The 100,411-nt window shown below is 58.6% G+C and carries 92 protein-coding genes, 5 tRNA genes and 1 CRISPR repeat array (1 of these 98 running past the window's edge); of the genes, 49 read left to right on the top strand and 48 right to left on the bottom strand.

Annotated features, from left to right (window positions below):
- Positions 1 to 91: 91 nt before the first annotated feature.
- A CRISPR array of direct repeats spans positions 92 to 999; the repeat unit is 36 nt; unit sequence GTCCCACCGAGTAAGAAAACCTTAATGGATTGGCAC.
- Between the two features lie 298 nt (positions 1,000 to 1,297).
- The 7 genes from WC421_04765 to WC421_04735 all read right to left on the bottom strand — a co-directional run bounded on the left by WC421_04765 (position 1,298) and on the right by WC421_04735 (position 8,588).
- Entirely contained in the window at positions 1,298 to 1,693 is a 396-nt protein-coding gene (locus WC421_04765) for a hypothetical protein (protein ID MFA5161536.1), read from the bottom strand.
- Entirely contained in the window at positions 1,690 to 2,187 is a 498-nt protein-coding gene (locus tag WC421_04760; GenBank protein MFA5161535.1) for a phage terminase small subunit P27 family, read from the bottom strand. Before WC421_04760 ends, WC421_04765 begins: the two co-directional genes overlap by 4 nt.
- Before the next feature lie 385 nt (positions 2,188 to 2,572).
- Positions 2,573 to 4,630: a phage/plasmid primase, P4 family gene (locus WC421_04755; protein ID MFA5161534.1), complete on the bottom strand. Its 2,058-nt coding sequence runs from the start codon at positions 4,628 to 4,630 to the stop codon at positions 2,573 to 2,575.
- Positions 4,627 to 6,282 (bottom strand): DEAD/DEAH box helicase, encoded by a 1,656-nt coding sequence (locus WC421_04750; protein MFA5161533.1) that lies wholly within the window; start codon positions 6,280 to 6,282, stop codon positions 4,627 to 4,629. The genes WC421_04755 and WC421_04750 overlap by 4 nt, the downstream gene beginning before the upstream one ends.
- On the bottom strand, positions 6,279 to 6,569 hold the full coding sequence (locus tag WC421_04745; protein MFA5161532.1) for a hypothetical protein: 291 nt from the start codon (positions 6,567 to 6,569) through the stop codon (positions 6,279 to 6,281). Before WC421_04745 ends, WC421_04750 begins: the two co-directional genes overlap by 4 nt.
- A gap of 63 nt (positions 6,570 to 6,632) precedes the next feature.
- Complete coding sequence (locus WC421_04740) at positions 6,633 to 7,217, bottom strand: sigma-70 family RNA polymerase sigma factor (GenBank protein ID MFA5161531.1); 585 nt, start codon at positions 7,215 to 7,217, stop codon at positions 6,633 to 6,635.
- Positions 7,218 to 8,435: 1,218 nt separating this feature from the next.
- Entirely contained in the window at positions 8,436 to 8,588 is a 153-nt protein-coding gene (locus WC421_04735; protein MFA5161530.1) for a hypothetical protein, read from the bottom strand.
- A gap of 220 nt (positions 8,589 to 8,808) precedes the next feature.
- On the opposite strand from WC421_04735, the gene WC421_04730 reads away from it, so the two are divergent.
- From WC421_04730 to WC421_04720, 3 genes are all read left to right on the top strand, one after another.
- Positions 8,809 to 8,881, top strand: a tRNA-Thr gene (locus WC421_04730).
- A 35-nt stretch (positions 8,882 to 8,916) separates the two neighbouring features.
- On the top strand, positions 8,917 to 9,444 hold the full coding sequence (locus WC421_04725; GenBank protein ID MFA5161529.1) for a DDE-type integrase/transposase/recombinase: 528 nt from the start codon (positions 8,917 to 8,919) through the stop codon (positions 9,442 to 9,444).
- A 6-nt stretch (positions 9,445 to 9,450) separates the two neighbouring features.
- Positions 9,451 to 9,864, top strand: coding sequence for an integrase core domain-containing protein (locus tag WC421_04720; GenBank protein MFA5161528.1), 414 nt, complete (start codon positions 9,451 to 9,453; stop codon positions 9,862 to 9,864).
- Between the two features lie 1,254 nt (positions 9,865 to 11,118).
- Here WC421_04720 and WC421_04715 read toward each other — a convergent pair.
- Both WC421_04715 and WC421_04710 read right to left on the bottom strand, forming a co-directional pair.
- Positions 11,119 to 11,562 carry a hypothetical protein gene (locus WC421_04715; protein MFA5161527.1) on the bottom strand — a complete coding sequence of 148 codons (444 nt, stop codon included), beginning with the start codon at positions 11,560 to 11,562 and terminating at the stop codon, positions 11,119 to 11,121.
- Positions 11,563 to 12,470: 908 nt separating this feature from the next.
- Complete coding sequence (locus WC421_04710) at positions 12,471 to 13,538, bottom strand: transposase family protein (GenBank protein ID MFA5161526.1); 1,068 nt, start codon at positions 13,536 to 13,538, stop codon at positions 12,471 to 12,473.
- 139 nt (positions 13,539 to 13,677) lie between these two features.
- On the opposite strand from WC421_04710, the gene WC421_04705 reads away from it, so the two are divergent.
- Positions 13,678 to 13,751, top strand: a tRNA-Met gene (locus WC421_04705).
- A gap of 525 nt (positions 13,752 to 14,276) precedes the next feature.
- Here the strand turns inward: WC421_04705 and WC421_04700 are convergent.
- From WC421_04700 to WC421_04660, 9 genes are all read right to left on the bottom strand, one after another.
- Complete coding sequence (locus WC421_04700; GenBank protein MFA5161525.1) at positions 14,277 to 15,599, bottom strand: alginate export family protein; 1,323 nt, start codon at positions 15,597 to 15,599, stop codon at positions 14,277 to 14,279.
- 67 nt (positions 15,600 to 15,666) lie between these two features.
- Entirely contained in the window at positions 15,667 to 17,028 is a 1,362-nt protein-coding gene (locus tag WC421_04695) for an alginate export family protein (protein ID MFA5161524.1), read from the bottom strand.
- A gap of 100 nt (positions 17,029 to 17,128) precedes the next feature.
- The gene (locus WC421_04690; GenBank protein ID MFA5161523.1) at positions 17,129 to 17,785 is read right to left on the bottom strand and encodes a tetratricopeptide repeat protein; all 657 of its coding nucleotides are present in this window, start codon (positions 17,783 to 17,785) and stop codon (positions 17,129 to 17,131) included.
- A gap of 19 nt (positions 17,786 to 17,804) precedes the next feature.
- Positions 17,805 to 17,881, bottom strand: a tRNA-Arg gene (locus WC421_04685).
- A 15-nt stretch (positions 17,882 to 17,896) separates the two neighbouring features.
- Complete coding sequence (locus WC421_04680) at positions 17,897 to 18,418, bottom strand: adenine phosphoribosyltransferase (protein ID MFA5161522.1); 522 nt, start codon at positions 18,416 to 18,418, stop codon at positions 17,897 to 17,899.
- Positions 18,415 to 19,407 carry a sigma-70 family RNA polymerase sigma factor gene (locus WC421_04675; GenBank protein ID MFA5161521.1) on the bottom strand — a complete coding sequence of 331 codons (993 nt, stop codon included), beginning with the start codon at positions 19,405 to 19,407 and terminating at the stop codon, positions 18,415 to 18,417. The genes WC421_04680 and WC421_04675 overlap by 4 nt, the downstream gene beginning before the upstream one ends.
- Before the next feature lie 8 nt (positions 19,408 to 19,415).
- Positions 19,416 to 19,694, bottom strand: coding sequence for an acylphosphatase (locus WC421_04670; protein MFA5161520.1), 279 nt, complete (start codon positions 19,692 to 19,694; stop codon positions 19,416 to 19,418).
- A 52-nt stretch (positions 19,695 to 19,746) separates the two neighbouring features.
- Positions 19,747 to 19,819 (bottom strand) — tRNA-Pro (locus WC421_04665).
- Positions 19,820 to 19,934: 115 nt separating this feature from the next.
- The gene (locus WC421_04660; GenBank protein MFA5161519.1) at positions 19,935 to 20,624 is read right to left on the bottom strand and encodes a hypothetical protein; all 690 of its coding nucleotides are present in this window, start codon (positions 20,622 to 20,624) and stop codon (positions 19,935 to 19,937) included.
- A gap of 177 nt (positions 20,625 to 20,801) precedes the next feature.
- Here WC421_04660 and rpiB point away from each other — a divergent pair, with 177 nt between their 5' ends.
- The 10 genes from rpiB to hflX all read left to right on the top strand — a co-directional run bounded on the left by rpiB (position 20,802) and on the right by hflX (position 32,597).
- Complete coding sequence (rpiB, locus tag WC421_04655; GenBank protein MFA5161518.1) at positions 20,802 to 21,257, top strand: ribose 5-phosphate isomerase B; 456 nt, start codon at positions 20,802 to 20,804, stop codon at positions 21,255 to 21,257.
- Positions 21,254 to 23,269: a hypothetical protein gene (locus tag WC421_04650; GenBank protein MFA5161517.1), complete on the top strand. Its 2,016-nt coding sequence runs from the start codon at positions 21,254 to 21,256 to the stop codon at positions 23,267 to 23,269. The genes rpiB and WC421_04650 overlap by 4 nt, the downstream gene beginning before the upstream one ends.
- 138 nt (positions 23,270 to 23,407) lie before the next feature.
- Positions 23,408 to 24,646, top strand: a complete 1,239-nt coding sequence (locus WC421_04645; protein MFA5161516.1) for a MiaB/RimO family radical SAM methylthiotransferase — start codon at positions 23,408 to 23,410, stop codon at positions 24,644 to 24,646.
- Positions 24,647 to 24,648: 2 nt separating this feature from the next.
- Positions 24,649 to 25,146, top strand: coding sequence for a PilZ domain-containing protein (locus tag WC421_04640; GenBank protein MFA5161515.1), 498 nt, complete (start codon positions 24,649 to 24,651; stop codon positions 25,144 to 25,146).
- A gap of 11 nt (positions 25,147 to 25,157) precedes the next feature.
- On the top strand, positions 25,158 to 26,603 hold the full coding sequence (gene dacB / locus WC421_04635) for a D-alanyl-D-alanine carboxypeptidase/D-alanyl-D-alanine-endopeptidase (GenBank protein ID MFA5161514.1): 1,446 nt from the start codon (positions 25,158 to 25,160) through the stop codon (positions 26,601 to 26,603).
- A gap of 10 nt (positions 26,604 to 26,613) precedes the next feature.
- Entirely contained in the window at positions 26,614 to 27,159 is a 546-nt protein-coding gene (locus WC421_04630) for a hypothetical protein (GenBank protein MFA5161513.1), read from the top strand.
- A complete protein-coding gene (locus WC421_04625; GenBank protein MFA5161512.1) occupies positions 27,146 to 27,331 on the top strand; it encodes a hypothetical protein in 186 nt (61 codons plus the stop codon). Before WC421_04630 ends, WC421_04625 begins: the two co-directional genes overlap by 14 nt.
- A gap of 260 nt (positions 27,332 to 27,591) precedes the next feature.
- On the top strand, positions 27,592 to 30,285 hold the full coding sequence (locus WC421_04620) for a M13 family metallopeptidase (protein MFA5161511.1): 2,694 nt from the start codon (positions 27,592 to 27,594) through the stop codon (positions 30,283 to 30,285).
- 93 nt (positions 30,286 to 30,378) lie between these two features.
- Entirely contained in the window at positions 30,379 to 31,341 is a 963-nt protein-coding gene (gene miaA / locus WC421_04615; protein MFA5161510.1) for a tRNA (adenosine(37)-N6)-dimethylallyltransferase MiaA, read from the top strand.
- On the top strand, positions 31,338 to 32,597 hold the full coding sequence (gene hflX / locus WC421_04610) for a GTPase HflX (protein MFA5161509.1): 1,260 nt from the start codon (positions 31,338 to 31,340) through the stop codon (positions 32,595 to 32,597). Before miaA ends, hflX begins: the two co-directional genes overlap by 4 nt.
- A gap of 4 nt (positions 32,598 to 32,601) precedes the next feature.
- Here the strand turns inward: hflX and WC421_04605 are convergent, their stop codons facing one another.
- On the bottom strand, positions 32,602 to 33,438 hold the full coding sequence (locus WC421_04605; GenBank protein ID MFA5161508.1) for an FkbM family methyltransferase: 837 nt from the start codon (positions 33,436 to 33,438) through the stop codon (positions 32,602 to 32,604).
- Entirely contained in the window at positions 33,435 to 34,037 is a 603-nt protein-coding gene (locus tag WC421_04600; protein ID MFA5161507.1) for a hypothetical protein, read from the bottom strand. The genes WC421_04605 and WC421_04600 overlap by 4 nt, the downstream gene beginning before the upstream one ends.
- A gap of 220 nt (positions 34,038 to 34,257) precedes the next feature.
- On the opposite strand from WC421_04600, the gene WC421_04595 reads away from it, so the two are divergent.
- Both WC421_04595 and WC421_04590 read left to right on the top strand, forming a co-directional pair.
- On the top strand, positions 34,258 to 35,937 hold the full coding sequence (locus WC421_04595; protein MFA5161506.1) for a sodium:solute symporter family protein: 1,680 nt from the start codon (positions 34,258 to 34,260) through the stop codon (positions 35,935 to 35,937).
- A 9-nt stretch (positions 35,938 to 35,946) separates the two neighbouring features.
- Positions 35,947 to 36,174 carry a hypothetical protein gene (locus WC421_04590; GenBank protein ID MFA5161505.1) on the top strand — a complete coding sequence of 76 codons (228 nt, stop codon included), beginning with the start codon at positions 35,947 to 35,949 and terminating at the stop codon, positions 36,172 to 36,174.
- Between the two features lie 72 nt (positions 36,175 to 36,246).
- Here the strand turns inward: WC421_04590 and hydF are convergent, their stop codons facing one another.
- Positions 36,247 to 37,491 (bottom strand): [FeFe] hydrogenase H-cluster maturation GTPase HydF, encoded by a 1,245-nt coding sequence (hydF, locus tag WC421_04585; protein ID MFA5161504.1) that lies wholly within the window; start codon positions 37,489 to 37,491, stop codon positions 36,247 to 36,249.
- A complete protein-coding gene (locus WC421_04580) occupies positions 37,475 to 38,860 on the bottom strand; it encodes an aspartate ammonia-lyase (protein MFA5161503.1) in 1,386 nt (461 codons plus the stop codon). Before WC421_04580 ends, hydF begins: the two co-directional genes overlap by 17 nt.
- A gap of 46 nt (positions 38,861 to 38,906) precedes the next feature.
- On the opposite strand from WC421_04580, the gene WC421_04575 reads away from it, so the two are divergent.
- The 4 genes from WC421_04575 (at position 38,907) to WC421_04560 (ending at position 41,458) form a co-directional block, all read left to right on the top strand.
- Positions 38,907 to 39,482, top strand: a complete 576-nt coding sequence (locus WC421_04575) for a sigma-70 family RNA polymerase sigma factor (GenBank protein ID MFA5161502.1) — start codon at positions 38,907 to 38,909, stop codon at positions 39,480 to 39,482.
- A complete protein-coding gene (locus WC421_04570) occupies positions 39,479 to 39,952 on the top strand; it encodes a hypothetical protein (protein ID MFA5161501.1) in 474 nt (157 codons plus the stop codon). The genes WC421_04575 and WC421_04570 overlap by 4 nt, the downstream gene beginning before the upstream one ends.
- Positions 39,953 to 40,163: 211 nt before the next feature.
- The gene (locus WC421_04565) at positions 40,164 to 40,598 is read left to right on the top strand and encodes a hypothetical protein (GenBank protein ID MFA5161500.1); all 435 of its coding nucleotides are present in this window, start codon (positions 40,164 to 40,166) and stop codon (positions 40,596 to 40,598) included.
- A gap of 41 nt (positions 40,599 to 40,639) precedes the next feature.
- On the top strand, positions 40,640 to 41,458 hold the full coding sequence (locus WC421_04560) for a hypothetical protein (protein ID MFA5161499.1): 819 nt from the start codon (positions 40,640 to 40,642) through the stop codon (positions 41,456 to 41,458).
- An 80-nt stretch (positions 41,459 to 41,538) separates the two neighbouring features.
- Here the strand turns inward: WC421_04560 and WC421_04555 are convergent, their stop codons facing one another.
- Positions 41,539 to 42,024: a hypothetical protein gene (locus WC421_04555; GenBank protein ID MFA5161498.1), complete on the bottom strand. Its 486-nt coding sequence runs from the start codon at positions 42,022 to 42,024 to the stop codon at positions 41,539 to 41,541.
- A 119-nt stretch (positions 42,025 to 42,143) separates the two neighbouring features.
- Between WC421_04555 and WC421_04550 the strand changes: the two genes are divergently transcribed.
- The 5 genes from WC421_04550 (at position 42,144) to WC421_04530 (ending at position 45,534) form a co-directional block, all read left to right on the top strand.
- Positions 42,144 to 42,389, top strand: coding sequence for a type II toxin-antitoxin system HicA family toxin (locus WC421_04550; GenBank protein ID MFA5161497.1), 246 nt, complete (start codon positions 42,144 to 42,146; stop codon positions 42,387 to 42,389).
- A 4-nt stretch (positions 42,390 to 42,393) separates the two neighbouring features.
- A complete protein-coding gene (locus tag WC421_04545; GenBank protein MFA5161496.1) occupies positions 42,394 to 42,774 on the top strand; it encodes a type II toxin-antitoxin system HicB family antitoxin in 381 nt (126 codons plus the stop codon).
- Positions 42,775 to 42,939: 165 nt separating this feature from the next.
- On the top strand, positions 42,940 to 43,551 hold the full coding sequence (locus WC421_04540; protein MFA5161495.1) for a VOC family protein: 612 nt from the start codon (positions 42,940 to 42,942) through the stop codon (positions 43,549 to 43,551).
- A 38-nt stretch (positions 43,552 to 43,589) separates the two neighbouring features.
- Positions 43,590 to 43,676, top strand: a tRNA-Tyr gene (locus WC421_04535).
- Positions 43,677 to 44,301: 625 nt separating this feature from the next.
- Entirely contained in the window at positions 44,302 to 45,534 is a 1,233-nt protein-coding gene (locus WC421_04530; GenBank protein ID MFA5161494.1) for a hypothetical protein, read from the top strand.
- 8 nt (positions 45,535 to 45,542) lie between these two features.
- Here WC421_04530 and WC421_04525 read toward each other — a convergent pair whose 3' ends face one another.
- The 7 genes from WC421_04525 to WC421_04495 all read right to left on the bottom strand — a co-directional run bounded on the left by WC421_04525 (position 45,543) and on the right by WC421_04495 (position 51,490).
- Entirely contained in the window at positions 45,543 to 45,974 is a 432-nt protein-coding gene (locus WC421_04525; GenBank protein ID MFA5161493.1) for a VOC family protein, read from the bottom strand.
- Between the two features lie 13 nt (positions 45,975 to 45,987).
- Complete coding sequence (locus tag WC421_04520; GenBank protein ID MFA5161492.1) at positions 45,988 to 47,283, bottom strand: Ni/Fe hydrogenase subunit alpha; 1,296 nt, start codon at positions 47,281 to 47,283, stop codon at positions 45,988 to 45,990.
- Complete coding sequence (locus WC421_04515) at positions 47,273 to 48,064, bottom strand: hypothetical protein (protein ID MFA5161491.1); 792 nt, start codon at positions 48,062 to 48,064, stop codon at positions 47,273 to 47,275. The genes WC421_04520 and WC421_04515 overlap by 11 nt, the downstream gene beginning before the upstream one ends.
- Positions 48,040 to 48,855 (bottom strand): FAD/NAD(P)-binding protein, encoded by an 816-nt coding sequence (locus WC421_04510; GenBank protein ID MFA5161490.1) that lies wholly within the window; start codon positions 48,853 to 48,855, stop codon positions 48,040 to 48,042. Before WC421_04510 ends, WC421_04515 begins: the two co-directional genes overlap by 25 nt.
- Entirely contained in the window at positions 48,852 to 49,931 is a 1,080-nt protein-coding gene (locus tag WC421_04505) for a 4Fe-4S dicluster domain-containing protein (GenBank protein ID MFA5161489.1), read from the bottom strand. Before WC421_04505 ends, WC421_04510 begins: the two co-directional genes overlap by 4 nt.
- Positions 49,932 to 50,486 (bottom strand): TlpA disulfide reductase family protein, encoded by a 555-nt coding sequence (locus tag WC421_04500; protein MFA5161488.1) that lies wholly within the window; start codon positions 50,484 to 50,486, stop codon positions 49,932 to 49,934.
- 89 nt (positions 50,487 to 50,575) lie between these two features.
- On the bottom strand, positions 50,576 to 51,490 hold the full coding sequence (locus tag WC421_04495) for a restriction endonuclease (protein MFA5161487.1): 915 nt from the start codon (positions 51,488 to 51,490) through the stop codon (positions 50,576 to 50,578).
- 93 nt (positions 51,491 to 51,583) lie between these two features.
- Here WC421_04495 and WC421_04490 point away from each other — a divergent pair, with 93 nt between their 5' ends.
- Genes WC421_04490 through nth form a run of 10 tightly spaced genes read left to right on the top strand, consistent with a single transcriptional unit; the run spans position 51,584 to position 64,764 of the window.
- Positions 51,584 to 53,029: a pyridoxal-phosphate dependent enzyme gene (locus WC421_04490; GenBank protein MFA5161486.1), complete on the top strand. Its 1,446-nt coding sequence runs from the start codon at positions 51,584 to 51,586 to the stop codon at positions 53,027 to 53,029.
- Positions 53,026 to 55,488 carry an FAD-dependent oxidoreductase gene (locus WC421_04485; protein MFA5161485.1) on the top strand — a complete coding sequence of 821 codons (2,463 nt, stop codon included), beginning with the start codon at positions 53,026 to 53,028 and terminating at the stop codon, positions 55,486 to 55,488. Before WC421_04490 ends, WC421_04485 begins: the two co-directional genes overlap by 4 nt.
- Position 55,489: 1 nt before the next feature.
- A complete protein-coding gene (gene ssnA, locus WC421_04480) occupies positions 55,490 to 56,824 on the top strand; it encodes a putative aminohydrolase SsnA (GenBank protein MFA5161484.1) in 1,335 nt (444 codons plus the stop codon).
- A gap of 33 nt (positions 56,825 to 56,857) precedes the next feature.
- The gene (locus WC421_04475; protein MFA5161483.1) at positions 56,858 to 58,672 is read left to right on the top strand and encodes an ATPase, T2SS/T4P/T4SS family; all 1,815 of its coding nucleotides are present in this window, start codon (positions 56,858 to 56,860) and stop codon (positions 58,670 to 58,672) included.
- 1 nt (position 58,673) lies between these two features.
- Positions 58,674 to 59,786: an HD domain-containing phosphohydrolase gene (locus tag WC421_04470; GenBank protein ID MFA5161482.1), complete on the top strand. Its 1,113-nt coding sequence runs from the start codon at positions 58,674 to 58,676 to the stop codon at positions 59,784 to 59,786.
- The gene (locus WC421_04465; protein ID MFA5161481.1) at positions 59,774 to 60,658 is read left to right on the top strand and encodes a CDP-alcohol phosphatidyltransferase family protein; all 885 of its coding nucleotides are present in this window, start codon (positions 59,774 to 59,776) and stop codon (positions 60,656 to 60,658) included. The genes WC421_04470 and WC421_04465 overlap by 13 nt, the downstream gene beginning before the upstream one ends.
- Before the next feature lie 26 nt (positions 60,659 to 60,684).
- Positions 60,685 to 61,386 (top strand): hypothetical protein, encoded by a 702-nt coding sequence (locus WC421_04460; GenBank protein ID MFA5161480.1) that lies wholly within the window; start codon positions 60,685 to 60,687, stop codon positions 61,384 to 61,386.
- A 3-nt stretch (positions 61,387 to 61,389) separates the two neighbouring features.
- The gene (locus tag WC421_04455) at positions 61,390 to 62,955 is read left to right on the top strand and encodes a hypothetical protein (protein MFA5161479.1); all 1,566 of its coding nucleotides are present in this window, start codon (positions 61,390 to 61,392) and stop codon (positions 62,953 to 62,955) included.
- A complete protein-coding gene (locus WC421_04450; protein MFA5161478.1) occupies positions 62,952 to 64,154 on the top strand; it encodes an O-antigen ligase family protein in 1,203 nt (400 codons plus the stop codon). The genes WC421_04455 and WC421_04450 overlap by 4 nt, the downstream gene beginning before the upstream one ends.
- Positions 64,135 to 64,764, top strand: a complete 630-nt coding sequence (gene nth, locus WC421_04445) for an endonuclease III (GenBank protein ID MFA5161477.1) — start codon at positions 64,135 to 64,137, stop codon at positions 64,762 to 64,764. Before WC421_04450 ends, nth begins: the two co-directional genes overlap by 20 nt.
- A gap of 213 nt (positions 64,765 to 64,977) precedes the next feature.
- Here the strand turns inward: nth and WC421_04440 are convergent, their stop codons facing one another.
- From WC421_04440 to WC421_04400, 9 genes are all read right to left on the bottom strand, one after another.
- Entirely contained in the window at positions 64,978 to 65,625 is a 648-nt protein-coding gene (locus WC421_04440) for a DUF882 domain-containing protein (protein ID MFA5161476.1), read from the bottom strand.
- A gap of 111 nt (positions 65,626 to 65,736) precedes the next feature.
- On the bottom strand, positions 65,737 to 67,290 hold the full coding sequence (locus WC421_04435; protein ID MFA5161475.1) for a clostripain-related cysteine peptidase: 1,554 nt from the start codon (positions 67,288 to 67,290) through the stop codon (positions 65,737 to 65,739).
- 94 nt (positions 67,291 to 67,384) lie between these two features.
- On the bottom strand, positions 67,385 to 68,614 hold the full coding sequence (locus WC421_04430; GenBank protein ID MFA5161474.1) for a trehalase family glycosidase: 1,230 nt from the start codon (positions 68,612 to 68,614) through the stop codon (positions 67,385 to 67,387).
- A gap of 23 nt (positions 68,615 to 68,637) precedes the next feature.
- Positions 68,638 to 69,339: a cytochrome c biogenesis protein CcdA gene (locus tag WC421_04425; GenBank protein MFA5161473.1), complete on the bottom strand. Its 702-nt coding sequence runs from the start codon at positions 69,337 to 69,339 to the stop codon at positions 68,638 to 68,640.
- Positions 69,340 to 69,366: 27 nt separating this feature from the next.
- Complete coding sequence (locus WC421_04420) at positions 69,367 to 69,804, bottom strand: hypothetical protein (protein ID MFA5161472.1); 438 nt, start codon at positions 69,802 to 69,804, stop codon at positions 69,367 to 69,369.
- Entirely contained in the window at positions 69,801 to 70,943 is a 1,143-nt protein-coding gene (locus WC421_04415; protein ID MFA5161471.1) for a 4Fe-4S binding protein, read from the bottom strand. The genes WC421_04420 and WC421_04415 overlap by 4 nt, the downstream gene beginning before the upstream one ends.
- A 59-nt stretch (positions 70,944 to 71,002) precedes the next feature.
- On the bottom strand, positions 71,003 to 71,593 hold the full coding sequence (locus tag WC421_04410; protein ID MFA5161470.1) for an HAD hydrolase family protein: 591 nt from the start codon (positions 71,591 to 71,593) through the stop codon (positions 71,003 to 71,005).
- Between the two features lie 2 nt (positions 71,594 to 71,595).
- Positions 71,596 to 72,594, bottom strand: a complete 999-nt coding sequence (locus WC421_04405; protein ID MFA5161469.1) for an NAD-dependent epimerase/dehydratase family protein — start codon at positions 72,592 to 72,594, stop codon at positions 71,596 to 71,598.
- Entirely contained in the window at positions 72,591 to 73,136 is a 546-nt protein-coding gene (locus WC421_04400; protein MFA5161468.1) for an NUDIX hydrolase, read from the bottom strand. The genes WC421_04405 and WC421_04400 overlap by 4 nt, the downstream gene beginning before the upstream one ends.
- A 20-nt stretch (positions 73,137 to 73,156) precedes the next feature.
- On the opposite strand from WC421_04400, the gene dnaE reads away from it, so the two are divergent.
- On the top strand, positions 73,157 to 76,672 hold the full coding sequence (gene dnaE / locus WC421_04395) for a DNA polymerase III subunit alpha (protein MFA5161467.1): 3,516 nt from the start codon (positions 73,157 to 73,159) through the stop codon (positions 76,670 to 76,672).
- 71 nt (positions 76,673 to 76,743) lie between these two features.
- Here the strand turns inward: dnaE and WC421_04390 are convergent, their stop codons facing one another.
- The gene (locus WC421_04390) at positions 76,744 to 77,490 is read right to left on the bottom strand and encodes a hypothetical protein (protein ID MFA5161466.1); all 747 of its coding nucleotides are present in this window, start codon (positions 77,488 to 77,490) and stop codon (positions 76,744 to 76,746) included.
- 352 nt (positions 77,491 to 77,842) lie between these two features.
- Here WC421_04390 and WC421_04385 point away from each other — a divergent pair, with 352 nt between their 5' ends.
- A complete protein-coding gene (locus WC421_04385; protein MFA5161465.1) occupies positions 77,843 to 79,408 on the top strand; it encodes a sodium/solute symporter in 1,566 nt (521 codons plus the stop codon).
- Positions 79,408 to 80,301 carry a hypothetical protein gene (locus tag WC421_04380; protein MFA5161464.1) on the top strand — a complete coding sequence of 298 codons (894 nt, stop codon included), beginning with the start codon at positions 79,408 to 79,410 and terminating at the stop codon, positions 80,299 to 80,301. Before WC421_04385 ends, WC421_04380 begins: the two co-directional genes overlap by 1 nt.
- A gap of 59 nt (positions 80,302 to 80,360) precedes the next feature.
- Here the strand turns inward: WC421_04380 and WC421_04375 are convergent, their stop codons facing one another.
- The 8 genes from WC421_04375 to WC421_04340 are packed head-to-tail and all read right to left on the bottom strand — an operon-like array spanning position 80,361 to position 89,384.
- Positions 80,361 to 80,858, bottom strand: coding sequence for a YajQ family cyclic di-GMP-binding protein (locus tag WC421_04375; GenBank protein ID MFA5161463.1), 498 nt, complete (start codon positions 80,856 to 80,858; stop codon positions 80,361 to 80,363).
- Between the two features lies 1 nt (position 80,859).
- A complete protein-coding gene (hutU, locus tag WC421_04370) occupies positions 80,860 to 82,518 on the bottom strand; it encodes a urocanate hydratase (protein MFA5161462.1) in 1,659 nt (552 codons plus the stop codon).
- A gap of 1 nt (position 82,519) precedes the next feature.
- Positions 82,520 to 83,110: a DUF4276 family protein gene (locus WC421_04365; protein MFA5161461.1), complete on the bottom strand. Its 591-nt coding sequence runs from the start codon at positions 83,108 to 83,110 to the stop codon at positions 82,520 to 82,522.
- Positions 83,107 to 84,360 (bottom strand): AAA family ATPase, encoded by a 1,254-nt coding sequence (locus tag WC421_04360; GenBank protein ID MFA5161460.1) that lies wholly within the window; start codon positions 84,358 to 84,360, stop codon positions 83,107 to 83,109. Before WC421_04360 ends, WC421_04365 begins: the two co-directional genes overlap by 4 nt.
- 11 nt (positions 84,361 to 84,371) lie before the next feature.
- Positions 84,372 to 85,901 (bottom strand): histidine ammonia-lyase, encoded by a 1,530-nt coding sequence (hutH, locus tag WC421_04355; protein ID MFA5161459.1) that lies wholly within the window; start codon positions 85,899 to 85,901, stop codon positions 84,372 to 84,374.
- A complete protein-coding gene (locus tag WC421_04350; protein MFA5161458.1) occupies positions 85,885 to 86,490 on the bottom strand; it encodes a 3'-5' exonuclease in 606 nt (201 codons plus the stop codon). Before WC421_04350 ends, hutH begins: the two co-directional genes overlap by 17 nt.
- The gene (locus WC421_04345; GenBank protein ID MFA5161457.1) at positions 86,483 to 87,193 is read right to left on the bottom strand and encodes a DUF3307 domain-containing protein; all 711 of its coding nucleotides are present in this window, start codon (positions 87,191 to 87,193) and stop codon (positions 86,483 to 86,485) included. The genes WC421_04350 and WC421_04345 overlap by 8 nt, the downstream gene beginning before the upstream one ends.
- Before the next feature lie 10 nt (positions 87,194 to 87,203).
- Positions 87,204 to 89,384 (bottom strand): adenylate/guanylate cyclase domain-containing protein, encoded by a 2,181-nt coding sequence (locus WC421_04340; GenBank protein ID MFA5161456.1) that lies wholly within the window; start codon positions 89,382 to 89,384, stop codon positions 87,204 to 87,206.
- 64 nt (positions 89,385 to 89,448) lie between these two features.
- Here WC421_04340 and WC421_04335 point away from each other — a divergent pair, with 64 nt between their 5' ends.
- The 11 genes from WC421_04335 to mutL all read left to right on the top strand — a co-directional run.
- A complete protein-coding gene (locus tag WC421_04335) occupies positions 89,449 to 90,123 on the top strand; it encodes a hypothetical protein (GenBank protein MFA5161455.1) in 675 nt (224 codons plus the stop codon).
- Positions 90,120 to 90,701, top strand: coding sequence for a pseudouridine synthase (locus WC421_04330; GenBank protein ID MFA5161454.1), 582 nt, complete (start codon positions 90,120 to 90,122; stop codon positions 90,699 to 90,701). Before WC421_04335 ends, WC421_04330 begins: the two co-directional genes overlap by 4 nt.
- Before the next feature lie 65 nt (positions 90,702 to 90,766).
- Positions 90,767 to 91,357, top strand: coding sequence for a phosphatase PAP2 family protein (locus tag WC421_04325; protein MFA5161453.1), 591 nt, complete (start codon positions 90,767 to 90,769; stop codon positions 91,355 to 91,357).
- Between the two features lie 39 nt (positions 91,358 to 91,396).
- Positions 91,397 to 91,588 carry a hypothetical protein gene (locus tag WC421_04320; protein ID MFA5161452.1) on the top strand — a complete coding sequence of 64 codons (192 nt, stop codon included), beginning with the start codon at positions 91,397 to 91,399 and terminating at the stop codon, positions 91,586 to 91,588.
- Positions 91,589 to 91,591: 3 nt separating this feature from the next.
- Positions 91,592 to 92,797, top strand: coding sequence for an MFS transporter (locus WC421_04315; GenBank protein MFA5161451.1), 1,206 nt, complete (start codon positions 91,592 to 91,594; stop codon positions 92,795 to 92,797).
- The gene (radC, locus tag WC421_04310; protein ID MFA5161450.1) at positions 92,787 to 93,269 is read left to right on the top strand and encodes a DNA repair protein RadC; all 483 of its coding nucleotides are present in this window, start codon (positions 92,787 to 92,789) and stop codon (positions 93,267 to 93,269) included. Before WC421_04315 ends, radC begins: the two co-directional genes overlap by 11 nt.
- A complete protein-coding gene (locus WC421_04305; protein ID MFA5161449.1) occupies positions 93,266 to 94,576 on the top strand; it encodes an L-serine ammonia-lyase, iron-sulfur-dependent, subunit alpha in 1,311 nt (436 codons plus the stop codon). The genes radC and WC421_04305 overlap by 4 nt, the downstream gene beginning before the upstream one ends.
- A gap of 13 nt (positions 94,577 to 94,589) precedes the next feature.
- Positions 94,590 to 95,438 carry a hypothetical protein gene (locus tag WC421_04300; GenBank protein ID MFA5161448.1) on the top strand — a complete coding sequence of 283 codons (849 nt, stop codon included), beginning with the start codon at positions 94,590 to 94,592 and terminating at the stop codon, positions 95,436 to 95,438.
- Between the two features lie 74 nt (positions 95,439 to 95,512).
- Positions 95,513 to 97,531, top strand: a complete 2,019-nt coding sequence (locus tag WC421_04295; GenBank protein MFA5161447.1) for a hypothetical protein — start codon at positions 95,513 to 95,515, stop codon at positions 97,529 to 97,531.
- Between the two features lie 4 nt (positions 97,532 to 97,535).
- Positions 97,536 to 100,097, top strand: coding sequence for a DNA mismatch repair protein MutS (mutS, locus tag WC421_04290; protein ID MFA5161446.1), 2,562 nt, complete (start codon positions 97,536 to 97,538; stop codon positions 100,095 to 100,097).
- Between the two features lie 3 nt (positions 100,098 to 100,100).
- A protein-coding gene (gene mutL / locus WC421_04285) for a DNA mismatch repair endonuclease MutL (GenBank protein MFA5161445.1) crosses the window boundary here: on the top strand, positions 100,101 to 100,411 show its beginning. The gene runs 1,474 nt beyond the window's last position; the window shows 311 of its 1,785 coding nt (coding positions 1-311); its start codon is at positions 100,101 to 100,103; the stop codon falls past the right edge of the window.

Raw genomic sequence — 100,411 nt, 5'->3', positions numbered from 1 at the left:
AGCTTTTGAAGAGCAGGAGATAGCGGTGCTCGCAAACAGGGCTTTTTGATAACACCTGCCCGTCGGGCTCTTCAAAACCAAAAAAAGTGCGGTCCCACCGAGTAAGAAAACCTTAATGGATTGGCACAAACATCGTCTGCTGGAAATGTCCGGGATACGACAAGTCCCACCGAGTAAGAAAACCTTAATGGATTGGCACTATTTGAGGCGGATACCGGCTATACGCCAGTTCCGCAGTCCCACCGAGTAAGAAAACCTTAATGGATTGGCACCTTTTTCGTTTTCTATTGTCACATATAGAACATTTTTAGTCCCACCGAGTAAGAAAACCTTAATGGATTGGCACCCATGTAGACGGTAATAGCCTCGTTTTCTGTGTCTAGTCCCACCGAGTAAGAAAACCTTAATGGATTGGCACTGGTTTCCCCAAAAGAATTCAACAAATACAACGAGAAGTCCCACCGAGTAAGAAAACCTTAATGGATTGGCACTTATCCTCTGGTAAATCTCAATGCGGAAAATAATAGTCCCACCGAGTAAGAAAACCTTAATGGATTGGCACGTATTAAAATATGTTGAGTTTAATTGGCCCCAAGATATGTCCCACCGAGTAAGAAAACCTTAATGGATTGGCACAATACTCTCGCTGCCTCGCTTAACATACCGTCAACAAGTCCCACCGAGTAAGAAAACCTTAATGGATTGGCACGACGTTTCGGCTCTGCCGTCCGAGGTGCAGCTTATCCCCGTCCCACCGAGTAAGAAAACCTTAATGGATTGGCACTTACAACCCACGCAATTGCGAAAAATAACGCCGTGAGTCCCACCGAGTAAGAAAACCTTAATGGATTGGCACACCGCCCTTGACGTGGGCGATTCCCCGACGCTGGTGTCCCACCGAGTAAGAAAACCTTAATGGATTGGCACATTTGACGAGCGGGACTACCATCCGTACCCAAGCTGGTCCCACCGAGTAAGAAAACCTTAATGGATTGGCAACAGCCCGTAGCCGGGATCATTCCTCTGGGCTTTTTGCCTCTAGACCGTCCCCGGCCCACGCGCAAACGCGTCCATAATTCACATAGGGGGGTGCCCTGAATTTCGCTAAGCTGCCTGTGGCAAAATGGCTGCATTTCTGACGAGGAATAAGCATGAATAGCTTTCGCTCTTCCAATAACTTTGTAAATGGTTATGCACTTTGCCGCACATTACGCGATAAACACATACTTTGCGACAGACAATTCTCGGTTAGGCTATCTACCCCTTGCCGCGCAATTTGGCGGGCTGAAAGTGCTTTCTACAAAGGGATTTTATGCGCCAAACGCATTTTAGCGCAATGTGCTTGCAGTTGTTCTTGGCTCATGGAGCAAGCTTTTTTGATTTTTGCACCAAATCGTGAGAATAATGCGTCCGCCAGTTCTACCGGAACCCACAGCTCTGCCTCGCGGTCCAGAAGGCGAACGCGCAGGTTATGCTGTTTTGCCAGCGTGTTCGCCAGCCGTTTGCGCGCTGTCCACACACGAAACAGTTTGCCCTGCAGGCAGATTTCAATGCCGCGCAACAGCCCGTCCACGATTTGCGCCGGATGTCTTGTCGCTAGCATTAACGTGCCGGTTTCCGGTTCGGCATAGGGCTTGAAGGTTTTTTTTAAGCCCAGCGTTTTCAAATGTTCCTGCATTTCCTGTTTTGTCATAAGTCCTCTCCGAATTGTTCGTCTTGAATATTGTCCTCGCCTACAAATGTACCGGGGCCGACAAGCCTTGTCCGCGCGGAAGGCGTGATGCCGAACTCGGCGCACAGTTGGCAGTATTGCTTGTAATACAGCCGCATGATTGCTACCTGCGGGCGCGGGCGGGTTTCGCCTACCAGCTTGGTTACACCGCCGATAACAAACTCGCGCACGCCGAAGGGATAATAAGTCGTACCTTTGGCTTCCAGCTCTTTTTCCATCTGTTTCCAACGGGAATAAGATTTGCAGAGCATTTCAAACGCGCCACGGTCGGCGGCTGTGAATGTCTTGCCCATCGCAGCCACTATGCCGCGCCAGTAATTCTTAGAAACATCGTCCAGCCAATCCGGCGGCTCACCGATGGGGCCGACGGGTTTCGGCTCACGCCAATTAATCCTGCATTTCTGCGTGCCGTGCAGGATTTTCAACGCCGTGGGCTTTGGTTTTCTGCCTCTCATATGCTATCTCCCGTTAAATTTGCGTTATTCCGTCGTAGTTCCCCGAACGCGCGGGCGAATGTAATAAGCCCACCCCCCTATGCGAATTTTGCACGCGCGTGCGCGTGGGCCTAGCGCGGTCTATAATCGAAAAGCTGGGAGGAAAAGCTGGGAGGATTTGATAGGCCTACCCCCAAATGCGATAATTCGCGCTGATGTTCCATGTTTTCCTGCTTGTATGCCGGGGGGGCGCCTTGCCCGTGCCAAAGTGTTTCCACAATACAATGACGCAGCTGACGCAGCGTTACATATAGGCCGTATGCGCGGGCGCGTGACGCGCGCGCGTAACGGGTGTTTCGTAAGCATGCGTCAGGTGCGTCAGCCTGTATTGGTAAACCAGCTTTTTTCATAGCAGGTCCTCCTGCACTTTCGTGCCATTTAGCGCTATGCCCTGAAAGAACCGTTGGCGTTCCGAGCGCGCCCGCTTGAACCCGCGTTTATGCAGCTCATCCGAGAACTTGCGCAGCGAAGGAAGGTATTCTCCGTTCTTTTCGCACCATGCCTTCCAAGACTGGTAAAGCGCATCGCTTCCTTCTTTTGCCCTAGGATTTTGAAAGCATTCCTCAGCAATCCAGCGGCCCAGAGCATCCTCGGACTCCAGATACTCTTCGGTGGCGGATAATACGCAAGGCGGCGGATTAAGCCCGATGCGCTGCCACTCAAGGCACCCATCTATAGCCCAACGCAGGATGCCGTCGCATTCCTCAAGCAACTGTTCCGGCAACGCATGATTACGCTTCTCGGCAGGGATGGTTACGGTGAACGGCACAAGATGCAACCGTCGTCGCATGGCTTCATCCACATCGCGGATGGACGGTTTGTTGTTGCCCGCGACAAGCAGCTTGAACTGCGGCTTGTAGTCAAAGAAATCCTGCCGCATGAACCGCGCGGATATCTTGTCGCCGCCGGTCAGCGATTTTATTTTGGCTTCCGCCCAGCGCCGCCCCTTTTCCACTTCTATGGAAGTCACCAGTCTTGCGCCGCGAAGCCCCGCCAAATCGGTGGGGTGCTTATCCGTGCGCGTTTCCATGAAAGTATCCATCGGCGCGTTGGTTGCGTAATCGCCAAGCACAGCAGCCAGCGTGTTCAAAAATACCGATTTGCCGTTCGCGCCGGTACCATACAGAAAGAACAGCGCGTGATCAGTGGTTACGCCTGTCAATGCGTAACCCGCCATCCGTGCCAGATAACGTTGCAACTCTGTATCGCCGTCGGTGACATCGTTCAGGAACGCCAACCAGCGTTCAGGTTTCGCCTGTTCATCTGCGATGCCTGCGGCGGTCAGCTTGGTCATATAATCCAGCCGACCGTGCGTGCGCGTTTGGCCTGTGCGCAAATCCGCAACGCCGGATCTTGTGTTCAGCAGCCAAGGGTCGCGGTCCCATTGGTCGGTGGTTGCGGCATGACGCCTGTCCGCGCGGGTAAGCCGTTCCACTGCCGCCACAGTGTTTGCGCTGGCAAGTTTTGCCGCTATCTTTGCTTTGTTACAACGCGCCGCCGCTCCCCGGCAGACAAGCCGGGCCAAGTCATAAGCCCTGAGCGTGTTTTCCCTGCGCCAACAATTTCCGTCCCAATGCAGCCAATAACCCCAAGCAGCCACATAACGCCAATCCTCGGCGTAGCGTTCGGTAAACTCAAGCGCCAAAGCGTCATCCGTGAAGCCCGGCGGACGGATGTCTTCGTCCTGCTCCGCCACGCCAGCCGAATAATTGCAAATGCTTCTGGCTATGGTTTCTACTTCGCTATCGGGCAACGGCGGCTGACAACGCTTGGCATTTACATCTTTAAGCTCGGCGACTATTTCGGCCAGCCCTTTGTTGCGCCGCCGCATACTGCCCGCAATGCTCGCCAACGTATCGTTGCGCTTGCCCTCGGTAATCGGCTCGCCCGTGTTGAGCGATTTTGCTGGCTTTTTTGCGGACATAAGTTTGGTTATCGTATCCGGCAGCATAACCAAATGTGCTTCGGCGTCAATCCATTCATAGGCTTTGCCGTCTATCGTTGAGCCGGGGGCCACCACATAACCGCCATCGGCCTTGATGTCTATGCCCGGAAGCAGCCCTATCCGGCAGCGCAGCGGGCCGGGGACCACATGGTACAGGTGCTGCCCGCCGCTTGGTGTCTGGACTGCAAGCGTGGTCGGCAGTTTTCCAAGTATTGCCAACGATTCAAAACCCTTCGCGCCGTTTTTGACGTCCACATCAACAATGACAAGGTTCGAGATAACGCCGGTTGCTATGCCGATGTTTGCCGACGGATGTTCCATCCACCAGCGTTTTATGACGGCAGGGTCCTTGCTCGCATCCTTGAAACCATGTTTAGTAAGCGGCTCTTTGCTGTTCGGCAAAAGCGGGAACACCGCCCAGCCCAAATCCGCGTAAGCCAATGCGCGTTCCAGCATCATGATACCCTCCTCAAAACTTGCTGAATGCTCTGCCGGTTGAATTTGTGCGATAGCAGACAGGCGGCCTCATAGCGCGTCTGCGGGAATGTTTTGCAATCTTGCGGCAGGTGGGATATTTGCTTTTCCGTCGGTGGCTGATGCAGCCATCGGCGGGATTTATGTGCAGTATTTTCAGTTTCGTTAAGACGGAGCCAGTCATCCGCCGAAGCAAGGCAGGCCGTCCTTTCACCGACACAGAGCAGCTTTGCCGGGCTTTTGTTCATGCCGCCAAGCGCGCACCACCGCTCGCCTTGCCGGAATATGCCGCCCCATGCCTCAAAACCCGTGGCAATGACAGCCGCCCCATCATCTTTGATGTTGCACCACTTAAACGGCGAACGCTTGAGCAGGTCCAGCTCCGCCATAGCAAAGTCGCCAAGTTCAGGCTTGGTCTCATCCTTTGCCATGAATTCATAACCGCAGAACGGACATTCACGGCTTGCCGCCGGAACTTCTGCTTTGCAACCGGGACAAGTTTTTATCGGGGCTTCATGGTTTTTTAGATGCTCGGCGGTTTCAAGGTCTACGGCCTGCTCCAAAGAGCCATGCATGATTGCCGATGTCCCGAAATCCAGCACCACGCAGTCCGTCTTTACCAGTCCAGGATAGCGGTCAGGTTCCAGCTTGCGAAGGCCACGACCTATCATCTGAATCATCACGCTCTTATGCGAACATGGTCTGAGAAGCACGACGCAAGACACCGGCGGACAATCCCAGCCTTCCGTTGCTACGGCGACATTGACCAGCACCTGCGTTTCGCCGGTATCAAGCCGATGGAATATTTGCGCACGGTCATTGTCGGAAGTTTCGCCGGTAATGAATTCGGCTTTCACGCCCGCCGCGACAAACGCTCCCGCTACATGCGTCGCGTGCGCCACTGTCGAACAAAACACCACCGTGCGCCGGTCACCGGCTTTCTCGCGCCAGTGGCGGACGACCGCCTCGGTCAGCGGCGTATGGTCCATGATGGCCTCTACTTCCGCCATATCGTAATCGTCGGCTAGTCTCCGGACATGTTTCAGTCCATCCTGTACACCGATATCTATGACGAAGGTGCGGGGCCGAACCAATTGCCCCGATGCGATAAGCTCGGACAAGGTAATCTGGTCGGCGCAATTATCAAAGATGTCGCGCAGGCTTTTGCCGTCGCCGCGATTTGGCGTTGCGGTAACGCCATAAACCATCAGTTCTGGATTTCGGCGCTTGGCAGCTTCAATAATTCGCAGGTAGCTTTCCGCGCGTGCATGATGAGCTTCGTCAATGACCAGCAAATCCAACGGCGGCAATTGTTCAAGGTTACGCTCGCGGACCAGCGTTTGTGCCATAGCGAACACCGCATTGCCGGACCATGATTTCCCGCGCGAATCCACGACGGAAACAGCCATTTCCGGATTTACCCTGCGGAACTTGTCCATGTTCTGCGCCGTGATTTCATCGCGATGCGCCAAAACGCAAGCCCGCGCTCCGTCCCGCTCCGCCAACTTGCCGACGACAGACGCAAGCATGACGCTCTTGCCCGCGCCGGTAGGCGCAATGCCCAGCGTGTTACCGCGTTCCCGCAAGGCCGCGACGCTGCGCTCAACAAATGTCCTCTGTCGTTCGCGCAGTATCACGCCGCACCTGCCTTGGGCGCGATACTGGTATGTTCAACTTTGAACGCTGTCTCTCCGAAAACGCGGATGAGAAAGCCGGTGAATACCCGCGCCAACGCCTCGCCAGCCTCGTTGGTGGATTCAATCACCATCGCGTTCTTGCCGCGGTTCAACGCATAGCGCACGCCTATGCGCACAGCGGCCTTGCCCAGCAGACACTCCACCGCCACCACGGCAAGTATCATCTGTGCCTCGGCGTACTCGGGCGCTGCGCCTTTGCCCAGATGGAAAATATAAATATCCTTCATACCGCCTCCGTTTGCAGGGTTTGACTTCCCCAGTGCATACGACAAGCGGCGTCAAAGTGTCGGTTAATTCGCATAATCGCCGACGCCTTCGGCGAACAAGATGGACTGTATTCGGTCCCGCTCTTCATAGAGCGTAGCGCGCGGTATGCCGAGATGGCGGCTGGCCTCCGCCATAGATACCCCGCCCGCAAGCATTTTGCAGAGCAAACGCTGGCGCGGCGAAAGCTTGCCGGTCATTGTCGCCATGTCCAACTTGAGTTCAATGCCGGTTAACCGCCGTGCCGCAGCGATATCTTCGACGGTGTTTTCCAGCGCTGCGCTGTCGTCTTCATCTTCCGAGGCAAGGAGGGACAGGCGCAGTTCCTGCCCGGATTGCGGCCTGCGTTTTCGCGCATATCTGGCTTTGAGTATATCGCGCAGCTTGTTTTTCACCACCCGCGCCATGAAAGTGGTTTTTTTGCAATTTTTGTCGGCGCGATACTTGTTTCTTTTTTGCAGCCAATGCAGTAGGGCTTCCTGAGTCAGGTCATCAAAGTCTTCGGGCTGAAGACACTTCCATTGTTCCAGGAAACCGCGCGCCACATTTTTGGCTACCGCCACCTCCCAATTGTCAAACGCACCGCCATACCGCAGGGCTGAAGAACGCATCGTCGCCACCTCCGAACCAAGGTTCGGAAGTGTCTTCAGCCCTATCCCTATTTTGGCGTTAAACGCGGCTTTCTTAAATCACGGAGGAATAACGGAGGTTTGTTCCCCGTCGGCAATCATGTGCCATCCGACAGTTTTCCGCGCATTGTCGTATGAATGAGCAGGAGGCAAAAAGCTATGCCGAGAGAAACAGGCGTCGCCTTATGCGTGAAACGCGCCATACGCTGAAAACCTCCTATGAAGGCATAGGATGGCGACCTTACAATGAAGTTCGCAACAAGTGGAGGACAAACTTATATGGAAAAACGACTGTTGAATATAGTTGAACTGTCGGCATATTTGAGCATCTCGAAAGGAAGCCTGTACACGATGGTATGCATGAAGAAAATCCCGCCGGAATGCGTGGTGCATATAGGGCGGGCGCTTAGATTCGAGAAAGACGCGATAGACCGTTGGATTAGCGCCCAGCGGGAAAGCGCTGCTTCTTGAGCTTTCTGCTATTGATGATTATGGACCGTTAATCTAAGGTGTGTCATGGGCATTTTCAGACGGCAAAACGTGTGGTGGATTGACTATTACGCGAATGGACAGCGTATGCGCGAACGCGTCGGCCCAAGCCACCGGCTTGCCGAGGATGTGCTGGCCAAGCGCAAGTCCGAAGTCGCCGAAGGGAAATTCTTCCCGGAACGCAAAAGCATCCCTATTACTTTTGCGGAGGCGGCAAACACTTTTTGGGAGCAGCATGCCAAATACAAGAAGTCCGGCCACAGCATGAAATTGCGACTTGCCAAGCTGGTCTCCATGTTCGGCAACCGCAGGCTGGTGGATATAACGCCGCTAATGGTGCAGGAGATGCGCAACACGGTCAAGCAAAACGCCAGCACGGCAACCGCCAACCGGTATCATGCGGTTTTGCGGGCTGTGTTCAACCGGGCGAAGGACTGGAAACTGTTTCATGGTGAAAACCCCGGCAGCATTGCCCGGTTAGAGAAGGAAAATCCGCACAGGCTCCGCTATTTGAGCGAGCATGAGATACGCAAACTCTTGCTGGTTTGCGATTCAAGGATATTACCAATTATAGTTTGCGCCCTGACAACGGGAATGCGCCGCGGGGAAATCCTGAATCTGAAATGGCTTGATGTGGACTTTAACCAGCGGCTTATATATCTGACTGAAACAAAATCCGGCAAGGCGCGCGAAATCCCGATAATTGAAAAACTATATGCCCTGCTGTCTGAAATGCCGCATACCAGCGAGCGTGTCTTTGACCTTCCGATAATCACGCTGCGTCGCTGTTTTGACAAGGCCCTGCAAAAGGCTGAAATAAGCGGCTTCCGTTTTCACGATTTGCGGCATACGTTCGCCAGCCATTTCATTATGCGCACAGGTAACTTACCCGCGCTTCAATGCATCCTGGGGCATTCTACGCCGGTTATGACGCAACGCTACGCGCACCTCTCCAACAGCCATTTGCGGGACAATATGGCGCGGCTGGACTCTGGATGGACACCTATATGGACACCGGCGGGGCGGAAAGTTTTACCAGCGCCGGTTGAAAATGGTAGTATCTACAATACAAACGCAGTTTTGTGCCGAGGTAGCTCAACTGGTAGAGCAACGGTTTTGTAAACCGTAGGTTGTGGGTTCAACTCCCATCCTCGGCTTTTCCGGTTCATCAAAATGCTCACATCTATTTATTTTGTCCGGCATTATTTTGCGCTTTTTCGCCTCGGTCCTCGCGCCAACTGAAACTTTCAGGCTAGAGGCGCGCAAAAAGCTCTTTGACGACGACGGTCCGCTGAGCATGCGCCAGCAGGCGCGGCTTTTGGGCATAAGCTGGTCGACGCTGCATTACAAACCGGCGGAACCGAAGCCGCGCGACATTACGCTGATGCGGCTTCTCGACGAGCAGTATACCGACACCCCGTTCTACGGTGTGCGCCGGATGACGGAGCATTTGAAGGGCTGCGGCTATGCCGTCGGGCGGGACCATACGCGCGCGCTGCTGCGCCGCATGGGGATAACGGCCATTTTCCCGACGAGGAACTTGTCCATGCCCAATCCCGCGCACAGAATATATCCATACCTGCTGCGCGGCCTTGAGATAACGCGGCCCAATCAGGTCTGGACCGCGGATATCATATATGTCCGTCTGGCGCATGGATTCGCGTATCTGACGGCGGTTATCGACTGGCACAGCCGGTTCGTGCTGAGTTGGCGGCTCTAGAACACTTTGGAGTGCGGGTTTTGCATCGACGCGCTGGAGGAGGCGTTAGGGCGCTACGGCGCGCCGGAGATATTCAACAGCGACCAGGGCGCGCAGTTCACAAGCGCGGAATTTATCGGCGCGCTGACGCGGCGCGGCATATCGATAAGCATGGACGGCAGAGGGCGCGCGCTGGACAATGTGTTCGTCGAGCGGCTGTGGCGGTTGGTGAAGTACGAGGATATATTTTTGAACGGCTACCGGACGATACCGGAGGACAAGGAGGGGCTTACACGGTATTTAGAATTTTACAACACCGCGCGGTATCATCAGGGATTGGGGTACAGGAAACCGGAGGAGGTCTATTTCGGGATGACACACAACACGGAGGAAAGCAGGTTCGCAGGACGGGAGAAATTCATCACCTTAACAAGCGCCTGAAATTGGTCTAGACAAACCCGACCACTGTATTGCACGAAAGGATAATTTTGTGAAGGCAGGATGAAGCGATTTTTCGCCGAATTCCGCAATCCAACTGAAACATTCAGGCTAACAGCAATGCCAGGAACTTAAGCCGATTTCTCGTCGTGACAGACGGAACTGCCCATTTTACATTTACCACGCCAGCAATATCGGCGATTGCCGTGTCCGACGGGCAGTGAAAACACAATTATCGCATCGGGGCAGCTTTCACCATTTCATACAACACATCAAAACGCCTATTCCTCCAATACAAACGGCTCTTAAGTTCCTGGCATTGAGGCTAACAGGGAAAGGTCAGTAAGAGTGTGTGCGCCGAACCCTGCTTACTTTGCCGAAGAGCTATTATACCGAGGGGGGGACATAAAAACTGGAAAAAACGGCATATTTTAGCGTTTCTGGCACAAGTTGGGCTTTATGGTGTTTGAGAGCGGTGCGCAACAGTATTTCCTTAAAACGTTTTGCCAATCGAGCCAAACATATGGAGTGTGTTTTCATCGGCAGATTGCCCTAACGCTGTTTTATGAAGTTTTTTGTGAAATCATAAATTAGACAATTTTTGAAAGATGCGACATTTGGGGCAGAAGTGCTTTTGATGGTTTTTTTGTGAAACAATTTTTTTATGCCTTAATTTTTTTTGTGGTGTTGCGGGGAATATGGTTTTGTGGCGGTTTTGTGAGTGCAAAACAGTCTTTTGAGAAAATACAACTTTTTATGATATTGCACGGGTGCCCTATCAAAATGCCTTTGATGGGTTTTTCGTGAGGGTTGGGGTGTCAGCATTTAGTGGGTCTGCATTTTAGGAATTTTAAAAAATTCCAAATTTCGGGATAATTTCTAACCATATCGTTACATGGTGAAAATGCTCCTGGCGCATTTTAAGCGGAATTTGCTTTGTCGGGTGGTTTGCGGTACTGTTGCGAAATTCTCAAAACTAAAAAAAAATGGATTTCATGAAATTATAGCCAAAATTGTCAAAACATTTCATTTCATCCCATTGCTAATTATGAAAATCTAATAATACTTATCATAAAACATGAAATTCTTATTGTGCTATAAGCGAAATTCTGCTTTATGTGAAATGGGTTGATGGGTCGGGGCATGATTGCGTTGTTCCATGTAAGTTAACATAATGTATCTTATCGTAAGTTACGGGACAATAGGAACAAATGGGGTTCTGGCTGCCTTTTCGGTGTTTCGGGGGTGCTTCTCCGGTTATTTCAGGCCTGATGCGATTGCCGTTGCTCTGGCAAGGCCTTCCGGTGAAAGGGTATAGTTCCGGGCTCTCTTTGTGCCTGCTGATAGTGCTAGCCGGTGTGCTATTTCATCTGCCAAAATTCTGTCCAGTCGACCCTTGGTGTAGCCGGATTTTTTCATGGCTTTGGCCAGTTTTAGCGCTTCCATGGGGCTGTCGGTTATGGTTTCTGCCCATGCGGCAAGTATCAAAAGCGCGGCGTTTGCGGCTGTTAGCTGCGCTGGTTTGGCTTTCAGAAACGGTATCCCGCCGCTTGTGTCTATAAGATTATTCCACTGGGTGTTTCCGGTATGCTGCCTGGCCGGATATTGTTCTGTCCGGGAAGGCGCTGTTTTGGCTAGCTCCAGAAAGGCTTCTTTCTGCGTTTGAATAAAATTTCTGTCTCCCTCGGCTTCAAATTCCATGCCGTTTTGCAGTCTCAGGCGCAGCTTTGCAGTATCCATAGCTTGTCAACACCTCCGGGTATATGATAGCCCTTAATTTTTTTTATGTCAACATAAGGCTGTTTTTATGTCTCAATATGTCCAAGGTGTTGGCAAAACTGTTTTGCCGCATTGAGATACTTGCCTGCTAGGAGAAAATAGATGGCGAAACTGCAAAATAATTCACAAAACCGCCAGACTTGTTGCACGGCCTGCCGCGCTTTGGATGTTCGCCAACAACGGATGCTTGAGTCCTGTCTGGCGGTAAGGGCCGATGTTGAGAGTCGTAATAGGCGGGAAATATGACCTGTTCTGGTGAACCCTGCGGACAGGGAAAAGGACAGCACATTGGGTTGCCGCGTTACGGCTGGTATGCCTGAAAAACTTCTGGCATTTGACTGGTGAGGCCCTCGCCAGTTTAAGCATTTCATAAACAATGCGAACCCTCAGCGTCTTGAGCGCGGTGGCAGCGCGGGCCGATAATCATTGCTGAATTCTTCGCGCAATGAATGAAGAAACGGCGCAATGTCCGCGCTGTCATATTTACTTGCCGCTATTGCTTCGGGTATACTGTTCATGGGCTATCCCTCCTTGGCTTATCACTTCGGAGGATAGCCCCTTCTTCTCGCCTTGTCAAAAATTACACAACGAATTGTACATTACCCCCCCTCGTAGGGATCCTGTCAAGCCAAATAAGAATCGTACCGTAATCGTCGGTGCGAGTTTTCTTTTTCCGTCTCAATACCGCCTTCGGTTTCCAGTTTGCGCCTGACTATCCTCAAAGCCTCCTCCAAAAGGTCGTTTTCCGCTTTGGCGGCCTTGCTCAACACCGGTTTGCGGTTGGCTGTCTTGTAAAGGTCGTCAAGCAGCGCGCTGACCTTTTCGCCCAGTTAGAACGGGTCCAGCTTTGCCCTCAGCGCCGTCAACGTTTCGCCCAGTTTTTTGTCGTGCGCTGCCAGCCTGTCCAGCGGCGTTTGCGGTTTGTCGTACTTGCGCAGCAACCGGCTGCCGCGCCGCTCGGCCTTCACCAGTTTTACCGACGGCTGAAACAAGTTCATCCACAACCGCAGCGGCTCTTTATAGAGCCGGTTCATAAGCGCGCGCGCCGGTTCGCTGTCGTAGCGGTCCCAGCCGATAAGCTTGCGCACATGCGTCCAGTTCTTTTGCTCTATATGCGCGTTGTCGTCTTTCTTGTACGGGCGCGAGCGCGTGAATTCCAACCCGTTGGCAAAGCAATAACGCCACAAATGATGGTTTATGAATTCGCCGCCGTTGTCGGAATCTATGGCGCGCGCTGCGAACGGTAACGCCGCCAGTATTTCCTCCAGCGCGGCGCGTATGCCTTGTTCGCCTTTGCCCATAACGGCGCGGCTTTCCACCCAACCCGTGAAAATATCCGTCACGTTGAGCGTGTAGATAAAGTTGCCGCAGGCGTTTGCGCCGCTGTGCGAAACCGTGTCCAGCTCAAGGTAACCGGGGCCTTTGACATCCCAGAAGTCGGTGCGTACGGGAATATTGTGTTTGAGCAGCGTGCCGGGCTTGGTCCTGCCGTAAAGGCGCCGCTTTAACCTGCGTTTATGCGGGGAAAGCAGCCGGTCCAGCGTTCTGGGACTGACGGATAACAGCAATTGTTCATCGTTCGCCGACAACTTGAAACGCTTGCGTATCGCTGGCAGCCAAAGCCGCAGTATTTCCTTGAGTCGCAGCGACCACGGGTAGCCGGCTGATTCCCATATCCTGCGCGCTATATCGGCTATGGGGTCATAGCCGCTGCCGCGTTTGCGACGCGGCGTATCGGAGCCGCTATCGGGCTTGTTGAGCAGGTTTATGGCGTGTTTGCGGCTGTAACCGCAGACGCGGCAGAACTCGTCGAGTATCGCTTTCTTGGCGCGTTTGCCGCATTTGTGGTAACGGTTTCGTATTTTGTCCAGATATGCCATTTTGAATCCATGCGTCATGGCTATATTTTGCAACACCGCGACGCCCCGACGATTTCGGTACGATTTGGGTTGGCAAGATGTATTGCCCTATGGTTAGATTATAGCTGGCGCGATTCGGGGATTTTGCAAGTTCGCGGCGGTTATGCTATACTAATACTGCGGGGTGGGGAAGCTTGGTATCCCGCAAGGCCCATAACCTTGAGATCGCCGGTTCAAATCCGGCCCCCGCAAGATCTGAGATACCAGAGAAAGAGCCGCCGGAATCATCCGGCGGCTCTTTTTATGTCGGGGTGGGCGGTGTGCGCCTTATCCCGGAAATTGCAGTTGGCAGCGAGAACCGGGGCGGCGACCGGCGAGGATAGCCCGACCCGTCCGGTATGCAAGGAAAATTATGCAAGAATATCTCGCTCTCCGCCGCCGGAGAAAAACCCGATATAGCCGCCTCCCAGCCGGATTGCGCGAACGCGGCTTGGTTGCGAGAATAATTGTTACGAGCGCAATGGTTCGCATGGCTATAGTCTGGCCTGAATGTTTCAGTTGGCGCGAGGACCGAGGCGAAAAAGTGCGAAATAATGCCGAACAAAATTATCCGCGCGCTCCTCACTGCACGAAAGGATAATTTTGTGAAGGCAGTATGAAGCTATTTTTTGCCGAATCCCGCGGCCAACTGAAATTTTCAGGCTAGCAGCAGGCGCATATGGAAAAAATGGCCAAAGGTCCCGGAAAAATATGCGGCGGATGTCCGGCAGACGGTTCTTAGAATTTTGCGGAGACTTCAAAGGCGAGTTTTGACGGAGAGGGTGTGTTTGCCGGATAGGCGGCGCCGGGGCTGAACACGCCGTAGACCAGCCGTATGTCCAGGTGGCTGCTCATCGGCGTGTAAAGCTTGAAATCCCATTCCGAGCCCAGCTGTTTCTGCCCCGAAGCCGAAGCGGCGGCTTCAAAGAAAAACACGTCCGCGTCAAAATTCAGCCCCGCAAACGGCGAAAGCGAAGCGCCCAGGCTTATAACCTGAATGCCGCTAAGCCCCGCCGGCATTCCGGTTTTTGTGGAACTGTCCCCCCCGAAGGCGTCGTAGAGCGACGCGCCGAACACTTCGCCGAAACCCGCCCGCTTAAAGCCATTATAGCGCCTGCCGAAAGAGGGAAAAAACGCCCTGTCGGTTCCGGGGGAGGAGCCGTCGTCGCCGCTGGCGCGGCCCGCGGTAATTCTGGCCGCGCCCATTCCGAAACGGCCCATGGGCTGATTCCACTTGCCGGCAAACATCAGCGCGTTGCTGTTGAATGTTATGTCGCCCGCCCCGGCGGCGCCTTTGGCGGTTCCCTTTTCCAGCGCGGCTTCCGCGTCAAAGCTGAGCTGCTTGTACCTCATGCTGTAGCTTATGCCGGTGAAATTGCGGATTACGCCGTCCACCGGAGTGGACATCACGGCGGTTGTCTGCTGGTCCAGCTCACAGAAGGAGTATATCTGCCACAGCCCCTGCGACGAGTATTGCGCCATCCCGCCCGCCACGTTTATGTCGCCGGACTGTGTGTCGCTGGCCTTGGGCTGGAAGGCGAAGGCGCCGAATGCCAGCCCCTCGGTTAGCGCGTTGTCGTATCTGATGTTGAACCCGGGCATGCCTATATCGTTGTCGGAGAGCGTCATGCCGGTGGCCAGGTTGAACTGCTGGCGGCCCGCCGTAAGCGAGATGTCCCGCCCGAACAGGCCGTTGGCGTTTACATACGCGCCCTTTAGCCAGGGCGTGAAATCGGAATTCGGATAGAAATCTGCCATCGTGGCAAAAGGCTGCGGCAGCGGGCCCTTCGTGTTAAACCCCACCGCGCCGAATATGACGCCTATGGTCATCTTGGCGTCCGGGTCGGTGGAGCGGTAGCGTATATCCTTGAGTATAAGTCCCAGTGTGGCGTTCTGGTTGAAATACGCGCGATTGGAACGGTCCGCCGAGGCGAAATCCAGATTGGCCCAGGACGCTGCCTCCAGCGAGGCGTTTGCCGACAGGTCAAGCTTCGCCGCGCGAAGCGGCATAACCGCGGATAAAACAAGGGCCGCAGCCAGCGGCAGTAGTCTCCGTACCATTGCCTGAAATTCTATCAAAAAAAACAGCCCCCGTTTGCACGGGGGCTGTTTCTGCCGATGTTTCGGTTTAGAACTTGACTGTGATGTTGGACATCGCCATGTAGGCCGGGGCCTGCGGGTTGAGCGTGATGCCGTCGGTCCCGAGTTTCTTGCCGTAGTACGAGCCGCCCCAGAAAATGCCGCCGGTAAGGCCCAGCGTGACGTTTTCTGCGTACTTGTAGGCAAGGCCGAGGTCGGCTTCCGTGCCGAGATCCTTGGCGCTAACGGAGGTGGTGTTCACGCCGAACATGAAGTAGTCCAGGCTGGCGGTAAGTTTCGCCAGTTTTTCGGGCGTGTAGTCAACACCGACGTTGATGATATTGCGGTTGGCCAGGGAGGCGGGCTGCGCGTAATTGGCGCTGTTGAAGCTGCCGCCGTCCGCGTTGCCGTAGATGAGGCCCATGCGCAGGTCGGGATGTATGGCGGTGAAGTTGGAGTTCTTCATCCCGTCGGTCACATGGGAGTTGGTGCCTTCCTGGTTGCCCGAGCCGTAGAAGAGCTGCGCGCGCGGGTTGATGGCGCCGACGGCGTCGACTTTCAGGTTGTAGGCGGCTTTCGCCAGAAAGGCGTAGCCGTTGTAATCTGCGTCGTTGCCGGGGGTGCCGATGCTGCCCACGTTGTGGTTGTGTCCGAGGTTGCCCGCCGCTTCGGCGTAATAGTCCACGCCGCTGACTTTGCCGGTGGCTTTGGCGCCGAACACATAGAGGTTGTCGCTGCTCATGTTCGGGGCGGTAACAGCCGTCACATCCTGTGTCTGTCCGATGCGCCGGTTGTAGACATAGCCGCCGACATTGAGCATGTCGTTGAACTTATACATGTCGCGCGCGCCGAGGATGGCGGTGTCGCCGTCCGTGTAGACGGTGCCGCGCGCGGCCTTGGCCCAGACGACCTGGAGGGCGTTTTTGTCGGTGTTCCAGTCAAAACGCATCGCATCCAGGGCGCTGACGTCCAGCTTTTCGGTGCCGTGCGTCGGGCCGTAATAGATGACCATGTCTTTTTCGTCGCCGTAGAACTGGCGGCCGATTTTGGCCTGAAGGCCGAACAGCTTGTCCAGCACGACGTTGGCTTCCTGGACATAGACGGTGTTCTCTATGCCGGCCAGGTTTTGCGCCGCGTCGCCGTAGTAACGGTCGTTCTTGGTGAGGGTGAGGTTTGCATGCAAGTCGTCAAGCAGGTCGAAGCTCATCCCGTATATGATGCGGCTCAGCGTGTTCCGGTAGGAATCGTTATAGCTGCCGGTAACCGGGCTGAGCGTCTGGGCGTTCTGCGCCATGACGCCGGAAACCGCCACCTCGCCGCTGGTTTTGAAGTTCTTGAGTACTTCGGCCTTTGCCGGAAGCGCAACCGCCATAAGCGCGCCGACCAAGGTTGCTGCCATTAGTTTTTTCATCTGTGCTTTGCTCCTCCTTAGTTTTAGCGGGCACCGGCCCGCTTGTTGACACTTACTGCGCGTTGCTGCATCCAATCCGCGTACACAAAATGTTAGCGTTTTATTTTTTTGCTGTCAATTTGGCTTTGGCGGTTTCCGCGCCATAGCTGCCGGGGAACAGCCCTTCCAGCTTTTTATAGGTCGCTTCAGCGTCGGCCTTTCTGCCCGCCAGCTCCTGAGAGACGGCCAGCGTGGTGTAAACCTGCTGGGCCAGGAAATGGTCCGAATACCTGTCCAGAAAGCGGTTCGCCTCGGCGACGGAGCCCATGTAGTCCCCCATGGCCTGTTTTGAAGACGCCAGCGCCGACATTGCAAACGGCGTCAGTCGCGCCGGGCCGGATTTTTCAACCGCGGAGAAGGTGTCCGCCGCTTCCTTGAATCTTCCGGTTTCAAAAAGCAGGTCGGCCTTCAGCAGGGAGCCGTATGAGGCGGCGTCCGCGCGCGGGTATTCCGTCGCCAGCGAGTCCAGCTGCTTTATGGCGGCGTCCACTCCCCCTCCCGCCGCAGTCTGCTGCGCCACGAAGAATTTCTGTTCCGCCGCCTCGGCAATGCGGTTGTGGCGCATCGCCAGATAGACAACCAGCAGCCCCGCCGCCGCGACAGCTATCGCGCTGCCCAGCATATGGTCGCGGTGATGCACTATCCAGGTGAGGCAGGCGTCCGCATGGCGCGACATGAAACCGTGGTGAAGCTCTTCTTTTACCCATTTCTTGCTCATGGTGTCTCCATAGTAAAAATGGCGCCCCCGGGCGGACTTGAACCACCAACCCTCTCCTTAGGACGGAGCAGCTCTATCCAGTTGAGCTACGGGGGCCTCGGTGTCTTGCTGCTAATAGTGTATCAAACTATGGACCGGAATGTCCTTGAGTTTGCTTCTGCCGCCAAGGAAATCCAGTTCTATAAGGAATGCCGCGGCTTCCACCCGCGCCCCCAGCCCGCGTGCCATTTCCGCCACGGCGGCGCAGGTGCCGCCCGTTGCCAGGACATCATCCACTATGATGATTTTGTCCCCCCCCTTCAGTGCGTCGGCGTGCATTTCCAGAGTGTCGGAGCCGTATTCCAGCGCATACGAGGCGCTGACGGTCTTGCGCGGGAGCTTGCCTTTCTTCCGTATCGGGACAATGCCCGCGCCCAGCTCCAGTGCGACGGGCGCGCACAGCAGAAATCCGCGCGATTCCACCCCCAGCACCTTGGTTATTGCCTTCCCCTTGAACGGGGCGGACAGCAGGCGCATCGTTTCCGCAAATGCCTGATGGTTGTCCAGCAGCGGGGTGATGTCCCTGAATGTGATTCCCTTTTTGGGGAAATCCGGCACATCGCGGACGAGTTGTTTTATGGCTTCCGCGCTCATTTTGTCCCCATCTTGAGCCCCGGCACCTTTATAATGAGATTCTTGAGCGGATGATTGCCGACCGGCTGGCCCAGCACGTTGGTGGGGCCTTTTATCACAAGGCTGCCCTGATGCAGGTTAGGGGCGGGGCGGCGCAGATCGCCGCTTTCCACTATGCCCATGCGCTGGGTAACGCGGCGCAGGCGCAGTATGGCGCGCTCCTCTATCTGCCGCACGCGCTCGCGCGAGAGGCGCAGTTTCCGGCCTATCTCGTCCAGCGTCATCGGTTTTTTGCCGGTGAGGCCATAGCGCATTTCCAGTATGGAACGTTCCCTGTCGCCGATTTGCAGTATGGCGGCGTTAAGCTCGTCGCGCATTTTCAGCGAGGAAAGCAGGTTGTCCGGCGTGTTGGCCTCGTCGTCCACGATGGTGTCTTCCACCGTTATGTCGCCTTCCTCGGAACTGTCTATCGCCGCGCCAAGCGAGCCTACGCCCCGCGCCGCCTCGGCGGCTTCCATGACGGCTTTCACCTGGCGCGCGGTCCAGCCCATCTCCTTGGCCATTTCGGCCATGGTGGGTTCGCGGCCCAGTTTGTGCTGCATTTTGTCCCAGCGCTTGAGCCACTGGCGCAGGCTCTCCCAGGCATGGGGCGGGATGCGGATGGTGCCGGTCTGCTCCTCAACCGCGCGGCGTACGTACTGTTCTATCCAGTAGGTGGCGTAGGTGGAGAAGCGGTATCCCCGGTCCGGGTCAAATTTGTCTATCGCGTGTATCAGGCCCAGATTGCCTTCTTCCACAAGGTCCATCAGGTCGGTGCCGGGGCGGTTGTAGCGTTTGGCCGTGGGGATGACCAAGCGCATGTTCAGCTCCATAAGCCGCTTTTTTGCGCGCCGGTCGCCGCGCTTGGCGCGCAGCCACAGCTCGTGCATGTCCTCGCGGCTGACGTCGGTTATCACGTCGTGCATGCTTTTGAAGTACTGGACCACTGAATCGGTGGTGTCTGCTGTCATATTTACCCCTATGCTAGTATCCTGAAATTTTTCTCGCCCTCAGCGGGCGGCATTTCCTGCGCCTGCAGCGCGCGCACCTTCGCCGCCGGGTGGCCGCAGCGCAGTTCCGCCTCGAACCCGGACAGCGTTTTGGAATCCGACTGCGCCTCTATCTCCACCGCGCCGTCGGGCAGGTTGCGGACCCAGCCGGTTACAGCGAGCTTGTCTGCCGCATCGCTTACAAACCAGCGGTAGCCTATTCCCTGCACAAGCCCGCGCGCGACATAGCGCCTCCGCAAAACCAGCATGGCAAATAATACTATAAAGGAAAGAATTACGGCAATCTTCGGGCGGGAAACATCGGGGCGGTGGGGATCGAACCCACGACCTCACGGTCCCGAACCGTGCGCGCTACCATCTGCGCTACGCCCCGTGCTTTCATATTCTACGATAGTTTTGCGGCAAGGACAACTGCGCGACGAAAAAGCCCTGCCGTTCACACGGCAGGGCTTTTGGGTGGAACACCGGGGTTGTGTTATGATTCGGAGCTATTGGCCTCTGCACCGGCCGCGTATGCAGCTTTCTCCGTTGTGGCATTCGGCGGAGGATGAGCAGGCCGTGCCGCTGCCTGTAGTGTTGGGGAAAGTCCAGCAGCCGTGGGAGTTGCAAGTCGTGCAGGTGTCCCCGTGGCAGGAGTTGTGGCCTCCATGGAATATGGGGCCGTCATGGCCTCCTCCGCCGGAATGGCCGCTGCCGTTATGAGTGACGCATTTGCCGCCGGAAAATGTGGCGCCTTTGGGGCAGCAGCGGCCTTTTGCCACGCGGACCCAGCCGTGGCGACAGACCCCTTCCTTGTAAATATTGGCTGGGTGTTTGCGCGCGTAGGCGGTCGCCCTCTGGGCGCAGGATTGGGAAACGCGACCGGTGCGTTTGTATTCCGCCATGCATTGCTTGCCTCCCGGCATATTCTGCATGGCCACGCCGAGTTGGATAAGCCAGTTCCTGTTGGAGTTGGCCGAAGCGGTTTCATAGCTTTCGTCAGCAATCGTGTCAATGTCTGCGGCGGTTATTTCATCGGCATTTGCCATGGCGACGGATTCTATTTCCATTTCGTCAGCGAAATCATCCGCCATAGCATAATGAAAGTCGCCCGCAGTGAATGTTTTATCGTTTTCGCCGGCATAACCGGTTGCGGCAATGGCAGCAACGGCAGTCATCAGTATTGACAGTTTCCTCATAGACTTCCTCCTTGCATTTGGCACCGCATTCAGCATATCCCCTGGACCCGCATTGCGCATGGGCCGGAAGACCCAGCATCCGCCAGTACGGTTTGTCATTGCCTTAAAGCTAGGGAAAAGCTAAAATACCGTATACGCAATGACAGGCATTCTGTTCGCTCTGCGGGGTAACTTACAATGATAATAGCGATAGGCTGCGACCATGCGGGCTTTGTGCTTAAAAACACGGTGATAGAGCGCGTCAAGCGCAACGGACACACTTTCATGGACATGGGGACCGATAATCCGCAGACATCGGTTGACTATCCCGATTTCGCGGCCCGCGTGGCCGAGGCCGTCTCCTCCGGCAAGGCCTGGCGGGGAATACTGCTCTGTGGCAGCGGCATAGGCGTTTCAATAACGGCGAACAAGCACAAGGGTGTCCGGGCCGGCCTCTGCCATGACACTTATTCGGCGGGGCAGGGCGTGGCGCACGAGGATATGAATATCCTTTGCATGGGCGGGCGCGTCATAGGCGAATCACTGGCCTGCTCCATAACCGACACCTTCCTGAATACCGTTTTTTCCAACGAGCCGCGCCACGCGCGCCGGCTTGAAAAGCTCAAGGCCATAGAAAGCCGCAACATGAAATGATTATGAAACCCGCATACGCCGCTTCCTCGTCCGCGCAGCCGTTTCTGAACGCCGGCCTCAGCAAGCTGGAGGCCGTGTCTTTCACCGCCAGACTGTGGAAAAAAGACGCCTCGCTCTGGAAAAAAGAGCAGGCCCACCGCGATATCATAAACAAATCGCTGGGCTGGCTGGATATGCCGCGCGCCATGCCCGCCAGGCTGGGCGAGATAAACAGCTTTGCCCGGCAGGCCCGGTCTTTTTCGGATTGCGTGGTTCTTGGAATGGGCGGCTCCAGCCTCGCGCCGGAGGTTTTTGCGCGGCTGTTCCCGCGCCGCGCCGGCTGGCCGAAACTGCATGTGCTGGACAGCACCGACCCGGGCTGGGTTCTGCGCCTGGCAGGCGAGATAGACCTTAAAAACACGCTCTTTATAGTCTCAAGCAAAAGCGGCGGCACGGTGGAGCCGAATTCGTTTTTCAAGTATTTCTGGCGCGAGCTGGAAAAGCTGTCCGTAAACCCGGCCCCCAACTTCATCGCGATAACCGACAAGGGGACATCGCTGGAACAGTTGGCGCTTGCCAGAAATTTCAGAAAGGTGTTCATCAACCCTTCCGATATAGGCGGGCGGTTTTCCGCGTTGTCGCTTTTCGGGCTGGTGCCGGCGGCGGTCGCGGGCGTGGATGTGAAAAAACTGCTTTCCCGCGCGGCGGACGCGGAACTGGCCTGCCGGAAAAGCGGCGGCAATCCCGGCCTTGAGCTGGGCGCTTTCATGGGCGGCTGCGCGCTGTCCGGCAGGGACAAGATGATTTTGCTCTGCCCCCGCCGGCTGGACGTGTTCGGCCTGTGGACGGAACAGTTGGTGGCCGAAAGCACCGGCAAGGAAGGCCGGGGCATTGTGCCGGTTATCGGCGACGAATCGGACATCGGAGGCAAGGACAGGTTTTTCGTGCATATTCATGCGCCGCTCATGCGCGGCGCGGAAAAGGCGCGCGCGCGCGCCCGCAAGCTGGAGAAGGCGGGCATGCCCGTTTTTTCTCTTGAGATGCGCGACGGCTACGATTTGGGTGCGCTTTATTTCATCTGGGAAACGGCCACCGCCGCTGCCGGCGCGGTAACGGGGATAAATCCTTTTGACCAGCCCAATGTGCAGGAAGCCAAGCTGCTGGCGCTGGCCGCGCTCAAAGACATCGCCTCCGGCGAGGGCGCGCCGCGCCAGCCGCAGTTGCGCCTGTCAAAAGCAGCGCAGGCGGCGCTGCCGGTTCAGCCCAGGGAGCTGGACAGGCTTGTCTCCGGCCTTGCCGGAGACGGCGATTACGCGGCTGTGCTGGCATATCTGGACGGCGGCGCGGAAACAGACAAGGCATTGTCCGCGCTGCGCCGCGCAATCGGCGCGGCGGCCACGTTGGGCTACGGCCCCAGATACCTGCACTCCACCGGCCAGCTGCACAAGGGCGGCGAGGACAACGGCGTGTTCCTGCTGCTCACCGCCGTCCCCGCGCTGGACGCGCAGGTGCCCGGCGAGAATTACACATTTTCGCAGCTTGAATACGCGCAGGCGCGCGGCGATTTCGCCGCGCTTGAGGCCAAAGGCCGCCGCGTCGTCTGGGCGCATCTGGGCGCGGACGCCGCCAAATCTGTTTCGGAAGCCATATCAGGAGGAAGTATGCCGAAAACAACGACAAAAAAACCGATGGTGACCGCCAGGACGACAACCACGGCCACCACCTACAAGACCGGAACGGCCACAAAAACGGCCACCGCCTGGGACTGCGACAACGAGTATGTGACCATAGACCATCCCAAGCATCACGAGACGCTGACACGGGGGCATTATTGCTTCCGCATCGGCGCCAGCAACTGCGACCGCGTGGAAATATCCGTGGACGACCAGACCTGGAAGCCCTGCCGCCATTCCGTGGGCTACTGGTGGCATGACTGGTATTTTGACACGACCGGAACGCATCAGATAGTGGCGCGGCTGCACAAGGGGACCGACACTCTCGTTTCCCGCCGGCGCAGATTCAAAACGTCCTAGGGGATAAGCTCTCAGCCGCAAACGCCGCTTGCCTGGGCGCGGTATCGCGCGCGCAGGAGTGTCTGCCTTGTCTGCGGCATAGAGTCAGGTGTTGTCAGGCCTGCGGGAAAGCAGTCCCGCGCGGGAGCATGGAGGTTTGTGAAGAAAGTGTTTGTGAAAACCTTCGGCTGCCAGATGAACGAGGCCGACTCGGAGGAGATGCTCTCCGCCCTCATGTCGCGCGGCTGCGTTCCCGCCGGCAGCATGGAGGAGGCCGATATCGCGCTGGTCAACACCTGCACCGTGCGCGCCCATGCCGAGCACCGCGCCCTGTCCTATATAGGCAGGCTGGAGAGTTGGAAACGCGCCCGCCCCGGGCGCAGTGTCATCGTGGCCGGCTGCGCCGTGCAGCGGCTGGAACAGGACATCGCCCGCCAATTTCCGCATATAGACCTGGCCGCCGGCGCAAAATCCATAGACTCGTTTTCGGAACTGCTGGACCGCGCCGCAATCGGCTGCGGGCAGGGCGTCGCCGGCGCGCGGGCCGGGCTGCGCGCCTATGTAACGATAATGCGCGGCTGCGGCTGCGGCTGCGCGTACTGCATAGTGCCGTCGGTGCGGGGACCGGCGGTTTCGCTGGAACCGTCCGCGGTGCTGGAGCAGGCCCGCGGCAGGGTTAAAGCCGGCGCGAAAGAGATAATTCTTCTGGGCCAGACGGTAAACAGCTACCGCCACCCCGCCTGCGGCGATTTCGCCGCGCTGCTGGGCGCGGTTCACGGGACGGAGGGCGTCTCGCGTATCCGGTTTATGAGCGCGCATCCGGTTTTCGCGGGGGAAAGCCTGGCCCGCGCATACGCGGAACTGCCCAGGCTGGAGCGGCATATACATCTCCCCGCGCAGTCCGGCTCGGACAAAATACTGGAGCTGATGCGCCGGGGTTACTGCCGCAGGGTTTTCCTGGACAAGCTGGACATGCTGCGCAGGGCGGCGCCGGACATTGCCGTTTCAAGCGATTTTATAGTAGGATTTCCCGGGGAAACGGAGGAGGATTTCCGCCAGACGCTTTCCCTTGTCGGCGAGGCGGATATAACCGCCGCCTACTGCTTCAAGTTTTCGCCGCGCCAGTCGACAGCGGCATGGGATATGAAGGACCGCCCCCCCCAGGCGGAGGTTGAAGAGCGGCTTGCCCGTCTGCTGGAGGCGGTAAAGGACAGGGGCCGCAAATATCTGGACTCGCTTCGCGGACGGCGGGTCGGGCTTTTGATGGAGTCCGCCGAATTCGGGCGGACGTCGCAGAATTTCATAGCGGAGCTGGCCGGCGGCGCGGAACCGGGGTCCGAAGTAAACGCGGTAGTGCGCGGCGCGCGCGGCAACACGCTGCTTGCTGAGAGGATATAGCCATGGAAAATAAAGCGCAGGACGGCCAATTCAAGGAAAGGCGTAAACACGCCCGGCTTCCAATAATGCACGGCGTGCTGGAACCGGTGGATGTCGCCTACGAGCTGCCTTCCGGTTCGGGCAAAAGCGCGGCGCAGCCGGCCATACTGGCGGACCTGTCCGCCGGCGGAATGCGGCTGATGACTTTTCTGGAGCCGCCCAAGGGCCGCCTGCTGGAAATGCGGCTGGACCTGCCCGGCCTGGGCGCGGTGCCGGTGCGCGGCAAAATCTCCTGGATACACGGCAAGGGCGGCGTCTACATGACCGGCATAGCCTTCACCGAAATAAGCAATCAGGCCACGCACAAGATAGAGCTTATGGCCGAGGATTACGAGGATTGCGAAACCCGGGTGGAGCTGAAACTGCCGGAGGCCTGCGTTCCCAACTGCCGCGCGCATTTCCTGTGCAACAAGCAGCAGAAGGACGAAACGCTTTTCAAGGCCGCCGCCAAACCCAAATAACCGCGCGGCTTATGCGCGGCTTTACCACATGCTTGCTTGTCGCGCTCGCGCAGGCGCCGGTTCTTGCGCAGTCCGGCCCGCTTGAGGCGCAATACCGCGCGCTGGCGCAAAGCCCGGCGGCAAGCGGCGCGCAGTGGGCCGTTTACGCCGCCGACGCCGATACCGGCAAAGTCCTTCTTGACCATAACGCCGGCAGCAGGCTTATTCCCGCCTCCACGCTGAAACTGTTTGTTACCGCGGCGGCGGTTTCCGTGCTGGGGCCGGATTACAAATTCAAAACGGATGTCTGCGCCTCCTCCGGCGTCTCAAACGGAACGCTGGACGGGGATATCGTGGTCGTTGGCGGCGGGGACCCGTCGCTGGGCTCCACCGTCATAGAGGGCGCGCGGGATTACCGGGCCGTAATCAACTCCTGGGCCGACGCCGTAAAAAGCGCAGGGATAAGGGAAATTTCCGGCGGGGTGGCCGCCGATGTGTCGCTTTTTGACGGGCTGCCCGTGCCCGACAGCTGGCCTTACGCGGATTTGGGCAATTATTACGCCGCCGGCGCCAGCGCGCTTTCTATAAACGACAATCTCTACAAGCTCTATTTCAGGCCGGGGAGGGAGGGCGCGCCTGCCGCCGTCCTGCGCTCCGAGCCGGACCAGCAAATCCGCTGGGATAATTTCATGCTTACCGGCGCGCCCGGCTCCGGCGACAACGGCTATATTTTCCGCGCCCCCGGCCAGAGGGAGGCGCAGCTGCGCGGCACAGTTCCCGCCGGGCCGGAGGAATTCGCCATCAAAGGCTCCATGCCGGACCCGGCGCTGTTTGCGGCGGAGGCATTCACCGGCGCATTGCGCGAAAAGGGAATTCGCGTGGCAAGGGAGCCGCGCGTGTCCGCCTCTCCCCTTCCCAGGCAAAGGCTGCTGGCCCGGACGGAATCCTACCCGGTCAAAGACATTGTCTTTGTCACCAACAAGCGCAGCTTCAATTTCTATGCCGAAATGCTGCTGCGCGCGCTGGCCGTGAACTCCGGGGACAGAGGCTCGGAGGAGAGGGGGCTTGCCGCGCTTAGAAAATATCTCTCCGGCATAGGCATAACCCCGGACATGGCACGGCTGGCCGACGCATGCGGCCTTTCCAAAAACAACGCCGCCACCGCGCGCGCGCTGGCGAAACTGCTTATTTACATGAGAACCGCACGGGGCGCGGAGGCCTTCGCCGCCTCGCTGCCCTGCCCCGGGGACAGGTTCAGTACCGGACACATAAAAACTTTCTGCGACGGCACCGCCGCGCAGGGGCGGATACGGGTCAAATCCGGCTCGCTGTCCGGGGTGCGCAGCTACGCGGGTTATATAAAGGCCAAATCCGGCAGGACAATCGCCTTCGCTTTCATTATCAACAACTACTCCGTCTCCGGCGCGGAAGTGGACAAACTGCACGAGCGGCTTGCCCAGGCCTGCGCTTTACTTTAGAATGTGATATATGGAATTCGAACCCGCGCTTAAAGCGCTTATTTCCAGGTTTGAGGAGCATGAAGTCAGCTATGCCCTTATCGGTGGTTTTGGCATGGGCGCTTTGGGAATAGCGAGGGCCACCATAGACTTGGATTTTCTGATATTGAAATCCGACATGCCCTCGGCGCACCTGATAATGCTTGACCTGGGCTACCGGCGCGTGTATTTCAGCGGCAATGTATCGCAGTATCAGTCGGATTTTAAGGTTTTCGGTTCCGTGGACATAATACATGCCGCCAGGCCCGTGTCCATGCAGATGCTAAAGGACGCCGTTTCGCTGAAAATTTTCGGCGGCAGCGGCGTGCGGGTTCTGCTGCCGGAGGATATTATCGGCCTGAAGGTGCAGGCCATGTCCAATGACGCGCAGCGCGCGGCGCGCGACTCTGCCGATATAGAGGAGATACTCTGCGCCTGCGCTGGAACAGTGTCATGGCCGCGGCTTGAAAAGTATTTCGGGATGTTCGGCATGTCCGGCAAATTCAAAGCCCTGAAGGCAAAATATGCGAAAAAATAGAAAACGCTCCATCATGGCGGACCCGGCCCGCGCGAAAGCGGACTTCAGGAAGCTGCGCCGCCGCCCCGCAATGACGCTGGACGAATATATCGGATTTTTGGATGCGTTCAACCGTTTCATGGGCCATCCCGTCAAACCGCCTCATCCGATGCGCGGCAGGTTCAGACTCTAAGAGCCTGTCTAAAATCTCCGTATTCTGCTGCAAGCGCCGCTTTTGCTGCTGATACTTCGCGGTCTTCGGCTTACAGGCCTGCGGGCCTGCTCGCCTCAGCCCGCTGCGTCTCAGCAGCAAAATCGTCGCTTTCGCAACGAAAGAGAGACTTTAGACAGGCTCTAACCCGGGAAGCGCGCGCCGGCCCGGCACTTGCGATTTTCCCGAATTCCTGATAGCCTAAGTATAGGCGTTTTTTGCGCCCTTTTAAGGAGACTGTTATGAAACTTGCCGCATTGCTGATTTTCTCCATTGTCGCCGGCCTGCCGTCATTCGCGGAAGACGATTTCTCCGGCGCGGCGTCCGGACAAGAGGCTGATGAATCCGCTTCCCCCTCCCCGGAAGCGCGGCGCTTTGTTCTGGACGAACAGGCCTCCGGGCGGAATTCCTGCGCGCGGCAGGTTGCCCTCAAAGCCGGCGATTCGGAGATAACGCTGATGTCCGGCGGCAAAAAAACAGCCGTAACGAATTTGAACAAAGGCCTTGTCTGCGCGGACAGGCGCGGCGCGCCAGGCATGGAATGCTCGCTGTCGGCCAGCAGGAAAGTTGACGGGGCCGTGCAGTACCGCAGCGGGCGCTGTTTCAGCGATCAGCCGGGACAGAGCTGCGACGCTTTTGACGAGTTCCGCACCATTACCCTGGGCAGCGGCAGTCTGCGTATTGCGCGAGAGAAAGGCTCCTCCTCCAGCGATTGCATTTATAAGGAATTGAACCGGGAAGCCGGGGACGAGGCTGCCGGGAAACCGCGCTCGCGCGCGGCCTCGGCGCAACGCATGGACAAGCTTTCCAAAAAACTTGACGCCGCCGGGAAGCCGCTTTCCGAATCCGGCGGGGGGCTTAAAGCCGCTGCCGCGCTGAACGCGATGTTTGACCGCAACTCCAGCGCCGCCGACGAGGAATTGCAGCCGCGCGCCGCCTCCCCCGACGAGCGCGCCGCGGCGGCGCGCGCCGCGCGGGCGATACCGTCGGGCGTGGACCTCAAGGCCGTAGACAAAGGCGCCAACCCGTGCGCCGATTTCTACCAGCATGCCTGCGGCAGTTGGCTCAAAAACAACCCCATCCCGCCGGACCAGTCCCGATGGGGACGCTTCAGCGAGCTGGATGAGCGCATCAAGGGCCAGCTGCGCGACATCCTGGCCGAAACCGCGCGCAAACGCCGCAAAACCGCCGACGACAGGAAGCTGAGCGATCTCTACAGTTCCTGCATGGACGAAAAAGCCGCCGACAAAAAAGGCGCCGCCCCCATCAAGCCGGACCTGGACCGCATAGCGAAACTGGGCGGCGCAAAAGACCTGGGCCGGGAGATGGCGCGGCTCCAGAAATCCGGCATAGGCGCGCTGTTTTCCTTCGGCTCGCAGCAGGATTTCGGCGATTCGTCGTCCATGATAGCCGCGATGGACCAGGGCGGCATCACCCTTCCGAGGGAGTACTATATTGACCCCAAATACGAAGACGACATGAAAGCCTACCAAGCCCATATCGCCAAAATGCTGGAACTCTCCGGCGCCGCGCCCGGTCAGGCCGCAGCCGAGGCTAGGCAGGCGGTTGAGGTGGAAACAAAACTGGCCTCAATCTCCATGGACAGGGTCAGCCGGCGCGACCCGGCCAATGTTCATCACAAGATGAGCCTGTCCGATTTCAAGGCCATGACACCGTCTTTTGACTGGGACGGCTATCTCTCAGAAATAGGCGCGCCCGTCGGCAAAATGGGGCAGATAGACGTCAATGACATGAAATTTTTCTCCCAGCTGGGAAAGACAATGGCGGCCCTGCCGCCCGGCGCGTGGAAGGCGTATCTGCGCTGGCAGGTAGCGCACGGACGGGCAGGGGCGCTGTCTTCGGCCTTTGCCGACGAAAATTTCGCGTTCTTCGGGCGGCGGCTGTCGGGCCAGGAGGAGCTTGCCCCGCGCTGGAAACGCTGCGTCAGCCGCGTTGATAAAACGTTGGGCGAGATTCTGGGAAAGAAATTCGTGGAGCGGCATTTCAACGCCGACGACAAGGATACCGCCCTGCGCATGATAGCCCAGGTGGAGGAAGCCATGCGCCAGAATATAGGCCGCGTGGACTGGATGGGCGGCGAGACAAAGCGCAAGGCATTTGCCAAGCTGGATAAGGTGGGCAACAAAATCGGCTATCCCGACAAATGGCGCGACTATTCCGCGCTGAGCATAGCGCGCGGCGACCTGGCCGGCAACGCAGCCCGCGCCTCGGCCTTTGAAACGGCGCGCGACCTGGCGAAAATAGGCAGGCCCACGGACAGGAAGGAGTGGTTCATGTCCCCGCCCACCGTAAACGCCTATTACAGCCCTGACAACAACGACATCAACTTCCCCGCCGGGATTTTGCAGCCGCCGTTCTACAATTCCGGCGCGGACCTGGCGGTCAGCTACGGCGGCATAGGCGCGGTGGAAGCCCACGAGCTTATCCACGGCTTTGATGACCAGGGCCGCCGTTACGACGGCGACGGCAACATGAACGAATGGTGGACGCAGCAGGACGCCGGAAATTTCAAAAAGCGCGCCGGCGGCTTCGTGGAGCAGTACGCGCAATTTGTGGCGCGGAATTATCCCGGCAGCGACGCAAAACAGGCCGGGCAGTTCGCGCTGGGCGAAATCATAGCCGACAACGGCGGCATGCACCTGGCCTACGAGGCCTATATGAAAACGCAGGCGCAGCATCCGTCGGGCAATATGGACGGATTCTCGCCGGAGCAGCGTTTCTTCATGGGTTTCGGCCAGATATGGTGCAACAACCAGACCGAAAAGGCCGCCCGGATGCAATTGCTGGGCGACCCGCATCCGCTGACCAAGTTCCGCGTAAACGGCACCGTGTCAAATATGCCGGAATTCAAGAAGGCGTTTTCCTGCGGGGCCAATGCGCCCATGGTCAACCCGGCCCCGTCCCAAGTCTGGTAGCCGCGAGCGGAGGCTGCCGCGCGGGCGGCAGCCTCCGGCCCGAAAGCGCGGCGGCGGTTCCCGTCAAGCCCTCAAAAAATGTTTAATAGCGGTGTGGAAAAACCCATAGTGCTGATGGGGCCGACGGCCTCCGGCAAAACCGATATCGCCATCGCGCTGGCAAAAGCCTGCGGCGGCGAGATAATCTCCGCCGATTCCCGGCAGATTTACGCAAAACTTTCCGCCGGAACGGCCAAGCCGCCGGGGCAGTGGGTTGAAAAAGACGGCGCGCGGATGTACCTGTCCGGCGGGGTGCCGTATCATCTGGTGGATTTTCTGGACCCGCGCAGTTCTTATGACGCGGGCAGCTTCGCCGCCGCGGCAGCCGCGGCGGAGGCCGCCATCCGCGCGCGCGGCGCAAGGCCGGTATTTGCGGGCGGCACCGGGCTTTACCTGCAGGCCTACTGGAACGGGATGGACGCGCTGCCCAAAGGCGACAGCCAGCTGCGGCTTGCGCTTGCGCGCCTTGCGCGGGAACTGGGGCCGGAGGGGATGCACGCGCGGCTGCGCGGGCTTGACCCGCAGGCGGCGGAAAAAATTCCGGCCGGCAACATACAGCGCGTCATACGCGCCATGGAAGTGCGCGAGCTTACGGGCATACCCATCTCGCAATTATGGTCGGGCCGGTTTTACGACGCGCTGCCCACGCACAAGGCGGTATTTTTCGTGCTGGACTGGAGCCGCGACGTGCTGCGCGAGCGCATCGCCGCCAGAACCCATAAAATTTTTGACGCCATGGCCTCCGAGACGGACGCCCTTCTGCAATCCGGCTACCCGGAGGACTGCCCCGCGCTTAAAAGCCTGGGATACCCGCAGGCCGTGGATTATCTGCGCGCCAAAGCCGCCCGGACGGACACTATTCACCGCATTATCACCCTCACCCAGGCCTACGCCAAGCGGCAGATCACCTGGTTGCGCCGCTACAAGAACATACGCTGGATTTCGCTGTCGGATTCGCGGGACTGGACGCCGGAGGAAGTCTCCGGCATAGCGCTGGACAACGCGCGCGCTTTATGACCGAAAAAGCCATACTGGCCGGAGTTGAGCTCAAACGCCCCCGCCGCGCGGGCGCGGAGGCGGCGCAATCGTCGCTGGACGAGCTGCGCCGGCTCTGCGAAACCGCCGGCGCATGTCCGGTAGAGGCGTTTTCCATAAGGCTCTCGTCTTTCCACCCCGCCACGTTGGTCGGCTCCGGCAAGGCGGAGGAGCTGGCCGCCGCCGTCCGCCGGCTGGAGGTGGACACCGTTATTTTTGACGAGGAACTTTCCCCCGCGCAGCAGCGCAATCTGGAGAGCATAATACACGCCAAAATCATAGACCGCACCCGGCTGATACTGGATATTTTCGCCCTGCGCGCCAGGACGCGCGAAGGCAGGCTGCAGGTGGAGCTTGCCCAGCTAAACTACATGCTGCCGCGCCTTACCGGGCGCGGCGGCGAGATGATGCAGCAGACCGGCGGCATAGGCACGCGCGGCCCCGGAGAACGGCGGCTGGAATACGACCGCCGCCGTCTGCGCGAAAGGATTGTCGCGCTGGAGCGGGAGATAGAAGCCGTCCGCGCCGAAAGGCTCAACCGCAGGGGGCGGCGCGCCTCCGTCCCGCTGGCTCAGATAGCCATAGCCGGATACACCAACGCCGGAAAATCCACCCTGCTTAACGCGCTTTCGGGAAAGCGCGATGTTTACGCAGACAATAAGCTGTTTGCTACGCTGGACACCACCACCCGCCGCGTCCGGCTCAAAAGCGGGGCCGCCGCGCTGTTTACGGACACCGTCGGTTTCATCCAGAAGCTGCCGCACGGGCTGGTAGCCGCCTTCCGCGCCACTATGGAGGAAATCGCCGCCGCCGACTGCGTGGTGCATGTGCGCGACGGCGCCTCCCCGCTGTGCCGCGAGCAGAAGGCCACCGTGCTTGCCACTCTGGCAGAGCTGGACGCCGCGCATATCCCTGTGGTGGAGGTTTTCAACAAGGCGGACCTGCTGGATGCGCGGCGCATGTCCGCGCTGCGGCGCGAAAACCCGGACTCCATATTTATCAGCGCGCTTGAAGGCCGGGGGCTGGACGAGATGCTGCTGGCGGTGGAGCGGGTGCTGTCTGCCGTCTGGAAGCCGCGTCGGCTGGTTGTCGCGGCGGGCAGGGGCGCGCTGCTGAACCAGATTTACGAAAGCTGCATGGTTATCGCCCGCCGCCAGGATCCCGCCGGGAACACGGAGCTGGAGCTGCTTGCCACCGACGGCAACTGGGAGCGGATTTCCAATCTTGTCAGTGAATAGCGGGCTATTTGTAAAACCGGGTGGTCCAGCCGGTGCGGGAGGAGAACATTTCCTCGTTTTTCAGCGCGAACAGGTTCTCGCATTTGCTGGAGATATAGCCTTCCGGCAGCCGCTCCAGAACGGTATCGCCGGTTTTTCGGTAGACTGAAAATTCCGCCGCCTCCAGCGAATTGAACAGTTCAGCGCAGGTGTAGCCATAGCGGGCGAACTGGCTCTGGCAGGATTCAAAGTAAACGCAGGATGTCCGGGCCAGGGTTTTTGCCCCGCCGTCCAGAACGAACTTCTCGCAGCCCTCGGTGTCTATTTTAAGCAGCGCTATTTCGCCGTAGAGCAGCCGGGCCATATCGTCCAGTGCGCGGGCGGGCACGTCTATTCCTTCGTCCGAGAGGCGGTTTTCGTCGTCGGCGTTGGAATCCGAAATGCGCACTCCGGTTCCGTTGGCTGCGGCAGCGGCGTTTACCGGGGTTATGTTCACAAAGCCGTTTAGTTCTATATTTGAGACAAGATAGCCGTAAATGCGCGGGTGCGGCTCCGCCGCCAGGACATGCCCCTGCCTGCCCGCCGCCGCGGCGGCTGCCAAGGCCAGCGCGCCGATATTGGCGCCGATGTCTATTATGTTGTCTCCGGGTTTTACGTAGCGGGCGATGAAATCTGTGTCGCAGGAACGGTCCTGCCTGTCAATCCAGTACTGGGCGGAAAGCGCCGACGGAAAAAAACGCAGCCGGAACCCCCCCATGTCCATGGTAATCAGCCGGCACAGCCCGCTGCGCATAAGCAGCCGCGAAGCCAGGAATTTAACCGGTTTTTTTTGCGAGCGGGCTATTTCCAGTTTGGAGGTCAAAACTCCAGCCCCAGTTTGATGTACGGCGCGCCGAGGTTGCGGTTTTCGTTGGAATATCCGCCGGGTATGGCGAAAAGCACCTGCGGGTTGAGGTACTGGTATCCCAGCACAAACAGCATGGACGGCCCGCCGCCGTTGGGTATGAACTTGAACCCCGCCTGCCCGCCGATTACATAAGAGTTGCGCACGTCGCTTTGCTGCGGCACGACGTCCTTGAAACTGTTTATGGCCCCGCCGCCCTCTGCGGCCATGGTGAAGTAGACGCCGCCTTCGGTCATCTGCATATCATAGGAGGCGCGCAGAGTTATAGGCACTATCACGTAGTTGAGGTCGGCGAACCTGTCTTCCACCGGGAAGTATCCAACGAAAAGCCCCAGCGACGGAGCGTTTTTGTCGTAGAGGACCACCAGCCCCGCCTCGCCGCCGGTGGCGGTGTTTGTGAAATCGCTTTTAAGCCTTGTAGCGGCGGATGCCTGGACATGGAACGTGGCCCAGGAGGGGCCGCTGTTGAGCGTCTGGCGCTGGAAGGGAATGTACTCATCGGCCCCGGCGGCCCGGACGCAGCATAAAAATACAGCGGCACAGAAAATTTTTTTCATAGGTTCCTCCGATGAGAAACAGTATATCTAATTTTCCGCGTTTTTTGCCCCGGATAAAAATAGGTCCAAATGCCCATGAACATGTCCGCTAAAGTTGCTAAACTTACAACAGTATCCGCAGCGACAGCGGACTGTCGGATTATTCCATGCGAAGGCGCCGGGCAGGCCGGCCATCCGCAGGCTTGCCGCGAAGGCGGGCTCTGCCAACGGAGAGTGAACAATGCAACTCAGTCCCATAGACTACCTGGTAATTTCCATCTACTTCCTGTTTGTCATTTCCATAGGAATAATTCTCAAGCGCAAGGTGCATTCCAGCGCCGATTTTCTGGGCGGGCATGGCGGCAAGAATGCCATCCCGCTGTGGATAACCAGCCTTGCTTTCATCTCCGCCAATCTGGGCGCGCAGGAAGTGCTGGGCATGGCCGCCTCCGGCGCGAAATACGGCATAATGACCGCGCATTTTTACTGGGTGGGCGCCATACCGGCGATGGTGTTCCTGGGGCTGTTCATGATGCCGTTTTACTACGGCAGCCGCGCGCGCTCGGTGCCGGAATATTTGAGCCTGCGCTTTGACGAAAAAACCCGCCTGCTCAACGCATTTTCGTTTGCGACGATGACGGTTTTCTCCTCCGGCATATCGCTCTACGCGCTGGCCATACTGCTTAAGGTGCTGCTGGGCTGGGACTTCGGGGTTTCGGTGCTGCTGTCGGCGGGCATTGTGGCGGTGTATACTTTCACCGGCGGGCTGCGCAGCGCGATTTACAACGAGGTGCTTCAGTTCTTCCTTATAGTGCTGGGCATAGCGCCGCTGGTCTACGCGGGAATGCACCGCGTCGGCGGCTGGAGCGGAATGCAGGCCCGGCTGCAGCCGGTCATGACTCACACGTGGCAGTACATGGGCTCCGCCAGCGACAATCCGATGGGCATAGGCCTGTTCGGGATGCTGATGGGACTGGGGTTTGTGCTTTCGTTCGGCTACTGGTGCACGGACTTCCTGCTGGTGCAGCGCGCCATGGCCGCCAGGAATATGTCCGCCGCGCAGCGCACGCCGCTTATCGCCGCCTTCCCGAAGATGATGATGCCGTTTGTTGTCATACTGCCCGGGCTTATAGCCATTACGCTGTCCCAGATGGGAAGCGGCTTCTCGCTTCCCTTCAAGCCGGACGGCCACACCACGGATTTTGACATGACGCTGCCCACCATGCTGGCGCATTTCTATCCGGCGGGGCTGCTGGGCGTGGGGCTTACCGCGCTGATGGCTTCTTTCATGTCCGGCATGGCGGGCAATGTAACCGCCTTCAACACCGTGTGGACTTACGACATCTATCAGGCCCATATCCGCAAGGACGCCACGGACGAGCATTATCTGCGCATGGGCCGCATAGCGACGGTGGTGGGCATAGCGATTTCAATCGCCACGGCTTATCTGGCGCGCAGCTTCAACAATATCATGGACCTGCTGCAGCTGGTATTCGGTTTCGTGAACGCGCCGCTGTTTGCCACCTTCCTGCTGGGCATGTTCTGGAAGCGCACCACCGGCCACGGCGCATTCACCGGCCTGCTTTCCGGCACCGCGGCGGCTGCCGCCGTCCACGGCCTGACCACGGCGGAAGGCAAGGGCGGCTGGCTGATACCCTGCAATCTGTCTTCGGTGCACCAGTTCCATTCCACCATGGGCCAGGCTTTCGCAATCGCCATAACGGCATGGGTGGTCTGCTTTGTGGTTACAATGGTGGTAAGCCTGCTTACCAAGCCTAAACCGGACGAGGAGATGCGCGGCCTGGTCTACAGCCTGACCGAGCGTCCCGCGGAAACCGAGACGCGCTGGTACATGCGGCCCATGCCGCTTGCGGCCTGCGTGCTGGCGCTGACGCTGGCGCTGAACTATCTTTTCCACTAAGGGGGCAATATGCTGGACAGACTGCTTGACGATTTGCGTTTTCCGATAGGGCTGCTGTTTCTGATATTCAGCGTCATCCTGGTGATTTCCGGGATGGTGCTGCCGCTCAAGCCGGACGCGGAGATGAACCTGAACGTCGTCTCCGGCCTGATGATGGGCGTTTTCGCGTTGTTTATGCTGGTAACTTCGGTTATATCGGCAAGGGCGGGCTGCTCGCAGCAGCCGGACGCCAAATAGCGAACCGCCGTTTCCGCTTCCCGCAGTCCCGCCATACGGCGGGATTGCGGGTGAAAGCGACCCCCAAAAAAATCAGGGCGCTTTTTCCCTCTCGTAAGCCGCCAGCGCCGCCGGAAACGGCGCCAGCGCGCGCTTTAACACTCCCTGCAAAAACGAGATAGCCACCCCGTAGTTTGTCATCGGCACGGCGGCCTGGCGCGCACGCTCCATCTTATAGAGCATGTCGCGCCGGTTTGTCATGCAGCCGCCGCAGTGTATTACCAGCTTGTAGCTTGAAATATCGTCCGGGAAATCCAGCCCGCAGGTGGTTTGAATATCCAGTGCCGCGCCCGTGTGCTGGCGCAGCCAGCGCGGTATTTTGACGCGGCCTATATCGTCCTCCAGCGGGTGGTGCGCGCAGGATTCTGCTATAAGCACCCTGTCGCCGGATTTGAGGCTGTCTATCGCCGCCGCAGCCGCCGCAAAGGCGGGCAGGTCGCCTTTAAGCCTTGCAAAGAGTATTGAAAACGTGGTGCAGGGGATATTCTCCGGCGTGTCGGCCATAACTTTCTGCACGGCCTGGGAATCGCAGACGGTTATGCAGGGCGGTTCTTTCAGAAGCGAAAGCGCATGCGCGTATTCGCGCTCCTTGACCACCAGGCAAAGCGCGTCGCTGTCCAGCGCGTCCCGTATGGCCTGAACCTGCGGCAGAATAAGCCGGCCTTTGGGCGCCTGCAAATCTATCGGCACCACAAGCGCGGCCACCCCGCCGGGCCGCAGCAAATCGCCGATAAGCGGCGGCGGGTTAAGGAATTCGTCCGGGCAGGCGGCCAGCAGCAGCCGCTTGAACTGGTTGCGGTATGCCTCGCGGTCTGCCGCGCCGGCGCTGATGCAGGAAAAATAATGCGCCGTTTCGGCTTTTACCTGTGCGATGAAATCTTCGGAAACCGGCGCGAGGTCGGCTTTGTTTAATACCGTAATCAGCGGTATGCCGCGCGCTTTTGCCTCGCGGGAAATAAGCAGTTCGTATTCCCCCCATTTGCCGGTTTCGGACACCAGCACGGCGACGTCGGCGCGTTCCAGCGCGCGTTTTGTCTTCTGCACGCGCAGCCTGCCCAGCTCCGAGGAATCGTCAAATCCCGCCGTGTCCAGAAAAACGACAGGCCCCACCGGCAGCAGTTCCATGGCTTTTTCCACAACGTCGGTGGTGGTGCCGGGGACGGGCGAGGTGATGGCGGCTTCCTGCCCGCAAATCAGGTTCAGGAAACTTGATTTGCCGACATTGGTCCGCCCGAAAATCCCGATATGCAGCCGCAAAGACCTAGGTGTTTTTTGCATTCTTGTGCCCCAGCGCGGTAAGCGATTCCGGGGAGAGGACGCGCTCCACAAGCTCTGCGCCGAGCTTTTTAGCCAGATAGCCGCGGAAATCGCCGCCGCCTTCGGCCTCAAAACCCTGCAAAAGCTCAAGCGCTTTCCGGTAGCCGACATGCGGAAGAAACGGAGTTATCAGCGCGGTCGGCGAAGAGCAGTTGGCGAGGCAGGTTTTTTCGTCCGCGGAGATGGCTTTCACATGCGGTTCCAGCGCGGTATCGGCGGCGGACAGAATATCCAGCGATTCCAAAATTGAGTGCGCCAGCAGCGGCAGGAATTCGTTGATTTGCAGGCTGGCGCGGGAGGCGCATTCCGCCACCAGAGCATCGTTTGCCATGGCCTTGAGCGCGCACTGCGTGGCGGCCTCGCATATGACGGGATTGTATTTCCCCGGCATTATGCTGGAGCCGACCTGCACCGGAGGCAGCTTTATTTCGCCAAGCAGATTCAGCAGCCGCAAATCGCCGCAGATTTTGGCCAGAGTGGTCGCATGGGCTTTGAGTATGCCGGAAACTTCCACGAACACGTCGGAATTGGCTGTTTCGCCCGGCAGATTTTCGCCCCGGCTGAGGCCAAGTCCCGCGGTCTGGCGCAATTTTTCAAGCACCAGAAAAATATAATCTCTGGGCGCGCCAAGCCCCGTTCCTATGGCCGTTCCGCCCAGATTGACCACGCGCAGCCGTTCCTCGCATTTGAAGGCGCGCCAGCGGTCGCGCGAGAGGGCCTCGGCCCAGGCGGAAAATTCCGCGCCCAGCGTCATCGGCACGGCGGGCTGCATTTCGGTGCGGCCCGTCTTGACCACGCGGGCGAATTTAGCCTCGCCCGACTGGAACGCGCCCTGCAATCTGGCTGCCGCCTCGCTCAGCGCGCGCACCTTGTAAACGCAGGCTATTTTCAGCGCGGTGGGGTAAACATCGTTGGTGCTCTGGTGCAGATTGACATGCTCAAGCGGATGAATTACCGCGTAATCGCCCCTTTTCCCCCCCAGCAGCTCTATACCCCGGTTGGCGATTACCTCGTTGACGTTCATGTTCGCGGAGGTTCCCGCCCCGCCCTGCAAAGCGTCCAGCGGAAACTGATTGGCGAATTTGCCGTCTATGATTTCGCCGCAGGCCGTGATTATTGCGCCGGCCTTTTCCGCGTCCAAAAATTCCAGCTCCTTGTTGGCCTGCGCCGCCGCTTTCTTGACCATGGCCAGCGCTTTAATCAGCGCGGGGCTGACCTTCTGGCCGCTTAACCGGAAATTGTCCAGCGCGCGCTGGGTATGCGCGCCCCAATAGGCGTGTTCCGGCACATTTATCCCGCCGAGCGAGTCTTTTTCAACGCGCAGTTCCATTCCTATATGATACCATGATTGCAATAAAAAACGGGAGCGTTCCGTTATGAATAGTGTGACAGACGCGGTTCTTGTGGCGGCTTTCCGCGATGGCGACGCGGAGGCTTTCGAAGCCCTCTATCGCAGGCATGAGGCCGGGCTGTATTCATTTGTGTTGGCGATGGTCAAAGACGAGGCCGCCGCCTCGGATATATTCCAGGAGACCTTTATAAGGGTTTTCCGCAATATAGACAAGTATTCCGAGGAGGGCAAGTTCAAGGGCTGGCTGTACCGGACGGCGTCCAATCTGGCGATGGACCATTTCCGGCGGGCGTCGCGGCTTGGGAGTTTCCTGCCGGACGGGGAAGATGAAGAGGCGCCGCAGCGCGAGCCGTCCGCCCGCGGCGAGGAGCCGGAAATTTTGCTGGACCGCCTCTCGGACGGGGAGGCCGTGGCAAAGGCGCTGGACGCGCTGCCGCCGGAGCAGAAAGAAGTGGTTTTGATGCGGGAATATTCGGGAATGTCTTTCAAGGAAATAGCGCAGGCCACCGGCGCGCCGCTGGGCACGGTGCTTGCGCGGATGAGCAGGGCGGTACGCAAAATGCGGGCCGCGCTGGAAAAAGGTGAGAGGCTGCCGCTATGATCGGTTGCGACGAAAATGCCATTCTCTTCCATTACGGCGAAATGGACGCCGCGCAATCTGCCGCCTACAGGGGCCATTTGACAGGGTGCGCTTATTGCCGCGACCGTCTTGATATTCTGGCCGCTCTGGGCGCGGCCTGCCATAAGACCCGGCCCCCGGCGGAGGTTTACGGGAATATACGCGGCGCCGTGCTGGGAGGACAGACTGCGGTGCAATACATGTTCTCGCTGCTGCGCCCGGCCATGGCGGCCGCGGCGGTGCTGATTGCCCTGTTGGCTTTCAGCGCGGCAAGAAAGGCCTCCTCCGCCATAGTGGCCGATAAATGGGACGACGATTTCAATGCGGTGGCCGTCTCGGTCTCGGCGGAGGCGGCAGGCATGAAGACCGGCTATGAATCGGACATATATGACTACAGGACCAGCATGCTGGAGGATTTCGGCAGCAGGACGGACCAGTATATCGGAGGGTGAGATGAAGTCCTTTCAATTGGAAAAGGCGGCAGCGGGAAAATGTGATGGCACGGGTGTGAAATCGCTGTTTGGGCGGTGTGCGGCGGTTGCTATTTTGGGTTTTGCCGCAGCGTTTTTGGCGGTATGCCCGCAGGCAAAATCGGCAGATACTGTATATTCCAGCCAGACTCCGGGTGATACGGAATTTGACCCGGACATAGAGAATCTGCCCGTGGATTCCGAAGCGGGCAACGAGAATGAGGATAACAGCGTGCGCGCCAGCACCGCCGCGCATAAGGACGGAATGCAGCGTCGCGGCGGTGGAGATGTCGCCGTCAGCAGCGGAACCCGCAAGGGGAATATGCGCAGGCCGCCTCCTCCGGGCGGCGACGAACGGGGCGGGTCTATGGGCGGCGGGGGCGAAGCGTCCGGTAACGGCTTTGGCAAGGGTCATATGCGCAGGCCGCCTCCGCCCTCCGGCGGAGATGATGATCCGGGTTCTTATGCGTCCGGCGGCGTGGACGACGGGGCTGTCGGTAAAAAGCCGGAGGGCCGGGGCATGCGCCGCGGCATGGGGCACCGGCGCGGCGGCAATATGCTAAAAAGCGGACAGGAATTTCAGCAGGGAACGGTGAGCGGAAACGCCGGTTCCGGCGGTAATGAGTGATGCCCTCACGGTTGATAAAATCGTATGACAGGAGGAATGTGATGAAAACAGCATTGGCAGTTCTGGCAGTGATTGCGCTGGCATATGCGCCGCTTCTCGCGTATGACGCTGCGCCTCAGCCGCCGGTTGCCGGCGGCGGTCAGGCCGCGCCGGATGCCTCCGGCCCGGATATGGATGCGGCAGGCCCGCCCGGCGGCGTCTACGATATAGATGATGACGAGGACTCGCCCAGGCCCGGTCCCGGAGACATGAAGCGCGGCGATATTAAAGGAATGCGCGGCGGCAGAATGCACGGCGGCGAAATGCGCGGCGGTATGCGCGGCAAGGCGCCCCACGGCGGCATGATGGGGTGCAAGCAATGCCCGATGGAAGATGGCAAGCGCGGCATGATGGGCGGCGGCTTCGGTGGCGGATTCCCCGGCATGGACAAGATAGCGGAACAGGTGCGGCAGACGGATGCCGCCTTCGCCGACAGGCTGGAGAAAATGCGCAAGGACGCTCCCAATCTTTTCCACGCGCTGCTGCGCAATATCGGCCCCAAAATGTTCTTTTTCGCGGCAAGCGACAAAGAGGCCCGCGTCAAAGCCATCGCCGTGGTGAGTCTGGATGCGGACATTCTGGAGTTGTCCCAGTCCTACAGGGAGGCTTCCTCGGCGGACAAAACCGCGATTAAAAAGAAAATGGAGGCCAAGCTCGCCCAGCAGTTTGACGCAAAATTGGCGCTGGACCAGGCGCGCGTTGACAACCTCAGCGGGGAGCTTGCCAAGCTCAAGTCCCGCATTGAAAAGCGCAAATCACAAAAATCGGACCTTGTCTCAAAGCGTTTGGATGAGATTACCGGCGAAGCAGAGCCTTGGTAGTCTCTCCCTCCCCCAAACGAAACGCCCCGCAGCCGGCAGGCTGCGGGGCGTTCTTTTGCGGAAAAAAAAATCTGAGCTCTCTATCTGGCCGGGCTGGAAAACAGATACTGTCCCTTGTCAGACTCGCCGTGGGCGACAAGGGTGGGAACTCCCAGCATCTTGTCCGCGGTGATGTAAACACTGGCGCGCAGGCGCACAGGCTTGTCGTATTTCGCGAAAATATCTCCCGCTTGCAACTCGCCTATGTAGCCGTGATCGTTTATCCGCACTTCAAGGTTAAGAGGGTCGCGCCATGAATCGGCCAGCAGCAGGTCGCCGGCGGTGAGGCGGAATTTCAGCGGGAATACGGGGTTCACGAACTGTTTTATCGCCACCGGCACGTCGCCCTGGTTTTTGAGAATCAGATAACACATCGTGTTCGGCGCCCGGGTGAGTTTAGCCAGCCGGCGGGACACATTCACCTCCCCCGAAATACAAAAGGCCGAGCGCATGAACGCCGGATACCCCAGCTTCGCCGCTCCGACGGCGGCGGCAATCACAGCCAGCGTGAAAACGTATTTTTTCATAGTAACAACAATGCCATCCCCTAATATAAGTATAGCACATCCCGCGCGCTTTGCGCCGGATTTTTGAACCTGCGAAGGTGATCCTTGACAAATGATATTGCCGGTGATATTATATTATTGTGAGAAGCGAAATTTTGCTCCGGCGGATACGGCAGGGGGCTAAGCACAATGTTCGGTTTGCCGATTTCATAAGGCTTGTTGAGGCATATGGTTTTGTGTTTGCCGGACAAACGGGAAGCCATAAGGGTTACCGTCATCCCTGCGGGGCCGTGCTTACTTTGCAGGAAAAAGACGGCGAGGCCAAGCCGTATCAGATAACCCAATTCCTCAAGATGGCGGACGCCTATAATCTCAGGATGAGGTAAAGCTATGCGCAAAATACTGAAAAAATCCGGCGATGATGGTTATACCCGCAAGGTGTTTTACAGCAGCGAGGATAAATGCTGGGTTGCCGTCGCGCCGGAAATACCCGGCTGTTCCGCTTTCGGCGATACCGACACGGATGCGTTAAAAGAGTTGGATGCCGCGATAAAACTTAATTTCCGCATCAGGGCGGAGAACAAACTGCCGATTCCCCCTGCTTTGTCGGGGCAAAAATTAGGCGGAAGATTTCTTTTGCGCATACCAAAGACCCTGCAGCGCAGCTTGAAAGAAGAAGCTTTGGAGGAGGGCGTCTCTGTCAATCAGTATACGCTATTCCTGATTTCCACCGCGCGCGCCCAAAAATATCCGTTATCCAGAGGTGTTTAGGGTGGTAATAAAAATGCAATCAGCGAATGGGGCTATCGCGGAAACGATTTAATGAGTGTAAAGTTAACCTGAAAATTTCAGTTGGCCGCGGGATTCGGCGAAAAATCGCTTCATACTGCCTTCACAAAATTATCCTTTCGTGCAGTGAGGCACGCGCGGATAATTTTGTTCGGCATTATTTCGCGCTTTTTCGCCTCGGTCCTCGCGCCAACTGAAACTTTCAGGTTAAACCACATAGCGTTTCTCGTCTCCTTCGTGGAGAAAGCGGCGGCGGCGTTTGGAAAGCTGGATTTGTTTGTCGGCCCCGCCGAAATCTGGGACGGAGAGGGAACGCGCGAGATATATATCGGGGCTGCGGATTGCTCGGCCAGCGTACTTTTGATGGAGCCGGTCAAAGAGGGCGCCTATTTGCGGGCCATGAAAAAACGGGGGCCGGGGCTGCACCATATCGCGGTGGATGTTCCCGATTTGGAGTCTTATATTGACGGCCTTTCCGGCTCCGGCTGGTTTCTGCATCCGAAGAGTCTGCAAACCATCAGGAAGCTGAAGACCGCCTATCCGGCCCGCCCCGGAATCCCGGCGTTGATTGAAGTTCATGAAGCGGCCGTGACGGCGGTTTCCCCCCGCCTGATTGAAAGGATTGTTTTGAATCTTCCAGCCCGGGCCGCAGGCATGATTGATGCGCTTGGCCTTTCCGGTGTCGTGCAAGCCGGAGGCGATGAGTCGGTATATTTTTCAAATTCCAGAAAAATCGGGCTGAAAGAATTTCTGGGCTGATATTTGTTAGAATAGTCAGGTGCCGCGAAAGCGCGCATGGTTGGGTGGCTGAGTGGACAAAAGCACCGGTCTGTAAAACCGGCGGGCTTCGCCCTTCGAAGGTTCGAATCCTTCCCCAACCACCACTTTACCCGGGTTATCCGCAAGGATAATCCGGGTTTTGATTTGGATTGGGGAGCGGGCCAGCTGCCTGGCCCGCGCAAGGATTACTGAGCTTCACATAATTCCTTGACATGCTGGAGGCCCATATTCGCCCGCAGTCTAGGCGCGGACGCGCAGGCGTGCCGTGCGCACTCCAAGCGGACGCAACGACGACTGCGGGCGAATATGGGCCTCCCCGAAGGGGCTGGCCGCTTTTGGGCTGCGGCTGCGTTGCAAATCACTTGCATACCGGTGGTATGCCGCGCTCTTTGCGCCTTGCCTCGCCTCAAAATCGGCCAGCCAGCATGTCAAGGAATTATGTGAAGCTCAGTAAGGCCGGAGCGATGCCGAGCCAGCAGGCGAGGCCGCGAGGCGGGGTCGCGAGTTCAGGCTCGCGGCGGCGAGACTGAAACTCGTGACCGAATCCTTCCCCAACCACCACTTTACCCGGATTATCCGTAAGGATAATCCGGGTTTTTACTTGAAGCGGGTTTTGGAATCTCTGCCTTGCCCGCAAATCGCTCAATCTTTGAGGCAATGAAAAAAGTAAAATCTTTCAAGGCGGCAAAAATTTGTGCCGTCTGTAATTCATCAGACGAGGGATAGTGTGTGGCGAAAAAGTATATTCACGGAATTCGCGCGGCAATAGTTCTGGCGGCGGCCCTGGGTTTTTCCGCTCCCGCTGTTTATGCGACTCAATTCGGCATTTACTACGCGTTGTGGCATTGCCCGGAATCCAGGGTAAATCTGGGGCATGATCCGTATGACGTCACAAAGATACTCTCCGGGAAAGGCGACTGGGGGCCCGTTGGCGCATGGCATTGGCATGGCAAGCCTGCATTGGGGTATTACTGCCTGTCCAAGGATGACTCTGTTTTGAGCAAGCATGCCGAAATGCTGCGCGACGCCGGCATTGATTTCGTGTATCTGGATATCACCAATTGGGGTGTCGTTGCCGCCTCAGACCGCGTGAACGAAATGATACTCCAGCCGCTTGAGCGGTTGCTGCCGGTATGGAGCAAGGTTCCCGGCGCGCCGAAGGTGGTTCCCTGGTTTCCGCTTACCGCTAATGCCGATGTGCCGGACGCCGTGCTTGCCCGTATGGAAAAATATCCCGGCATGCGGTTTATGTTCAAGGGCAAGCCGCTGATACTGGTGGTGGATAATTCCGTGTTTGTCCCGGATTCCGCCCGGATAGCCGCGCTGGAGAAAAAATACACCGTCCGCAAAATGTGGGCCGACATAACGCAAAAAACCTCTAACTGGTCTTTTCAGCAATGGTGCTACGAGCCAAGCCCGTATTCTCACGCCTTTCTCGCCTCGGCGGGAGCGCGGGAGTGCAACCAGCTTTACTGGACCGGCTATAACGGGGAAGCGATATCCGTTTCAAGCGCCTATCAGGGTTACGGTTCGCCCGACGGTTTCATAAGCGACAGGAGATACGGCGTCCCCAAACTGGGCGGGCGCACTTTCGTGCAGCAATTCAAAACCCTGCTGAAATATCCCGATGTGCCCATAGCGCTGCTTTCTACGTGGAATGAATGGCTTGCCATAAGGTTCTGCTACTCGCCGATACAGCAGTCTGCTGCCGGCTGCAAGACCGATATCGTGCCGGACGGCGAAAACAACAGGGGATTTGTGGACGAATATAATGCCGACTACAACAAGGATCTGGAGCCTGCCGCCGACGGCTATGGGGATTTTTATTACCGGCTTATGAAACACTGCATCGCCAAATTCAAAAACGGCCGCCAACCCTGCGCCGTGAGCGATGTGCGGTACAGACTGCCGCCGGCGTCCGCGGAGCTGCAAAAGGCGTCATCGCCCGGTCCTTCCAGATAAACGCACCTTTACTGAAGGCAGAATTCGTTGCCGTCGGGGTCGCGCATGGGAATCCAGAACCAGTCTCCGCATTCAACCTCGCGGATGCGGGTTGCGCCATGCGCGGCCAGCCGTTCCGCCTCGGCGCGGACGCGCTTTTTACGCTCCGCCAGCGGAACTCCGGGGCCGCCGCCTGCGTCCACATCCAGATGCATGTAGTTTTTCGCCCGCTTGGGGGTTTTGACTTTCCAGAAAAGAAAAGGGGGCATCGCTCCCGCCGGATGGACCAGAACCCGCTGTTCCGCGGTTCCGGTTTCGGCGGCGAACTCCTCCCATGAATTGAAACCGGCAGGGGGCGGTTTCTGCGTATATTTCAGCGCATAGGCCCAGAAGCCTGCCAGGCGCGCGGGATTTTGCGTGTAGAAGGTGATGTGAAATTTTCTTGGGGCTTCGTTTTGCATTCGGGCCGCCGGGCTAGGGCCGCCGGTTGATTTTCAGTTTTATGAAATGCACCGAGCAGGAAATGCACGGGTCGTAGTTGCGTATGGCCTGCTCGCACTTCCAGGTCAGTTTTTTCCGAGGAAGGTTTATGTACCGCTGCGCCGTGGCTTTGAGATCGTCTTCCATGACATGCTGGTTCTGCGCCGTGGGCGGCACTATTTTGGCGAATGTGATTTTGCCCCTGGCGTCTATGCTGTAGCGGTGGTAGAGGCTGCCGCGCGGCGCCTCGGTCAGCGCGCAGCCGGTTCCGGCTTTGGGCGCGGCAATGTCAACCGCAGGTTTGGGCGGACGCTCGTATTGCGCGATAATCCGCAGCGCCTCGTCAAAAGCGTAGACCACTTCCACCGCGCGCGCCAGTATGCTTTTGAACTGGTTTTTGCAGCCCGGTTTTATGCCGGCGGCTTTGGCCGCCTCTTTTGCCAGCGGAGAGAGTGTGCCGTAGTTGAGATTAAACCGCGCCAGCGGCCCGGTCAGATAACCGCCGCCCGTGCGTTTTGAGACGGAATAATACGCCGTGGAATTGGGCCGGTGGACTTCCCGGAAATTATCCTCAAACTGCTCAACGGGGATATTGAGGCCCGCATTGTCTGCCACCGTCCCCTCGTTGAACGGATATTCCTTCGGGTGGTAAAGCGAAACAAATTCGTAATCGCGCTCCACGTCGGGAAAATCCAGCTTCGCCAGAATCTTTATCGCTTTAAGCGCGGCGTCCCTGCCGTGTTTAAGCTCGTCCGCGAGCGTTTCCAGCTCCGCTTTTTCCGGGACGCGGTAGAACCCGCAGACTTTTACGTTCACCGGATGAATTTCCCGCCCGCCCAAAAGCGAGACTATCGCGTTGCCCGCTTTTTTCATGCGCAGCGCGGATTTTACCAGCGCGGGGTTTTTCCGGCCCAGTTCAATGGCGTCCTGGCAGCCCAGAAAATCCGGCAGGTGCAGGAAATAGATATGCAGCAGGTGGCTTTCCAGCCATTCGCCGCAGTAAATCAGCCGGCGCAGCTCGCGCAGCTGCCCCTCAATTTTCACGCCGAGGATTTTTTCAACGGCGTGCACCGCGCTCATCTGATAGGCTATCGGGCAAATGCCGCAGATGCGCGCGGTGATGTCGGGCGTCTCGCCGTAATGCCGTCCGCGCAGGAAGGCTTCAAAGAGCCGCGGCGGCTCAAATATGGAAAAGCTGGCGTTTGTAACCTTCCCGCCGGAGATGTCAACCGAAAGCGAGCCTTCCCCCTCCACCCGCGCCAGATAGCCGACTTTGATTTTAGCTTTCATGTTTTTCGCTCTCTGCCAGGAATTCCGGCGAGCAGGCATTGTATGTCCGAAACGAGCGTTTGACAAAATCCGAATCCGCGCCCAGCTTATCCTTCCACCATGCCGACAGCGAGGCGGGCGAGGCCGTTTCCTTGGGGCCGAAGCAGCCGTAGCAGCCCCTGCCGTATGCCGGGCAAATCGCGCCGCAGCCGGAATGCGTTACCGGCCCCATGCACGGCGTCCCGTTTGCGACCTGAACGCACACCGTTTTGCGCGCCTTGCATTCCATGCAGACGCTGCGCGCCGTTACATTGGGCACGCGCCTGTTGAGGAATGCGTTCACGACCTCCACCAGTTGCTCTTTGTTCACCGGGCAGCCGCGCAGCTCAAAATCCACCTTTATATGCGCCGACACCGGCGTGGACACCGCCAGGGTTTTGATATATTCCGGCTTGGCGTAGACAAAAGAGACGTACTCATTTATATCCGCGAAATTGCGCAGCCCCTGTATCCCCCCCGCCGTCGCGCATGCGCCGATGGCGACCAGAAATTTAGCCTCCGCGCGGATTTGCTTTACCAGTTCCAGTTCATGCTGCCGGCAGACGGAGCCTTCCACCAGGGCGAGTTCGTAGGGCCCCTTTGCGAATGCGCGCGTCGCCTCCGGGAAATTGGCTATGTGGACAAGCTCCGCTATCGGCAGAATCTCGTCCTCGCAATCCAGCAGGCTGAGCTGGCAGCCATCGCAGGACGCCAGTTTATAGACGGCCAGTTTCGGTTTTACGCCTCTTTTTGAAGAAACCATTGTTTTATCCCGTCGTACCGGAACACCGGCCCGTCCTTGCACACAAACACCGGCCCCAACTGGCAGTGGCCGCACAGGCCAAGCCCGCATTTCATATTGCGCTCCAGCGTAACGTGGATATTCTCCTCGGAAACGCCGCGCGCGCAAAGCTCTTTTACCGCAAAGCGCATCATGATTTCCGGCCCGCAGACAAGGGCGGCGGTTTTGGCCGGGTCAAAAGCCGCGCGCGGGATGAGCGTTGTCACCACGCCGGTGTTGCCGCGCCAGTCTTTTCCGGCGGAGTCCACTGTAACCATGACCTCAATATCCATGCGGGCGCGCCATTGCGAAATTTCCCGCCGGTAAATAAGCTCCTCCGGCTTTTTCGCGCCGATTAGCAGCGAACACCGCCCGTATTTTTCGCGGTTGTTCAAGACATGATAAATTGCCGGGCGCAGCGGCGCAAGCCCGATTCCGCCCGCCGCGAAAATAATATCCTTGCCTTCCAGCTTGTCCATCGGCCAGGTGGTTCCGAAAGGCCCGCGCACGCCGACAACCGCGCCTTTTTTCAAAGCGGCCATCGCGTTGGTAACGCGGCCCACCGCGCGCGTGGTGTGAACCAGTTCATCCGGTCCGCCGCTTATTGAAATAGGGGCTTCGCCAACGCCGTAGACGTAAATCATGTTATACTGCCCCGGCTTGAAAACAAATTTTTTCCCGTCCTGCGGCTTTAGCTTCCACGTAAAAATATCCGCCGTTTCCCGCGCGGTTTGGGTGATTACGAAATTGCGCGGCAGCAACTGTTCTTTCATGGCTTTCCGGCAATAGCCGCCGCCTCCTCCGTTATATCTATCCCGACGGGGCACCAGGTTATGCACCGTCCGCAGCCCACGCAGCCGGACGAGCCGAACTGGTCATGCCAGTGCGCCAGTTTGTGCGTCATCCACTGCCGGTAGCGCGATTTGGCGGAATATCTGACGCTGCCGCAGCCGTGAATATGCGAAAAATCCATAGTAAAGCACGAATCCGCCCGCCGCGTCCGCCAGGATTGTTTGCCGTCAAGCGAGGTGTAATCCTCCATGACCGAGCAGAAACACGTCGGGCATACCATGGTGCAGTTGGCGCAGTTGAGGCAGCGTTTGCCGGTTTCTTTCCAGCGGGGATGCTCCTGATTGTCCTGCAAAAGCCGTTTTATGTTTTTGGCGTCAAGCTGCTTTGTTATCGCGGCGCGCGCCGCCGCCACCAGCGCATCCGCCTGCGCGATTTGCTTTTTTGAGGCGGCGGCGCATTTCTTAAGCAGCGATTCCCCCGCGGCGGAACCGGCCTGCGCGACAAAAGATTCCCCCGTCTCGGTCAGCGCGATGTCGCAGCCGTCCCCGGCGTCCGGCCCCGTTCCCATTGAGGCGCAAAAGCAGTTTGCGCAGGCCCGCGTACAGTTGGCCGCTATTATAAGGACGTTATCGCGCCGCGCGCGGTAGCGCGCGTCCGCATATTCCCCGCCGGAGAAAACCCTGTCCTGAATTTTGATTGCCGCCATATCGCATGGCCGCACACCGAGAAAAGCTGTCTTCGGCGCGGAGATTTTCTCCGGTTCTGCGGAAAACCCGCCCGCGCCTTTCTGCGCGCGCCAGATTGTCTCGCGCTGCAAAAACAAAAGTTCTTTCCAGGACGGCTGATAGTTTACCGCGCCGAAATACTCCCCCCCGCCGCTCGTGAGACGGTACCGCCCCGGCGACTGCTCGTCTTTATACCCGGCAGGCAAATCCGCCGGCGAGGCAATATCGCCCAGCACAATATCGCCGTCTTTGAGGCGCGGGCCTTTAACCGCGTATCCCGCGCGCGCCAGCGCGGCAAACAATTGGTCCAGTTTAAGCGAATACCGCTTCATTTATTTCGCGGCCAGCCTTGCCGCCATTTCGTCCAGGGTGTTGAACATGTCTTTCTCGTATGCGCTGCCGCCGTCCGCGCCGTACCAGAATTTGGCGATGGAATGGGTTTTGTCCAGCAGGTAAAAATTAGGCACTCCGCGCGAGCGGTAATTTTTAGCGACGGGTTTCCCGTTGAGGCCGATGGGGAAGGCCAGTTGGTATTTCTGCGCGAACTCGCGCATAGGCGCGGCTGCGGTGTCCATCGCCAGGCCGACGACGGCTATTCCCTTGGGGCCGTAGGTTTCGGCGAGTTTTTTCATGGTCGGGGCGGCGTTTTTGCAGTCAATGCAGGTGGAACTCATGAAAATGACCAGCACGGGCTTGCCGGCGTAATTATCCAGCGAAACGGTTTTCCCGTCGCAGGTTGCAAGCGAAAAATTGGTATTCCGACCGGCTGAGCCGTTTTTGACGGCGGGCGGTTCCGCGGTTTTTGCGCCGTCCGCCGCGGCGCAAGCGCCGGCAAAGCAACCGGCAACGGTGGTTGCGGCAACCATTGTGGCTTTGAGTATCTTCATTCGCCAATTGTATCAATTTTCAGAATGCGGCAAGGCAAGGGGAAATAGTGGGGTCCCGCCCTTTTCAATGGCGCCGTCAATGCGTGGTTTCATTCTTCCTCAAAATAGTCGCTGTCAATTTTTTTGATAAAGTAACTGCTGACAGTGGATACGCCGACGTCGTTGTCTATCATCAGTTCAACGAGTTTGGCTCCGTCTATAAGAACCACTTTTTTCCCGATTGTCTTTACGTATTCCCCTGACTCGTCGGTAAACGCGGATGTTGTGATGAAAACGCCCTTATTCGCTCTTTTCCCCTCCAGTGCGCCGACAAAATCCCTGATTTCTTTTGAGCCGACCGAACCATCCCATCTTTTCGCCTGCACATAAATCACGTCCAGTCCTAATTTGTCTTCCTTAATTATTCCATCTATGCCGCCGTCGCCTGTTCTGCCAACGGCTTCTCCCGCGTCTGCAAGCGAGCCGCCGTATCCCATCTTTAACAGCACATCAAGCACCAATCTTTCAAAAAATGCGGGGGAGCTTTTTTTGACTGTTGATAGCACCTCTTGGGACAATTGCTGGCGTATTTCCTGGTAGCTATTGTAAAGAGATTCGTTGGGCGTGACAGGGTTCTCTAGCAAGTCCTCTTTCTTGCGCGTGTTGTTGAGGTTTTTAGTCTGTGCTTTTTTGAATTCAGCAAATTGTGGAAACCGGGTTAAAAACTTGTTATCTATTTTTTCGGGGTTCTGTCCCAAGACTTCAACCCCTTCGGTAGTGATGATGAGATGAGCCTTCTTCGGTGCCGCTAATAATCCAGCTTTGCTCAAGTACGTTCTCGCCCACGAAGTGCGGCTGTATATCACAGTTTGTGTTTGTGACGGCAGTAGTTCTTTCTTTTCCTGCTCCGTAAGCTTAAAAGCGTTGGCGACATGTTCGCTTGCTGATTTTATGGAATGCTCCTGTCCGTCCGCGCAGAATTTCAGCAAAGGCAGCATTATTGATTGATAATCGGGAATTGGCATATTATTCCTCCCAAATGAGAATCGCAACAGACGCATTCTATCAAATTGCTTAAAGCGCATGACGGAGGGGGCGGGATTTTTGTATTGTGTGGCATGGCTAAAATTAAAATCAATGCTGCTGTTCTGGAAAAGACCGCGCGGCGGTGCAGGGAGCGCGGAATTATCATCCCTACTTTTCGCCAACTGCGCGAGCCGGGGCTGGTGCCGGATAAAATCAAGGCCCGGCTTAAAAAAACCGATTTGTGGGCGGTGGACCCCGTCAATCTGTTCCGCATCGGCTGGCATAACGACATTGAAACCGGGCTTTACGGCGGGGTCAATTATCTTGAGCTGCCTTCTTCGCTTACCGGCGTAAAGGCCCGGATTATCGGACTTATCGGCAAGTATTTCCCGACGGGGGCGCATAAAGTGGGAGCGGCCTTCGGCTGCCTTGTCCCGCGGCTTGTAAGCGGCGAGTTCAACCCCGCGTCGCAAAAGGCCGTCTGGCCCTCCACCGGCAATTACTGCCGCGGCGGAGCCTTTGACAGCGCGCTGCTGGGCGCGCCCGCCGTCGCCATTCTGCCCGAAGGGATGAGCAGGGAGCGGTTTGAATGGCTTAAATCCATCGGCGCGGAGGTGATTGCCACGCCGGGAACCGAATCCAACGTCAAGGAAATCTACGACAAGTGCTGGGAGATAAAAAAGACGCGCAAGGACTGCGTTATTTTCAACCAGTTTGAGGAGTTCGGCAATCCGATATGGCATTATCACGTCACCGGCCCGGCGATTGAGGAGGTGTTCTCCTCGCTTAAAGGGGCCGCTATGGCGGGGTATGTGTCTGCCACCGGCTCTGCGGGGACTATCGCGGCGGGCGATTATCTCAAGAAAAAATTCCCCGGCATGAAAGTCGCCGCCTCCGAGGCTTTGCAATGCCCCACCCTGCTGCTTAACGGTTTCGGCGAGCACCGCATTGAAGGCATCGGCGACAAGCATATCCCCTGGGTGCATAATGTCCGCAACACGGACATGGTCGTCGCCGTAGACGATGAGAATTGCATGCGCCTGCTGCGGCTTTTCAACGAGCCGGAGGGCAAAAAGACGCTGGCGGCATCCGGCGTTCCCGCCTCCGTGATAGACAAGCTGCCGCTGCTGGGGATTTCCGGCATTTCAAACACGCTGTCGGCTATCAAGCTGGCTAAATATTACGAGCTTGGCGAGAGGGATGTGGTTTTCACCGTGTTTACGGATTCCATGGACCTCTACAAATCCCGTCTGGCCGAACTTGCAGCCGGGCGCGGCAGATACACCCATGACAATGCCGTCGCCGACATGGAGCGGCGGCTGCTGGGCGCGACGGTTGATTATATGCGCGAGCTTTCGTTTACCGACCGCAAGGCGCTGCACAACCTGAAGTATTTCACCTGGGTGGAACAGCAGGGCCGGACATCGGATGAACTGCGCCGCCTCTGGGAGCCGGGTTTCTGGGACGAGACATTCGCGCTCGCGGACGAGTGGGACAAGCTCATCGTCAAATTCAACAAAACAGCGGGTGTGTTATGACATTGACCGAAGCTCAGCTTAAAAACGAAATCGCCAGATGCCAGTATTGCGAGGAAAAACCCTGCAAAGAAGCCTGCCCGGCGGACTGCTCGCCCGCAGACTTCCTGATGGCCGCCGCCGTGGGCGGCAAAAGCGATTACGGGCGCGCCGCCGCGCTTATCCTGGGCAATAATCCGCTGGGCGGGGTTTGCGGGCTTGTCTGCCCGGAAAAGCACTGCATGGCCGCCTGTGCGCGCAAAACATTTGACGCGCCGGTCAATATCCCCGCCGCGCAGGCGGCGATAATAGCCAAAGCGCGCGAACTGGGCGCGCTGCCGGAGTTTGCCGCCGCAAAACCCAACGGCAAAAAAGTGGCGGTGGCGGGCGCGGGGCCGGCGGGGCTGGCCGCCGCCGCCGTGCTGGCGCAAAAAGGCTATGCCGTTGACGTTTACGAGCGCGAAAAAACCGCCGGCGGCATGGCGGGGCTGGTACCGGATTTCCGGCTGGACAAGGCGATGCTTAGAGGCGATATTGATTTCATCAAATCGCTTGGCAGAATAACATTCAAAACCGGCGTAAAATTGTCTCCCTCCGGCAAATACGACGCGGTGATAATAGCCGCCGGGCTGGACATGCCGTTCAAGCTGGGCATACCCGGGGAGAATTTGGCGGTTTCCTGGGTTGAGTATCTAAGGCATCCGGGAAAATTCCATGTTAAAAACCACCGGGTGGCCGTGATAGGTGGCGGCGCAGTCGCCGCCGACTGCGCCGAAACCGCCGCCCGCCGCGGCGCGGCGCGCGTGGAGATGTTCTGCCTGGAGAAACTTTCCGAAATGCCGCTGGAGCAGGGGGAATTGCGCGGCCTTTTGGATGCGGGCATCGCCGTAAGCGGCAGGACCAGGATTGCGGAGATAATCTCCGCCAAAGGCAAAATAACCGGGCTGAAAACCGTCCGCGTGGAGCTGTCGGGCCGGAAATTCTCGCCCTCGGCGGTAAAAGACGCCAAAAATTCCGCGCAGGAGCTGGCGGGGTTTGACTTTGTGATAGTGGCGGTGGGCGCGCGCAGCTCGCAGTTGTTTGCGCCCACTGAAAAGGTGTTTGTGGCAGGCGATGCGGCGGCGGGGCCGTCCACCGTGGTGGAGGCCGCCGCCAGCGGCAAAAACGTCGCCATTGCGGTTGACAAGTGGCTTTCCGGCGAGAAAAAGCGGGTTGAAAAGGCCGCCCCCGCCAAAAGCCGCGCCGTGCTGGCGGGGCGGAATCTGCTGCCGGTTCCGCTGGAGGCGGAATTTTTCGGCAGAAAAATACTGTCGCCTTTCCTGCTTTCCGCCGCGCCGCCCAGCGACGGTTACGAACAGATGCGCAAAGCCTATCAGGCCGGCTGGGCAGGCGGGGTGATGAAAACCTCGTTTGACAATATCCCCATACACATCCCGTCGGAATATATGGTGGCTTTCACCCAAAACACCTACGGCAACTGCGACAATGTCTCCGGCCATCATCTGGACCGGGTGTGCGGCGAAATAGGGCGGCTGCGGCGCGAATTTCCAGACAGGCTGACCATGGCCTCCACCGGCGGGCCGGTAACCGGCAACGACGAGGCCGACAAAAAAGTCTGGCAGTCCAACACGAAAAAACTGGAAGCCGCCGGAGCTTTGGGAATTGAATACAGCCTCTCCTGCCCGCAGGGCGGCGACGGCACCAAGGGCGATATCGTCTCCCAGGACGCGGAACTGACCGCGAAAATAATCGGCTGGGTCATGGAAGTCTCCGACCCGGAAATTCCGAAATTATTCAAGCTGACGGCTGCGGTTACTTCCATATATCCGATAATGGCGGCGATAAAAGAGGCGTTCGCAAAATATCCGGGGAAAAAGGCGGGGGTTACGCTGGCAAACACCTTCCCCGCGCTGGCCTTGCGCAAGGGCGCCAAAAAAAACTGGGAAGAGGGCATAGTCGTGGGCATGAGCGGCGAGGGCGTGGCGCCGATAAGCAATCTGACTTTGGCGAATGTCTCGCGCATGGGGATGGCGGTATCCGGCAACGGCGGGCCGATGAATTACAGGCAGGCCGCCGATTTCCTGGCGCTGGGCGCGCGCACCGTGCAGTTCTGCACCGTGGCGGTGAAGCACGGCTGCGGCGTCATAGACGAGCTGCATTCCGGGCTCAGCTTTCTTATGAAAGAGCGCGGCATCAAATCCGTAGCGGAACTTGTGGGGCGGGCGCTGCCCAATCCGGTAACGGGCTTTATGGAACTTTCGCCGGAAAAGAAAATCTCCGACGTAAACGCGGACCTGTGCCAGCATTGCGGCAACTGCTCGCGCTGCTCGTATATGGCGATAGAGCTGGACAAAAACAAAGTCCCCCGCACGGACGCCGCGCGCTGCGTCGGCTGCTCCATATGCGTTCAGAAATGCTTCTCCGGCGCACTGTTCATGCGCCAGCGCACAGCCAGGGAAAAAACCGCCCTTAAAGAGGATTAAAATGAAAGCATCCACTCTGCTCATAAAAAACGCCGTTGCCGCCACTCTGGGCGGCAATAACCGGGTGCTGCCTGGGCATTCCGTGATGTGCGAGGGAGATAAAATCTCCAAAATCGCGCCGGACGCGGAATTTACGGGCAGCTACGATAAGGTGATAGACGCGCGCGGCAGGCTTGTCCTGCCGGGGTTTATCAACGCGCATATGCACTTTTACAGCACCCTTGTGCGCGGGCTTGGCAAAGCCGCGCCGTCAAAGAATTTCAACGAGGTGCTGGAAAACCTCTGGTGGCGGCTGGACAAAAAACTGCTGCTTGAGGACTGCTATTACAGCGCGCTGATTCCGCTTATTGACGCGGTGCGGCGCGGGACCACGACGCTGATAGACCATCACGCCAGTCCTTTCGCGGCGCGCGGCTCGCTGGACATTATCGCCAAAGCGGTTAAGGAAACCGGCCTCAGGGCCTGCCTTTGCTACGAGGTTTCCGACCGGGACGGCGCCAAAATTGCCGAAGACGGCATAAACGAAAATATAGATTTCATCAAACGCTGCAAGGCGGAGAAGGACCCGCGGCTTTCCGCCATGTTCGGGCTGCACGCGGCGTTCACTATCGGCGACGAAACCATGGAAAAAGCCGCCCGCGCGGGACATGAGCTGGGCGCGGGTTTTCATATCCACTGCGCGGAGGCGGCCTCGGACGAGGAACACAGCGTCAGGCATCACGGGATGCGCGTCGCGCGGCGGCTGGAGAAATTCGGCATACTCGGCCCGCGCAGCATAGCGGCGCACTGCGTGCATGTTGACGCCGGAGAGATGGATATTCTCGCCGGAACCAAAACCGCCGTGGCGCACAACCCGCAGTCCAACATGAACAACGCCGTCGGCATAGCCGATATCCCGGAAATGACGCGGCGCGGCGTTCTGGTGGGGCTTGGCACCGACGCGATGACAGTCAACATGCCGGAGGAAATGCGCGCCGCGCTCTGGGCGCAGCATTTGCGCGCAAAAGACCCGTGCGCGGCTTTTGTTGAAACCCTCTCAACCCTGCCGTTCAACAATCCGAAAATAGCAGCCCGGTGCTTTGACATGCCGCTTGGCGAGCTGCGCGAGGGCTGCGCGGCGGACATCGTAATCATGGATTACCTCGCGCCGACGCCGTTTTCGGCGGAAAATTTCCTGGGGCATTTATGCTTCGGCATAGCGCAGGCGGATGTGGACACCACAATCGCCTCCGGCAAGGTCCTGATGGAGAACCGGCGGCTGGCGCTGGACATTGATTTGGAGTGGGTTTCCCGCCGCGCGCGGGAACTGGCGGCGGCGCTCTGGGAAAGGTTTTGACAATAGCGGGCCTTTATAGCTATTCTATTGACAATGGGAACACAGGGTTCAAGGCGGAAATCCGTAAAAGAGGTGCTGGTTGACGCGCATCTCATAGAAGCCGCCGCCGCGGAGACGGCGGAGGAAAGCGCGCGCCGCGAAAAAAAGCCGCTCCAGCAGTTGCTGACCGAGCAGAACCTTGTGGACCGCGCCAAGATGCTTGAGGCGCTGGCGCTGGCTTGGGAAGTCAAATCCATAGATTTAAGCCGGCTGCCCGCCGCGCCGGAAAAAGAGATAGTCCAGCTTGTCCCCGAATCCGCCGCGCGCAGGCACATTGCAGTGCCTTTTGCAAAGACGGACTCGTCCCTGTCGGTGGCGATGTCGGACCCGCGCGATTTTTTCGTACTGGAAGACATCAATCTGCGCACCGGCCTGGAGATAACGCCATATCTATCGCTGCCGCAGGACATTCTGTCGCTGCTGGACGTGGTCTACGGTAAGAACGAAAGCGCGGTGATGGACAAGCTGCTGGCCTCCGTCCAGGAGCAGGAAAAGGCCAAGGAGCAGCTCCCCCCCGACGAGGGCGGCAACATAGAAGTCCAGAAAGAGGAAAAAGCCGACATCACCGACATAGACGCCAGCGCGCCGGAAGTTGAAAAATTCGTCAACGCCATCATTCTGGGCGCGCTTAATCTCAAAGCCTCCGACATCCACATAGAGCCGTTTGAAGACCCCACCGGCAAAAACAGCAAGGTCGTCATCCGCTACCGGGTGGACGGAATGCTGCGCGAGGCTAATTTTTCAATACCCTGGTCGTACCGCGCCGCGGTCATAGCCAAAATCAAGATTCTGACCAACGCGATGGATATAACCGAGCGGCGCATCCCCCAGAGCGGGCGCATACAAATTCTCGCCAAGGGCAGCCCCATAGAATTCCGCGTGGAGGTGGTGCCCACCGTCTACGGCGAATCCACCGTCATGCGCATACTGGACCGTAAGGCCGTGCAGGTGGATATAAACCGCCTGATGTTTATGCCGGAAACGCTGGAAAAATTTCTGGGACTGCTAAAAGGCATAGGCGGCAAGAAGAATTTCGGCCTCATCATAGTCTGCGGGCCCACCGGTTCGGGCAAGTCCACCACTCTTTACGCTGCGCTAAACCATGTCAACCGGCCCGACATAAAAATCCTCACCGCGGAAAACCCGGTGGAATACAACATAGACGGCATAGTGCAGGTTCCCGTCAATCCCGACATCAGGCTGGGCGAGAACAAGAAGTTTGACTTCGCGCTGGCGCTGCGCTCCTTCCTGCGGCTGGACCCGGATGTAATCATGGTCGGCGAAATCCGCGACGAGGAAACCGCCCACATCGCCATGGAAGCGGCGATGACGGGGCATCTGGTTTTTTCCACCATACACACAAACGATGCGTCCTCCGCTGTTACCCGGCTTGTGGAAATGGGGCTGCCGCCGTATGTGGTAATCGCCACGCTCAAGGCGGTGCTGGCCCAGCGCCTTGCCCGGAAACTTTGCGACAAGTGCAAGCGCCCCGACGACCCGTCGCCTGAGGAGATAGCGGTTTTCAAGGAAAACGGCATAGAAATACCCGCCGGAACCAAAATCTACAAGCCCGCAGGCTGCAAGGAATGCAAGGACATCGGCTACCGCGGACGCATAGGCATGCACGAACTGCTGGTGATGACAGACCCCGTAAAGGCTTTCGCGCTCAAACAGATGGCTTCCGGGCCGCTGCGGGATTTCGCCATGCAGCAGGGCATGATGTCGCTTACCCAGGACGGGCTTATGAAGGTGCTTAAAGGTTACACCACCATACGCGAGGTGCTGGGCGGTTCCGACGAGGTGAAATAATATGGATACCGGCGCAAAAACCGGCGGCCCCCGCGCCGCATTGAAACCTCTGGAAATTTTCAATATGGCGGCCAGCGTCAACGCCATAGTGGACCTGGACGCGCTTTTGCAGAAAATAGGCGACACGGCGGAAACCCTGCTTAACTGCGAGGCCGGCTCCATCATGCTGCTGGATGAGACGCGCAAGTTCCTTTACTTCCGCGTCGCCACCGGCGACAAGGGCGGAATACTCAAAAAAATGACCCTTCCGGTGGGCGAGGGCATAGCCGGCTGGGTCGCCCAGCGCGGCGAGACCGTGGTGGTAAACGACGCCGCCTCGGACCCGCGTTTTGCAAAACAGTTTGACAAAAACACCGGCTTTGTGACCCGCCAGCTTCTTGCCACCCCGATGATGTTCAAAGGCGAGATAATAGGCGTGGCCGAGGTTGTCAATCGCAGGGACAACACCCCGTTTTCGGACTACGACGTGGATTTATTCAAGGCGCTGTCCGCCTCGGCGGCGGTGGCGGTGTCCAACACCAGGCTTATACGGGACCACAAGAATTTCTTCTCGCATGTGCTGGAGCTTTTGTCGGCCACCATAGAGACTACCAGGCCCGGCATGGAATCCCACCCCAACCACAGCGCGTACCTGTCCTGCGCGGTGGGGCGCAAGCTGGGCATAACAGACACCGAGTACCGCTACCTTTACTACGCAGGCCTGCTGCACGACATCGGGTATGTGGGCATGAAAAACGCGCGGCTGGTGGACGGGCTGGGCCTGCTGCCCAATGTGCCGGAGGAGGAACTGCATGTCCTCATGTCCGTGCAGATGCTGGAGGGGATAACGATTTTGCAGGGCGCGCTGCCCGTCATCCGCCAGCATCACGAAAATTTTGACGGCTCCGGCTTCCCGGACAGGCTTTCGGGGAATAATATCGTTCCGGGCGCGCGCATACTGCGCCTCGTGGAAGCCATGGAGGAGCTGCGCATGACCGGCGGGCTGCGCGGGGACGAGCTGCGCGTCCGCGCCATCAAGGAAGCACGCGACGGCGCGGGCACGCTTTTTGACCCGCGCGCGGCAGAGGCGTTCATCCAGTTGCTGGGCGAGAGCGAGCAGATATGGGAGATATAGCCGCCCCCGCCTCAGCCGAAGCAAAACCCCTTTACAAAGCCATAGAGATGGAGGAGCGGCTGGACATCTGGTTTTTCCACCCGCTGGGCTACCGCATCGCCAAATGGTCGCATGGCGCGGGGCTGCTGCCGGACCATATCAGCTACGCCAGCATCGCGCTGGGCGTCGCCGGCGGGGCCATGCTGGCCTGGCGCGGGCTGGTTTTCTGGGGCTGGTGGCTGCTTGTCCTGTCCAGCGTGCTGGACAGCGCTGACGGACAGCTCGCCAGAATGCGCGGCGGCGGCACCCTGCGCGGCAGGATATTGGACGGGCTGATAGGGTATTTTTCATTCACGGCGGCGTATCTGGGGATGGGGGCCGCCATAACCGGGGCGGGCGCTGGGATTTTCCCTGTCGCCGCGCTTATACTGGCTGCGGGCGCGGCCACCGCGCTGGAAGCCAGCATGTATGATTTCCACCGGACGGCTTTTGCGGCCATAGTCTCCCGCGGCGAGCTGCCGGACGAACTGGGGGCGGACGCCGGCGGCGCTTTCGGGTCCGTGTATGCGCTCTACGGCTGGTACCAGCGTTTTCTGGCGGCGGGGCATTGCGGGCTGCTGGCGGCGCTGCGCGGCAAATTCGGCGGCGCGGTCCCGCTGGAAATTCGCGCGCGCTACCTTGCCGCCAACCGCCGCAACATCCGCTTCTGGAATCTGCTCGGAGACAATACCCGTTTCCTGCTTATCGCCTTGGCGTTTGCGCTGGGCAGGCCGGAGTGGTATTTCTGCGCGGTGCTTATACCGCTTGTCATACTGATGCTTGTCATGTCGGCGGTTCAGCGCGAAAGCGACGCCGCCCTGGCCAGAAACCTGGGACTGGAGCTGCCCGCATGAAAACCAAAATCCTCTTGGCCGTTTGTATGCTGTTCTCAGCGTCCTGCGCTTATGCGATGCGCGATCCCTTTGCCGATTTTGCCCAAAACGTCACCGCGGACAATATAAAGCCCTTCACCGCCGATCTGGGATTTCTCATGTCTTCCGCCATCAACCATACGGGCCGCAGCCTGGGCATAGCCGGCTTTGATGTCGGAACGCATGTCGCCATGATAACCAGGCCGCGCGCCGCCAACACCATACCCGACACCACCGGCCTTTGCGCGATATATGTCCCGGTCATCCAGGGCGAAATAGGGATGCCGCTGGGCTTTGACGGGTTCATAAGAGGTTTCAGCTGGGAAGGGTTCGCCGTTACCGGAGGCGGAATCAAATGGGGGTTCTCCACATCCGACAGGCCGCACTCGTTTAGGGGGCTGGTTTACGCCGCGGGCCATGTGGGGATACACGAGGGGTTTTCCGTCACCAATGCCGTCGCCGGAATCGCCGGTTCGGTGCAGGGCGAGGCGGTGGAGCCGTTTTTCTCGGCGGCGCTTTCGCGCACGGAGCTTACGGTCAAAGAGGCTTCCGCGCAGCCCGGTCTTATCGGCTCCCAGACAGCCGTAATCCAGCCGGTGTGCGCGGCGGGGCTTAACTTCAAGCCCTGGCGCTTTATGTATTTAAGCGCGGCAGCCAACATCGTCCCCTCAAAAATCGGCATGGAGTATACGTTGGGCATAAGGTTCTGACGGATGATTTCCAGAAAATTCCTGATTCCGGCCATCGCCGGCGGAACGGTGGCGGGAATTCTGATATTTGCGCGGCTGGCCGTGCTGCCGGGCATAAGCGCCGACGAGGCCTGGTTCGGCATAGAAGCGCTTGACATGAGGGTGCACGGCCTGTTTTCGCCATACGCTTCCAACTGGTACACTTCCACGCTCTATCCCTGGCTGATATCCAAAGTATTCGCGCATTTCCCCCCGTCCGTGTTCGCTCTTCGCTTTGCGGGCGCGGCGCAGAACACAGCCGCCGCCGCGCTGGCGGTATATTTTGCGGGTTTGTTTTTCGGGCGCGCGGCCGCGCTGGCGATGTCTGTTTTCATGGTTTTACCGTTTTACGCGCTGTTTTCCCGCCATGCCTACGAGGTTTGCGGATTGCAGAATACATTGACGGTCTGCGCGCTGGTGTCAATGCTGGGGGCGGCTCGGCGCGGGAGCGTCAGTCTGCCCGCCGCGCTGGTTTTCGTGCTGGCGTGTTATATGGGAACGTTAAACCATCTCATGGCTGTTTCCGTGCCGCTGGGCTTGTCCGTAGGGTTTTTCGCGCATATGGTTGAGCGTAAAGACAGCGGATACGGCGGCTTGTGCGCGCTTTCCTGGGCGGCTTTGTTCTCCTGCGCGGCGGTCGTCATAATAAGAAAGATATCCGTTCCCGCTTTTTATACGATGGGCGCCAGCATGGAGTCCAAATGCGGATTTTCGCCTGCCGCGGCCCAGTCGCTGGCGTTCTGGATGGAGCATAAGACCGCCATAGTGTCTGCAACCCTGGCTTTACCGGCGGTAGCGGCGGCGGTTTTCTGGAAATGGCAGGAAATTTTCGCCGCGCGGCTGTCCGGTCTTGCGGTGGCATTCGGCTCAGATACCCGGCTGCGCGGTTTTGTCAGATATGCGGCGCTGGCGGGGCTGCTGGCTTTTCTATGGTTCCATGCCACGGCGTTTCTGGGCATGCTGTCCGGTTTCAATGTGTTCAAATATTTCTTCTCGCTTGATGCCGGGTTTTGGGCGGGCGCGCCGCTGCTGATATGCGCGGGATTGATAGCCGGCTGGGTTTTTTCCGGAGCCTGGCGGGTCGCGGCGGACGGCGGCGCCCCGGCTGAAAAGCGCGTTATGGCGGTTATGCTGCTGGGGTATTTCGCTTCATTCACATTGCTGCGCAATACCAATATACCGCGCTATTATCTGATACCGTTTGTGATGTTTGCGTTCGGGGCGGCGGCTTTCGTGCCGGAGCATTTTGCGCGCTCCGGCATGAAGACGCGGGCGTTTGTGCTGGCGTGTTTTGCGCTGTCATCGGGCATTCTGCTGCGGGAACTGTATTCGCCGCGCGCGCGGCCCATGATTGTTTTCAAAAGCGGCTGGCATAAGGAGGATTCCCAGGACCAGACGAGCAATATCGCGTTTTTCACAAGAATGCGGGCCGACGGCGTTTGCATAACCTCCGCCTCCACAAAAATAGCGCAGGCGGCGAAGCTGTTCTATAACATGTCGCCTTATCCATGCAGAGTCCGCCGCGCGGTGGACTGGGATGATGTCAGATGAAGCCGTTTGAAAAAGCCGCCATGGCCGGACTGTGCGTTTTCGCCTTCGGGCTGGCGACATCCATATCGCTGACGGAAATAGGTATGTCTGCGGCCATGGTTTGCGCCGCGCTGGCCGCGTTCCGGGGCGAGATTGATTTGCGCGCCCGCTTCCGAGAATTGTTCGGCGGGGAGTTCATCATCCAGGCCTGGCTGTTTTACATGGCGGTTGCCGTTGTGTCGGCGGTTTTTGCGATATATCCGGCGCGCAGCTTGCGGTTTCTGGCGTCGGATTTCCTCAAGCCGGTTTTCTGCGTGTTCCTGCTGGCCGCGCTGGACAGGAGAATGCTTGTTCCCGTGCTGCTTTCATTCCTGGGCGGGGTCGTGTTTTTTTCGCTCAAATGCTCGGTTCGTACGGCATTTTTCTGGCTGGATACGGGAAAACTGGTCCGCGCCAAGTTCACCGGCGGCGCGCGCGAGATTGTGCCGCTGGCTTTCTGCTATGCGGCAGCCGCGGCGCTGCGTCCCGAAAACGGCGGCAGGTGCTGGTATTCCGCGGCGGCGGTCTTTCTGATAATCATAACCGCCTTCAGCCAGACGCGCAGCGCGCTGATGTCTCTTGCCGGCGCAATGGCCGTTCTGGCGGTTTGCGAGAAAACCTCGCGCAAGCCGCTGCTGGCCGTTGTCGCGCTTGGCGGCGTACTGCTTGTGGCAATTGCCTCCGTCAGCAGCGAATTCTCAAACAGAATGCGCGCAATCCCGCATGCCATGTTCACCATGTCGGACCCACGTTCCCCTGTGCGGGTGGACCAGGCGGTACAGAACCGCCGGGAGCAGTGGGCCGTGTCCGCGAAAGTGGCGCATGAGTATCCGGTCTTTGGCGTCGGTCCCGATAACATGACTCAGATTTTCCGGTTTTATCATCCCAGGGCTATAGACAATAATTTGCGCGGCGGGTGGACGGCGCACAATCTGTATCTCAATCAGGCGGCGGAACGCGGATTTACCGGTTTGGCCGCTTTGCTGGCGGTTTGGGGCGCTCTGCTGTATTGCGTGTTCAGGCTGGCGCGCGGCTCCGGGGACCCGTACAGCCTGGCAGCCGCTGCCGCCGCCGCCGGGTTTCTGATGACAACCGTAACGGGGGAGCCGCTGCAGGACACGCAGGAGGCCTCCTCCCTGTTCCTGCTTATAGCGGCAAGCTATGCCCGGCACAGACATTAAAAAAATCCTGGCGGCCCTGCGGCGGGAATTTCCGAAGGCCGAAACCGCGCTGAGGCATTCAAACCCCTTTGAGCTGCTGGCCGCGACAATACTTTCGGCCCAATGCACCGACGAGCGCGTCAACAGGGTAACGCCCGCGTTGTTTGCCAGATACCCCTCGCCCGCGGCTTTCGCCGCCGCAAAAGAGACGGATGTGGAGGCCCTGATGTACTCCACCGGTTTTTACAAGAACAAGGCCCGCGCCATAATCTCCGCCTCCGCCGCCATAGTTGAAAAATTCGGCGGCAAAGTTCCGGATACCATGGACGGGCTTTTGTCGCTGCGCGGCGTGGCGCGCAAGACGGCCAACGTCGTTTTGGGCAGCGCCTTCGGCAAGGCCGAGGGCATAGTGGTGGACACTCATGTGAAACGGCTGGCATTCCGGCTCGGCCTTTCGGACAACACCGCCCCCGAAAAGATAGAGCAGGACCTTATGCGCTTAATCAGCAGGAAAGACTGGATTTGGTTTGCCCACGCGCTGGTGCTGCACGGCAGAAAAACCTGCAAAGCCCGCGGCCCGGATTGCGCAAATTGCGCGCTGTCCGCTTTTTGCCCCAAACGCGGATTGTAGCGCGTTTCCCCCCCCCTCCAAACATGCAGCCCGAATTCGGCGGACAACCGGAATAATATTCATCGGAATTTCAGGTTAATTACTGAGCTTCACATAATTCACAAGATGATACTGCGGGGTGGGGAAGCTTGGCAGCCCGCAGGGATCCGAGCTGCCAGAGAAAGAGCCGCCGGAATCATCCGGCGGCTCTTTTTGCGCTGGGTTGAGCTGTGTTTACCAGTATCGGACCGGGCCTATATCTACGTGCGTGAATGTGGGATACGAGCCGACCCCGCCCGCGCCGAGCGATTTCGCGTATGCCTGCACTTTTGAAGGCGAAACTCCGGACACCCCTATGTCCGCCGCCATGCCTCGGAGATGCAGGCTCTCCTTGGCCGCGCCGTAGCCATGCGCCCGCAGCCATTCGTTGTGTTGTCTGGTGCGCAGGCCGCTGCTTACATACACTTGGCTGTGGAAATGTCCGCTTATCACGCACAGCAAATTCTTGACGCCCGGCAGTATGCCCTGCGTTTTACCGGAGACGCTGCACTTCCCTTTTTGTTTGGCGGGAGTTTTGCCGGGTTTTTTGCCGCTTTTGCCAGCCTTGGCCTCGGCATACTGGCTGTCGGTCTCCATTCTCATTTCATCTTCGCTTTCCGCTATGATGATTTTGGCCTCGGAAAGCGGGATGCCGAAATCCCTGGCCATCATGGGCGCAAGTTCTTCCGGGGAGGGCTTGGCCTCGCGCGAGTCCGCCGCCTCCGGGGTGTCAGGAACTTCCGCAGACGACGCGGAGAGGCCGGCTATTTCCGCGCGCCAGTCCGACTGCGCGAGCGCCGGCGATGCCGCAAGCATGGCTGCCATCAGTGCCAGTATTCTCATGCTGTATAGTCTATCAGAGGATAGGTTTTCGTATAAGGGCCAAAGGTCCTATTTTTGCCGGAATCAGGCTACGGCAGGCTTTTCCCCAAAAAAGATATGCCCGTCCGCGCGTCAGGGCAGGTCCGCGCGGCGGTCCGCCTGGGACGATACCGCCATAGGCTCGTCTTTTTTGGAAATATCCACTTTCGCGGGGAAAGACTGCTTTATCCACTGGCACAGCAACTCCCAGCGCGGCACGGCTTTGGCGAAGGCGAAATCGGAATGCTTGTTGGAGAAAAATTTATCCTCCATATCGCTGTCCTTGATGTCGGAGCGGGGGCGCGGTATGTCCAGCGAAATGCCGCGCGCGTTCCCGTAATCCGGGAATCCGCCGGCGGAGACGACGGCGTTTTTTACCACCAGCTCGCCGGAGATGTATTTGAGCAGCGGAGCCGCCGCCTCCTTGAGACGCTGGTTTTTCTGTCCGGCAAGCTCCGCGAAATGATAGATGTCGCCGTAAGTGGAAATCTCGCGCTTGGGGTCCTTGCGCCCGAATTCCGCAAAGCGCAGCACATTGTCCCGCGCAAATTTAAGCGCTTCCGTGTCTTTTGATGCAAACGCCGCCGCGCCCCAGTCGTCCAGGGCGGAGGCAAAGCCCCCCAGCGCCGATGTTTTGATGACCGACAGCATTGCGGTCTCCCGGCCCAGTTTTTTATAGAACTGTTCCACCGCGTCCACGGCAAAGCCTGCGGCGGCTTCCGGCGAAGCCTCCGGCGATTTGGCGAGGCTGGACAGAAGATACGTGTAATCTATCCCCGCGCCCGGCAGCAGTTCCTCGGAGCCGAAAATATATCCGGCGCCGTCTTTGATTTCAAAGGCCACTTCCGCCATCTGCATCAGGCAGGCGTCAAAGCCCAGCACGTCCACGGCGCCGGTTTTACGGAGGATTTTGCCTATATCGGCGGTGCCGATGATATTGTTGGTTTCAGTATCCCACGATATCGCGGCGGTGGTGATGCTGGCGCCGCGTTTAAGCTTCGGGTCCATCCAGCCGGTGCCGTGGTCCCAGAGTATGAGCATGTATTTTTTCGCCGGATATTTTTCCCTGGCCCATTGCACGAAGGAGATGACGCTTTCGTAATTGCCCATGTCGGAGGCCGGGTCCGAGCTTGGCGCGGACCATATCGGTTTGGAGTTCACCCTGTCCATGGACTGGCGGTAGAGCTGCCTTTGCTGTTCGGGCGAAAGGCCTTCGGGAGGGGCGTAATCGTTTTCCACGAAATAGCGGCGCACGCCGGTCCAGTTCTTGTCTGCGGGCAGGTCCGCGTCGTTTTCGCCGCGCTTGCGGCCCATCTCCGCCACGATACTGATTTTGGCGGTGGAGCCTGCTATCTCCATCTGGTTGAGATTGTAAAATTCCGCCGGTTCAAGGTCGTTTTTGCCGTTCATGTAAACCATGACGGTCCATTCTTTCGCGCTGCCGCCCAGCAGGCTTTTTGCATAGCCCATCACGCCGGAGCCGCGGGAATCCTGCTGCGCCGCCTGCGGCGCGGACGGCGGCGGCACGGTCATTTCCCGGGCTTTGGAAATCAGGGCGTTGAGCTTCGCGTCCTCCGCGTGCGAGGGCGCCGCGCACAGCGTCGCGGTCAAAGCCAGGATATTAAAGATAAACGCATGTTTGCTCATTGTCAGATATAACAGTTTAGCTTCGGACGCGCTTGAAAACATGGGCCGGAAGTCCTATTTAAGACTTCCGGCCATTGATGCGGGATTTCAATCGTTACCAAACCAGCGCGGCGGGGTCGTAGCCTTTTTTGGCTTCCTCCACCATATGCTCGGCCAGCAGGTTCCAGCTCAGGAAATGCCCGCCGGCGGTAGGCTCGCCGGTTTCGGGGTTGTAGTTTTCGTTCATGCCGCCGGTGGCGCGCAGGTCGGCGGTGAGGCGGCTGACGGTTTTCTCCGCCAGCTCAAGCGCCTCTTTTTTGTAGCCGTAATTCAGCAGGCCGTGCATCACCAGATAGTTGGATATTATCCACACCGGCCCGCGCCAGTAGCCGGATTTGGGGTTGTAAAGCGGCTCCGTGATGGCTATGGTGCGCACGCCGTTGGGCGACCAGAATTCTTTGGAGTTAAGCAGGTGCTCCTCCACAAGCCGTTTGGCCTGTTCCGGCGAGGCTATGCCGACCCACAGCGGGGTAAACCCCGTCCAGGTGTTGATTTTAACCATCTCCCCGGTGCGGGAGTCTATATTGTAGAACATGCCGTCTTTTTCGGACCACATTTTGGCGAGGGTCAGCGCTTTGAGGTCCTGCGCCTTTTTCGTGTAAGCGGCGGCGTCATCGGCTTTGCCGAGCTTGCCCGCCAGCGCGGCCATGGCCAGATATTCGCGGTAGAGATAGCATTGCAGGTCCACGCCTTCGGTTACAAGCGAGGGGTTGTCGGAAACGGCGGGGTTGTTGTCCACCCCGCTTTCCACGCCGTTGTACCAGCGGAACAGCCCGTCGGCGGATTTGCGGTTGTTCTCCCAGAAGGAGAGCATGGCCGCCAGTTTCTCGTAATTGGAGGCGGTTTTGGAGCCGGTGTCTTTTTCCAGCAGCCAGGAGGCGTCGCCCGTAACGCGGGAGGCAAGCTGCGCCGCCTGCGCCAGGAAAGGCTTGCACATCTCCGGCAGCGCCCACAGCGCGTCCGGCGCGATTTCGCGCGGCGCGTAGCCGGGCCAGTTGGCGGTTTCGTTGACAAATTCCAGGAAGGATTTGACCGAGTTTACTATCGGCGTTCCCATTTTGTCATAGCTGAAGGCCACGCCCATGAAATACATGTCCCAGTCAAACAGATGGGTATACGGCCCGTCGGGGACTACGTATTCGTGCTTCAGAATTCCGTTTGCCGGCTTGATGACGGCGCGCTTGAAATCATTCTTCTTGAAAAACGCCGCGAGTTCGTCTGTGTCGTTTGCGATTGCCGTCGCGCACAGCAGCGGCAGGCATAACAGCATGATTAGTTTTTTCATGGTTTCTCCTTTCCTTCATTATATTAAAGCGGCAGCAGCCTGCGCACGAATTCCGGCTTGGCGGAGACAATCAGCATTATGCCTATGACCGCCAGCAGCGCCCCTGCGGTTATTTCCGCAAAGCGGACAAACCTACGGTATTTAGCCATAAGCGCGAACAGCTTGCCGACGGCAAATCCCGCCATTACAAAAGGCAGTCCCAGCCCGAGCGAGAAGGCAAACAAAAGCGCGCAGCCTTCCAGCGCGGTGTCCTGCGAGGCGGCCATGGTCAGAAATCCCGCCAGTATGGGGCCTATGCAGGGCGACCAGCCCAGCGCGAATACCACGCCCATGGCGAAAGCTCCCCCGGGCCCCGGCTTTATTTTCGCCGGGGAAAACCGCATTTCCCGCTGCATGAATCCCAGCCGGAATGCGCCCATCGCCGCCAGCCCGAAGAAAACCAGCGCAATGCCGGCCAGGACGGAGATGAGCCGCGTGTTGTCGCTGAGGAAACCTCCTATGGCCGACGCGGACGCGCCCAGCGCGGAAAACACCGCCGCAAACCCTGCCACGAACATCAGCGAGGCCAGCCCCGCCCGCCGCGCGGCATTGCCGCCGGCTTCCGCCTCCGCTGCCGAGACTCCGGAAATCATTGATATGTATCCCGGCAGAAGCGGAAACACGCAGGGCGTGAAAAACGACAGCACCCCCCCCGCAAAAGCCGACGCGAAGTGATATATTCCCATAATTCCTCCAGAGTTCGTTTGCAAAATTTACTGCCTGAGCGCCACGCGCACTATTATCGCATTGCGCGTCCGCGCCACTGCGGCTACCGATAAAATCGCGCTGTCGCCGCCGGATAAAGACGCGGCGGGTTTTGCGGTGTCCAAAGTCAAGGTGAAGCCGTGGACGATTCCGTTTTTATTGTAGGAAAATTTCCGCGCGATTACCGGCGGGAATTGCCCGTCCGGTTCAAAATCAATCTGGATGAAGCCGTCTTTTCTCTCGGAAAACAGGCCGTCAAAAACCGGCCTGCGCACAACCGCCTTGTAGCCTGTGCCGGCGATTGTTTCCGCAGCCTCGCCTCCGCTGAATCTGGGCGAGATTTTCATGCCGGTGATATCCGCCAGCAACTGCGGGGTTTTCTCAAAACTGAAAAAAACCGCCGGCGCAAGCAGCGCGCACAGGACAGCCCAGAGCCAGCCGGTCACAGAAAACTCCCCGTGGCCATAAAATGCAGCAGACGGCGCAGCCCGTCCGCAATTGTCCCGCTTGCCATTGCCGACAGAAAAATGAAGGCCGGGTACAGAAACAGCAGCCGCTTGAGCGGAGACGGGCCGCCGGCGGTCAGCTTGATATCAAAGCCCAGCGCGCCCCGCGGGCAGACATCAACGCATTTCCCGCATTTGATGCAGTTTAAAAGCGTTCCGCCCCGCGCGATGGATTGGGCGGTTATCGCAATTACCGGGCAGGCCCGCGCGCATGCGCCGCAATCGGAGCAGCGCGAGGCGTCCGCTTTAATCTCAAACGGGTTTATTTTATTGGTCAGCGACTGCAACGCCCCGAACGGGCAGAAAAAACCGCACTGCGTCCGCCGCTTTGTAAGCACAGGCAGCGCGATGACCAGCGCGATAAAAAGCGAGATGAAAATCAGAGTCTGAAACAGTATTTTTGCCGAGGTTACGGCCACGAATTCGGTAACGCATTTATACGGACAGAGCCATTCGCAGTAGAACGGGGACAGCGACGCCGCCGACAATAATACCCCCGTGACAAGCACGGCGGCGGAGATGTCGCGCCAGCGCGGGTCCGCCAGCGCGACGCGCGCGGTTTTGCGAAGGCGCGAGAACATATCATCCCACCCGCCGAAAAAACATATCCAGCCGCACCAGCCGCGCCCGATGGCAAGCGACGCCCCTATCCACAGCACGAACATTGACGCTATCGCGGCGTGGACGCCGGTTATGGTGCCGGGGAATATTATCGTCCGCGTGAGCGCGAACGGGACAAGCGTGAACGGTATCACTATGTGGCAAAACGGCGTGCCGCCTTCAAGAATTGTGGATTCGTGCAGGGCCATGCTGCCGCGGGCCTCTATCAGGTTGGAGATAAAGGAGACGGCGAACATCAGCGCGTAAAATATGAAAACCGGCGCGCGGTATGCGTCTGTTTTTCCCGTGCGGAGCATACGGTAAAAGCAGAAATTAAGCAGGCCGAACGCCGCCAGCGAACCGGCCAGCGCCGCCGCGCCGCCGCCGGGCGCGGTTTTGAAAATAAACAGCGCCGTCATCACGGCTACCGGCAATGTCGCAAAAATGCTTGCGGCGGCTGAGAGCTTCAAATTATCCATAGATGCTTTGCCGTTATCTGCGGTTATCCGCGGTTAAAATTCCCCGCCGGAAAGCGCCGTCAATGTTCACATTTCTTGACGATGGTTTTGCCGGGGGGCAGTTTGTCCCAGCGGGCGGTTTCGGCCATTTGCAGCACTTTGTCCCACAGGCCCTGCGATTTTAGTATCAGCTCGCAGATTTCGCGGGCCGCGCCGTCGCCGCCGGAGCGTTTGGCTATGTAATGCGCGCAGCGCTTGACCTCCGGCACCGCGTTGGCGGGCGAGCAGGCCAGCCCCACCCGGCGCATGACCGGAATATCCGTCAAATCGTCGCCGATATAGGCGGTCTCCTCGGCTTTTATTCCGGTCTCTTTCAGTATCTCCTCAAGCGGGGCCAGTTTTGAGAGAAAGCCCATGTAAACATATCTCATGGCAAGGGTTCTGGCGCGCTCCTCCGTGGAGCCGCTGCTTCTGCCGGTTATCATGCCGGTGGTGATGCCGAAATTGCGCAGCAGCCGCAGGCCTATGCCGTCCAGCGCGTTGAAGCCCTTCACCTCGTCGGTGCTGCCGTCGGGCAGAAAATACATCCTCCCGTCGGTTAATACGCCGTCTACGTCCATCAGCAGCAGTTTGATTTTTGAAGCGCGGTTTGCGATGGTTTGCTTTTTCATGGTTATTCTCCGTTGAATTTTTTCACCAGCGCCGTTTCGGCGGCGCGGGCGGCGTAGTTTTCCGGCCTGGGGCCGTGGTAATCGTGAAAATACCAGTGTATGGTCTGCTCCAGCCATTTGCGGCGCGGCGTTGACTGCCAGCCGAACAGGTCTTCGGCCTTGCTTATGCCCAGCACGTAATTTTCAGGATGCGAAAACGGCGAGGCGGCGGCGATGTCAAAGCCGTTTCGTTCCAGCCAGCCCGCCGGGACGGCGGCTATGTCCGCTCTGGTTTCCAGAATGTCAGCCGACATCTCCAGCCATTCGCGCAGAGTAACCGGCACGGTGTCGCCGAAATGAAAAGTCTCGCCCGCGGATTTTCCGGGATGGTCAACAAGCAGCGACAACGCGCGCGCCGCGTCGCCGCTGTAGATATACCGGCGGTAATTGAGGCCTCCGTCCGGCGCGACGACGGGGCCGCCGTCGGCCAGCCGCAGCCAGTAGGAATAGGCGCGCAGCTTCGGTTCGCCGGGGCCGATTACTATGGGGAAACGGACGGCGCAGGCCGGAAAATCCGCCGCGATGGCGGCCTGCCTGAAAATCTTTTCCGCCTCGCGCTTGCCCCAGCCGTAGGGCTGCGTTTCCCGCGCGGCGGGGTTTTCGGGCAGACGCCCGGCCATATCCTCGTCAAAAGGGGATTGCGCGTTTTTGAGCGCCAGATGAACATCGCCGGAACTGACCATCACGTAAATGCCGGTCCTGCCGGCGAAAGCCTCCAGCGCGGCGGACGCATCCTGCCCGGTGAAGCACAGGTTGTCCACCACCGCGTCCCAGCGGGTCAGCGCAAGCTCGCGCAGCTCGCCGGCGTTGCGCCGCTCGCCGCAAAGCTGGGTGATTGACGGCGGCAGGTCTTCCACGGGCGCGCGGCGCGAAAACACGGTTACGCGGTCCCCCCCCGCCGCGCGCTGGCGCGCGAACTCCATGCCGAAAAACCGTGTGCCGCCCAGGACCAGTATTTTCATTTATACTTGCATTGCCAGGCCAGCAGCGCGATGACGGTTTTTGCGTCCCGTATGGCGCCGCTTTTGACCATCGCAAACGCTTTTGCGAAGGGAACGCTTTTGACGCAGAGGAATTCGTCCTCGTCCGGGCAGGAGCTGCCGCGGCGCATGTCCGTGCAGGAGTATATATGCAGCCGCTCGTTGGAGAAGGTGCAGCAGGGCCAGAAATCCAGCATTTTCTTGAGCCGTCCGCGGTAGCCGGTCTCCTCGGCCAGTTCGGCGGCGGCGCGTTTTAGCGGATTGTCGCCCCTGCCGTGCATTTTGCCGGCGGGGATTTCCCAGGTTACTTCCTCTATGGGATAGCGGTACTGGCGGACCAGCACGATGTCGCCGTTTTCCAGCACGGGCAGCACGGCCACCGCGCCCGGATGGTCCAGATATTCCCGCGTGGCGGCCTTGCCGTTGGGCAGGCGGATTGTGTCCACATTGAAGTTGACCGCGCTGCCTTTGTATAGCCGCCTTTTGCAAATTCGCTTCTCTATTAGTTTAATATGGACAGTCATAGTGCAAGGATACCAATTTTATGGCTTCTGCTGAATTCGCGCATTTGCATAACCATTCCGAATATTCGCTGCTGGACGGAATGCTCAAAATCACCAACGGCAAGGGCGGCCCCTCGGAATTTTTGAAATCGCTGCCGGCAAAGGGGATGAATGCCGTCGCCGTTACCGACCACGGCAACATGTACGGCGCGGCGGATTTCTATTTCGCCGCGCGCGAGGCTGGGGTCAGGCCGCTTATCGGCTGCGAGGTGTATGTCGCCAAAGCGGCCCGCACCGAAAAAAACGAGCCCAAGCTCAACGGGCATATGACGCTGCTGGCGCGGGATTTTGAAGGCTATCAGAATCTGATGGCGATGGTGTCTTCGGCTTTTCTGGAAGGCTTCCATTATTCCCCCCGCATAGACCTGGAGCTGCTGGAGAAACACTCCAGGGGCGTTATCGCGTTGTCGGGCTGCCTGAAATCGCATTTGTCGCAGCATTGCCTTGCCGAGGATACAGACGCGGCCTGCGCGCTCGCGCTGAAGCTGCGCGACATCATGGGCGAGGGCAATTTCTATATAGAGCTGATGGACCACAATATCCCGGAGGAGCAGCAGGCCATGCGCGGACTGCTGGAAGTGGCGCGCAAGACCGGCATTCCGCTTGTGGCCACAAACGACTGCCATTACCCGCGCAAAGAGGACTGGGAAGCCCACGACGTGCATTTGTGCATCTCCACCGGCAGCAAGCTCAACGACCCGCAGCGGCTGCGCATGACCACGCATGAGCTTTATTTCAAATCCGCCGAGGAGATGGCGCAGCTTTTCTCCCACACGCCGGACGCTGTGAAAAACACACTGGTTATAGCCGAGCGTTGCAGCGTCGAAATCCCGCACGACAAGTTCATACTGCCTGTTTTCGACGTCCCCGAGGGCGAGGGCAGCGATGAAAAATATCTGGAAAAGCTCTGTCTGTCCGGGCTTAGGCGCAAGCTGGGCGGAGACATTCCGGCGGAGTATGACAAGCGGCTGCGCTTTGAGCTGGACATCATCAACCGGATGAAATTCCCCAGCTACTTTCTGATAGTGAGCGATTTCATAAACTATGCGCGCGGGGCCGGCGTTCCCGTGGGGCCGGGCAGGGGAAGCGGGGCCGGCTCGCTTGTGGCCTATTCGCTGGACATAACCCGTGTGGACCCCATAGTGAACGGCCTGCTCTTTGAGCGTTTCCTGAACCCGGACCGCATTTCCATGCCGGACCTGGATATAGATTTTTCCGACGAGGGGCGCGGCAGGGTCATTGAATACGTCCGCAACAAATACGGCGCGCAGAACGTGGCGCAGATAATCACCTTCGGCACCATCAAGGCCAAGCTGGCTGTAAAAGACGTGGCGCGCGTCATGGATTTCACCCCGCAGGAGGCAAACGCCCTCTCCAAGCTTATTCCCAATGCGCTGGACGCCACCGTTTACAGCGCGCTGCAGACCGTGCCGGAACTGCAAAAAGCTGCCTCGGAGCCGCGTGTCAAAGTGCTGCTTGATTTTGCGCAAAAACTGGAGGGCCTCAAGCGGCATACCGGCGTGCATGCCGCCGGAGTGGTGGTTACGCGCGAGGCGGCCATGAAATACACCCCGCTGGCCAAAGGCTCGCGCGAGGTGGTTACAACCCAGTACGAGGGCGAGACGCTTTCCAAACTGGGGCTTCTTAAGATAGATTTTCTGGGCCTGCGCACGCTTACCGTCATAGAAAAAACGGTTGAAATGGTCCGGTCGCTGCGCGGCGTTGAAATAGACCTGCAGAAAATCCCGCTGGACGACGCGAAGACATACGAATTGCTGTGCTCGGCCCGCACCACCTGCGTGTTCCAGCTTGAAAGCCGTGGCATGCGCGACCTTGTGCGCGCGCTCAAACCCCACCAGTTCAGCGAGATATCGGCCCTTGTCGCGCTTTACCGCCCCGGCCCGATGCAGAGCGGGATGCTGGAGGCTTTCGTTGATAGGAAGCACGGCAGGAAAAAAATCGTCTACGACCATCCGCTGCTGGAGCCGATACTGAAGGAAACCTACGGCACTCTGATTTATCAGGAGCAGGTGATGGAAGTCGCCAAGAGCATGGCCGGATTTACCCCCGGCGAGGCCGACGGGCTGCGCAAGGCCATGGGCAAGAAAAACGTGGACGCCATGCTCAAGATGCGAGAGAAATTCCTAAAAGGCTGCCATGCCCGGCATATCCCTGACAAGCTGGCCGGAAAAATCTTTGACCAGATGGCTGAATTCGCGGGCTACGGGTTCAACAAGTCGCATTCCGTGGCGTATGCGCTGGTGGCATACCACACGGCGTATCTTAAAGCCAATTATCCGACGGAGTTCATGGCTTCCGCCCTCACCAGCGAGATAGGCCATAACGCCATCGGCTCCGAGGACAAGGAGAACCGGCTTGTCAACTATCTTGACGACGCGCGCGACATGGGCATAGCCGTGCTCGCGCCGGATGTGTCCAAATCCCAGCCGGATTTCAGCATAGAAAAATCAGACGGCAAAGACGCCATCCGCGTGGGGCTGAGGGCCGTCAAAAATGTCGGCGACGAGGCGGCTCTGGCCATAACGGCGGCGCGTTCCGGCGGGGAGTTCAAAAGCCTGGACGATTTCCTCTCGCGCATAAGCTGCCGCGCGGCCAACAAGAAGACCTTTGAATCCCTTGCCAGAGCTGGCGCGCTGGACAGCCTCTACCCCGGAATCAAGCCGGAAGCAGGCCGCGCCTGCGCGCTGGCCTTGCTGGATGCCGCGCTTGAAGCCGCCGCCGACCGCCGCGAAGAAGAGCAGTCCGGCCAGGCGAGCTTGTTCGGTGCGGAGCATATGGCCTCCTGCATTGCGGCCTCGCCCGCGGACGCGCCCCAGTCAAAGCCGCTGACCGAGCATGACCTGCTCGCCTCAGAAAAAGAGATGCTGGGGTTTTATGTAAGCGGCCATCCGCTTGTGCGCTATAAAAACCAGCTCAGAATGGCCGGCCCGCTCACCGTGGCGCAGATACTTGAAAAAAAGACGCCGGGCCCGGTCCGCGTGGCGGGGCTTATAGACCGGCTGTCCAAAAAACAGTCCAAGCGCACCAAGGAGCCCTGGGCGCAGTTTGAGCTGGAGGATTTGACCGCCTCCATCCGAGTCAACGTTTTCCCTAAAAAGTATCAGCAGCTGGCGGGCAATATAGCGGCAAACGGCATAGTGGTGATTTCCGGCAAGGTGAATATAGACGCGGAAACGGAAAACGCGCAGCCGGAGATTTTTGCCGACGATGTGGTGCCGCTTATGACCGCGATGTCGCGCTACGGGCGTAACATCATGCTGGACATCCCCGCCGGAATTGAGGAGGAAACACTCAAGGCGCTGCATAAGGCGCTTTTGAAGCACAAAGGCGGCACTCAGGTTTACATGAGCGTCCATTCCCCCTCCGGCGCGAGGACGCTGGTGGAGGCGGACGCGCTGGTGGACGTAACTCCCCTTCTGCTGGACGATATAGAGAAACTGCTTGGCCGCAATTCCTGGCTTGTGGAAACCGCCTGAAAATACTGCGGGCGGGCGCTCGGCGGAGTGTATCCGCCGCGCCCGCCCAAAACCGGAAGGAACCGCCTGCCCTAGTTTACGGTTGACCTGGATGTAAACGAGTTCTGCGCAAATACCGATGTGTGCATGGCAGTTTGCTCGCCGCTGCTGGTCACGCTCTGGTCAGAACTGCTGCCATTGCTGCTGGCCGTGTTGCTGGCGCTGTTGCTGGTGTTGTTGCCGCCGGCATTGTTGGCGTTATTGTTGGAAAGGCCGAGCGCTGCCAGCCATGAACTGAGCAAATCTCCCAGCGATGCGCCGGACAGCGATTTGCCGGAGGCGCCGGACAGCGATTTGCCGGAAGATGACGATACCGCTGACGCTACCGTGGTTGCGTTGCCTGAACTTTTCATAGAGACTTCTATTACGAGCCTGTTGTCGCCTGAGGCCTTGGAGAAGGTCAGCTTATTCACCTCGTCTGCCACTATCTGCGTGTTGGCGGGGTTGGACACATCCGGCGTATGAATGATCTGATTGCCGGACTGGCTGACCTGCTGTATTTTGCCGTTGATGCCCTTGAACTGCACGCTGGAGCCGCCGCCGGTTATCAGAAAACACATTTTGGCGCCCTGGCTGTCTACCATCGGCGATGCGTGCTTTATGCCTTCCACTATGGTTTCAAGAGCGATGTTAGCCTTGCTCATTTTGAGCGTGCTTTTTTCCATTGCCGCGTTTGACGTGGCTATCATGCCTGACATAGCCCCGATTGACAGGGTCATGGTTGCGACCAGTGCTACGGCCACGACCAGTTCCACCAGCGAAGTTCCTTTCCGGTTCATAACTCCTCCTTAACTTGGCGGCTTTGCCGCCGCCCGCACAAAAACCCTCTGAAAAATCACGGCCCGGTTCCTGGAAAAAACAACCGCCTTAGGCACGCATACCGGAATAATACCCGACAGCGCACATAAGGAGCTTCCAAAAACCAACCCCGGCCCGATCTTTCAGCCTATCCTCTCACCAATAGTATAGCCTTCCGGCAAATTTTGTCAAGAGGGTTTTGCAGCACGATATCATCCATTTTTCAGAGACAGCCGTTTCCCAATTTAGAATTGCCCGGAGCGATTTCCGGTCATTGCCCCAACGGCGCAACTGTTGTAGAATTCACCATTGCTTTTGCTTTTGGAGAGACACATGACAACTTCCTTCAGACTGGGTTTTCTGGACAGCGCGGTTCTGCTCGGGTACGTGGTTGTGCTCGGTTCAATCGGCTGGTGGGCCGCGCGGCGCACGGCTAAAAATACCGACGATTATTTCCTGGCCAGCCGCTCCATCCCCTGGCTGGTTACCGCCGCCAGCTTCATGGCGACCTGCATAAGCGCGCTTACCTTTATCGGCACCCCGGCGGAAGGGTTCAGGTCCGACTACCGCTATCTCCTCAGCAATCCGGGCGATATAATGGCGGTGTTTTTCATCGCGCTGGTTTTTCTGCCGCATTTCCAGCGGCTGCGCGTAACCTCCATATACCAGGCGGTGGCGGAGCGGTTCGGCCAGTCGGCGCGCACCACATGCTCCGGCTACTTCCTTATAACCAGAATTATGGCTTCCACCGTGCGCATTGTGGCCATAGCCAAGGTGCTTGAAGTGGTGACAAACGGCGCCTTGTCCTATCAGGGCTGCGTTATAGTGGTCATAGCGCTTATACTGGCCTATACTACCATAGGCGGCGGGCGCGCCATCGCGTGGACGGACACTCTGCAATTCACACTGCTTATTTCCGCGGCGGTAACCGCGCTGGTATACATAGTAACCCATGTCCCCGGAGGTGTGCCGGCCATTGTGGAGATTGGCAAGCACGCCGTCAGGCCGGACGGCACGGAATACAACAAGTTCAACTTTATGGAGATGTTCAAGCCGCAGAATTTGTCGCTTCTGGCGCTTATGACGGTGTGGGGATTTTTCAACTCGTCGGCGGCCTACGGCACGGACCAGGACATGGCGCAGCGGCTTCTGGCCTGCAACAACAACGTCAGGGCCCGCTGGAGCCTGATTCTTACCGGCCTGCTGGGCATACCGATATCGTTTCTGTTCCTGAGCATAGGCGTCGGGTTGTACGCCTACGCGCATTTCCATCCGGAGCTTGTGGCCGGCATGGCGGACCCGGATCATATTTTCCCGCGCTTTATCATAAGCACCATGCCGGAAGGTTTGCGCGGGCTGATGCTGGCGGCGGTGGCCTCGGCGGCGATGGGCAGCGCGGATTCGGCGCTGGCCTCTCTTTCCACCGCCTTTACCATGGATTTTTACATCCCTTATTTCGGCAAGGGCAAGACGCAGCCGGAGCTTGTGAAGGTTTCCAAGCTTTCTTTTGTCGGTTTCGGGCTGCTGTTCATGGTGTTCGCGCTGTGTCTGAGAAATCTGGACAGCCTGCTTTGGCTGGCATTCCGGCTTATTTCGTTCACCTACGGGCCGCTGCTGGGCATTTTTTGCGTTACCATAATGACCGACTGGAAACTCTCGCCCAGGAAAATCCTGCCCATGATGCTGTTCCCCACTCTGCTGACGTTTACGGTTTCCATGACCGCGTGGCATCTGTCCGGGGCGGCGTCCGCCGGCAATTTCTGGTATGAACTGCATCACAACTACTGGCAGCTCTATATAGTGTTCGGCGCGCTTTTCGTTCCGGCCAGCGCGTACCTGTTAAGGGAGAACAACAAGGGCGGCGCCCCCGTGCTGCCTGCCGCAGGCGCGGGCGTGTGATGCGCGCCGCTTTGTCCGCGATTTTATGGCTGCTGGCGCCGGGCGCGGCTTTTGCCAATTCCCTGGCGCTTGGCGGCGCGAGCCGCGCGGCGGGCGCGGTTGAAATCCCGATATCCGAACCTGTATACCTTAATTTCAAAACCCGTGAGGAGATATTCGCCCTGCGAAGCGCGGCGGTTGCCGCGCAGCCGCTTTTGAGCGACGGGCGCTATTCCCCTTCCGAAGCCATGTTCGGGCAAATGCAAAGCGGCAGGCCCTGGTGGGGCGAGGACGGGTTGTTTTTCTATGCCGAAGATCCCAAGTGGAGCATACAAGGCCGTTCCGAGCGTTCCCGCGTGGTGGTAAATCCGTTTCTGCTTGTGGATTGCGAGGAGGCAGAAGGGCCTTTCGCGCCGCTGCACGGTTTGCCGGCCGGCAGGCTGTTTGCTGCGCGGACTTCGGACAGGGATTTCAGCTATTTCCCGCATCTTTCTCGGTTGCTATGGCATCCGGCGCAGAAAAAAGCCGAGGTTACATATCTGGTTTCGGATTTTGCCAAATTTATCGGGAAATACGCGAAGCGGACATTTTCACCCGGGGAGATGGCGCTTCATTTTCGCGTTACCAATGCGCGGGACTGGGGGTTTGAGTATGTCTACTTTGACATGCGCAATTCCAGCAATCTTGCGCACCCCGGCTGGAAGAACGCCGCCATCCGCACCCGCAGTTATATACACACGGGAGGCACCTGCGGCTATTCCGGTGGCTGCAACAATATCAGTCCGCTGGAGCCGGAATTAAGCGGCGTGCGTATCGCCAAACTGCCGGCGGCTGCGCGGCTGCTGTTCTGGCGCGCCGCGCCGCTTTCCCCTGCTTCCCCCCCCGATTTCGTGTTTGACGTCAAATTCCAGTAACCCGTTCCCCGCAGCGTACGGAACCGGGGTGGCGTCCGCCGCCGGATTCCGCCGTCCGCCTACCGGTAATTGGTAAATTGCAGTTCCAGCCCGAAATTCCCGCCGCGCAGCAGGGCGATTACTTTCTGCAAATCGTCCTTGGAGCGGGAGGTTACGCGCAGCTGGTCGCCCTGTATTGAGGCGTTGGCCTTGAGCTTGGAGTCTTTTACAAGCCGCGCCATCTCTTTGGCTTTTTCCACGGGGATTCCCGCCTGTATTTTGATTTCCTGGCGCGCCGTGCCGCCCAGCGACGATTCTATTTTCTGCGGCTGCAAATTTTTAAGCGGGATGCCGCGCTTGGCCATGCGGGTCAGCAGCACGTCGTAGAGCGCCTTTATCTTGAAGTCGTCGGAGGAGGCCAGCTTTAGCGCCATGCCCTTCTGGTCCAGCTCTATGGTGGAATTGCTTCCCTTGAAGTCGTAGCGGTTGACTATCTCTTTCATGGCGATATTGACAGAGTCCGCCACCGCGTTCATGTCCACTTTTGAAACCGCGTCAAAACTGAATTCTTCTGCCATTTTATTTCTCCATCATCGGGATTTTTATGCTTTTCTCGCGGGCGCAGCTTATCGCTTCCGGGTAGCCCGCGTCGGCGTGGCGGGCCACGCCTATGCCCGGGTCGTTGGTCAGGACGCGCTCTATCCGCGCGTCCATGGCGGAGGTGCCGTCGGCCACTGTAACCTGGCCGGCGTGCAGCGAATACCCCATCCCCACCCCGCCGCCGTGGTGGAAAGACACCCAGCTCGCGCCGGAGGCGGTGTTGAGCAGGGCGTTTAGTATTGCCCAGTCCGCTATCGCGTCGGAGCCGTCCTTCATGGATTCGGTTTCCCTGAACGGGCTGGCGACGGAGCCGCAGTCCAGATGGTCCCTGCCTATTACAACCGGCGCGCTTATTTTCCCGCGCCGCACGTATTCGTTGAGCGCAAGTCCGAATTTGTGCCGCTCGCCGTATCCCAGCCAGCAGATTCTGGCGGGCAGGCCCTGGAACTGCACCTTCTCCTCGGCCATTTTTATCCAGCGGCGCAACTGCGTATCCGCGGGAAACAGTTCCAGAACCAGCTTGTCGGTAACCGCTATATCCTCCGGGTCGCCGGACAGCGCGGCCCAGCGGAACGGCCCTTTCCCCTCGCAGAACAGCGGGCGGATATAGGCCGGCACGAAACCGGGAAAATCATAAGCGTTGTCCACGCCCATTTTGAAGGCCATGGTGCGGATGTTGTTGCCGTAGTCAAAAACCGCTGCGCCGCCTTTTTTGATGTCCAGCATCGCGCGCACATGGATGGCGATGGATTCCAGCGCGCGTTGCAAATAGCCGGACGGGTCCCTGCGGCGCAGCTCCGGCGCATCCTCGGCGGAGACGCCCAGCGGGATATAGCCGTTGAGCGGGTCGTGGGCGGAGGTCTGGTCGGTAAGCAGGTCTATTTTGACGCCGCGCCTGGCCATTTCCGGCAGAATTTCGGCGCAGTTGCCGAACAAGCCGATGGACAGCGGCTCTTTGCGCTTTATGGCGTCTTCCGCAAGGGCGAGGGCTTCGTCCAGCGTCTCGGCGGATTTGTCCAGATAGCGCGTTTCCAGCCGGCGCTTGATGCGCGAGCGGTCGGCTTCCACCGCTATCATCACGCCGCCGCACATGGTTGCCGCCAGCGGCTGCGCGCCGCCCATGCCGCCCAAGCCGCCGGTAACGACCAGCCGCCCCGACAAGTCGCCGCCGAAATGTTTGCGCCCGGCCTCGGCGAAAGTTTCGTAAGTGCCCTGAAGTATGCCCTGCGTGCCGATATAAATCCAGCTTCCCGCGGTCATCTGGCCGTACATGATGAGGCCCTTTCTCTCCAAATCGCCGAACACCTCCCAGTTTGCCCAGTGCCCTACGAGGTTGGAATTGGCGATGATGACGCGCGGCGAATACTCATGCGTGCGGAATACCGCCACCGGCTTGCCCGATTGCACGAGCAATGTTTCGTCATTTTCAAGATTTTGCAGCGACCGCACTATGGCGTGATAGCAGTCCCAGTTCCGGGCGGCTTTTCCGCGCCCGCCGTAGACAATCAGCTCCGAGGGCCGCTCGGCCACGTCGGGGTCCAGATTGTTCATCAGCATGCGCATGGCCGCTTCCTGCTGCCAGCCTTTGCATGAAAGCTTGTTCCCGCGCGGCGCGCGAATGATGGTGGTTGGTGCCATGTCAGTATCCTCCTAACCGGCGCAACATTCCTTCAATATCTCTGTAGCATTTGTCAAAAGAATCGGAACGCCGCCGCGCGAGTTGCATATCAAAACATTCGGCGAATGCTGATTGGTGAGTGGTTTCACTGTATGGCTTATTGCGCGGCATTTCAGCACTGAGCCACTCCTTTGCCCCTCTGATTTCTTCTGGTGATTCGGGCGCTTTCATGTGTTGCGAAAGTCCGCGTTTTCCGCGAAGCGATTCTGCCGACGCAATAAACCATGCTTCAAATTCTTTTTTTGCCAGGATAACGGAAATTGGCATATCGGAGCAAGCTTTCTGCGCTCGGCTCAGCAATGCAGGACCTTCATTCCTTGGACAACCGTCGTCGCAATCTATGATTATGACAATGCCGCCTTGACGCTGCAACTTGCGGGCGGCAAGCTCAACAGATCGTTCAATTGCATTGCGCAACTGATTGGAGGGGAATTTCAGCGGAAATATTTTAGGCACAAAGCCGGGATCAATTCCTAACGCTATTCTTCGGATTAGAACAGGAACAGCATCGCATTCCCCATGCCCTTCCACTAATGCGGCTATTTTTATCATGGTTTGATGTCCGTGAATAAATCGAGTTGCTTGATAGTTTCATGTTCAGACATATCAGGTTCAATTGGGCTAATACGCATGAGTTCTCCCACTGTATAGAGGCGTTTTCTAACACTTTCTCTATCTGCCTGCCCCATTGGACCTATTGCGGTTTCTCCATTATTATTGGAGACCGCCAATATCTGGGAATCGGAAATGTCTTTGTCGTCCAGCAAATCAGGGCTGTGGCTTGTAACTGCGATTTGAGTACTTCGTGATGCCGCACGGAGACTGTCGCGCAAGACTCCCGCCGCGCCGGGATGCAATGCGACCTCCGGCTCCTCAATACCGATGAAAGGAACTTTTGTGGATTTGGAAGTTTGAAACAGAGCGGTCAATATACCCAGCGCGCGCAATGTCCCATCCGACATGTTTTCTGCCAGAAATTTCCACGGATTTACTTTTTTCCCCACAGATTGAGAAAATTCCAGAATTTCTTTTTTCCCCATGCGTTTTACTGAAACGGCTGTGATACCAGGCACTACTTTGGACAGGAATTCAATTATTTGGTCATGCGCGTCTTTGTTTTCTCTGTGCAAAGTATCCAAGACGCTGGCAAGGTTGGCGCCGTCGCGTTTTAGAATTTCCCCGACATCTGGCGGCTGAAATTCTCGTATTTCGTCAGGATTTAGATTGTAAAAACCCATGTTGGATAAAGCATTGTAAATCGGTCTGAACTCTGGCAGACCTGATGCTGACATCAGATATAGCCGGTCATCAACAGCAATGGGCAATACCTTTAGATCGCTGCTGTGGTCTATGAGCTTGCCATCTTCAATCCTATAGAAGGTTGCGGTAGAGCCAAAAAAAGGTTCGCTATGTTCAATGTGACACTCTTCACGCTGTACAGAAAACCCGGTTTTCTTGCTCGTGCTTATGAGAAATGAGTATTTACCGGATGAGTTGGGCAATTTCCAATCCAACCGGATCCCAAAATAGGTTGGATGTCCAATGGATATGCGTTTTACTCCGGTTATGCCGCCGCGGTCGCGTAGTGCGTGTTCCAACGTATGTTTCAGCGAGTCGGCGACGAAGCCGATGGCGTCTATGAAATTGCTTTTGCCCGCGCCGTTGGGGCCGATGAGAAAAGTCAGCGGGCCGAGTTTTACGTCGCATTCTTTGATGCTTTTGTAATTTTTCAGGGCGACACGTTCTATGAAAACAGAGTCGCCGGCCTGGTTGGGCGATGGCGCTGATGAGGTATTTTTCATCGTAATCTCCGTTAATTCCCGGCAACTTCGCCGTCCAGAATGACGTTTGCCAGCGTTTCTATGGCGTCGCCCAGCGGGGCGTCGCATTCAAGCGCGGGAGCGGTTTCGCGGATTGCGGCGTAGAGTTCCTGCGCGCCTTTGCCGGGTTTCAGCGGTTTGTGGAATTCCAGCGCCTGCGCCGCGGCCAACAGCTCTATGGCGGCGATGCGCGCCGCGTTTTCCGTTACTTTGCCCAGCTTTATGGCCGCCCACATGCCCATGCTGACGAAATCCTCCTTGCTGCCGGAGGTCGGTATGGAATCGGCAGAGGCCGGGTGCGCCAGCGTCTTGTTTTCCGAGGCCAGGCTGGCCGCCGTGTACTGCGTTATCATCCAGCCGGATTCCACGCCGGAATCTTTTGCCAGAAAAGGCGGCAGTATGCGGTTGGGGTCGCTTACAAGCTGGAAAATCCTGCGCTCGCAGATATTGCCAAGCGCGGTCATCGCGCAGCAGGCGTAATCAAAGGCCAAAGACAGCGGCTCGCCGTGGAAATTGCCGCCGCTGGCAAGCCGCAGGTCCGAGAAATCCTTTTCATCCTTCCATATAAGCACGGGATTGTCGGTGGCCGATTTCATCTCGGTTTCGGTGATTGAGCAGGCATGGACAAGCGCGTCCAGCGCGGCGCCGTGCACCTGCGGGATGCAGCGGATGCTGTATGGGTCCTGCACGCGCGGGTCGCCGGTAAGATGGGATTTGCGTATTTCGCTGCCGTCCATCAGGGCGCGCAGAATGGCGGCGGTTTCCGACTGGCCCGGATAGGGTTTCAGCGCGACAACATCTTCGTCAAAAGGCGCGGGCGTGGCCTTGAGCGCCTCCGCGGAAAGCGCGGCGGCCCCCGTGGCGGCGTGCCAGACGTTTAGCGACTCAAGCAGCGCGATGCCGCCCACAGACTGCATGGCCTGCGTGCCGTTTATAAGCGCAAGCCCCTCTTTTTCCTCAAGCCGCAGCGGCGATATTCCGGCTTTGGAGAGAATGCCCGCCGTGTCGGCCCATTTGCCGTTGGGCCCGGTTTTGGCGGTTCCCTCGCCTATAAGCGCAAGCGCGATATGCGCCGAAGGCGCCAAATCCCCCGACGCGCCCACCGAGCCGCGCGACGGCACATACGGGATGATTCCCCTGTTGAGAAATTCCGCCAGCTGCCGCGCCGCGTCCGGCCTTGTGCCGCTGCGCCCGCGCGCCAGCTCGTTGGCGCGCAAAAACATCAGGCCGCGGATTTCGTCGTCGCGCATGGGTTCGCCCGCGCCGCAGGCGTGGCTGCGGATCAGATTAAGCTGAAGCTGCCTGCACCGCTCGCCGGGGATGCGGCGCGCGGCCAGCTCGCCAAAGCCGGTGTTGACGCCGTATACCGCGCCGGCCTTGGCGACATAATCCATCATCGCTTTGCGGGTGGCGCCCATTTTTTCCGCCGCGGCGCGGGGGAGGGTTGTTTTTCTCCCCCCCGCCGCCACTTCGTATAAATCCATCAGGCTGCATTCGCCGCCGAGCTCAAAGGGTTTTGGCATGTTTTCTCCCGCCGGTCTGGTATTGCGCCAGCTCCGCTAAAGTTACTTCCTTTTCCGCCGAAAACTGCTTCACGAAATGCGCAAAGACCCGCTGCGTCATTTTAACGTCGTTTAGCGCGCGGTGCCAGCCTTCGGGCGAATATCCCAGTTCCAGCGCGATATTGCCCAGCCGGTTGCTTTTGAAATTTCCGTGCTTGCGCGCGAGTTTGAGCGTGTCCAGAATCGCCACGGGCGGAAACCGCAGCCCCGCGCGCAGGAACTCGTACGCCATAAACGGCACATCAAAATCCGCGTTGTGGCAGACCACGGCGTCCGCGCCGGAAATCATCTGCTCCAGCCGTTGGGCCACCGCCTCAAAACGCGGCATGGCGCGCACCATGTCGTCTGTTATGCCGTGGCATTTGGCGGTAACATCCGGCGGTATGGACCTTGCGGGGTTTATCAGCGGGTTGTAGGAGTCCAGCTCCCTGCCGTTCTGCCACAGCAGCACGGCGACCTCGCATATTCTGTCGCCCCGGGTGTAGACGCAGCCGGTGGTTTCTATGTCAACGAAGGCGAAAACCGCCCTGCCCGCCGGCATGTCAGACATGGAAAACCCGCCTTGCCATAATTCCAGCCGCCAGCGCCAGCGCGGTGCCCACATAGACGCCCGCCTTTCCGAAATCTATAAACCGCTGCCGCCACAGATAGACCATGTAGCCGCCCCACAGCCCGAAATACGGCAGCCACTGCCAGCCGGGGATAAGGAAAAACATGCACAGCACAAAGCGCTGGAGCATGGTGAAGTATTTCTCGTCAAAGCCCGGAAACTGCGAGTTGTAGAAATCCTTCTCCACGAAATACACCAGCACCGTGGCAAAATGCGTTACAAACACCGCCAGTATGCCCAATATCACCCATTTCTCGGGGAAAATGCTGCCGTCGGTATAAAAGCCTATGACGGGCGAAAACACGAATATTGCCGCCGTGTGCACGAACTGGTCCCACAGGAAATGAATGGTCCCGTCTGCGGTTTTGTAGTTGCGTATGGCGAATATGCGCCATTCGTCCTGCAGATGGTGGATGAGGAACATGCAGCCCAGCGCCGCCCAGCCGCCCAGCTTCACCCCGCCGAAGCTGACCCAGTCCTGTCCCAGATAATTCCAAGACAACGCCAGCGCCAGCACGAAATGCGTGCCGGTGTGTATGAACATCCCCCACCAGGTTTTGCGCTTTGCCTCGGCCACGGCGTCAAACTGGAGGGTGAAATCCCCCAGCATGTGCGCCAGCATCAGCCGCCAGAATATAATCATACGCACCTCTTTATTTGGAGGTCAGGTTGAACACCCCGTCCCAGTCCGGGGGCGGGCCGCTTTTTTTGTAATCCAGCGCGCGCTCCATCTGCCGTTTGGCTGCGGCGTCGTGCGGCGCTATGGCCAGCGCGTCCAGATAAGACTTGGCCGCCGCGCCGAAATTCCCTGCAGCGAATTTCTCCGCGCCCAGGTTGCATGCCTCGGCCAGAGAAACAATGTCCGGCGTTTGCTCTTTGGCGGTGGCCAGCGGCTCGTAGACCCGTATCGGCGCGTTTTTGCCCACCACGCGCACCCGCCCCAGTTCGCGCGCCACTATGCGGTCTTTGGCTGGCAGATACGTAGCCTCGCTGACCAGAATCCGGCTGGAGAAAAATTTGTTGGCCCCCTCCAGCCGCGAGGCCAGGTTCACCTCGTCGCCTATCACCGTGTATGAAAATCTGGTGCTGGAGCCGAAATTTCCCACCTTCACAAAGCCGGAGTTGAGGCCGATTCTGATGGCTGGCGTCTCCGGCAGGCCGGGGGGCAGGTTTTTATTGAGTTCCTCTATGGCCTTTATGCACTGCACCGCGGACAGGCAGCCGTAGTACTGGTGCTGCGGCAGGTCCAGCGGCGCGTTCCAGAAGGCCATGATGCAGTCGCCTATGTATTTATCCACCACGCCGTCGTTTTCCAGGATTATATCCGTGAATGCAGACAGATAGCGGTTGAGGAAAACCGGCAGCGCCTCCGGGTCCATTTTCTCTGATATGGAGGTGAAATGCGCTATGTCCAGAAAGAAAATCGTCATCTCGCGCTTTTCGCCGCCCAGCTTGAGCCTGGCCGGGTCCTTGATGATGATTTCCACCACCTTGGGCGAGAGGTATTGCCCGAAGGTGCCCTTTATCCAGCGTTTTTCCTTGCCTTCCACCACCACGCGGTAGAATGTAACCGCCGCAAACCCCGCCGCAATACCGGTCTCCGGCATAACCATGGCCAGCAGCCCGCCGCCCATGAAAACTACGGCATAAATCACGGCCCACAATGCCGCCAGCGCAACCGTAAAAACCGCGCCCCATATCAGCGGCAGGTTGAATGCGACAAGCGACGCCCACAAAAGCGCAATCATCGCCGCGAAGGAGACATAAGCCGGCGCGGGGCGCATCCAGTTTTTGTTGAGCATGTTGTCCAGCAGATTGGCGTGGAACATCACCCCGGGCACCTTGTCGCCGTAGGGACCGGAGTAATGGTCGTATGCGCCCATGCTGGTGGAGGCCACGAAGACCGCGCCGTCTTTTATAAGCGCCTTTTCCCCGTCGGAGAGCGCGCCGTCCAGTATGTCCACTATTGAAATCTGCGGGTAAAGCGATTTGACCTGTTTGGCGTCTTCTGCCGCGCCGGGCCTGCCGGGGGATTTTTTGCGCAGCATCACCTGCGCCAGGTTCAGCCGGTAAATGTTTTCGGGGAAAAGCGACTGCACGTCTTCCAGTTTCGTTCCGGTCAGCGCGCTGTAGGCTCCCGCCGCCAGCGAGGCTATGGGCTTTCCCTGCCAGTAGCCGTAGCCGGAGCCGGGCGCGGCGCTGTAGCCGGCGCGGTTGTCAAATATCATCATCCTGCGCAGATGCCCGTCCCTGTCAACGAAAGCCTCGGTGTTTGGAAACGCGCACAGCAGGGCGGCCTCCCTCAGCCCGCCGAAGGGAAAGCGGAAGCGCACCGTTTCGCCGGTAACCGCGTCCATTCCCTCTCCCTGCATGGTGGCGGTTTTCTCCATCAGCCCGGCCAGCGCCACATTGCCGGCTTTCCCGACCGATTGCAGCAGTTGCCTGTCGTCTTCAGGGTTTAGCTTGTCGGCTTCCAGAAACATCACATCAAAAACAATCACCTTTGCGCCCAGCGCGCTCAGGCGGTCTATCAGCCGCGCGTGGTAGCGCCGCTGGAAAGGAAAGCCCAGCCGGCCCAGGGTGTCGTCATCAATGGCGGCGATGGAGATTCTCTTGTCCGGCTCTATCCCGCCGATGAAAAACGTGGCGTTGTCGGAGATTACGTTGTCCAGATACTGCGCCGGAGCGGGCAGCACTTTGAACACCCAGCTGCCGCCGCCCGTCCGTTTCTGGTAAACCCAGTGGTCGTAGACAAAGAAAAGCCCCAGCAGCGCCGACAATGCGCATAGCGCCAGTACAAGCGGTTTGGGGGCGCGGAATTTATCAACAGCCATTATTGCAATTGTAGCTATTCTGCGCGCGGTTGCAAAACCGCAGAGCATATATTAAGGTTGTTGTATGGATTTGCGTGAAACCATAATGCGCGCGCTGCGGCGGTCGCTGAAATACTCGCTGCTGGCGCTGGCGGCATACGGCGCGGGCGCGTTTTTGCTCTGCGGCGGGACGGCGTGGCTTGTGTGGCAGTCGGAAATCGCGTGGCGGCACTGGCCGCCCGTGTGGAAATGGCTGGCCGCCGCGCCGCTGTTCGGGATTTACGCGCTGGCTGCGGCGGCGTATGCGGCATTTGCCGCAGGGCTGGAAAGCCTGGGCGCCCTCGCCGCAAAGGCTGAGGAGATTATAGCCGCCGTCTATGATATCGTTGCCGAGGCTGTGCTGGGCCGTATTGCGCAGTGCGCGCGGGCGGAGGATTTGTACGCTGCCGTAGCGGAGGTCCTGCTGCGCGTCCGCGTCGCGGCGCGCGGCGGCTTGCCTTTGCTTGCGGCCATGGCTTTTCTGCTGTCCGCCGCCGCGCTTAAAGAGGAGCTTTTCTCGCGCATACGGCGCGCCGCTGTTGCGGGCGTCATCCGGCCCGCCGCGGTTTTTGCCGGCAGAATGGCGGTGGCGGGCGGCGCGCTGGCCGCGTTCAGGCTCAACGCAATGCTGCTGCGCCTGTTCGCCCATACCGCGCTTGGATTGCTGCTGATTTTGCCGTTTGCTCTGATATGGCTTGGAGCCGCGCTTTCGCGCCTATGACCTGCATATTGTTCAACAAGCCTTACGGCGCGGTGTCGCAGTTTAGGCCGCTGGCGGGGCATAAATCCCTAGCGGAGTTCGGTTTTCCGAAGGGCGTCTACCCCGCGGGCCGGCTGGACCATGACAGCGAGGGGCTGCTGCTGCTCACCTCGGACGGGATGTTGCAGCACAGGCTTTGCAATCCGAAATTCGCGCATCCGCGCGTCTACTGGGCGCAGGTGGAGCGGGTTCCCGCCCCGGAGGTTTTTGAGAAACTGGCGCGCGGCATAACCCTTTCAGACGGCCCCTGCCGCCCTGCCCGCGCCCGCCTGATTGCGGACCCGGGCCTTCCCCCCCGCGACCCGCCGGTGCGTTTCAGGAAAACCGTGCCCACCGCCTGGGTGGAAATTGAATTGCGCGAGGGCCGCAACCGCCAGGCCAGGCGCATGCTGGCAGCCGCCGGCCATCCGGTGCTGCGGCTGTTCCGCTGCAAAATCGGCCCGCTGGATGCCGCCGGGCTGGAGCCGGGCCGCTGGCGTCCGCTGGCCCCGGAGGAAACCGCGCGGCTGCGCGCATTCGCCGGAAAGGAGTTCTTGTGAATATTCTCGTCATCTTTGCCGCGGCGCTTTTATGCGGCTGTTCCTCAATTCCTCGCTATCATTATATGGCCCGCGGCGCGGAACGCGCCGCCGCAATCGCGCCCGCGCCGCTTCAGGGTTCCGCAGAGGACAAGGCCGATATGGAAGTCCTGCTGCAATGGCAGAACAGGCGCACCGCCGCGCAGTGCGCCGCCGCGAAGTCGCAGTATGACGGCACGTTTGAACAGATGTTCGGCGACATAAGCCCCTTCCCGCTCACCCCGCAGGCGGCGGAGTTTCTGAACCGCGTGGGCTGGGACGCCGGCCTTGCGGCGGAAAATTTCAAGCAGCGCTACAAGCGCCCGCGGCCTTTCAACAGGCCGGGCGGGCCGCATTCCTGCATAGGCTGGGTGGGCGGCTACGCCTATCCCAGCGGCCATGCCACGTTGTCGCGGGTGTTCGCGTTGCTGCTTTGCGATGTCGCGCCGGAACGGAGGGAGCAGTTCATGGCCCGCGCGGACGAGGCCGCGCTTTACCGCGTTATCTCCGGCGTGCATCATCCCTCCGACATAGCCGCCGGCAAGGAACTTGGCGCGCAGGTCTATGCCCGGCTGCTTGAAGCCCCCGGCTTTGCCTCCGGGCTGGAGATGCTGCGCGGACTTGCCGCCAAACGCTGAAAACCGGGCCAAAAAACGTATAATTCCATAACTCCGCTTATGAAAGGGTTTATACAAAGGCTTGTGCAAAAGCAGATTGAGCAGCTGGGCAGGCTGCCGGTCTGGTTTTTGTGGGTTTTCATCGCGATAATGATTATGTCGGCATACTGCATATACTGGAATGTGGAGCGTCTGTTAAATCCCTACGGCCAGCAGGACAGGCAGGAGCAATGCCCTTCCTGCGGCGAATGAAGCATGTTTGAAAAGTTGAAAAAAGGTCTGACTCCCAATATCATCAGCCTGGGCATAGTGAGCGGGCTCACCGACATTTCCAGCGAAATGCTGTATCCGCTGATGCCGCTTTTCCTGCGCGGCGTGCTGGGCGCGCCTATGAGCGTCGTCGGCCTGATAGAGGGCTGCGCGGAGGCTGTTGCCAGCCTGCTCAAGGCCGGCGGCGGCTTCTGGTCCGACCGTGCCGGGCGGCGCAAGCCTTTTGTCGTTTTCGGCTACGGCCTGTCCGCGCTGAGCAAGCCGCTGCTGGCGCTGGCGGCATCGTGGCCTTTCGTGCTGTTTGCCAGGATTGTTGACCGGGCGGGCAAGGGGGTGCGCACTCCGGCGCGGGATGCGCTGGTGGCCTCCTCCGCCCCGCGGGAGCATTGGGGCAAGGCTTTCGGCTTCCACCGCGCGATGGACACGGCGGGGGCGGCCCTGGGCCCGGCCATATCGCTGGCATTGCTTGCGCTTCTGCCGAAAATGGGGCTGCGCTCGGACGAGGCTGTTTACAGGGCCGTATTCGCCATTGCATTCATCCCGGCGGCGCTGGGCGTGCTTGTGCTGGTCAGGAGAGTGGGAGAGGCAGTCCCCTCCGCACCGGCGTCCGCGCGGACAATCCCGTTTTGGGAAAGCGTGAAATCTCTTTCGCCTCGGTTCTGGGGCTTTCTGCTGGCATACGGCATTTTCTCGCTGGGCAATTCCAGCGACGTGTTTTTGCTGCTCAAGGCGAAAAGCATGGGCTTTACCGCCGCGCACGTGATAATGGCCTATATCGGCTACAATATCGTTTATGCGCTGTGCGCCGCGCCGGCGGGCTGGCTGTCCGACAAAATCGGGCGCAGGAATACCATGATTTTCGGGCTTGCCGTTTTCTCCGCCGTGTATCTGGGTTTCGGCGCGGCGCGGGACGCGCGGCTTGTATGGCTGCTGTTTGCGGCCTACGGTTTCTACGGCGCTTTCAACGAGGGTGTCGCAAAGGCGATGGTGGCTGATTTCAGCGGCGAGCATAACAGGGGCGCGGCCATGGGCGTATTCCAGGGCGTTTCAGGAATTCTGGCGTTTGCGGCCAGTCTGGCCGCGGGGATTTTGTGGGATAAAATCGGCCCTGCCGCGCCTTTCCTGCTGGGCGCGGGCTGCGCGGCAGCCGCCGCCGCGGCGCTGCTGGCGACGAGGCCGCATGCAGCCTGAGCGCCCCCCCCATCTCCAGCACCGGCAGCGGCTGCGCGGCCTGGTGCGCCGCTATTTTCTGGACGAGGTAAAGGAAAAACCCAGCATCACCACCCCTGAGGACGCCGCCGGCTACTGCCGCGCCTCGCTGGAAGGCGAGCGCGACGAGATTTTTGAAGTCATCTATCTCACCACCCGCAATACCGTCATCGCCTGCGACCGCATAGCCGAAGGCACCATAGACCGCGCCGCCATTTCCCCGCGCAAGGTGGTGGAATACGCCATCTCCCGCCGGGCGGCGGCGATGATATTCGTGCATAACCATCCCTCCGGCGACCCGACGCCTTCCCACGAGGATGTAAATCTCACTCACGAGCTTATCAAGGCCGCCTCCACGCTGGGGTTGCGGGTGCACGACCATATAATCGTGGGCAAGGGCGGGTATTTCAGCTTCAAAAGCAGCGGCCTGCTGGACAAGGAGAAATTGCCGTGAACATATTAAAGGAATTGCTGGAGCATCAGGTTTACCCCGCCATGGGATGCACGGAGCCGGTGTCGGTCGCGCTGTGCGCGGCCCATGCGGCCAAAGCGTTGGGCAAAACCCCGCAAACGATGCAGTTCACGCTTGATTCGGGGACGTATAAAAACGGCATGGGCGTCAACCTGCCAAACACCGGCGGAGAGAAGGGCAATCTGCTGGCCGGCGTCATGGGCGCGCTGCTGGCCGCGCCGGAGCGCGGGATGGAAATACTCAAGGCCGCGGACCCCGCGCTGGCAAGGCGCGCGGGCCGCTATATCTCCTCCGGCGCGGCGCGCATGAGCGTGGCCTCCGGCAAAAGCGATATTTACATAGAGGCCCGCCTGCGCGCCGGCAAGGACAGGGCGGCGTGCGTCATTTCCGGCGCGCACACCCATGTGTCCCGCCTTGAGAAAAATTCCCGCGCCATAATAAGCTCGCGCGCGGAGCATTCCAAACCGGCGGCCTACAAAGCCGCCATGGCAAAGCTCACCATAGAGGACATGGCCCGGCTGGCGGACAAGGCGGGCAAAGAGGAGCTGGATTATATCCGCAGCGGCGTGGAGATGAATCTGGCCGCCTCCAATGCCGGCATGAAGCTCAAAAAAGTGGGCTATTACCTGATGGATTTGCGCCGCAGGGGTTTTTTGCAGAACGATGTTTTCTCCTCGTCCAAAATACTGGCGGCCTGCGCGGCGGACGCGCGCATGGACGGCATCGCCCTTCCGGTAATGTCCAGCGGCGAAAGCGGCAATCAGGGCATAGTGGCCGCGCTGATTCCTTATAACGTCGGCAGGGCCTTCGGCGTGCCGGAGCGGAAAATTTACAAAAGCATCTGCCTGTCGCATCTGTTAAACGGATACGTGAAACTATTCACCGGCGGGCTTGCGCCGATATGCGGCTGCGCCATCGCCGCAGGCGTCGGCGCGGCGGCGGCGATAGTTTATCAGCGGCGCGGGCCGGACGCGAAGGCGCTTGGCCTTGCGGTAAACAATGTCGTCAGCGATCTGGGCGGAATGCTCTGCGACGGGGCCAAAAGCGGCTGCGCGCTTAAAGTGGTCAGTTCCGCCGACTGCGCCATACGCTCGGCCTACATGGGAATGCACGGCTACGGCATAAGCGAGCGGGAGGGCTTTGTCGGCGAAACCGCGGAAGAAAGCATACGCAACCTTGCCAAAATCTCCACCGCCGGCATGCACATGGTTGACCCGACCATAGTGGGCATCATGCTGGACAAGCAGGCCCGCCTGCGGACAGGCGGCCCGCCGCGCAAATCCGCATAGGAGGAAAACGGATATGAAAATGATTGCGGTAATCGCGCTGGCTGCTTTTTCCGGCACGGCGGCGCCCGCGCAGGAAAAACCCGTCTTGTATTCGTTCACGCACGATTATAAAACCGGTGAAAAAATCTCTTATGATTTTGAGGATGTGGATTACATTTATTCGTTGGACATGCGCGGTGGTTTTGAGACAGTTAAGGATTTCCTGCAAGCGGAGGAAATACGGGTCCGCGTGAACGAAACCGTTGTTGAGGAAAACGGCGAAAAGCGCAAGAAATTTGAAATAACCGGCGCGCAATACCGCAAAATCGCAAACGACAAGGATAAGATATCTTCGCCGGGCATGACGCCGCTGCCGGAGCTTATCGCCGGCTATCCGCAAACGCTCGCATACACCTGCCGGCTGGACGAGGGCGATTTCACTTCGGCCATACTCAAAGCCTATCAGACGTATATGGGTAATCCGATTGGCTTGTTCTTGTATTACAAGCTGATGGATGTCCACACCTTCGGTCCCACGGTCGCCAGGCTTGAGCCGCAGTCTTTGGGGTTCATGCAAATAAGGCCTTCGCGGGATATTCCGCTGAAAGACGGAGTATTCCACAATCGCAATCCGGTAATGCTGTTCCAACGTGTTGATACGATAAACGGTGCGCCGCAGGCTTATTTCAAAGTAATGACAATGGGCAATTACTATAAAACTGCTAACAGCAGCATGGACACCAACTATCAATATACCTTCCATGTTTCACTGGATGGTCCGCGCAAAGGCCTGCTTTTTGGCGGCGAACTGCAGGAGCATATTTTCGCGCACGATTCCAAAAAAATCATCAGCCGCCAATTATCCATCCGCCGTGTTGAGTGAGCGGGGATGTTTGCATGCGCAAATCCGCCTAAATGCATAGCATGACTTTCCGTGAAAGGTTTGCCAAAATCCGAATGCGCAGGCTTTTGGCGTTCGCGCTTGTCTGCGCCGCAATAACCGCGCTTTTCGCTTTCATTCTGGAAAGCCGCATCCCGTATTATTTCCTTCAGGACGATAACCGCGATATTTCGCTTCCTTATTTTGTTCATGCTTTCCGCGCGCTGCGCGCCGGGGAACTGGCGCAGTTCAATTTCCACCAGTTTCTGGGCGCGCCCGCCGCGATGATGCCCTGCCCCGCCGGCCTGCCGGCGGTGTGGCTCAGCAATGCTCTGCTGGGCCATTTCTGGGGCGCGGTGGACCTGCTGGCTTTTGCCTGGATGTATCTGTCCGGCATGGGGTTTTTTGTTTTCGCCTCGTCTATGGGGCTGGGGTTGTGGCCTGCGGCTTTCGGCGCGGCGGCGTGGATGACATGCCCCTTTGTGATACTGACCCAGACCTGCTGGTGGATGGTCGGCCCGGCGGCGGCTTTTTTCCCGTTCATGGCATACGGCGCGTACAGGATATACTCGCGCGGAGACGGGAAGGGTTTTTTCGCGCTGTTCTGCGCCAGCGCCGCGCTTGCCTGGGTTGACAATCCGGAATACCTGCTGCGCAGCTTCGCGGTGCTGCCGGTTTTTATGGCTGCTGTTATTCTGGCCGATGAGATTTCCGCCAACTCCGCCGCACTGCTGGCCTGGCGCGGCGGCGGGGCACGCCGGATTGCGGAGGATGCGTGGCGCGCGCTGGTTTTCCTTGCATGCCGCCACCGGGGGACATTGCTGCTTTGCGTTTGCGCCGCCGCGCTTGGCGTTTTGTCCGCCGCGCCGAATTTTTTGCTTCTTCTTGAAAAGATAAGCCTTGCCGGAAGCCGCGCGCACGGCATGTCTTTGCCCGAATTCGCCAAAAACAGCCTTCCCGCCGCGCAGTGGCTAAAAGGCATTGTCTGGCCCTGGTCGCGCCATTTCCCCGGCTGGAGAGAGACTTACAGCATGGACGCCATGTCCTATCTGGGCTATATAATTCCCCCGCTTGCTGTTCTTGCGCTGGTCCGCGCGCGCAGAAACGGCGCGGCGGCGGTTTGCGCCGTTTTCGGCGCGCTGGCGCTGGGCTGCCTGCTGTGGTCCGCCGGGGCGTTTAATTTCTACGAGTGGCGGCTGCCCGGGCTGCGGCTGCTGCACTGCCATTTCCGCGCGCTGATTTTCGCAAATTTATTCATCTGCGTGCTGGCGGCTTTCGGGCTGGAATTTCTGTCCCGGCGGGCCGCGCACGCCGCGCTTGCGTTGCATTTGCTTAACATGGCTGTCTTTTTCGGCGCCGGGCCTTATGCGTCGTTCAGACTTTATACGGATAAAATTCCGGCGCGGGAGCCGCGCGCGGCCATGCTTTCCACGGGGCGAATACTCACCCTGGGCTACCGGCCTTGCGAGACCGACGCAATGCCGCCTCTGGGTTTTGATTATGCCACGCTTTTCGGCCTTTATCATTTCGCGGGCTATGACACCCTGCGCGCCCTGAAAAACGACTGGATATGCTTCGGCCTGAATGTCTCCTCCTACTGGGAGGAGCCGCTGTCTGAACAACGGCTGCTGGTGCTGCGCGTCTGGGGCGTGCGCTGGTATGTGCTGCCGGACACCGCGCTTGGCCGCTACGGGAGGTTTTTCGCGGAACACGGCATCAGGCCCGCCGCGCGGGACGGGCGGCGGCTTATATACGAGGACGCCCGCGCCCTGCCCATGGTTTTCCGCGAGGGCGAAACCGCCCCCGCCGGGGACTGCGCGTTTTCCGCCAACAGGCTTAAAGTGCGCCTCCGTTCCCCGTCCGCCGGCGGAAATTATGTGGTCAATATCCTTTACAACCCGCATTTCAGGGCTTGGGACGCAAACGGCGAACCGCTTGAATTGAGCGAATACAAATCCTGGCAGACGCTGGTTCATGTCAAAGAGGGAGCCGGAGAATTTTCTCTGGAGTATTCCACACCCGGCCTTGCGCTGGCGGCGGCGCTGGCGGCAGGCGCGCTGGCCGCCGCAATCGCCGCCGCGCTTTTGCTAAAATAATTCCATGCAGAACGAGACACTGGCGGAGACCCCCCTGATGAAGCAGTATCAGGCGATAAAGGCGTCATACCCCCATGCCATTGTTTTTTTCCGGCTGGGCGATTTCTACGAGATGTTCAACGACGACGCCAGAACCGCCAGCGCGGCGCTGGGCCTGACGCTTACCGCCCGCCAGAACGTGCCGATGTGCGGCATCCCTTACCACTCCAGTCCGTCCTATATAGCCAAACTTCTGAAAGCCGGGCATAAAATCGCCGTGTGCGAGCAGGTCTCCGGCGATTCCGCGGACGGGCGCTCCAAGCTTTTCAAGCGCGAGGTGGTGCGCCTTATCACCCCCGGCACGGTCATTGAGGACGAGCTGCTGGAAGCGTCCAGTTCAAACTATCTGGCCTGCGTGGAGGCCGATGTTATCGGCTGGGGGCTGGCCTGCGTGGAGGTTTCCACCGGAGAGTTCTGGGCCGCCCAGAAAATCGGGGATTCGGATTTCAAGGCGCTGGTCTCGGTGCTGGCCAGGATTTCCCCCTCCGAAATCGCGGCGGAGCGCAAAACCGCCGCCGCGCTGGAGGCCGTAAAGGGCGGCGCGGCGCTCACAATACTGCCCCCCTATTCCGGCGATACTGCCGCGCCGCAGAACTGGCCCTCGCGCGAAATCTGGGCCAACCGCCAGCTTGCGCTAAAGGCCGCGCTGCGCGCCGCGCGCTACGTGTCGGAAAACGAGCCGCGGCTTAAAGACGCGCTGGTCCCCTCGCTGCGGGAGCCCGCCTCCTGCCTTCAGATGGACGAGAGCGCCGTGCGCACGCTGGAGCTTGTGGAATCCTCCTCCGGCGGCGGCAGGAAACATTCGCTTTTCGGCGTCCTCAACCACGCCGCCACGCCGATGGGCGCGCGGCTGCTGCGGGAATGGATATTGCAGCCGCTTATAGATTTGCCTTCCATACAGGCCCGCCAGAACTGCGTGTCAGAATTCTGCGAAAATGCCCAGTCCCGCCAGCAGCTTGAGCAAATGCTGCGCGAGATGTGCGATATAGAGCGCGCCATAAGCAGGGTCGCGGCGGCGGGGGCCTCTCCGCGCGATATGGGCGGGCTGCGCCGCTCGCTGCATTCGCTGGACGGGTTCAAAGCCTGGTTTGACAAAGGCGGCGCGGCAGTGGCGCCCCGGCTGTGGACGCGCTTTGAAGCGGCCTATCCCCCCCTCTGCGAAATGCGCGCGCTGCTGGACCAGTCGCTGAGCGACAATCCGCCGCAGCGCGTTTCCGACGGCGGCGCGATACGCGACGGCTATAACGCGGAGCTGGACGAGGCGCGCGGCTTCAAAAAAAACGCCCGCGCCAGCCTCGCCGGCATAGAAAAGCGCGAGCGCGAGCGCACCCAGATAAACACGCTTAAAGTGGGCTATAATTCGGTTTTCGGCTACTATATTGAAATCACCAAGGCCAATGTCTCCCGCGCGCCTTTTGATTATGTCCGCAAGCAGACCCTCGTAAACGCCGAGCGTTTCATAACCGAGGAGCTTAAGACGCTGGAGTCTAAAATACTTGGCGCCGAAGACAGGATTGCAAAGCTGGAAAAACATCTTTTTGACCAGCTGCGCGCCGCGCTGGCGGAGCGCATCTCGGATTTCCGCTCCTTTGCGCGCGCGGCGGCGGAGATAGACGTATACATTTCCCTTGCCAAAGCCGCCCGGCGCGGCGGCTGGCGCCGCCCGGAAGTGGATCTCAGCCGCGACCTTGAGATATGCGACGGACGCCACCCCGTGGTGGAGGCCGCGCTGCCCGCCGGCAGCTTTGTCCCCAACAGCATCAGCATCGGCGACAAAGAGCCGCAGATAATGATAATCACCGGCCCCAACATGAGCGGCAAAAGCGTATATCTGCGCCAGAACGCGCTGATAGCCGTGATGGCCCAGATGGGCGGGTTTGTTCCCGCGGCCTCGGCGCGGGTGGGACTGGTGGACAGGATAATGACCCGCATCGGCGCGCATGACGCGCTCAACCGCGGCGAATCCACTTTCATGGTTGAAATGCGCGAGACTGCCGTCATACTCAAAACCGCCACGGACCGCAGCCTGGTGCTTCTGGACGAGGTGGGGCGCGGCACCTCCACCTTTGACGGCATTTCCATCGCCTGGGCGGTGGTGGAAGGCCTGCGCAACCCCAAAGGCGGCCCCAAAACGCTTTTTGCCACGCATTATTTTGAGCTCACCGCGCTGGAGGAGAAATACCCCGGCATAAAGAACTTCAACGTGGACGTGCGAGAATTTGCGAACTCCTCCGGCAAAACCGAGATAGTGTTCCTGCACAAAATCGCCCCCGGCCCCGCCGACAAGTCCTACGGCATACATGTGGCGGAACTGGCCGGCCTTCCCCCCTCCTGCATAATGCGCGCCAGGAAAATGCTGGAGGAACTGGAAAGCAAGGCTGGAGTCGTTTCCTCCGGCCCGCCGCAACTGCCGATGTTTGAGGCGGAAAATCCGGTGCTGGGCGAAATCCGAAGCTGCGAGCCGGAAAAACTCACCCCGCTTGAGGCGCTGCATGTGATAGCGGAGTGGAAAAAGCGCCTTTCCTGATTTATGGGAAAAATACATGTTCTCGCGCCGGAAATAATAGAGAAAATCGCCGCGGGCGAGGTGGTGGAGCGTCCCGCCAGCGTCCTTAAGGAACTGCTGGAAAACGCGGTTGACGCCGGCGCAAAAACAATCAATATAGATTTTGAGGACGCGGGGCGCGCCCTCATCCGCGTCAACGACGATGGCTGCGGCATGGAAGCCGGCGATTTGGAGCGCGCCGTCCTGCGCCATGCCACAAGCAAAATCAGCGCCTACGAGGATTTGGACAGCCTTTGCACTTTCGGCTTTCGCGGCGAGGCGCTGTATGCCACAGC

This window comes from Elusimicrobiales bacterium (assembly GCA_041651175.1).
Classification (GTDB): Bacteria; Elusimicrobiota; Elusimicrobia; order Elusimicrobiales; family Elusimicrobiaceae; genus JAQTYB01.
This window is presented reverse-complemented; position numbering and strand designations above follow the sequence as displayed.

What these genes read in the sequence shown, in the direction of transcription:
- WC421_04765 (MFA5161536.1), bottom strand. Translation starts at nt 1,693, where the DNA reads ATGACAAAACAGGAAATGCAGGAACATTTGAAAACGCTGGGCTTAAAA.
- WC421_04760 (MFA5161535.1), bottom strand. Translation starts at nt 2,187, where the DNA reads ATGAGAGGCAGAAAACCAAAGCCCACGGCGTTGAAAATCCTGCACGGC.
- WC421_04755 (MFA5161534.1), bottom strand. Translation starts at nt 4,630, where the DNA reads ATGATGCTGGAACGCGCATTGGCTTACGCGGATTTGGGCTGGGCGGTG.
- WC421_04745 (MFA5161532.1), bottom strand. Translation starts at nt 6,569, where the DNA reads ATGAAGGATATTTATATTTTCCATCTGGGCAAAGGCGCAGCGCCCGAG.
- WC421_04740 (MFA5161531.1), bottom strand. Translation starts at nt 7,217, where the DNA reads ATGCGTTCTTCAGCCCTGCGGTATGGCGGTGCGTTTGACAATTGGGAG.
- WC421_04735 (MFA5161530.1), bottom strand. Translation starts at nt 8,588, where the DNA reads ATGGCTGGCGAACGTATGCCGCAAATCGTGAAAACGGAAGCCGCTTAT.
- WC421_04715 (MFA5161527.1), bottom strand. Translation starts at nt 11,562, where the DNA reads ATGGAATTTGAAGCCGAGGGAGACAGAAATTTTATTCAAACGCAGAAA.
- WC421_04710 (MFA5161526.1), bottom strand. Translation starts at nt 13,538, where the DNA reads ATGACGCATGGATTCAAAATGGCATATCTGGACAAAATACGAAACCGT.
- WC421_04700 (MFA5161525.1), bottom strand. Translation starts at nt 15,599, where the DNA reads ATGGTACGGAGACTACTGCCGCTGGCTGCGGCCCTTGTTTTATCCGCG.
- WC421_04695 (MFA5161524.1), bottom strand. Translation starts at nt 17,028, where the DNA reads ATGAAAAAACTAATGGCAGCAACCTTGGTCGGCGCGCTTATGGCGGTT.
- WC421_04690 (MFA5161523.1), bottom strand. Translation starts at nt 17,785, where the DNA reads ATGAGCAAGAAATGGGTAAAAGAAGAGCTTCACCACGGTTTCATGTCG.
- WC421_04680 (MFA5161522.1), bottom strand. Translation starts at nt 18,418, where the DNA reads ATGAGCGCGGAAGCCATAAAACAACTCGTCCGCGATGTGCCGGATTTC.
- WC421_04675 (MFA5161521.1), bottom strand. Translation starts at nt 19,407, where the DNA reads ATGACAGCAGACACCACCGATTCAGTGGTCCAGTACTTCAAAAGCATG.
- WC421_04670 (MFA5161520.1), bottom strand. Translation starts at nt 19,694, where the DNA reads ATGCTGGTTTTGCGGAGGCGCTATGTCGCGCGCGGGCTTGTGCAGGGA.
- WC421_04660 (MFA5161519.1), bottom strand. Translation starts at nt 20,624, where the DNA reads ATGAGGAAACTGTCAATACTGATGACTGCCGTTGCTGCCATTGCCGCA.
- rpiB (MFA5161518.1), top strand. Translation starts at nt 20,802, where the DNA reads ATGATAATAGCGATAGGCTGCGACCATGCGGGCTTTGTGCTTAAAAAC.
- WC421_04650 (MFA5161517.1), top strand. Translation starts at nt 21,254, where the DNA reads ATGATTATGAAACCCGCATACGCCGCTTCCTCGTCCGCGCAGCCGTTT.
- WC421_04640 (MFA5161515.1), top strand. Translation starts at nt 24,649, where the DNA reads ATGGAAAATAAAGCGCAGGACGGCCAATTCAAGGAAAGGCGTAAACAC.
- dacB (MFA5161514.1), top strand. Translation starts at nt 25,158, where the DNA reads ATGCGCGGCTTTACCACATGCTTGCTTGTCGCGCTCGCGCAGGCGCCG.
- WC421_04630 (MFA5161513.1), top strand. Translation starts at nt 26,614, where the DNA reads ATGGAATTCGAACCCGCGCTTAAAGCGCTTATTTCCAGGTTTGAGGAG.
- WC421_04625 (MFA5161512.1), top strand. Translation starts at nt 27,146, where the DNA reads ATGCGAAAAAATAGAAAACGCTCCATCATGGCGGACCCGGCCCGCGCG.
- WC421_04620 (MFA5161511.1), top strand. Translation starts at nt 27,592, where the DNA reads ATGAAACTTGCCGCATTGCTGATTTTCTCCATTGTCGCCGGCCTGCCG.
- hflX (MFA5161509.1), top strand. Translation starts at nt 31,338, where the DNA reads ATGACCGAAAAAGCCATACTGGCCGGAGTTGAGCTCAAACGCCCCCGC.
- WC421_04600 (MFA5161507.1), bottom strand. Translation starts at nt 34,037, where the DNA reads ATGAAAAAAATTTTCTGTGCCGCTGTATTTTTATGCTGCGTCCGGGCC.
- WC421_04595 (MFA5161506.1), top strand. Translation starts at nt 34,258, where the DNA reads ATGCAACTCAGTCCCATAGACTACCTGGTAATTTCCATCTACTTCCTG.
- WC421_04590 (MFA5161505.1), top strand. Translation starts at nt 35,947, where the DNA reads ATGCTGGACAGACTGCTTGACGATTTGCGTTTTCCGATAGGGCTGCTG.
- hydF (MFA5161504.1), bottom strand. Translation starts at nt 37,491, where the DNA reads ATGCAAAAAACACCTAGGTCTTTGCGGCTGCATATCGGGATTTTCGGG.
- WC421_04580 (MFA5161503.1), bottom strand. Translation starts at nt 38,860, where the DNA reads ATGGAACTGCGCGTTGAAAAAGACTCGCTCGGCGGGATAAATGTGCCG.
- WC421_04575 (MFA5161502.1), top strand. Translation starts at nt 38,907, where the DNA reads ATGAATAGTGTGACAGACGCGGTTCTTGTGGCGGCTTTCCGCGATGGC.
- WC421_04570 (MFA5161501.1), top strand. Translation starts at nt 39,479, where the DNA reads ATGATCGGTTGCGACGAAAATGCCATTCTCTTCCATTACGGCGAAATG.
- WC421_04560 (MFA5161499.1), top strand. Translation starts at nt 40,640, where the DNA reads ATGAAAACAGCATTGGCAGTTCTGGCAGTGATTGCGCTGGCATATGCG.
- WC421_04555 (MFA5161498.1), bottom strand. Translation starts at nt 42,024, where the DNA reads ATGAAAAAATACGTTTTCACGCTGGCTGTGATTGCCGCCGCCGTCGGA.
- WC421_04545 (MFA5161496.1), top strand. Translation starts at nt 42,394, where the DNA reads ATGCGCAAAATACTGAAAAAATCCGGCGATGATGGTTATACCCGCAAG.
- WC421_04525 (MFA5161493.1), bottom strand. Translation starts at nt 45,974, where the DNA reads ATGCAAAACGAAGCCCCAAGAAAATTTCACATCACCTTCTACACGCAA.
- WC421_04520 (MFA5161492.1), bottom strand. Translation starts at nt 47,283, where the DNA reads ATGAAAGCTAAAATCAAAGTCGGCTATCTGGCGCGGGTGGAGGGGGAA.
- WC421_04515 (MFA5161491.1), bottom strand. Translation starts at nt 48,064, where the DNA reads ATGGTTTCTTCAAAAAGAGGCGTAAAACCGAAACTGGCCGTCTATAAA.
- WC421_04510 (MFA5161490.1), bottom strand. Translation starts at nt 48,855, where the DNA reads ATGAAAGAACAGTTGCTGCCGCGCAATTTCGTAATCACCCAAACCGCG.
- WC421_04505 (MFA5161489.1), bottom strand. Translation starts at nt 49,931, where the DNA reads ATGAAGCGGTATTCGCTTAAACTGGACCAATTGTTTGCCGCGCTGGCG.
- WC421_04500 (MFA5161488.1), bottom strand. Translation starts at nt 50,486, where the DNA reads ATGAAGATACTCAAAGCCACAATGGTTGCCGCAACCACCGTTGCCGGT.
- WC421_04495 (MFA5161487.1), bottom strand. Translation starts at nt 51,490, where the DNA reads ATGCCAATTCCCGATTATCAATCAATAATGCTGCCTTTGCTGAAATTC.
- WC421_04490 (MFA5161486.1), top strand. Translation starts at nt 51,584, where the DNA reads ATGGCTAAAATTAAAATCAATGCTGCTGTTCTGGAAAAGACCGCGCGG.
- WC421_04485 (MFA5161485.1), top strand. Translation starts at nt 53,026, where the DNA reads ATGACATTGACCGAAGCTCAGCTTAAAAACGAAATCGCCAGATGCCAG.
- ssnA (MFA5161484.1), top strand. Translation starts at nt 55,490, where the DNA reads ATGAAAGCATCCACTCTGCTCATAAAAAACGCCGTTGCCGCCACTCTG.
- WC421_04475 (MFA5161483.1), top strand. Translation starts at nt 56,858, where the DNA reads ATGGGAACACAGGGTTCAAGGCGGAAATCCGTAAAAGAGGTGCTGGTT.
- WC421_04470 (MFA5161482.1), top strand. Translation starts at nt 58,674, where the DNA reads ATGGATACCGGCGCAAAAACCGGCGGCCCCCGCGCCGCATTGAAACCT.
- WC421_04465 (MFA5161481.1), top strand. Translation starts at nt 59,774, where the DNA reads ATGGGAGATATAGCCGCCCCCGCCTCAGCCGAAGCAAAACCCCTTTAC.
- WC421_04460 (MFA5161480.1), top strand. Translation starts at nt 60,685, where the DNA reads ATGCTGTTCTCAGCGTCCTGCGCTTATGCGATGCGCGATCCCTTTGCC.
- WC421_04455 (MFA5161479.1), top strand. Translation starts at nt 61,390, where the DNA reads ATGATTTCCAGAAAATTCCTGATTCCGGCCATCGCCGGCGGAACGGTG.
- WC421_04450 (MFA5161478.1), top strand. Translation starts at nt 62,952, where the DNA reads ATGAAGCCGTTTGAAAAAGCCGCCATGGCCGGACTGTGCGTTTTCGCC.
- nth (MFA5161477.1), top strand. Translation starts at nt 64,135, where the DNA reads ATGCCCGGCACAGACATTAAAAAAATCCTGGCGGCCCTGCGGCGGGAA.
- WC421_04440 (MFA5161476.1), bottom strand. Translation starts at nt 65,625, where the DNA reads ATGAGAATACTGGCACTGATGGCAGCCATGCTTGCGGCATCGCCGGCG.
- WC421_04435 (MFA5161475.1), bottom strand. Translation starts at nt 67,290, where the DNA reads ATGAGCAAACATGCGTTTATCTTTAATATCCTGGCTTTGACCGCGACG.
- WC421_04430 (MFA5161474.1), bottom strand. Translation starts at nt 68,614, where the DNA reads ATGAAAAAACTAATCATGCTGTTATGCCTGCCGCTGCTGTGCGCGACG.
- WC421_04425 (MFA5161473.1), bottom strand. Translation starts at nt 69,339, where the DNA reads ATGGGAATATATCACTTCGCGTCGGCTTTTGCGGGGGGGGTGCTGTCG.
- WC421_04415 (MFA5161471.1), bottom strand. Translation starts at nt 70,943, where the DNA reads ATGGATAATTTGAAGCTCTCAGCCGCCGCAAGCATTTTTGCGACATTG.
- WC421_04410 (MFA5161470.1), bottom strand. Translation starts at nt 71,593, where the DNA reads ATGAAAAAGCAAACCATCGCAAACCGCGCTTCAAAAATCAAACTGCTG.
- WC421_04405 (MFA5161469.1), bottom strand. Translation starts at nt 72,594, where the DNA reads ATGAAAATACTGGTCCTGGGCGGCACACGGTTTTTCGGCATGGAGTTC.
- WC421_04400 (MFA5161468.1), bottom strand. Translation starts at nt 73,136, where the DNA reads ATGACTGTCCATATTAAACTAATAGAGAAGCGAATTTGCAAAAGGCGG.
- dnaE (MFA5161467.1), top strand. Translation starts at nt 73,157, where the DNA reads ATGGCTTCTGCTGAATTCGCGCATTTGCATAACCATTCCGAATATTCG.
- WC421_04390 (MFA5161466.1), bottom strand. Translation starts at nt 77,490, where the DNA reads ATGAACCGGAAAGGAACTTCGCTGGTGGAACTGGTCGTGGCCGTAGCA.
- WC421_04385 (MFA5161465.1), top strand. Translation starts at nt 77,843, where the DNA reads ATGACAACTTCCTTCAGACTGGGTTTTCTGGACAGCGCGGTTCTGCTC.
- WC421_04380 (MFA5161464.1), top strand. Translation starts at nt 79,408, where the DNA reads ATGCGCGCCGCTTTGTCCGCGATTTTATGGCTGCTGGCGCCGGGCGCG.
- WC421_04375 (MFA5161463.1), bottom strand. Translation starts at nt 80,858, where the DNA reads ATGGCAGAAGAATTCAGTTTTGACGCGGTTTCAAAAGTGGACATGAAC.
- hutU (MFA5161462.1), bottom strand. Translation starts at nt 82,518, where the DNA reads ATGGCACCAACCACCATCATTCGCGCGCCGCGCGGGAACAAGCTTTCA.
- WC421_04365 (MFA5161461.1), bottom strand. Translation starts at nt 83,110, where the DNA reads ATGATAAAAATAGCCGCATTAGTGGAAGGGCATGGGGAATGCGATGCT.
- WC421_04360 (MFA5161460.1), bottom strand. Translation starts at nt 84,360, where the DNA reads ATGAAAAATACCTCATCAGCGCCATCGCCCAACCAGGCCGGCGACTCT.
- hutH (MFA5161459.1), bottom strand. Translation starts at nt 85,901, where the DNA reads ATGCCAAAACCCTTTGAGCTCGGCGGCGAATGCAGCCTGATGGATTTA.
- WC421_04350 (MFA5161458.1), bottom strand. Translation starts at nt 86,490, where the DNA reads ATGTCTGACATGCCGGCGGGCAGGGCGGTTTTCGCCTTCGTTGACATA.
- WC421_04345 (MFA5161457.1), bottom strand. Translation starts at nt 87,193, where the DNA reads ATGATTATATTCTGGCGGCTGATGCTGGCGCACATGCTGGGGGATTTC.
- WC421_04340 (MFA5161456.1), bottom strand. Translation starts at nt 89,384, where the DNA reads ATGGCTGTTGATAAATTCCGCGCCCCCAAACCGCTTGTACTGGCGCTA.
- WC421_04335 (MFA5161455.1), top strand. Translation starts at nt 89,449, where the DNA reads ATGGATTTGCGTGAAACCATAATGCGCGCGCTGCGGCGGTCGCTGAAA.
- WC421_04330 (MFA5161454.1), top strand. Translation starts at nt 90,120, where the DNA reads ATGACCTGCATATTGTTCAACAAGCCTTACGGCGCGGTGTCGCAGTTT.
- WC421_04325 (MFA5161453.1), top strand. Translation starts at nt 90,767, where the DNA reads ATGGCCCGCGGCGCGGAACGCGCCGCCGCAATCGCGCCCGCGCCGCTT.
- WC421_04320 (MFA5161452.1), top strand. Translation starts at nt 91,397, where the DNA reads ATGAAAGGGTTTATACAAAGGCTTGTGCAAAAGCAGATTGAGCAGCTG.
- WC421_04315 (MFA5161451.1), top strand. Translation starts at nt 91,592, where the DNA reads ATGTTTGAAAAGTTGAAAAAAGGTCTGACTCCCAATATCATCAGCCTG.
- radC (MFA5161450.1), top strand. Translation starts at nt 92,787, where the DNA reads ATGCAGCCTGAGCGCCCCCCCCATCTCCAGCACCGGCAGCGGCTGCGC.
- WC421_04300 (MFA5161448.1), top strand. Translation starts at nt 94,590, where the DNA reads ATGAAAATGATTGCGGTAATCGCGCTGGCTGCTTTTTCCGGCACGGCG.
- WC421_04295 (MFA5161447.1), top strand. Translation starts at nt 95,513, where the DNA reads ATGCGCAGGCTTTTGGCGTTCGCGCTTGTCTGCGCCGCAATAACCGCG.
- mutS (MFA5161446.1), top strand. Translation starts at nt 97,536, where the DNA reads ATGCAGAACGAGACACTGGCGGAGACCCCCCTGATGAAGCAGTATCAG.